Here is a 114,476-nt window from a genome sequence, read left to right as displayed (position 1 = left end):
AGAAGGCGCCGCGCACCGCCGCCGTGCTCGATCCGGTCAAGCTGATCATCGACAACTTCCCGGAAGGCGTCACCGAGCCGTGCACTGCGCCGGTCCACCCGCATCATCCTGAAATGGGCGTGCGTGAGTTTCCGATTTCGCGCGAACTGTGGATCGAACGCGACGATTACAACGAAACGCCGCCGAAGGGCTACTTCCGCCTGTTCCCGGGCAACAAGGTGCGCCTGCGTTACGGCTACGTGATCGAATGCGTGGGCGCGGACAAGGACGAGAACGGCAACATCGTCGCGGTCCATTGCAACTACTTCCCGGACAGCAAATCGGGCACCGAAGGCGCGAACAACTACAAGGTCAAGGGCAACATCCACTGGGTCAGCGCGGCAGCCGCGTGCCCGGCCGAAGTGCGCATCTACGACCGCCTCTTCAAGGAACCGCAACCGGACGCCGGCGGCCGCGATTTCCTCGAAGCGCTGAATCCGGATTCGAAGCGCGTGGTCAACGCATATCTCGAGCCGGGCGCGCGCGAAGCGCTGCCGGAACAGCGCTATCAGTTCGAGCGTCACGGCTATTTCGTCGCCGACCGCGTCGATTCGAAGCCGGGTAAGCCCGTATTCAATCGCATCGTCAGTCTGCGCGACAGTTGGGGCAAGCCGGCGTAAGCTGGAACGCACCCTTTTGCCGTGCATCTGAGGTTGGATACGGCGTGCGTCTTGATCGAAAGATGCACGCCGTTTTGTTGCACCATGTTCCATCGACAGTGACGGCGCGGCATCCGCAAACGCCCGTCCGGGAGGTCCGATGAAAGTTGCAGGCCGCCGCAGGGCCAGTACCCGGCACACGACGGGGCACACGGCATGCGCCGCGCGTTTCGTCCATGGCGCGCGTTGCGCGCTCGTGGCGCTGACCACCTTCGGCGCGGCGTCGCTCGCCTGCTCCGCTCAGACGGACGAACTCACCGGCACGCTGAGAAAAATCCACGACGACGGCGTGGTCGTGCTCGGCGTGCGTGAAGCGTCGATTCCTTTTTCCTACTTCGACGGCAAGGGCACGGTCGGCTACTCGCAGACCATCGCGCTGCAGATCGTCGAAGAGATCAAGAAAACGCTCGGCATGCCGCAACTGAAGGTGCACGAGATCACGGTGACCTCGTCGAACCGCACACCGATGCTGCTGAACAACCAGATCGATCTGGAATGCGGCTCGACCACCCACACGGTGGAACGCGAAAACGTGGCCGCGTTCTCGAACAGTTTTTTCCAGTATGCGGTGCGCATGATCGCGCGCAAGAACGCCGGCATCACGGATTTTCAGGATCTGGCCGGCAAACCGGTCGTGACGACCGCAGGCACCTCGGATGAACGCCTGCTGCGCCGCCTGAACACCGACAAGCTCCTGAACATGCGCATCACCAGCGCGCGCGACCATTCAGAGGCATTCAACACGCTCAAGGACGGACGCGCGGTGGCCTTCGTGATGGACGAGCCGATCGTGTACGGATTCAAATCGACCGATCCGCGTCCCGACGATTTCGTGGTGACCGGCACGCCGCTGGGCTACGAAGTCTATGCCTGCATGTTCCGCAAAGGCGACGAGCCGTTCCGCACCCTCGTCAACGGCGTGATCGCGCGCAGCCAGACTTCCGGCGAAGCGGAGCGTCTGTACAAGCAGTGGTTCACGCAACCCATTCCGCCGCACGGCATCAATCTGAATTTTCCGCTGTCGGAGCAGAACCGCGCACTGTTCGCGCATCCGAACGACCGCGCGCTCGACTGAAGCGTCACGCAGTTGCGGCCTCGCCGCTATAGCGACCGATGCAGTTCCGCGAGCGACAGCGTAGTCTGAAAGAGCCGCGAAAGACTGCGGCTCGCATACTTATCCACTTCGTCTGGCGCCGCCCAGCGGTAGGCGTCCATTTCGGGAATCAGCGTGCCGTCCGAGCGGCGCGGAAAGAGCGACGTGCAGGTGCACACGCTCAGATCGAGTTCATCGACAGTGGCACGCGCGCCGAACAGATGCAGATCCTTGTCGCGCCGATAGACGAACAGGCCAAGGTCTTTCAGACGCTCGGGCTCGATGGCGATACCGGTCTCCTCGACCATCTCGCGCAGCGCCGTGACATGCGGCGCCTCGCCTTCTTCGCCGTGCCCTTTCGGAATGTCCCAGTGCGACGTTTCGGTGGCATGCGCGAGCAGCACGCGGCCGTCCGGGTCGAGCAGGACGATGCCGCACGAAATAATCCGTGTGCTCATCGCCCCACCATTTCAAGCAAACGCACAGACCGGCCGACACGCACGCGCACGGCTTCGGGCCGCGTCGGCCGCCCACCGGCGCGCGCCGCCATCAGGGCCTGCATGCTCAGTGCTTTTTCTGCAATTGCCAGGTGCCGCTGCCCTGCTTGCAGAACTGCGGACGCAGGTTCATCGATTGCCCCTTGGCGTTCAGCACGACGCCGACGTCGCGGCAGGTGCGATCGCCGTCTTTGGCCGTGCTGGCTATCGTGATCGCGGCGTCGATCTTCACGCTATTGCCCGTGCCTTCGTTGACCCAGTTCGCGGTTTCGCCGTCCTTCTTATCGTTCAGCGCGGAGACAACCGCCTTTTTGACGGAGTCGATGTCGCGTTGCTTCATGTAGCTGATCGGCGTGTCGTTCAGAAAGCCAAGATTCGCAGCTTGCGCGCCGATCGCGGCACCCAGCAACAGGCAACCGGCGGTCAGGTGAGACAGGACACGGATTCGCATCGACATGAAGGGTTCTCCTCGAAAGTGTTCGGCGGTCTCGAGCGCGCATGGCGTCTCGTGATCTGGACCCCAAAAGCATAGCATGTCCCCCTCGAAGGGACCGCGAGAAACGGCCGCGTGCCGCAGCGGACGAAACGAGCGCTAGCCCAGCACACGACGCGCCTCATGCCCGGAATCGCGCGCCAGCGGACACGGTGAGCGCACCTAATTTTAGGACAGCTCCCATTTCCGGCACCAGGACGCCTTCTTAAGATTGATCGGTTGCGCCTCTCGCGCCAATCAGAATCTGAAGACGCCCCGCCATGCACACCCTCTCCGCCCTCGAAATCATTGCTATCGCGCTTGCGCTGCTGTGCGTCGCGCTCGTGCCGGTGGCAATCGGCCGCGATCCCGGACTCGCGCGGCGCGTCGTGCGGATGGACGCTCTGCCTCGCGCTCGCTGGCCCAATCTGTTGACGCGCGTCGGCGTCGCCTGCCTGTTGCTGTCCTTCGCGCTGCTGCTCGCCGCTTGCTATTACATGCTGGCGAGCGCCGGCAACTAATCTTTGCCCGAGCGATCAACTGCGCCAGCGGCAATCGCGTCGCTCGTCTCACTTCGCGGCCACTGAATCGGCTGCCCCGCTTCCCGCCTTGTATCCGTCCGTCAGCGTATTCAGAAACGCGACCACGTCCTTGATTTCGGCTTCGTCGAGCGCCGGCTTGTCACCCGGCTTGCGGTCGAACGGCGGATCGGTATTCAGATTAGCCCAGTACTGCTGAGGCAGATCGTCGAACTTCCGTACTTTGCCTTTCGCCACCGGATAAAACTTTTCCGGATTCGTGTCGCGCTCGGCATAGAAGCGCACCACCTGATCGAGCGAATGGTAGATGCCGTTGTGGAAGAAGCTTTTCTTCAGCGCCACATTGCGCAGCGTCGGCGTGCGGAAGATGCCGCAAAACTCGGCGCGTCCCTTCAGATCGGTGCGCTCCGGGCCGCATGCGCCGAGGTCGTAGAAATGCGGATCGCGATTCACGGACAGCGAGCGATTACGCGGTACGCCGATCGCGATCAGACCGAAATCGCTGAACTGCGGCGGCGCGCCGTCCATGGTGCGCTGGCTGATGTGACAGCTCGCACAATTGCCTTTTTTCTCATCGTTGAAGAGTTGCAGGCCGCGCAATTCGGCTTGCGTCAACTGCGCCTTGCCCGCCAGATAGGCGTCGTACTTGCTGGTGTACGGATAGAAAGTTTCCGGCGTCTGCTCGAAGGTTTCGAGCGCTTGCAGCACCGCTTTGAAGGTGGCGTCGTCGCTGTCGAAAACGTGTGCGCCGAAAGCCGCGCGGAAAGCGTCGGCGTAGGGCGCGGCCTTGACCGCCGCAGTGACCTTGGCCGGCGTGCTGCCCATTTCAAACGACGACAGCAGCGGAATGCGCGCCTGGTCGCCGCCCCGGTCGACGCGGCCATCCCAGGTCAGGCCGCCGGTGGGTCCGGCATCCACGCTTTCGTCGCCTTCGTCGTCCGACTCGTGATAGTGCTCGGCGAACGCCGGCACCGATTGCAGATACTTCAGCGTCGGCGCGGCGCGCATGCCGGTGCGGTGCATATCGTTGCCGCCAAGTTGCACCGACAACCCATTGGCCGGCGAGAACCCATGTTCCGGACTGTGACACGACGCGCAGGCGAGCTTGCCCGAACCGGACAGCGATACGTCGAAAAATACTTGCTTGCCGAGCGCCGTCATTTGCCGCACGGATTCGTAGACCTGCGCGCGGGACTGGCCCGCTTCATGAGCGGCGACTTGCACAACCGACGCCGCCGATAGCACGGACGAAGGCGATACGACGGCGCCCGTGCTCGCCGCGGCACTCGCGACGGCACCCGTAGCCGGCGCGCCTGCATCGCACGCGGCAAGCGTCAAGGTCATGGCCGCCAGCGCGAACGCCGCCGCTTGCCGCAGGCGCTTCGTCGCGAGCCCGGCGTCATGCCGTGCGTCGACCCGAGCCATTATTTTCCGAATCCCCGTGAGACCTGGCCGCATATGAAAGATGTGAGTTTGCGATAGTGAAGTCCGCGAGCGTATTTCATCTGCATGTCGTTTAAATGACATACAGCCGACGTTATTTTTCGATCAGAAGCGATTCGTAATTAATTACATCTTTCTGTCAAATTGCCTTGCCAAACTTTCGCCCGCGGCCATTCGTGTAAGGAGTTCAGATGGCCCGTCCCCAACGCGAGAGAGAGAAACCACATCAAATGAACAAGAAACTGATCTGCGCGACGCCCATCGCGATCGCAGCAGCGTTGAGCCTGTATGCGTGCGGCGGTGACAAGGTCAACGAACCGGACATCACGTCGATCAAGAACGTCGTGGTGATCTACGCGGAAAACCGCAGCTTCGACAACCTGTACGGCAACTTCCCGGGCGCCAACGGTCTGCAGAACGTGACGGCGGCGAGCGCCACGCAGGTGGATCGCAACGGCACCGTGCTCGCGACGCTGCCGCAGGTGTGGAACGGTCTGACGCAAACCGGCGTGACGCCGGTGGTCACGCAGGCCATGACGGCGAATCTGCCGAACAGCCCGTTCGCCATCGACGACCCGAAGGGTTTCAACACGCCGATCACGGCGACGACGCGCGACCTGTACCACCGCTTCTACGAGAACCAGATGCAGATCAACGGCGGCAAGAACGACAAGTTCGCCGCGTGGGCGGATTCGGGCGGCCTCGTGATGGGCCACTACACGCTCGACGCCGACAAGCTGCCGCTGTGGAAAATCGCCCAGCAATACACGCTCGCCGACAACTTCTTCATGGGCGCATTCGGCGGCTCGTTCCTGAACCACCAGTGGCTGATCTGCGCGTGCACGCCGACTTATCCGAACGCGGACAAGAGCGTGGCGGCCGGCTCGATCTCGTCGGTGGAAAGCGACGGTGTCACGCTCAAGCTCGCCTCCAACTCGCCGGCTTCGGCGGTGAGCGGCCCGCCCAAATACGTGAATTCGGGCAACCTCACGCCTGACTTCTACGCGATCAACACGATGCAGCCGCCGTATCAGCCGAGCGGCAACAAGCCGGCGAGCGGCGGCGATGCGAACTTCGCCGATCCGACCCAGGCCACCACGTTGCCGGCGCAGTCGCAGCAGCACATCGGCGATCTGCTGAACAACGCGAAGGTGTCGTGGGCATGGTACAGCGGCGCGTGGGGCGCGGCGGTGTCGGCGGCGCAGAACGGCACGTCGAACGTGATTTACGGTGCAAATCTGACGGCGCCGAATTTCCAGCCGCATCATCAGCCGTTCAACTACTTTGCCGATCTCGCACCGGGCACCGCGAACCGTTCGCAGCATCTGCTCGACGGCGGCCTGGCCGGCTCGGAGTTCATCAAGGCAATCGATAGCGGCACGCTGCCGCAAGTGTCGTTCTACAAGCCGCAGGGCAACCTGAACGAGCATCCGGGCTACACGGACGTGGCGTCGGGCGACCAGCACATCGCGGACGTCATCTCGCATCTGCAGAAGAGCCCGCAGTGGAACAACATGGTGGTGGTCGTGACGTACGACGAAAACGGCGGCTTCTGGGATCACGTGTCGCCGCCGAAGGCCGACCGCTGGGGTCCGGGCACGCGTATTCCGGCGCTGATCATCTCGCCGTACGCGAAGAAGGGTTACGTCGATCACACTCAGTACGACACCACGTCGATCCTGCGCTTCATCACGCACCGCTTCTCGCTGCCGACGCTGCCGGGTATCGCGGCGCGCGACGCGGCGCTGGTCAGCAACGGCGGCAAGCCGATGGGCGACCTCACGGCCGCGTTGAACATCAAGCAGTGAGCGAGAGGCGCAACTCGTTCGAGATCGGACGGAAGATGTTAAGCGTTAAGCAACAGTCCGCCTGAGGGCGAGACTTTGACAGGGCAGCTTCGGCTGCCCTTTTTTATGGCCGCCTCGTGCGCGCCGAGTCCGACGCGTTTTCATGAGCGGCGTATGCTTCGAACCAGAACGCGATCGTCTCGTCGAACGCGGCTCGATATCTTCCGCAACACGTTGCAGACTTGCCCACATTCAGGAGTTCGACAGCATGACTGAAAAAACCATCAAGGTGCCCGGTCCCGACCATCCGATCACGGTCGAGCCGTCCAACGCGCGCGTCGTCGTAACCGTCGCCGGCAAGGTGATCGCGGATACCGGCAAGGCACTCGTTCTGCGCGAAGCGTCGTATCCGCCGGTGTATTACATTCCGCGCAACGACGTCGAAATGACGCTGCTGGAGCGCACCGATCACGCGACCTACTGTCCGTATAAGGGCGATTGCGCGTACTACAGCATTCCGTCAGGCGGTGAAAAGACAGTCAATGCGGTGTGGACTTATGAGTCGCCGTATGCGGCCGTGAAGGAGATCGCGCAACATCTGGCGTTCTATCCGAACCGCGTCGACTCGATCGATGTGAAACCGGCGCAGTGACAGTTGCGCGTAGCGCGGCGGTTGGGCGCTTCGGTTGCCGACGGGGCTCTGTAAAAGTGCAGCGACGACGATGGATGCACTCCGCGATGGCCCACAACATCCAGCGTTATTCTCACTTGCTGGAACGGGCACGGGAATGGACCACCGCCTGTCCCACGTCAGGAAGTTAGCCCTTGTCCCGGGTTTCGACCAGCACCGCACAGGGCGACCGGTCGATGACTTCTCCGCTGGTCGAAGGGTTGGCCCAGCGGCGCAGCCGTGACAAATGGTGATGTCCCATCACAATGACCTCCGCAGTCAGCAGCCGGGCTTGTTCGACGACGACGTCGGCCGGACTATTTCCCGCGCACAGGTGCTGTTCCACCGTGAAATTCCGGTCGGCAAGCTGTGCGCCTGCGGCAGTCAGGACGGATTGTGCGAAAGATGTCTGCGCGTATGCGGAAGGATAGTTCTGGCCATCGGGCGCGACACCGCTTTCGCTGCCGGGAGGCAACAAATAGGATGGGTCGACAACGCACAGAAGGTGTACGGTTGCCGCACCTGGCGCCGCGACGCGGCTGACCAGGTCGATGACGTGGGAACTTTGGGGCGAGCCGTCCAGCGGAACGAGGAGGATATTGAACATGGCTGGCGATAAAGTCTGAAATGGGGATGCGACACGTGTCGCGGTCGGCCGCGCGCCTAACCTATCTAACAGTAGTCGAAAAGCCTGAAGCTTTAAATTGATAAGTGACGATTAAGCGAATGGGTGACTCGACGCTCAGCGTGTGGTCAAGCTCGACGCACCATCGGACATTGAAGGAACAGCCGCGGAACGAAGAAATTTGGCAGCCAGCCGGGGCGCGCACTGCCCCGGGGCCAGATTTGATTTTGATTGGTACGGCAGGAGGGACTCGAACCCCCCACCCTCGGCTTAGAAGGCCGATGCTCTATCCAGCTGAGCTACTGCCGTATTGAAGTGAGGCGATGCAACCCTGGACAACGTGCATGCCCGCAATGAAAACCTGCTTTCGGGTATCGGAACCTGTGCTTCTGCAAGCCACAGGGTTCGCGGGATACCGAAATTCTAACTGACCGTGCCGCAGACGGGAAATCTACTCCGGCGCCCGGCAAACAATCCGCGCATCACACCGGCGTCGCAAGTCACGAAATAAACGGGCCCGGCAGGTTGAGCCGGGCCCGGATTATAACCGATCGTCCCCTGCCCGCCGGCACACGCCAACGGACATGGCGAACGCCATCAGACCGGTTGCGGATGCAGCATGAACCAGCCGAGGAACACGATGCCGGCAATCACGCAATACACGCCGAACGACGCGAGACGTCCGCGGCCTTCGAAATAGCGCATCAGAAAACGCACGCTGAGATACGCGGCGATCGCGGTCAGCACGCCGCCAAGCAACGCGTCGGCGAGCTGGCCCGGCGCATGGAAGAGCTTTGGCAGCTCGAGCACGCCGGCCGCAAAGATAATCGGCGTGCCGAGCAGGAATGAGAATTCCGCCGACTTCTCCGCCGTCAGACCGGCAGCATTGCCGGCGATCATCGTCAGGCCACTGCGAGAGAAACCCGGAATCAACGCGCCAATTTGCGCGAGACCGACAAAAAACGCCTGGCCGAAACTCAGCTTCTCCGGCGCCTGATGCGCGCGCGAACGTTGCAGGCGATCCCCGAACCACAGCAGCACGCCGTTCACGATCAGCGCGATCGCCACGATCCGCAAGTCGTGAAAAAGCCGCTCGAGCCGCTTCTCCAGAATCAGTCCGACCAGACCCGCCGGAATGGTGCCGATGATGAGCGCCCACATCATGTGCGCGTCGTCGTTGCGGCGGCCGCCGAACGACGCGAAGAAACCGCGCACCAGCGCACACCAGCGTTTGCGGAAGTACCACAGCAGCGCGAGCGCCGTGCCGAGGTGCAACGCGACGAGGAACGGCAGTAATTGCGGCGCGTGTTTGTCGATATGCATACCGAACAGTGCGGGCACCAGCAACGTATGGCCGAGGCTGCTCACCGGAAACAGTTCGGTGACGCCTTGCAGCACGCTCAGGAAAATGAGAAACGACAGGTTCACGCGGGGCGTCCTTGTAAGGAAAATGTCGGGGAAAGGCGCGCCGGATAAGGAATCCACGGCCGCCGCAAAGCGCACCGATTATGCCTGGCTGCAATGTCAGCGCCAAGCGTTTGAGCCGCATTCGGGGAAATATTGTGCGTCGCGTCACAACTCGAAACCGTTGTTACGGCGCAGAAAAAGAAACGGGCCGCCGTGAATGGCCGCCCGGTGGGATCAGCAGAATGACGTGAAGCGAACTGCGTGATGCCCGCCAGGAGAATCGTTCAACGGGCTGGACGGCTTTGACGAGCAGAGCAAGCCGATGCGGGGCGCCCGGATCAGCGTTCGAGCTTGTAAAAGAAGTAGACCGTGCTTGCCGCGAACATGCCGAACAAAGAGACAGCCATTGCCATTGCGAGATCCATACAGCCTCCTGAGGCAGTCTCGCCCGGTCGTCGAAGTTACCGGGCAGTCAGACGAATTATCAGCAAGGATGGCCTTGCGGCGACACCCGCAATTTCCCCAGAAGGGTTTCCCCGTAGCGGAAAGCAGCGCAAAATCATTCTCTCGCGCGGCGCCGAGCGGCAAATTCCGACGCTCGCAAGCCAGGATGGCGCCGCCTGCGGGCCACCTGCACCTGCCTTCAACCTCTTACTCATCAATCCATCGACCATGCCCCTCTCCCCGCAACAGGACATTCTCGAGATCGCTCAGGACGCCTCCGTGCTCCGCTTCGCGCCGCAAGCCGGCGGCCGTCTGATGTCGTGGATAATCGACGGCGAAGAAGTCATCCATTGGCCGGAGCATGCCGACTGGAGCCAGCCGGCGCGGATTCGCGGCGGCAATCCGTTGCTGTTCCCGTTTCTCGGCCGGCATCGTGTCGACGGCAAGATCGGTTACTGGCGTGACGCTCATGGCACGGTGCGCGAACTGCCGATGCACGGCTTCGCCCGCGACCTGCCGTTCGAAGCCCACGCCGACGTGCACGGCGCCGGCCTGCGCATGATCCTGACCGACAGCGATGCAACCCGCGGCGGCTATCCGTTCGGTTTCCGTTTCGAGGCCGCCTACGACCTCGTGGATGCGCACACGCTCGACGTCACGTTCACCACCACCAATACCGGCGATACGCGCCTGCCCTACTACGCCGGCCATCACTTCTACTTCACGCTGCCGCACACGCAGCGTGGCGAGACCTCGCTGGAGCTGCCGCGCACGCAGCGCTGCTATCAGCAGGAGGACGGTTCGATCAGCGCCGCCGAGCCGGGCGAAGCGCGCTATACGCTCGACGAGGCGCGCATCCATGACCGCTTCCATTGCCTCGTCGGCACGCCGGATCAACCGGTGCGGCTCGTCGCGCCGGGCCTCAGCCGGCTCATCACCATCGATCTGCAACGGCCGGGCTCGGTGCCCTGGTACGCGGTGACCACGTGGACCGAAGCCGCGGAGTCGGACTTCTACTGCGTCGAACCGTGGCTCGGATTGCCGGACGCCATTCACAACGGCAGGGGTCTGCGTTGGCTCGAAGCCGGGCAGACCGAGGTCGCCGCGCTGCGAATCAGCGTGGCCAATCTGGGTTGACCGCAGGATTCCAGACACAGCAGCGTGGTCGGATCTGAGGCGAAATGCGCTGCATTTCGTCACATGCCACGCCGCGCGAGCCTGCCGCGCTGCCCGCTTTTCGCGTGCTGCAGCGCAAAACCGTTAGAATCGAGCGCTTTGTATCTACCTGCCGCGTGATCGGGATCGGCGCGCGGCAGCGCTTTGCGAGGTCCAATGGTAAGCACAACAAGAATGATGAAACGGCTCGCCTGCGCGTCGTTGGTGGCACTGCTCGCCGCGTGCGGGTCGGCGCCGGTGGGGCCGGGTTTTTATCGGGTGGAACGGGGCGATACGCTGTCGAAGATCGCGCGCAGTAGCCGGCAATCGGTGCAAAGCATCGTGCGCTGGAACAATCTGACCAATCCGGACAGCATCGAGGTCGGCCAGGTGCTGCGCGTCGCGCCGCCGGGCGGCACGGCATCGACTAGCGGCGCGGTACGCAGCAGCGGAACCGGCAGCGCTTCGGCCACGCCGCGTCCGGCGCCCGCCGACAGCGCACCGTCCGCGCCGCCGGCTTCGACCATCTCGCTGGTATGGCCGGCCGACGGCACGGTCATCCGGCGGTTCGACGGCGGCAATTCGAAGGGCATCGATATCTCGTCGGCAGCGGGCACGCCCGTCGTCGCCGCGGCGCCCGGTACGGTCGTGTACGCCGGCAACGGCCTGCGCGGCTACGGCAATCTGCTGATTCTCAAGCACAACGCCGAGTATCTGACCGCCTACGCCCACAACCGCACGCTGCTCGTGAAGGAAGGCCAGTCGGTCACGCGCGGCGAGAAAATTGCCGAGATGGGCGACACCGATACCGATCGCGTGATGCTGCACTTCGAACTGCGCTATCAGGGCCGCTCAATCGATCCGTCGCGGGCCCTGCCGCCCCGCTAGCGGCTCGCTGGGGCATGGGCGCTGGCTTGCGTCAGCGGGCGCCCCTGGCCCGGTCTGTGCGGTCCGCGTGCCGTCCTGCCGCTTCCGCCGTCCGTTGCGGGCATGCACCCTGCAACTGCGACCGAGGGAACCCGGCGTGTTATAAAACGCTCAATCAGGACACGACGCGGCTTCCCGTCACGTCTTTCTCCGTCTATCTGTAAGGAATCTGTATGAAGAGCGTATTTGCGTCCGTCGCGACGGCTGCGGCGATCGGTGTCGGCCTGCTGACGCTCGGCAGCCTCGGCGGCTGCTCCAGCACCACCACCATGACCTACCTGCCGAGCGGCGACACCGGCTTTGCAATCAACTGCAGCGGCAGCGACGCAAGTTCGAGCTGGGCAGAGTGCTACAAGCAGGCGGGTCAGGTCTGCGGCAATTACGGCTACGACGTCGTTTCGAAAGACGTCGACAACGGCGCGACCGCGGGTGGAACGGTCGGCGGCATTTTCGGTGCGAACGTGAAGAACCGGTCGATGGTGGTTCGCTGCAAGCAATAACGACGCCGCCGCTGGCGCCGCCGTCCGGACTAGCGGCGGCGCCAGCGTCCTGAGCGCGGATCGATGCGCGCGGCGAAGGCGACCAGCACGCCAAGCGCGACAGGGCAGATGCCGAGGAAAATGATTAGCGCGGTCATGCTCGAGGAAGGAAAGGTAAGTTTTCATGATCCACTGCACATATGAATCGGCGGTGACTCGGACGCAGCGCGGCGAAAAAAAAGCCCGGCACGAGGCCGGGCTAACGGGGGTTCGGCGCATATCGGCAAAGGACCGGTTCACCATGCGCCAGAACGAAATCTAACAATCCCCTTTTACAAGCGCAATATATTAATTTCGCAGTCAGTGTGATGCGGCGTACCGATTCCGCGTTACGTGAAGCGGAAAAGTCGGAAACAAACAGTCCAAATTCGCCCGCCGTTTCAACATGAAACGCTTTAAATGGCGCGACGCGAAACCTGATATTGCCCGCCGGACCGCGCGAGGCAAGGGATCTGCGTGAAAACGGCCGGAAAAGCCTGAGGAATGGCGGCTGGCGGATTTCCGCTAACTCATCCAGCATGAATCGGACGCTTTACGTACTGCGTAGCTTTAGTGCGCCACCGCACTCTTTCGCATTATTATCCGATATTGACCGACTTATTAAGTAGTCAGCCTCTTCACAACAATTCGCAAATAGCGGAAATATTAAACAGATTAAATCCGCCGACAAATTGCCGCACTGAAAATGGACTGGCTTAATTGATTCGACCAATCGAATGATAAGCATCGGCATCCAATCGTTCAAGCTGGCCGCATGGCTAATATCGGCCAACTTGAGCGCACGCTCACATGACCCGCAAACCCAGCTCGGTGACAAGCACGGCCGCCTGGGCATGCGAGATCGTCGCGCCCTTGAAGAGCGCCGCGTCCACCAGCCGCACGCCGCTGAGGTCGGCTTCGCGCAGGTCAGCGCCGTCGAAGCGCGCGCCCTTCAGATGCGCATCCTTCAGGCTGCCGCCGTCGAAGATCGCTTCACGGAAGTCGACGCCGGCCAGATCGGCATCCGAAAAATCCAGTTGTTGCAGCGTAGCTTTGCGAAACGACAGGCCGCGCAGGTGCGCGCCGACCAGCAGCGTTTCGACGAAGCTCAAACCCAGCGCCGTGCACGCTTCGAAATTGGCGCCGGTCAGCTTGCAGCTATGAAACGACACCGAAGCGAGCTTGGCGCGCCGCCAACTGGTGTTGTTCAGGTCGCTCGACTGAAACGCCGCGTCGACCAGATCAGCCGACGCGAAATCCGCCTCGCGGCCACGGCAACGGACCCAGCGGGTATGCGAGAGCGCCGCGCCAAAAAACGACGCCTCGACGATCGTGCAGCGGTGAAACTCGGCGCCGCGCAGATCGAGGCGCGACAGGTCGACGCCTTCGAAATCGCAGTCGGTGAAATGAAGCGGCGCTTTATTGCCGGCGAGGCTGGCCGCGACGAGTCGCTCCACCTCGGCGCGCGTGAGCGCGGCGTCGGTCACGACGTGAGCTTGCGCGCCCGAAACCGGCGCCGTTGAATCCAGTGACATGAAGGTTCAGAATGAATTTCGCAGGACCCATAGCCTACCGGAACACGCACCGCGCTGGCGGTCCGCGCCGATGGTTTATAGTAACGGCCCCGCCGGAACCCGCTTACGATGACTTCCAACGACGCCACCCATAGCCCGCTGTACGCCAAGCTGCTCGCCGAAACCGCCAAGATCGGCTGGAGCGAACTCGAACGTTTCTTCGCGCGCGGCATCCTGCTGCGCGTCGCGCGCGACCTCGATCTGGTGAGCGTTGCCGAAGCCATCGCCAGCGACGACACCACACAGGTCACGCAATGGCTGTCCGCCGGGCTCGTCGAGCGCGTGCAGGCGGAAACCGCCGCCGACTTCGCCGAGCGCGACCCGGATCTCTGGGCCGTCGTCGTCTCGCCTTGGGTGTGCGTGCAGGAACGCAGTTGAGCGAAGCCGCGCGCGACGCTGACACGTCGGCAGCGGCACCCGCCGTTCCCGTGCACTGGCACCGCCGGGTGCTGGCGCTGGCGTTTCCCATCGTTCTCGCCAATCTGACGCAGCCGATTCTCGGCGCGGTCGACACCGCCGTCGCGGGCCATCTGGATGGCGCGTCGTATCTCGGCGGCGTGGCGCTCGGCGGCCTGTTCTTCAACTTCGTGTTCTGGGGCTTCGGCTTTCTGCGCATGGGCACGACCGGTCTGGTCGCGCAATCGCACGGCGCAGACGCCCACGCCGAGTTGCGCAACACCGTCGTGCGCGCGCTGCTGCTGGCGGCCGCGATCGGCGCGGTGGTGCTGGCGCTGCAAATGCCGCTGATCGATTACGTATTGCGCGTGGTCGGCGGCAGCGAGGCGGTGCAGCGCAACGCGCGGCTCTACTGTCACGCGCGCATCTGGGCCGCCCCGCTCGCCCTCGGCAATTACGTCGTGCTCGGCTGGCTGCTCGGCACGCAGCAGGTGCGGCTCGCGCTGCTCTCGCAGGTTTTCATCAACAGCGTGAACATCGTGGCCGTGCTCCTGTATGTGTATGGCTTCGATTGGGGCGTGGCCGGGATCGGCGCGGCGACGGCCACCGCCGACGCGCTCGGTTTCGTGCTCGGCGCCGCCCTGTTGTGGCACGGCAGGCCGCGCGGCCTGCCTGCGCTGAACCGCGCCGCCCTGTTCGACGCGGCGGCGCTCAAGCGGCTCGTGGCGCTCAATCGCGACATCTTCGTGCGCACCTTGTGCCTGCTGTCGTCGTTCGGCTGGTTTGCGCACCTGGGCGCGGAGCAAGGCGACGCCACGCTCGCCGCCAACGCGCTGCTGCTCAATTTTCAGACGTTCATGGCCTACGGACTCGACGGTTTCGCGCACGCCGCCGAAGCCCTGGTCGGTGCGGCGATCGGCGCGCGCGACCGGCACGCTTTCGCGCAGGCGATCAAGGTGACGGCGTTGTGGTCCACGCTCGGCGCGCTGGGGTTTTCGCTGGTGTATTGGGGCGCGGGCTCGTGGATCGTCGAACGTCTGACGGATCAGGCCGCCGTACGCGCCGCCGCCGAAATGTATCTGCCGTGGGCCGCGCTCTCGCCGGTGGTGTCCGTGGGGGGCTTTCTACTCGACGGCGTGTTCATCGGCGCGACTCGCACGCGCGAACTCATGATGTCGATGGTGGTGTCGTTCGCGTTGTTCGTCGTGGCGTCGTGGGCCTTGCTGGCGCTGTACGGCAATCACGGCTTATGGGCCGCGATGCTGCTCTTCATGGCGCTACGTGGTCTCACGCTCGCGCGTTACGTGCCGGGCGTCGTGCGCGGCATGGCGGGCGCGGCGGCTTGAGCCCGCGGGCTTGCCCATTTCGCATCGCGGCAGCCGGTTACGGCTTGAAACAAGCGCATACATGTCACGCGCGACGCTCGCCCTAGAATGACTTCAGCCCGCGCTTTCCGCGCGAACAGTCTGCGCGGGTCAGAAGCGCCGGCGTGCCCGCGCCGGTGCTTCGCTTCCGCTATTCGTCACCGTTGCCTGGCCCGCAATCAGCCGACGCTCACGGCGTGACCGGTGCAGGCACCATTGCGGGCGGACGGCTGTCGGTCGGCACGCCATGGTAGTCGGCGGGATCTTGCGGCGGCGGCCCGCCGTGATGTCCGGACGGACCATTCGCGCAACCGGCAACGCCGGCAACCAGCAGCAATGCAATCATCGAAACGCGGATCATAAACAGAGTCTCTCGAAGCGGAATGAAAGAGCGGCTGCCCGGCGGCGACCGGGCAAGCGCGAGCGCCGAGAGTCTAACCGCAAAGCGCATTCCGCGACGCCGCCACAGCCGCGTGCCCCCTCCCATTTCGTTGCGCGTGACCTACTATGAAGTCACGGCCGCATCTCACAGGAGACTGCCATGGACGCTGAAACGATCGCGGGTCTGGTTGGACTTGCAATAGGTCTGCTCGTGCTGCTCGTGTTGTCGATCTACGAATCGAGAACCTATCGGCGTGAACACGACGGCGAAGGCATGGTGCACCACTGGCTGACTCATCAGCACATGCCGCATTGGATGCGCCGCCGGCACTGAACGGACAACCGGGGTGCCGACTGCGCCTGCGGACATCCCGGATAATCGAACGGTTGACGTGCTGCATTTCACGTGCGGGTCCGCGCTCGCCCGTCGGCTGCTTGCGTGGTGACGCCCATGGCATGTCCACCGTAACCGAGCAAGTTTTTCCGGTCTGCCCTTTTCCCTGACGCATCGCCTCGCCACGGCTGAAGCACCCACTAGCCCACCATTTCCCCTGCGGCCTCATATTTCGCTCAGGCACATGCCTTGCTGCCTGTAAGCGTGCAGGGAACGCGCAGCTTGCGCGTCGAGCGTCCCGGCGCGAATGCGCCGAACCAACCAGACTAACTGGCTCAGGCCAGACAGGGAGAACTCGAATGACCATCGGAACCATACTAATTATCGTGCTGATTCTTCTGCTGATCGGCGCGTTACCGAGCTGGCCGTACAGCAGTGGCTGGGGCTATCGGCCGACCGGCGTGCTGGGCGTCGTGCTGATCATCGTGATCGTGCTGCTGTTGATGGGCCGCATATAACGCGGCCGACTCGCGCATTCGAGCCTGCGTTTCGCCCCGATGCAATTCGTGATTGACTCTGGCACCCAATGCCACGTAGAATCCCGGATTCGTCGGAGCGTAGCGCAGCCTGGTAGCGCATCTGATTTGGGATCAGAGGGTCGAAGGTTCGAATCCTTTCGCTCCGACCACGAAAAGCAACACAAAACCCGCGTAGCCTTCGGCTTCGCGGGTTTTTGCTTTTTGGGCTTTGTTCGGGCTTTCAGACTCTCGCCTGCGATACACCCGCACGCGGATACGGTCAGCCCGAGCCCTTGCCTTGCGGCCTGACGGCCTCGCGTGCGACAGTGACTAAAACCTGGCGCGGGCCTCATCAGGCTCAAGCGCCGCAGACAGAGTCAAGGAGACACGCATGGATCTGATTCTCTGGCGTCACGCCGAAGCCGAAGACATCGCCAGCACCGATCTCGCGCGCGCGCTCACCACGCGAGGCCGCAAGCAGGCGCAAAGCGTCGCCAAATGGCTGCGCACCCGCCTGCCCGACGACGCCGTCGTGCTCGCAAGCCCTGCCGTGCGCACCATCCAGACCGCCGAAACGCTGAGCGATCAATATCGCGTAGTGCGCGAACTCGCGCCCAACGCGAGCGCCGACAGCGTGCTCAACGCCGCGGGCTGGCCCAAAGGCATCGCGCAGACGGTGGTGATCGTCGGTCATCAGCCGACGCTCGGCCACGTCGCCGCGCGGCTGCTCGGCAACAGCGACGCGAGCTGGCCGCTGAAGAAAGCGGGCTTGTGGTGGATCGCGAGCCGCGAGCGCGATGGCGACGACCAGGCCGTGCTGCGCGCCGCCATGACGCCCGATCTGGTCTGAGCCGGATTCGCCTCGACGAGGCGAGGTCCGTGCCCATAAAAACCCACGCGCCACACGAGGCGGCGCCGAACTAACCCAACCGATCACACGCTTCACCCACATCGCCGGGACCTCACCGTCCCGGCGCTTGAATTGCCCCCACCCGTTTCCTCGATTCCCCACGTTTCGCGCGGAAACAACACCCGCCTTCATCACGCCCGACATTACAAGCCGCGAGCACGCAGCTTACGGGCAGTCATCCAATCGTCATGGGTTTGCCATGCGAGCGTCACCAGGCGTTACTACATTGGCGAAAAAAGAAATCTCCCTTTTTTCGACCAGGACCCCCAATGCGAGAACTGCCGACGCCCACCCTGCCCCTCGCTTCGATCTTCGAGTCGCGCCGCCTGCCGCGCGCCGAGGAAACGGTCACCGCCCAGCATCGCCTGCAAGTCACGTGGGCCCGCACCGACGAAGAACTGCGCGAAGCCCAGCGTCTGCGCTACCGCGTGTTCGCCGACGAAATGGGCGCGCGTCTGACGGGCCCCGCGGGTCTCGACGTCGATTCGTTCGACTCCTACTGCGATCACCTGCTGGTGCGCGATCTCGACACGTTGAAAGTGGTCGGCACGTATCGCGCGTTGCCGCCGCATCAGGCCGCGCGTATCGGCCGCCTGTATGCGGAAAGCGAATTCGACGTGTCGCGTCTCACGCACCTGCGCGCCAAGATGGTCGAAGTGGGCCGTTCGTGCGTGCATCCCGACTATCGCAGCGGCTCGGTGATCATGTCGCTGTGGGCGGGCCTTGCCGCCTACATGAAGCACAACGGCTACGAGACGATGCTCGGCTGCGCGAGCGTGGCGATGGTCGACGGCGGCCATTACGCCGCGAATCTGTATTGCTCGCTGCGCGACAACGCGCTGACCGCGCCGGAATATCGCGCGTTTCCGCATACACCGCTGCCGGTCGATGAACTGCAAACGGGCGCCGAGGTGGCACCGCCGCCGTTGGTGAAGGGTTATCTGCGTCTGGGCGCGAAGATTTGCGGCGCACCGGCATGGGATCCCGACTTCAATACCGCGGACTTTCTGACGCTTTTCCGCTTGTCCGATATCAATGCACGTTACGCTCGCCACTTCCTCGGCGATGCGCTGCCGCGCTAAGCGGATTAGCTCGCGTGACGCGCTCTGACGCGCGTCGGCGAAACAAAAAACAAGCAGCCACAAAAAAACCCGGCAACATGCCGGGCTTTCTCTTTCATGCGCAGTACGCAGCGCCCAACGCTTCAATCGTCCGTATAAACCACGCGATACGGAATGCCGACCTTCTCCCACTCCGCGGCTTCCTGAATCAGGCTGTAGTCGGTCAAAGGATTGTTGGCCACCCACTCGTTCGGCAAACGCACCTCATAACCGCCGTTGACCTGCGCCACCGCAATGCCCGGCAGGCCGACGTCCGCACGCCGACGGCAGAGCAGCGCCGCGAGCCGCAGACAGAACAGCAGCGGCCACTCCACTTCGCGTGTTTGCGACAGCTTGCCGAGCTTGCCCGCGTGACCGAGCACGAGCGCGGCAAGCCGCGCCTGATCGGTGCGCGAAAAGCCCGGCATGTCCGCGTTGCTCGCGATATAAGCCGAATGCTTGTGATACGCGCTGTGCGAGATCGACAGACCGATTTCGTGCAGCGCCGCCGCCCAGCCGAGAAACATGCGGTTTTCCGCGCGGCGTTCTTCGTCGGGTTCCGCGAACTGTTCGTAGAAGCGCACCGCGAGTTCTCCGATGCGCCCCGCCTGCGCGCGATCCACGCCATAGCGGCGCATGAAGCCTTCCACCGTGACCGTACGCATGTCTTCGTGCTGCGAACGGCCCAGCAGGTCGTATAGCACGCCGAGGCGCAAGGCGCCGTCCGTCGTATCGACGTAATCGACACCGAGCTCGTCGAACACCGCGATCATGATCGACAGACCGCCGGCCAGCACCGGAATACGATCGCCCTTCAACGCGACGAGCTTCAGCCGGTTGACGTTCTCCGCCTTGATCAGCGCGCGCTTGAGCCGTTCGAGGCCACCGCGCGAGATGCCGTGCGTGATGCCCGGATCGTTGAAGTTATTTGCCTCCACCAATTCGGCCAGGGCGCGCGCAGTGCCCGACGAGCCGATCGCTTGCTCCCAGCCGGTTTTCTTGTACTCGGCGGAAATGATCTGGATTTCGCGGCCCGCGGCGAGTTCGGCCTGGCGCATCGTGTATTCGTCGACGTTGCCGGCAGGGAAAAACGCCCGGCTATGGCTCACGCAGCCGATATACAGGCTCTCCATCTTGATGGGCGTGTAATGCGAGCCAATGATGAATTCCGTCGAGCCGCCGCCGATGTCGACCACGAGACGCTTACCAGGGCTCGCGGGCACGGAGTGTGCTGCGCCCGCATAGATCAGGCGCGCTTCTTCACGCCCGGCGATCACCTCGATCGGGAAACCGAGCGCGGCTTGCGCCTCGCCGAGAAATTCGCCGGCATTCTTGGCGATGCGCAATGTATTGGTTGCGACCGCGCGAACGTGATCGGGATGAAAGTCGCGCAGACGCTCGCCGAAACGCTTGAGCGCGTCCCAGCCGCGCACCTGCGAAGCACGGTCGAGCATCTTGTCGCGCGACAGACCGGCGGCCAGACGCACCGGCTCACGCAAGGCATCGACCTGATAGATCTGGCTGCCCGCGTCGGTTTCCTCGACCCGGCCTACGATCAGCCGGAAGCTGTTCGAGCCGAGATCGACGGCAGCGAGGAGTTGCGGAGTATTGACCATCGGGTAAGCAGACTCCATGCGCGCGAGCGCGGCGGCGTTGGATGCGGGGAACGCTCCGTGTCCATCGGGTGCCCTGGGCGCCTTATGGCCGGCCGCGCTGTTCAAAGACGCCATTCTAAGCGTACCGGGCCTCACGATGTCACCTCGCAGCAATGGGGGTGCCCAATGGTCCCACACCGACTGCGTCATCTTGACGACACGCGGCGATTACGGCGTAGAATGAAAAATCGAGAATGTCATAACAACGTCATCATACTGTGAGAATTTCCGAGCGTCTTTCCGCCTCTCTTCCTGACATTCCATTCTCGCTGCCGATGTCCATCCGCTACCCCTTATTGAATCGCGAGCTGGGCATTCTGGGTTTCAACGAGCGTGTGTTGGCACAAGCTGCCGACCCAGCCGTCCCTTTGCTCGAACGCCTGCGTTTCATCTGCATCACCAGTAGCAATCTCGACGAATTCTTCGAAGTCCGCATGGCCGGACTGCAGGAACAGATGCGCGACAACCCCGGCGCGCTGTCGCCGGACGGCATGTCGCTGCAGCACGTGTACGACCTCGTGGTCGAACGCGCGCAGAAGCTCGTGCATCGCCAATACACCATGCTGCACGACACGGTGCTCACCGCGCTCGAAGCAGAAGGCATCTATTTTCACGGCACGGAAGCGTGGAACGAAGCGCAGACCGAGTGGGCGCGCAACTACTTCTTCGACGAACTGCTGCCCGTGCTCACGCCGATCGGCCTCGATCCGGCGCATCCGTTTCCACGCGTGCTCAACAAGAGCCTGAACTTCGTCGTCGAACTCGAAGGCAAGGACGCGTTCGGCCGTCAGGCGATGATGGGCATCGTGCAGGCGCCGCGCGCATTGCCGCGGCTCGTGCGCATGCCGCAGGAACTGTCGGGCTATCCGCATGGCTTCGTGCTGCTGAGCTCGCTGTTGCAACGCTTTGTCGGCGAGCTGTTTCCGAACCTCGTGGTGCGCAGTTGCAATCAGTTTCGCATCACGCGCAATAGCGAACTGTTCGTCGACGAAGATGAAATCACCAATCTGCGCGTCGCGTTGCAGGGTGAATTGCCGGCGCGGCATCTGGGCAACGCGGTGCGGCTCGAAGTGTCGGCGGAAACGCCTACGCATGTCGTGCGGCGCCTGCTCGACGAAAGCGGCCTGTCCAACAAGGACTGCTATTACGCCGACGGCCCCGTCAATCTGGTGCGGCTGATGCAATTGCCGGAGATGGTGGACCGCCCCGATCTCAAGTTCGTGCCGCACATCCCCGCGATTCCGCCGCAGGTCGCCAACAGCGCCAGCATGTTCGACGTGATCGATCAGGGCGACGTGTTGCTGCATCATCCGTACGAGAGCTTTCAGCCGGTGCTCGAACTGCTGCTGCAGGCGGCCAAAGATCCGAACGTGGTCGCCATCAAGCAGACCATCTATCGCACCGGCACCGATTCGCCGCTGATGGACGCGCTAATGCAAGCCGCGCGCAACGGCAAGGAAGTCACCGTGGTGGTCGAACTGCTCGCGCGCTTCGACGAAGAAACCAACATCAATTGGGCCTCGCAGCTCGAAGCGGTCGGCGCGCATGTGGTGTACGGCGTGGTGGGCCACAAGTGCCACGCGAAGATGATGCTGATCGTGCGGCGCGTGTCGGTGGGCGGCAAGACCACGCTCAAGCGCTACGTGCATCTTGGCACCGGGAACTATCATCCGCGCACGGCGCGTCTTTACACCGACTTCGGTTTGATGACCGCCGATCAGAAAATCTGCGAAGACGTGCATCACGTGTTCCAGCAATTGACCGGCATCGGCGGCGAACTGAAGCTGCACGAGTTGTGGCAATCGCCGTTCACGCTGCATCCGAAACTGGTCGAAGCGATTCGCGCCGAAGCCGAGCATGCGCGCGCCGGTAAGAAAGCGCGCATCGTCGCGAAGATGAACGCGCTGCTCGAACCCACGGTAATCGCTGAATTGTACGAAGCCGCGAAGGCCGGCGTGAAAATCGATCTGATCGTGCGTGGCGTGTGTTCATTGCAGCCGGGTGTGGCGGGGCTTTCGGAGAACATCACCGTGCGCTCGATCGTCGGGCGCTTTCTGGAACACCATCGCATCTTCTACTTTTACGACGGCGGCAAGGAACAGGTCTATCTGTCGAGCGCCGACTGGATGGACCGCAATTTCTTCCGGCGCGTGGAAGTGGCGTTTCCGATCAACAACCGCCGTTTGAAGCGGCGTGTGATCGCTGAAGGCCTGTCGGCATTTCTCGGCGACAATCAATCCGCGTGGCTGATGCAAAGCGACGGCCATTATCGGCGCCGCCGGCCAGGCAAGTCCTCGCGCAATGCGCAGATGAGTCTGTTGGGGAAATTCTGTTCGTAGAGCGTTAGCGGCTGCGCTCGCTTCGGCGAGCCACCGACAAACGTGACACGCGTAAAAAAGCCCGCTACGTGCGGGCTTTTCTTCGTTCCGATGCGGCTGCGCTCAAGCCGGCGCCGGTTGCCGACGCGCCGTGCGATACACCGGGAAGCGCACGGTGAACGTGCTGCCACGCCCCTCTTCGCTCTTCACGTCGAGCTGTGCATCGTGACGTTGCAGCACATGCTTGACGATCGCGAGCCCGAGACCCGTGCCGCCGGTGTCGCGTGAACGGCTGCGATCGACGCGATAGAAACGCTCCGTCAAGCGCGGGATGTCCGCAGCCGGAATGCCGAGTCCGCTGTCCGTCACGGAAAATATCGCATTGCCGCCCTGCGCATGCCAAGCCACTTTGATCGCGCCGCCGTCCGGCGTGTAGCGGATCGCGTTCGTGACGAGATTGCCGAACGCACTGAGAATTTCCGTTTCGACGCCGGTGACCGTGAGCCCTTCGTCGGCATCGAACGTGATCTTGTGATGATCGCTCGACAGGTTTTCCGCGTCATCGCGCAGGTGCCGCAACACCGCGCGCATATCGATCATCTGATCGCTCGGCGGCTTGTTGTCGCCTTCGAGTTTGGCCAGCACCAGCAGATCGCTGACGATATGGCGCATGCGCGAAGCCTGCTGCTCCATCAGTTCGAGGTAACGCGAACGTTCGGCTTCGCTCAGCGGCAACTCGCGCATGGTTTCCAGAAAACCCGAGAGCACCGTGAGCGGCGTTTTCAGTTCATGCGAAACATTGGCGACGAAGTCGCGCCGCATCGCATCGGTGCGTTCGAGTTCGGTGATGTCTTGCGAGAGCACGAGCTTGCGATTCTCGCCATACGGAAACACCTGCACCGACAGCACGTTCTGCCGCTTGTCGCCCATGCCGCGCATGATCAGCATCTCTTCGTAGCGATGCGAATTCAGATAGCGAACGAAGTCCGGCTGGCGCACCAGATGCGTGATGTGCTGGCGCAGGTCGCGCTTCGCATCCAGCCCGAAATGGAGTTCGGAGATCGCATTGCACCACTCGATCTGGTCGTGATCGTCGAGCATCGCCACGCCGTTCGGCGAGGCCTGGATCGCCTGAATGAAGCGCGAATGCTGCTGCTCGACCGAACGCACCTGGGCGTGCCAGCGCTTTGCGAGCTTGTGCAGACGGTAGTAGATTTCACCCCAGATGCCGGGAGCGCTCGGCACTTCGCCGTAAACCGGCGCGTCGAGCAAACGCCACAGACGCTGTTTATGAAAGGTGCTGAAAAGGCTCTGCGCGAGCAGCATGACGATCGCGAGGACGAGCGCTGCCTTGACGTTCACGAGTGCGCCGACCACCACGCACAGAACAGCCAGCAGCACGACCGACACGATGGAGCGCGCCCAGATGATGTTCATGGTCTAGCGATCGAAGAGAAAACTATGCGCCGGGATGGGAATCGCGGCGCCTGTCATTGCGAAAAAACGTATTCGACGCGGGCGGCTCGACCACCGCTACCGCCAAAGCCTCAGGCGCTTTTCGCAAGCCGGTAGCCGCTGCCGCGTACCGTCTCAATCATAGCATCGCATCCAGCGGGCTTGAGGGCTGCGCGCAGACGCTTGATATGCACGTCCACTGTGCGCTCTTCGACGAACACGTGATCGCCCCACACCTGATCGAGCAGTTGCGTGCGGCTGTGCACGCGCTCGGGGTGCGTCATGAAGAAGTGCAGCAGGCGGAATTCCGTCGGGCCGAGATCGAGCTTGATCTCGCTGCCTTCCGCATGCGCGGCCACGCGGTGCGTCGCCGGATCGAGCTTGAGACCGTTGATCGCAACCACGTCCTCGGTCAACTGCGGCGCGCGGCGGCGCAACACCGCCTTGATGCGCGCCATCAGTTCCTTCGGCGAGAACGGCTTGGTGACGTAGTCGTCGGCGCCGATTTCGAGGCCGAGCACCTTGTCCTGCTCGTCGCCACGCGCGGTCAGCATGATGATCGGGATATGTTTCGTGCGCTCGTTGTTGCGCAGATCGCGAGCGAACGCGATGCCCGATTTACCCGGCAACATCCAGTCGAGCAGGACGAGGTCGGGCAATACGTCGCTGATCAGGTTCTGCGCCTGCTCCGCGTTGTACGCGCGAATCGGGCAGTGTCCGGCGTGTTGAAGATTGACCGAAATCAGTTCGGAAATGGCGGGCTCATCTTCAATGACGAGAATGCTGCTGGGCATCGGCACCTCTGGTCCTTATGTCTGGATTAACTGAGTGCTTCGCGTTCGAGCGCGTCGCGCGACTTGTGCCGCACGTCCGTACCCTTGACGATGTAAATGATGAATTCGGCGATGTTCTTCGCGTGGTCGCCGATCCGTTCGATCGCCTTGGCGATGAACAAAAAGTCCAGACCCACCGAGATCGAACGCGGATCTTCGGTCATGTACGAAATCAGCTTGCGCACGAAGGCGCGGAATTCTTCGTCGATCGCTTTATCGTCGCGCACGATCTGCGCGGCGGCGACTGTATCGAGGCGCGCGAACGCGTCGAGCGCGCGGCGCAGAATCGACACCGCCATTTCGCCCGACAACTTGATTTCGGCGATGTTGATGGTGCGCGAGGCGCCGTCTTCCATCAACCGCTTGGTGCGCTTGGCGATTTTTTCGGCTTCGTCGCCGGCGCGCTCGAGATTCGTGATGGTCTTGGAAATCGCGATCAACAGACGCAGGTCACGCGCGGCCGGCTGACGGCGCGCGATGATGTTGCTGCACTCTTCGTCGATCTCCACTTCCATCTTGTTCAGACGCTCTTCCGCGGCGATCACCTGTTCGGCGATGTCGAGATCGAATTCGTTGAGCGCCTGCATGGCCTTGACGATCTGCGATTCGACCAGGCCGCCCATTTCGAGCACCTTGGAAGAAACCAGATTCAAGTCGGCGTCGAACTGGCTGGACAGGTGTTTGTCGGACATGTCGTACTCCCTTGTTTTGTTCGGCGTGTTAGCCGAAGCGGCCAGTGATGTAATCCTCAGTTTCCTTGCGGACCGGTTTGATGAAGATCTTTTCGGTATCGCCGAATTCGATCAACTCGCCGAGGTACATATAGGCAGTGTAGTCCGAACAGCGGGCCGCCTGTTGCATGTTGTGGGTGACGATCACCACCGTGTAATCGCTCTTCAATTCGGCGATCAGTTCTTCGATACGGCCCGTCGAAATCGGGTCCAGCGCCGAACACGGCTCGTCGAGCAGGAGCACTTCCGGACGGATCGCGATACCGCGCGCGATGCACAGACGCTGCTGCTGGCCGCCCGATAAACCGTAGCCGCTCTGGCCGAGCTTGTCCTTCACTTCGTTCCACAGCGCGGCCTTGGTCAGCGCCCATTCCACGCGGTCGTCCATCTCCGAGCGCGGCAGCGTTTCGAACATCTTCACGCCGAACGCGATGTTGTCGTAGATCGACATGGGAAACGGCGTCGGCTTCTGGAACACCATGCCGATCCGCGCGCGCAGGAGCGAGATATCGCGCTTGGAGGTCAGCAGGTTTTCGCCGTCCATCAGGATCTCGCCTTCAGCGCGCTGTTCCGGATAGAGCGCGTACATCTTGTTCAGCGTGCGCAGCAGCGTGGATTTGCCGCAACCCGACGGGCCGATGAACGCGGTCACCTTGCCTTCGGGAATCTGCAGATTGATGTTCTTCAGCGCGTGATACTTGCCGTAGAAGAAGTTCAGATCGTTGATCTCGATCTTCGGGCGCGACGGCGCCTGCGACTGGCCGCTCTGGGCGGGATCGAAACCGGCGGGCGCGGTGTGGCGCGCGATCGGATTGAGTTGAGTTTCTGCCATATTCATCGGATTACACTCCGCCCTTACTTGTTCGAGAAGATCGTGCGCGCGAGGATGTTCAATCCCAGCACCGCGAGCGTGATCAGGAAGACGCCGGCCCACGCGAGCGATTGCCACTGTGCGAACGGGCTCATCGCAAACTTGTAGATCGTGACCGGCAGGTTCGCGACCGGCTGGCCCATGTCCATCGAGAAGAACTGATTCGACAGCGCGGTGAAGAGCAGCGGCGCGGTTTCGCCTGCGATACGCGCTACGCCAAGCAGCACGCCGGTGACGATACCCGCGATCGACGCCTTCAGCGTGATCGACAGCACCATCTTCCACTTCGGCGTGCCGAGTGCGAAAGCCGCTTCACGCAGTGCGTTCGGCACCAGTTTCAGCATGTTTTCCGTGGTGCGGATCACGATCGGAATCTGCAGCAAGGCGAGCGCGAAGACGCCGGCCCAGCCGCTGAAGTGGCCCATCTTCGCCACCACCAGCGCGTAGACGAACAGGCCGACCACGATCGAGGGCGCCGACAACAGAATGTCGTTGATGAAACGCGTGAGGCTCGCGAGCCAACCCTTCTGGCCGTATTCAGCGAGATAGACGCCGGCCAGAATACCGATCGGCGTGCCGACGAAAGTCGCGAGCCCGACCAGCATCAGACTGCCGACGATCGCGTTGGCGAGACCGCCGCCGTCGGTGTTCGGCGGCGGCGTCGATTGCGTGAACAGCTCGACCGACAAGCCGCCGATACCCAGGTGCAAGGTCGTGTACAGAATCCAGACCAGCCACAGCAGACCGAACGCCATCGCGGCGAGCGACATGGTCAGCGCAACCGCGTTCTTCATGCGGCGGCGGCCTTGCAGACGCACGCGCATCGCTTCGAGCGCGACGGCGTCGTTCGAACCCGGCATATTCAAAGTGGGCTGGCTCATTTCGCGCCCTCCCCTTTTTCGAGGCGAAGCAGCATGACCTTGGAGATTGCCAGCACGATGAAAGTAATCACGAACAGAATGAGGCCAAGTTCCATCAGCGCCGACGTATGCAGGCCCGGATCCGCTTCGGCGAATTCATTGGCGAGCGCCGACGTGATGCTGTTGCCCGGCGAAAAGAGCGACACGTTGTCGAGCAGATTGGTGTTGCCGATCACGAAGGTGACAGCCATGGTCTCGCCGAGCGCGCGGCCCAGACCCAGCATCACGCCGCCGATCACGCCGCTCTTCGTAAAGGGCAGCACGATCTTCCACATCACTTCCCACGTCGTGCAGCCGATGCCGTACGCGGATTCCTTCAGCAGGACCGGCGTGACTTCGAACACGTCGCGCATCACCGAGGCGATGTACGGAATGATCATGATCGCGAGAATCACACCCGCGCACAGGATGCCGATGCCGATCGGCGCGCCCTGAAACAGCGCTCCGACGAAGGGAATGCCGCCGAGCACCGCGCCGAGCGGTTTTTCGAAATACGTCGCGAAGATCGGCGCGAACACCAGCAGGCCCCACATGCCGTACACGATCGACGGTATCGCGGCGAGCAGTTCGATCGCGATGCCGAGCGGCCGGCGCAGCCACGCGGGCGCGAGTTCAGTCAGGAAAAGCGCGATGCCGAAACTGACGGGCACCGCGATGATGAGTGCAATGATCGAGGTGGCGATCGTGCCGTAGATCGGCACCAGCGCGCCGAACTGCTTGCTGGGTGGATCCCAGTCGGCGGTCCACAGGAAGCTGAGGCCGAATTGCTTGATCGACGGCATGGACGCGACGATCAGCGACACGATGATGCCGCCGAGCAGCAGCAAAGTGATAATGGCGGCGAGGCGCGCGAGACCGCCGAAAATCACGTCGCCGGCGCGGCTGGGCGCTTTCTGTTGCGACGCGCTGCCGGGCGGGGTCGACCTGCTCGCGCCGGGCGCTAATTGGATATCGGACATGAGAGCCTGATGGACCTGTTTCCAGTTGCCGTACGACACGTGTCATGCGGCCGGTAATGCCAGAGGTTAAAGCCGTTGGCCGTCCTCACATGAGGACGGCCAACGTGTTACGTACTGCGGGTGCCGGGCGCTTTGCTCGTTGCTGCACCCGTTGCTTCGCTTACTCGGCGATTGCCTTGCCCGAAGCGTCCTTCACCTTCGCCTTCCATTGCGTGCGGATTTCCGCCACGACCGAATCCGGCAGCGAGATGTAGTCCAGATCGTTCGCGGCTTGCGTGCCGTTCTTGAACGCCCAGTCGAAGAACTTCAGCGTTTCGCTGCCTTGCGGCGCCTTCTCTTGCGTCGTGTGAACCAGCACGAACGTCGCGCCGACGATCGGCCATGCGTTCTTGCCCGGCTCGTTCGTCAGGATCTGGTAGAACGACTTCGACCAGTCCGCGCCTGCTGCCGCTGCCTTGAAGGTGTCCGTCTTCGGCTCGACCACCGTGCCCGACGAGTTCTTCAGCGCGACATACGTCATGTGGTTCTGCTTCGCGTACGCCCATTCCACGTAGCCGATTGCGCCCGGCAGACGTTGCACGAAGGCCGCGACGCCGTCGTTGCCCTTGCCGCCCGTGCCCGTCGGCCAGTTGACCGTCGAACCTTCACCGACCTTCGACTTCCAGTCCGCGTTGACCTTCGACAGGTAGTTCGTCCAGATGAAGCTGGTGCCCGAACCATCGGCGCGGCGAACCACGGCGATGTCGGTATCCGGCAGCTTGACCTTCGGGTTCAGCGCAACGATCGCCGGATCGTTCCACTTCTTGATCTTGCCCAGGTAGATATCGCCGAGCACTTCGCCCGACAGCGTCAGTTCAGCCGGCTTCACGCCTGGCACGTTGACGACCGGCACCACGCCGCCGACCACCGTCGGGAACTGGAACAGGCCTTCCTTGGTGAGTTCGTCGTCCTTCAGCGGAGCGTCCGAACCGGCGAAGTCGACGGTCTTCGCGACGATCTGCTTCACGCCGCCCGACGAACCGATACCTTGATAGTTCACCTTGCCGCCGCCCGACTTCTGATACGAGTCGGCCCACTTCGTGTAAATCGGTGCTGCGAAGGTGCTGCCCGCGCCGGTGATGTCTGCGGCTTGCGCTGCGATCGCGAAAAGCGCGCCAGCGACGCCAGCGAACACGGTTTGCATCAATTTCATGAGACCTCCAAAGGTGTGAGCGGTGTGAGCGTGTAACGAACACCGCGAAGCTTAGGGTCTCTTTGTGACAGTAACGTGACTTAACGTGAAACGGATGTGACAGTGGGATTACTAAGGTGAAAGGCGTTTAGCCAGGGAAAACGCTGATCTTGCGGCGAGGGTTGCGCCGCTCTTTAGATTAGGCGAAGAAAGATGGGGCGCGAACGTTTGCGAGTGCGCGTTTGGGGAAAGATGCGGGCGGGAGCTGTGCGGGGATGCTGCGGCGGGTGAGACGGTAGTTGGAGGAGGCTAGAGCGCTGGCGTTGTCTTTTGGCGCTGCGCGTTTTGGTGTTGCGTCTTTAGGTGTTGCGTCTTTAGGTGCTGCGCCTTCGGGTGCTGCGTCTTTGGGCGCCGGTCTACTGGCGACGTGCCTTTTTTGGCGACGTGTCTTTTGCGCGGCTCGCCGTCTGAGTTGGCGACGCATGGTCACGTGGGTGAGACGCGATCCAGGCAATAGGTGACACAGTTGCCACACGATGATTGCGGAGCTAGAGCGCACACTGCGGGCCGCGAGCGAGGGCGTGGGGACAATATGCTCATCGTCCCCACGCCCTGCCCACCGCAACAACGTGCGGCTTACGCCGTGGCCTCTTTCACCGCGCCGGCAATCGATTCGGCATGAAGAAGCGCGTCGGCGGCATTTTCTGCTTCGACCATCACGCGCAGCACCGGTTCGGTGCCGGACGCGCGGATCAGCACGCGGCCGCGGCCGTTCAGCGCGCTCTCGGCCTTGGCGATGGCGCGGCGGATCACATCGCTGCTCTTCCAGTCCGCGTCAGGCTTCATGCGCACGTTGATCAGCTTCTGCGGGAACAGCGTGACGCCGTCGAGCAGGTCCGCGAGCGTTTTATCGCTGCGCTTCATGGCCGCCAGCACCAGTAACGCGGAGACGATGCCGTCGCCCGTGGAATGGCGGTCGAGCGAAAGAATATGGCCGGAGCCCTCGGCTCCGAGTTGCCAGCCGTGCTCGCGCAACTGCTCCAGCACATAGCGGTCGCCGACCGCCGCGCGGACGAACTTCACGCCGGCTTCCTGCAGCGCCACCTCCACGGCCATATTCGTCATCAAGGTGCCGACTGCGCCGTCCACTTTGCCGTCGGTCGCGACACGGTCCTTGACCAGGATGTACAGCAGTTCGTCGCCGTTGTAGAGACGCCCTGCCGCGTCGACTACCTGCAGACGGTCGGCGTCGCCATCGAGCGCAATGCCCAGATCCGCGTGATTCGCGCGCACGGCACGCACCAGCGCATCCGGTGCGGTCGCGCCGACACCGTCGTTGATGTTGAAGCCGTTCGGCGCGACGCCGATCGGAATCACTTCGGCGCCGAGTTCGTGGAAGACGTGCGGTGCGACGTCGTACGCGGCGCCATGCGCGCAGTCGACTACCAGCTTCAGGCCGTGCAGATCGAACGCCGCCGGGAACGTGCTCTTGCAGAACTCAATGTAGCGCCCCGCCGCGTCGTCGAGACGCCGCGCCTTGCCGAGTTGCTCGGATGCCGCGCAGGCGAGCGGCAGATCGAGTTGCTCCTCGATCTGCGACTCCACTTCGTCCGGCAACTTGTTGCCGTCGGCGGAGAAAAATTTGATGCCGTTGTCGTAGTACGGGTTATGCGATGCACTGATGACCACGCCCGCAGCGAGCCGCAACGCGCGCGTCAGGTAGGCGATGCCGGGAGTCGGCATCGGGCCGGCCAGCATCACGTCCACACCCGCCGCGGAGAAACCCGACTCGAGCGCGGCCTCGAGCATGTAGCCCGACACCCGCGTGTCTTTGCCGATCAGCACGGTTGGCCGCGTGCCCGATTTGGCCCAGCGGTCCGCGCCTGCCAATACCTTGCCGGCCGCGTAGCCGAGCCGCAGTACAAACTCCGGCGTGATAGGTCCTTCGCCGACTTTGCCCCGAATGCCGTCCGTTCCGAAATAACGACGTGCCATGTTTATCTTCCTCCTTGGCTTGTGGGTTCAACCGCGCGCGCGGCTGTGATTCGCCGCGTCGCGCATGGCTGCCCATACTTTCAATGCATCTACTGTTTGCGCGACGTCGTGCACGCGCAGAATCGCAGCGCCCCGTTCAGCGGCGCACACCGCCGCCGCAATACTGCCCGCAACGCGTTCCGGCGCCGGGCGTTCCACTACTGCGCCAACCATCGACTTGCGCGACATGCCGGCAAGAATCGGATACGGCGGCTCGGCTCGCGGCGCCGTATCCGGCAGATGCGCAAGCAGCGTGTAATTATGCTCGACTACGGTCTTGCCGAAGCCAAAACCCGGGTCGACGCTGATACGAGCACGCGCAATGCCGGCCTGCTCAAGTGTCGCGACGCGCTCCTCGAGAAAATCGCGAACTTCGCTCACGACATCGGCATAGACCGGCTCGCCGAGTTGCATGGTCTGCGGCTCACCGAGCATGTGCATGACGCACAGGCCGCACTCACTGTCGCGCACCGCGTCAATTGCGCCGGGCATCCGGAAGCCCCAGATGTCGTTGATCAGATCGGCGCCGGCGGACAACGTGTGGCGCATCACTTCGGGCTTGTAGGTGTCGATCGACAAGGGCACATTCGCGCCGCGCAATTGCTCGACGAGCGGGATCACCCGCTCCAACTCTTCGTCGAGCGGCACCGGCGGCGCGCCGGGACGCGTCGATTCGCCGCCGATATCGATGATGTCCGCGCCGTCGAGCATCATACGCTCGGCCTGGCGCAACGCATCGCCGCGCATCGCGTATTTGCCGCCGTCGGAAAAAGAATCGGGAGTGACGTTCAGAATGCCCATGACCAACGGGCGTTCAAAAGTCAGCTTGAAGCGGCCGCACTGCAGCGGCTCGGGAATAGGCAAAAAAGGGAATTCGACTTTCGACACGTGGTAGTGCTTCACGCAAACGGATAAATGCAAAACGGGCCGGTGTGAAACACACCGGCCCGCACTTTCTACTGGTCGCCTATCAGGCCGGCGCCGTTGCGCTGCCCGGCTTGACCTCGGTTCCCGGGCTGCCGCCCGACGAGGCGTCGGTTGCCGACGGCGTCGAGCTCTTCGGCGAACGCGGCGGACGGCCTGCCATGATGTCGTTGATCTGATCGGCGTCGATCGTTTCCCACTCCATCAGTGCGGCGGTCATCGCTTCGACCTTGTCGCGGTTCTCGTCCAGCAAGCGCTTCGCGAGGTTGTACTGCTCGTCCAGCACGCGGCGGATTTCGGCATCGACCTTCTGCTGCGTCGCTTCCGAAATGGTGCGCGTGAAGCCGCGGCCAAAAGGCGTGGCGTCGTTTTCGTCGTCGACGTAGACCATCGGTCCGAGTGCGTCCGTCATGCCGAAACGAGCCACCATGGCGCGTGCGGTTTGCGTCGCCTTGTTGAAGTCGTCCGACGCGCCGGTGCTGAGCAGGTTCAGGAACAGCTCTTCCGCGACGCGGCCACCGAACAGGATCGCGAGACGATCCAGCAGGTAGTCCTTCGAATACGTTTCGTTGTCATGCTCCGGCAACTGCCACGTCACGCCCAATGCGCGGCCACGCGGAATGATCGTGACCTTGTGCACCGGATCGGCCTTCGGCAACAGCTTCGCGATCACCGCATGGCCCGACTCGTGGTACGCCGTGGCGCGCTTCGATTCCTCGCGGATCACGGCCGACTTGCGCTCCGGACCCATGAAGATCTTGTCCTTTGCGTCTTCGAAGTCGTTCATTTCGACGATGCGCTTGCCGCGGCGAGCCGCGAACAAGGCCGCTTCGTTCACCAGATTCGCGAGGTCGGCGCCCGAGAAGCCCGGCGTGCCGCGCGCGATCACCGCTGCATCGACGTCGTTCGAAATCGGCACCTTGCGCAGGTGAACCTTCATGATGTGTTCACGGCCGCGAATGTCCGGCAGACCGACATACACCTGACGGTCGAAACGGCCCGGACGCAGAAGCGCCTTGTCGAGCACGTCCGAACGGTTCGTTGCAGCGATCACGATGACGCCCGAGTTCGCTTCGAAGCCGTCCATCTCGACCAGCATCTGGTTCAACGTCTGTTCGCGTTCGTCGTTACCGCCGCCCATGCCGGCGCCGCGATGACGGCCGACCGCGTCGATTTCGTCGATGAACACGATGCACGGTGCGTGCTTCTTGGCCTGCTCGAACATGTCGCGCACACGAGCCGCGCCGACACCGACGAACATTTCGACGAAGTCCGAACCCGAGATGCTGAAGAACGGCACTTTCGCTTCGCCGGCGATAGCGCGAGCCAGCAGCGTCTTACCGGTTCCCGGCGGCCCGACCAGCAGCACGCCGCGCGGAATGCGACCGCCCAGCTTCTGGAATTTCTGCGGATCGCGCAGGAAGTCAACCAGTTCGGAGACTTCTTCCTTGGCTTCGTCGCAACCGGCGACGTCGGTGAAATTGATTGCGTTGTTGTTTTCGTCGATCAGACGTGCACGGGATTTACCGAACGAGAACGCACCACCTTTCCCGCCCCCCTGCATCTGTCGCATCATGTAGAACCAGAAACCGATGATCAGGATCGTCGGTCCGAGGTAGTACAGCGCGGACACAAGCGCATTGGGTTCGTCATCAGCCTTGCCGCTCACCTGAACGCCATACTTCATCAGATCGCCGACCATCCAGATGTCGCCGGGCGACACGATCTGGTACTTCTGGCCGTCTGCTGGAGTGACCGTGAGGTTCCGCCCCTGGACAATGACGTTCTTGACTTTGCCGTTCTTCGCGTCGTCCATGAACTGCGAATAGGAAACGCCTTCCTGGACACGGGGCTTGTCGAACTGCTTGAACACCGTAAACAGCACCAGTGCGATAACCAGCCACACTGCTGCTTTCGAAAACATATTGTTGTTCAAAGCACCACTCCTTCACTTAGACGGGCGCCTACATTTGCCTTGCGGCACCACGAAAGCATTCTAATCCAGTCCGCAGACCCCTGCCATAAGGTTTCACTACCACAGAAATAGGACAGCGGGCCATTGCAGCACCCATTTCCGAGGCCATGATCGCATTATCGGCAGATGCGGAACCGTCCTGCAGCGTCCTATGCGGGCCGCTTGAGATGCTTACCCAAAATAAACGTTTCTGACGACTTGTCCCGCGACGCTTTCGGCTTGCGGGCCGCCACCACCTTAAATTGATGCTTGAACTTCTCGACAATCTGGCTATAACCGCTGCCGTGAAAACATTTGACTAAAAGGGCACCATCCTGCTTCAGGTGATTTTGTGAGAATTCCAGCGCGAGATCGCACAGATGCTCGATTCGCGCGGCATCCGCCACCGCCACTCCCGACAGGTTGGGCGCCATATCCGAAATTACAAGATCAACCTGGCGTTCGCCGACCAATTCTTCCAGTTGACCGAGCACGGTGTCTTCGCGGAAGTCGCCCTGAATGAAAGTGACGTCGGCAATCGGTTCCATCGGGAGGATGTCCAGCGCGATGATCGTGCCGTCGATCCCACCTTCGCGCTCGGCGTCGCGCTGCGAACCCTTGGCAAGCTTGTTCCGCGCGTACTGGCTCCAACTGCCCGGCACCGAACCGAGGTCGACGATCACCTGGCCGGGACGGATCAGCTTGTCCTGCTCGTCGATTTCTTTGAGCTTGTAGGCTGCGCGGGCACGATAGCCCTCCCGCTGCGCCATTTTTACGTACGGGTCGTTGATGTGATCATGCAACCACGCCGTGTTGAATTTGTTTTTTGCCATTAAGCGTTGAACTCTTGCTGCGTTATGACACGCTTTAGGGGATAATACGCGGTTAATTCGCGCGGACGCCGCCAAAACTGGCAGCCATCCGCGATTCTGTTGTTCTGACGCGCCGCCCTGCGCGATTGGCCGAATCTCTCGGAAATGCAGGTGCCGCCATTTTAGTCGAGTCTCCCACTTTCCATGCCCGCCCTCAAAGTCTCTTCCGACCAACGCGCCGAGTTGCGCTCCCAGGCACATGCGCTCAAACCGGTCGTGCTCGTCGGCGCCGAAGGCTTGACCGATGCTGTGCTCTCCGAGATCAAGGTCCACCTTGGCGCTCATCAGCTCATCAAAATCCGTGTGTTCGGCGACGAACGCGAAGAGCGCATCGCGATCTATGAAGAAATCTGCGACAAGCTGAACGCCGCGCCGATCCAGCACATCGGCAAGCTGCTGGTGATCTGGAAACCGGAAACCGCACAGCCGGCCGTGAAGACCAAACGCGGCGCCCTGCCGAGCGCCCGCGAAGCCGCGGTGGAAGCCAAACCGGGTAAGGGCCGCGCGCCGCGCGTCGTGACGGTCGTGAAGCCCAGCGAAATCCCGATGCGCAAACCCAAGGCCAAAGCAGTCGTGGTGCGCGGCAATGAACGCGTGACGCAAGGCGGCAACATCAAGCGCGCCAAGAAGCGCCAGACCAGCGCGAAGCGCTCGCATCAGTCGTCGAAATAAGCGAATGATGAGCGGTGCGGGCGGCGTCCGCACCTTGACGTAGGCTGCTTGATCACGACTTCAATACTCAGGGTCGCTCAGCAAGCTCACCGCGCTCTGGCTTGCATACTCTACGCTTGCAAGCAGTCACTGCCGCTCGTGTCAGCCGACCACTTTCCCTGCCGTGCCGCGAGCACTTTGCTCTGCGGACACAACGCCTGCGCCGGCGGGCAGTTTCCACACCAGCGCCACACCCAGCAGGCTTTCGATCAGGTAGAACAGACTCGACACGCCGTGCAAAATGCCAAAGCGTGTTGCATAAGCCGAATGCCCGACATCGCTGCCCGCCTCGAGCGCGGCTATGCGCATTGCATTCATAAAAGGCTGCAACGCAAAGTAACCGACCAGTACGCACACCAGCATGCCCGCGATCAGCCAGCGCAACCGGCGATACGCATCGCTGCCGCGCCGAACCAGCACGTTCGCGAGACCGAGCAGCAAAATGCCGCACACCGCACCCAGCACGCCTTCAATGCGAAACAGCTGCGCAGCCACCGCACCGGCCGTCATCCGGTCGAGCGAGGTGAACAGCACCGGCGCGACCGCATAGCCGATAGTCAGCAGACTACCGACCCACACCACCGTCAATAACCGGAAAAATCGATGCGGCATCAGGGACACCGGAACCGCCTTCAAACGTAGCTAACCGCGATGATTTCGTATTCGCGCACGCCGCCAGGTGCCTGCACCGACGCGACGTCGCCTTCCGACTTGCCGATCAGGGCGCGCGCAATCGGCGAGCTGATCGAGATCAAACCATGGTCGATGTCCGCTTCGTCGTCGCCGACGATCTGATATTTGACCGACGCGCCCGAATCCAGGTCTTCCAGTTCCACCGTCGCGCCGAACACCACGCGCCCGTCCGCTTCCACAGCCGCCGGATCGATCACTTGCGCGCCGGCCAGCTTCGATTCGATTTCAGCAATACGGCCTTCGATGAAGCCTTGCTTTTCCTTCGCCGCGTCGTATTCCGCGTTTTCCGACAGATCGCCCTGGGCACGCGCTTCCGCAATCGAATTGATCACCGAAGGACGCTCAACCGATTTCAGGCGCTGCAATTCATCGCGCAACATTTCCGCGCCGCGCTTAGTCAATGGAACAGTGCTCATAAACAACTCTATGCAAAAAACAGCCGTAAAAAAAATCACCGCGGTTAAGTGCATTCCGCGGGGGCCAGAGCGCCGGGCAAAGCCCGGCGTCAAGCACCTGCGGAACGCCGCTTAACCGCGGCACTTACATCTTGGACAGGTATTCGAAGCCTTAGTTTAGGCGAGCGTGCAGGCCTTGTAAATCATAGACTTCCAGGTCCTTCAAATAGCGCAAACCTTCCACAGCGGCACGCGCACCGGACATGGTCGTGTAGTACGTGACCTTGTTCGCCTGCGCGCTCATGCGGATCGAACGCGAGTCGGCGATCGCGGCACGCGTTTCGTCGACGGTCGTGAAGACCAGCGCGATCTCGCCGTTCTTGATCATGTCGACGATGTGCGGACGGCCGTCCTTCACCTTGTTGACGACCTTCACCGGCACGCCGGCCGCTTCGATTGCCGCAGCCGTGCCCTTGGTCGCGACGATCGGATAGCCGAGCTCATGCAGCATGCGCGCGACTTCGACGGCCTTCGGCTTGTCGGCGTCCATCACGGTCAGCAGCACCGTGCCCGACTCCGGCAGACGCGAACCCGCCGCGAGTTGCGACTTGAACAGCGCTTCGCCGAACGTTTGACCCACGCCCATCACTTCGCCGGTCGAACGCATTTCCGGTCCGAGCACCGGATCGACTGCCGGGAACTTGACGAACGGGAACACGGCTTCTTTCACGCTGAAATACGGCGGATCGATTTCCTTCGTCACGCCTTGATCGGCGAGCTTCTGGCCGACCATCGCGCGCGCCGCGATCTTCGCGAGCGGCAGGCTGGTTGCCTTCGACACGTACGGCACCGTACGCGAAGCACGCGGGTTCACTTCGAGCACGTAGATGACGTCTTCTTTCGAACCGTCCGCCTGCGGCACTTGTTGAATCGCGAACTGCACGTTCATCAGGCCGACCACGTTCAGCGCCTTCGCCATCGCGCCGGTCTGACGCTTCAGCTCAGCGACGGTTTCCTTCGACAGCGAATACGGCGGCAGCGAGCAAGCCGAGTCGCCCGAGTGAACACCGGCCTGTTCGATGTGCTCCATCACGCCGCCGATAAACACGGCTTCGCCATCGGAGATGCAATCCACGTCGCATTCGATCGCGTCGTTCAGGAAGCGGTCGAGCAGCACCGGCGAGTCGTTCGACACCTTCACGGCCTCGCGCATATAGCGCTCGAGGTCACGCGGCTCGTGGACGATTTCCATCGCGCGGCCGCCCAGCACGTACGACGGACGCACCACCAGCGGATAGCCGATTTCATCGGCGAGCTTGAGCGCTTCGTCTTCGGCGCGCGCGGTACGGTTCGGCGGCTGACGCAGGCCGAGGTCCTGCAGCAGCTTCTGGAAACGCTCGCGATCTTCAGCTGCGTCGATCATGTCCGGCGACGTGCCGACGATCGGCACACCGTTCGCTTCGAGATCCAACGCGAGCTTCAGCGGCGTTTGACCGCCGTATTGCACGATCACGCCGACCGGCTTTTCCTTGTCGACGATTTCGAGCACGTCTTCGAGCGTGAGCGATTCGAAGTACAGACGGTCGGACGTGTCGTAGTCGGTCGAAACGGTTTCAGGGTTGCAGTTGACCATGATCGTTTCGTAGCCGTCTTCGCGCATGGCGAGCGCGGCGTGCACGCAGCAGTAGTCGAACTCGATGCCCTGGCCGATCCGGTTCGGGCCGCCGCCCAGCACCATGATCTTCTTGTTGCTGGTCGGGTTCGCTTCGCACTCTTCCTCGTAAGTCGAGTACATATAGGCGGTTTTCGTGGCGAACTCGGCCGCGCACGTATCGACGCGCTTGTACACCGGGCGCACGTTCAACTCGATACGGCGTTGACGCACTTCCGCCGGCTTCGCGCCGAGCAGCTTCGCCAAACGACGATCCGAGAAGCCGCTCTGCTTCAGATACTTCAGTTCTTCCTTCGAGAGGCTCGCGAGCGTACGGCCGGCCAGCGCCTTTTCCTTCAGGATGATCTGTTCGATCTGCGCGAGGAACCACGGGTCGATCGAGGTCTCTTCGAAAATTTCTTCGGCCGTCATGCCGACACGGAACGCGTCGCCCACGTACCAGATGCGATCCGGACCGGCTTCGCCGATCTCGCGGATGATCTCGTCGCGGTTATCGGTCTTTTCGTCCAGACCGTCGACGCCGACTTCCAGACCGCGCAGCGCCTTCTGGAACGACTCCTGGAAGGTGCGGCCAATCGCCATCACTTCGCCGACCGACTTCATCTGCGTGGTCAGGCGCGAATCGGCTTCGCGGAATTTTTCGAACGCGAAACGCGGAATCTTGGTGACGACGTAGTCGATGGTCGGTTCGAACGATGCCGGGGTCTGGCCGCCGGTAATTTCGTTCTTGAGTTCGTCGAGCGAGTAGCCGACCGCCAGCTTCGCCGCGATCTTCGCGATCGGGAAACCGGTCGCCTTCGACGCCAATGCCGACGAACGCGACACACGCGGATTCATCTCGATCACGACCATGCGGCCGTCTTTCGGATTGATCGAAAACTGCACGTTCGATCCGCCGGTGTCGACGCCGATCTCGCGCAGCACCGCGAGCGATGCGTTACGCAGAATCTGATATTCCTTGTCCGTGAGCGTTTGCGCCGGCGCGACGGTGATCGAGTCGCCGGTATGGATGCCCATCGGGTCCAGGTTTTCGATCGAGCAGACGATGATGCAGTTGTCCTTCCTGTCGCGGACCACTTCCATCTCGTACTCTTTCCAGCCGAGCAGCGACTCTTCAATCAGCAGTTCGCGCGTGGGCGACAGATCGAGACCGCGCTTGCAGATTTCTTCGAACTCGTCGCGGTTATACGCGATGCCGCCGCCCGAACCGCCCAGCGTGAACGACGGACGAATCACGACCGGATAGCCGCCGCTGCCCGTTTGCGAAGCGATGTCCGCTTGCACCGCCAGCGCTTCTTCCATGGAATGCGCGGTGCCCGATTTGGCCGAACCGAGGCCGATCTTGGTCATCGCGTCCTTGAACTTCTGACGGTCTTCCGCCTTGTCGATCGCTTCCGGCGACGCGCCGATCAGCTCGACCTTGTACTTCTCCAGCACGCCGTGCGCGTGCAGATCGAGCGCGCAGTTCAGCGCGGTCTGGCCGCCCATCGTCGGCAGGATCGCGTCCGGGCGCTCCTTGGCGATGATGCGCTCGACTACTTCCCACGTGATCGGCTCGATGTAGGTCACGTCGGCCGTGTTCGGGTCGGTCATGATCGTCGCCGGATTGCTGTTGACGAGAATGACCTTGTAGCCTTCCTCACGCAGCGCCTTGCATGCCTGCGCGCCCGAGTAATCGAACTCGCACGCCTGGCCGATGATGATCGGACCCGCGCCGATGATGAGGATGCTCTTGATGTCTGTCCGCTTGGGCATAACGCTCTCGCTAATGTATTCCTGAATTCTTTCCGTCGGCGCGCGCCGCTGTGGCGTTGCGCGCGCTGTGCTCTGTCCGGTGCGGCTCGCCGCGTGTGCGTCGCTGTGCGCCGTGCTACGTCGCGTGTGCGCCGGTCACGCGCGGCGCGGCGTAAGCCGTGCGCCGCCGGGACTTGTCTGCCGCTTTATGCCGCTGCGGTCTTGCCGGCCTTCTTCGCGTCCATCAACCCGGTGAAGCGGTCGAACAGATAGGCGATGTCATGCGGACCAGGCGACGCTTCCGGGTGACCCTGGAAGCAGAACGCCGGCTTGTCGGTCAGCGTGAAGCCCTGCAGCGTGCCGTCGAACAGCGAGACGTGCGTGGCGCGGGCGTTGGCGGGCAGCGTGTCGGCATCGACCGCGAAACCGTGGTTTTGCGACGTGATCACCACGCGACCGTCGTCCAGATCTTTCACCGGATGGTTCGCGCCGTGGTGGCCCGTCTTCATCTTCATGGTTTTGGCGCCGACCGCGAGGCCCATGATCTGGTGGCCGAGGCAGATGCCGAAGGTCGGAATGCCGCGCTCGATCAGTTCCTTGGTGGCCGTGATCGCGTAGTCGCACGGCTCCGGGTCGCCAGGGCCGTTCGACAGGAAAATGCCGTCCGGATTGAGCGCGAGCGCGTCAGCAGCGCTGGCTTGCGCCGGCAGCACGGTGACGTGGCAGCCACGCTCGGCCAGCATGCGCAGGATGTTGTACTTGACGCCGTAGTCGAACGCCACGACGCGATACTTCGGCGCCTTTTGCGTGCCGTAGCCTTCGCCCAGACGCCATTCGGTCTGGGTCCACTCGTAGGTTTCCTTCGTCGACACGACCTTCGCGAGGTCCATGCCCGAGAGGCCCGGGAACGAGCGAGCGAGTTCGATGGCTTTGGCCTCGTCGTCCGAACCGGCGAGGATCGCGCCGTTCTGCGCGCCCTTGTCGCGCAGAACGCGGGTCAGCATACGGGTGTCGAGTCCGGCGATGGCGACCACGCCTTCGTCTTTCAGATATTGCGGGAGCGTGCGCTCCATGCGGAAGTTCGACGCGAGAACCGGCAGATCGCGAATGATCAGGCCGGCGGCATGGACTTTCGTAGCTTCGACGTCTTCGGCGTTCACGCCGACGTTACCGATATGCGGATACGTGAGGGTCACGATCTGGCGCGCGTAGCTCGGGTCAGTCAGGATTTCCTGATAGCCGGTGATAGCGGTGTTGAACACGACTTCGCCGATGGTATGCCCGGGGGCGCCGATCGAGTAACCACGAAAGACCGTGCCGTCGGCGAGTGCGAGCAAAGCGGGAGAAAATGACGGCAACACGGGAGACTCCTTGGGGGAACACCCTGTTGCCGACCTGTCTATCCGACTGCGAGCCGCAGCGAAACGCATCCGGGATGCGCGCGCAGACTCGCTCGCGAACTGCCTTCGACGTTGCAAGGGGCGCGATGGGTCCATTGTGTGGACGGATCGGCTGGGGGCGGAGCCCTGCTTGCTACGCCGGTGGCGCGCGGCGGATGAACGGTATGGGAGAGGTAGGCGCTAGGGTGCGGGTTGATAAGCTCAAACCTCGGAATTATAGCGTGAAAATGCCCTTCTCTCCAAATCCGAGATGGCGTCGACCCGTGGAACACTGCGGCTCGGAACCGCTGAAAGCCTTGCCGCGCTTGGCGCGGACGGTGCTCTGGAACGTTTCCGTCAGCGCGAATCGGGGCAGTGCCGGGAGATGGGGCACGACCGGCAAATTACCGGTCGCCAGCGCCGTGAAGACTAGCGAATGGGCGTGCCCGGCGGCAGACTACGGGTTCGATCTGGCCTCAAGCGTCCTGCTCGGCGTGGACCTCGGCCGGACGAACCAGCTTACGGCCCGGCAACACGTACCAGATCGCGCTCGCCACCTGCAGCGCCACGAGAATGCCCCAGGCCGTCAGATGCGCGGCCGCTGGATAATGGCCGCCGCTCGCCGGCCAATGCGACAGCACGGCGCCGACGCCAATCTGAAAACCGAAAATCAGCAGAAAGATGATCAACGTCAGCGTGGTATTCACGCGGCCGATCATCTGCGCCGGGAAGTGCCGGGCCATAACCGCGTAGCTGAGAATGCCGGTGCCGCCGAATATCCCGTACGCCGCCCACATCAGGCCCGCGGGCAGCGGCGCCTTGAACATGATGAGCAACTGCGTCACGACGTACAGCGCCATGCCGATCCCGCAAAACGCATAGAGCGAGATACCGCGCCGTTCGAGACCGCGCGCGGCCGCGCCGAAGCCCACGCAGCCGGCCATCATCGCAAAACCGAGAATCGAAACCAGCGCGGCGGCTTCGCGCGGCTCGAAGCCCTGCACGTCACGCAGCCACGCGCCGACCCAAAGCGACTGCATCGCGTAAAAGACGCCTTGCGTAACGACTGAAAACGACGCGATCTTCCAGAACGCCGCGCTGCGCAAGATGTGCAGCGTGCCTTTGAACTGGGCACCCAGACTCGCCTGATGATGCGATTCTTTCGTGTCCGGCGCGAGCGTCCACTGCGCCAGCGCAACCAACACCGTCAGCAAACCCAGCCCGACGCAGACCGCGCGCCAGCTGGCGAAGGTCAGAACCCACGTCAGCGGCGAGCCGACCATCACGCCGCCGAAGCCGCCGATCGCCATCACCAGTCCGTTCATCAGCGGCAGGCGCGCGGCGGCGAAGTGCTGCGCCAATGCCTTGAACGCGGCGCCAAGACACACGGAGACGCCGACGCCGATCAGCAGCCGCCCCACCATCATCACGCCGACGCTATTGGCAGCGCCGAACACCCAGATGCCGAGCGCTGCAAATAGCAGCGTGACGGCCGTGACACGCCGCGCGCCGAAATGATCGAGCAGGACGCCAGCCGGAATCTGTGCACCCGCGAAGCCGAGAAAATAGAGACTGGTGAGCAGGCCCAGATCCGCGGCCGACAAACCGAGATCGTGCGTGATGAACGGTGCAAAGCCGAGGTTGACGCCGCGGAACACGTAGGAAACGAAATAACCGGCGGAGAACAGCAGGAAGACGCGCAACTGGGTCGACGACATGAGTTTTTAGTTAGACGGCTGGCCGATTGGGTTTGACCGAAGCACGAAAGATAAAGGAAAAGCGCCGGCTTTGCGCGAAATGATCTGCGGAATGAAAAACGCCGTCACCACAGGTGACGGCGTTGGAAAAAGCACGGTGCGTGATCGGAGCGCAATTCATGCGCTGCCCCCGCAACGCATGTGGTCACTACCGTGTGAGCCGCTATTGGTCTACTTACCCTTCTTCGCGCTGGCCGCGGTCTTCGGGCGGCTCTCTGCCGCAGCCTTCGACGCCTTGCTGGACGTGGAAGCCGACACTTTGGTCACCTTGCCCTTGCTGGCGCTGGATGCCGTCGGCTTGACGACCTTACCTACCGGTTCGGAGACCTTCACCACTTCTGCCCGGCCACGACCCTTCTTTTTATCGTAGCGCGATTCGCTTCGGGTGTCTGCGACGCGGGTGCCGATCTTCTCGACACCGCCGCCTTGCACATCGGTCGCGATGCGTTCCGGACCCGGCTCGCTCGGCATGGCCTTGCCGACCGGCACGTGCAGCACGATCACCTGACCGCGCGAAACGGCGTCGCGATGCGTACGGTTCCAGGCCTTCAACTGGCCGACCGACACGCCGTAACGCACGGCAATGGCCGCCATCGACTGATTGCGGCGCACGCGAATCAGCATCTTGCGCGTATCGGGGACGTCGGGCTCCATGGCCAGCACGGCGCTTTCGGCGACGTCGGCGCTGATGTCCTCGTCGTCGTCCGAACCGCGCGGCACCACGATCGTGGAGCCGGGTTTCAAACGCATGCCGACCGGAATCTTGTTCACTTCCATCAGCGTATCGGCGTCGACGCTGATCTTCTGCGCGATCGCCGCGGGTGTCGCGCGTTCAGTGACCGTGTACGTGGTCCACGACGACAGCGAGCCGGAGTAAGTTTTCAGATTGCGTTCGAAGGCGCTGGCGTTGTCGAACGGCAGCAGGATCTGCGGCTGCGTGGCGCCGAGAATCACCGGCTTCCTGAACGACGGGTTCAGCGAGCGGAATTCGTCCGCGGACAGGTTCGAGAGCTTGGCGGCCATGTCCACGTCGATGTCGTGCGAGGTGGTTACCGTCACGAAATACGGGTGGTTCGGAATGGTCGGCAGCGCGAGCCCGTACATTTGCGGGTTCATCACGATGTTCTTGACCGCCTGCAGCTTCGGCACGTAGTTGCGCGTCTCGTTCGGCATGCGCAGGCTGAGGTAGTCGGTGGGCAGGCCCGCTGCTTCGTTGCGCGCAATTGCGCGCTGCACGTTGCCCTCGCCCCAGTTGTACGCCGCGAGCGCCAACTGCCAGTCCCCGAACATGTCATGCAGACGCGACAGATAGTCGAGCGCGGCGCTGGTCGACGCCAGCACGTCGCGCCGCTCGTCCTGCCACATGTTCTGCTTGAGGTTGTAGGTGCGGCCCGTGCCCGGCATGAACTGCCACATACCGGCCGCCTTCGCCACCGACAACGCCTGCGGGCTATACGCCGATTCGATGAACGGAAGCAGCGCGAGCTCGGTCGGCATATGGCGCGCCTCGAGCTCTTCGACGATGTGATACAGGTATTTCTGCGAGCGCTCGGTCATGCGCTGCACGTAGTCAGGCCGTTGCGCATACCAGTTGACCTGCATGTCGACGAGGTCGGTTTGCAGATCCGGCATCTGGAAACCACGGCGAATACGGCCCCAAAGGTCGGCGTCGGCGCTCGTCAACTGAGTGACGGAGCCTTGATCGACGTTGATCGTCTCTTTGGCGGTGGCTGACTTGCGAAGGGCGTCTGCTACGGCTTGCTGACTGGCGGGGTTGGTTGAGGCGTTCGGAATGCTCGTCGTCGGTCCTTGGCTCGCGCAGGCGGCGAGCGTCAGGACCAGCAACGCACTAAAGATAAATCGCATGAAAATCTCGGCTTCCACAAGGGCTGGAATTTGCAGCCGATAGTACGAAACGGCAACGTTTACGTCAATCGGAAAATTGCGAAAAAAATCAAGTAAATCTTGGGCTTGGCGAATTTTTCCGATTCTTCGCGTGAGGATTACCCTGCGCGGGGGCGGGTCAACGGAAGCGGTTTTTCCATTCGCGCATCAAGGTAAAGGCCGTCAATCGATCCGGCACTGCCTCGTGCAACTGCTCCCGCAAGCTCGCCTGCACCGCCGGATCGCCAGCGCGTAAAAACGGATTCACTGCGCGCTCATGGGCGATCGTGGTGGGCAGCGTGGGCACATCGCGCGCGCGCAGTTCGGTCGCTTTGTCCCGCCAGGCTTGCAGTTCGGCGTTGCCCGGCTCGCAGGCGAGCGCGAAGCGGATATTCGACAGCGTGTACTCGTGCGCGCAGTGGACCTCGGTCGCGCCGGGCAGCGCGGCCAGCGAATCCAGCGAGGCCAGCATCTGCTTCGGCGTGCCTTCGAACAGCCGGCCGCATCCGCAGGCGAACAGCGTGTCGCCACAAAACACGTGCGGCGTGCCTTGCGGGTCGGCCGCCTGGAAATAGGCGATGTGGCCACTCGTGTGCCCCGGCACGTCGAGCACGCTCAATTCGAGCGCCGGTGCTGCAATCGACACGTGATCGCCATTTTTCAGACGGTGTGTGAGATGCTCGATCGCTTCACCGGCGGGGCCGTAGACGGGCACGGCCTGGCCATTCAGCAGATCGGCCACCCCGCCGACATGGTCTTGATGATGGTGCGTGAGTAAAATAGCGCTTAGCCGCCAACCCCGTTTCGCCAGATAGGCTTTGACGGGGGCGGCCTCACCCGGATCGACGACCGCCGCATGGTGTCCGTCGGAAACGACCCAGATGTAATTGTCATCAAACGCCGGGACCGGTACGTACTCGAGCGCATTCATAGGCGACGCATTCTTTAATATGACTGACCGAGCGATTATAGACTGGCCCGCCTGGACCGACTCGCCGCCTGGCCGATACGTGCTCGAGTGGGAGCAAACCCAGCTCGACCGCGTGGTGTCGGACGTGTTCGGTTACCATGCGCTGCAACTCGGCCTGCCGCAACTCGACGCCTTGCGCGAGAACCGCATGCCGTGCCGCGGGCTCGTGCTCGACGCCGCAAGCGGAGCGAGCGCGCCGTATGCGTATCCGCGCGGCGCGGGACGTACGGCCAATGGCAATCGCAACGGTTTGAACAACGGCGCCGCACAGAGCGGCCTCGTGGGCCTGCCGGCGCCGGCCGGGCGCAGCGCCGTCTGGTGCGACCTGCTGGACCTGCCGTTCGAAGCGCAAAGCGTCGATCTGATCGTCATGCCGCACACGCTGGAATTCACCAGCGACCCACACCGTCTGCTGCGCGAAGCCGAGCGCGTGCTGATGCCCGAAGGCCAGCTGATCATTCTCGGCTTCAATTCGCTCTCGCTGTGGGGGGCGCGGCAATCGGTCGGCAAGATGACCGGCCGGCCTTTCGTGCCGGCAGCCGTCGACCTGATCGCCTTCACGCGCCTGAAAGACTGGATCAAGCTGCTAGGCTTCGACCTTGAACGCGGGCGCTTCGGCTGCTATCGTCCGCCGCTCGACAGCGAACAATGGCTCGCCCGCTACGGTTTCATGGAAGCCGCCGGCGACCGCTGGTGGCCGATTTTCGGCGCCACCTACATGATCAAGGCGATCAAGCGCGTGCGCGGCATGCGTCTCGTCGGGCCGCTGAAAGTGAAGAAACCCGTCCTCGCCGCGGGCCTTGCGCCCGCCGCCACACCGAATACACGCAACCACACTCAATGACTTCCGATCTCATCGATATTTATACCGACGGCGCCTGCAAGGGCAACCCCGGCCCCGGCGGCTGGGGCGCGTTGCTGCGCTTCGGCGACCAGGAAAAAGAACTGTTCGGCGGTGAAGCCAACACCACCAACAACCGCATGGAACTGATGGGCGTGATCGCCGCGCTAGAAGCGCTGAAGCGCCCCTGCAAAGCTGTCGTGCACACCGACTCGCAGTACGTGCAGAAAGGCATCAGCGAATGGATCCACGGCTGGAAGAAGAAAGGCTGGATCACCGCGGCCAAGCAGCCGGTCAAGAACGCCGACCTGTGGAAGCGGCTCGACGCGCTCGTCGCGCAACACGAAATCGAGTGGCGCTGGGTGCGCGGGCACAACGGCCACCCGGAAAACGAGCGCGCCGATCAGTTGGCCAATCGCGGCGTCGCGTCACTCGCGCAGATGTAATTCCTGCTGCGACGGCGACGCCCGGCCAGCTAGCCGCGCGCGCCATCTTTTTTGCTGCCACTATCTTCAAGCAGGCTAATCCGACATGCGTCAACTCATCCTCGATACCGAAACCACCGGCCTGAATGCCCGCACCGGCGACCGGATTCTTGAACTCGGTTGCGTCGAAATGGTGAACCGTCGGTTGACGGGCAACAATCTGCATTTCTATATCAACCCGGAACGCGATAGCGACCCGGGAGCGCTGGCCGTGCACGGACTGACCACCGAGTTCCTGAGCGACAAGCCGAAGTTCGCCGAGATCGCCGATCAGTTTCGCGACTTCATCCAGGACGCGGAACTGATCATCCACAATGCACCGTTCGATATCGGCTTTCTCGATGCCGAGTTCGCGTTGCTGGGTTTGCCGCCGGTGAAAACGTACTGCGGCGAAATCATCGACACGCTGGCGCGCGCCAAGCAGATGTTCCCCGGCAAGCGCAATTCACTCGACGCGCTGTGCGACCGCTTCGGCATCAGCAACGCGCACCGTACGTTGCACGGCGCCCTGCTCGACTCCGAACTGCTCGCCGAAGTCTATCTGGCGATGACGCGCGGCCAGGAAAGCCTTGTCATCGACATGCTCGGCGAGTCGCACGTTGGCGGCGACGCGAATGCGCCGCGCGTCGCGATCAGTTCGCTCGACCTGATCGTGATTTCCGCCAGCGACGACGAACTCGCCGCGCACCAGGCGGTGCTCGACGGTCTCGACAAGGCGGTCAAGGGCACGAGCGTGTGGCGCCTCGAACCGGCGCCGGCTGCGGATGAGCAAACCGCTTAAAAAGTACTGGACGAGGCCGAAAATCCCTGACATAATTCGGCTCTCTTCGGGTGGTTAGCTCAGCGGTAGAGCACTGCCTTCACACGGCAGGGGTCACTGGTTCGATCCCAGTACTACCCACCAGAATTTTGGTGTGTCGATCACCGAAGACTAAAGGGTTCACGTAGAAATGCGTGAGCCCTTTTTCATTTTCCTGGTTCGTCTCATAGATCGGCGTGCGCAAACCTTACGGAATGCCAGGCAGATTCCAACGCTCAACGTTCGGACTGGTCGCCAACTCCGAATCTTCGTACGTTTGCGACCGCCTGATACTGCTGATATAGTTGGCACTCGGGCATTCGCCCCGTCCATTTTTCCACCTCATTCGACCAAAGGGAGGCGCCACATGTTTGCAATGCGTATCGCCGTCCCCGGCATGGTCTCGCGAGCGTTTTCGCGATCTTAATCTGTCCGATTAAGTCGCCGATTCGCCGTTCACGTGGTGTCGCCTGAAAAGGCACTCCGCGCGATTCCCAGACAGTCCGCAGTTCAATCGCCGATGCATTCCGGCGCGTTTTGACTGTCTCGTCCTTTCGCTTCTGACTGGAACCTCGCTGCGCTCATGCGCCACGAGGGCGTGACAAATGACCAGAAAAAAACTCGACTTTCGCGGACAAGCCTTCAAGGATGTCCTCGGCTTTACCTTCCATCACTGGGCGCAGCAGCCCTGGCGCATCGTCGTCATCACGGCGCTCGTGCTGCTCTCGGCAGTGGCCGACGTACTCACGCCGATGTTCGCTGGACGTCTCGTCGACGCCATCGCGTCCGGCGCGGCGAGCAACGCCGTCGCCTGGCATGCCGCGATCACGGCTTTCTGCGTGCTTGGCGCGCTCGGGCTCGGCGCCACTTTGCTGCGGCAAGGCGTGTACTTCAACATCATCCGGCTCACGCTCAAGATGATGAGCGAGATCGCGGCCAACGCGTTTCATCGCGTGCAACGCTTTTCGACCGACTGGCACGCCAACAGCTTCGCCGGCTCCACAGTGCGCAAGATCACGCGCGGCATGTGGGCGCTCGACCTGCTCAACGACACGCTGCTCATTGCGCTGTTGCCATCGCTCGTCATGCTGGTCGGCGCGACCGTCCTGCTCGGCTGGCGCTGGCCGATGATGGGCGCGGTCGTCGGCATCGGCTCGGTGCTCTACATCGCGGTGACGGTGGCCATGTCGCTCGGCTTCGTCGCGCCGGCCGCGCGTCTCGCGAATGCGTGGGACACCCGCATGGGCGGTGCGCTCGCCGACGCGGTCAGCTGCAACGGCGTGGTCAAGGCGTTCGGCGCGGAAGAACGCGAAGAAGCGCTGCTCGCGCGCGTGATCGGCAAGTGGCGGCACCGCACGCGTCGCACATGGATGCGAGGCACAATCAACGGCGGCGTCCAGGGCGGCATGCTGGTGGCGATCCAGGCCGCGATTCTCGGCGCGGCGCTGCTGTTGTGGGCGCGCGGCGAGGCGAGCGTCGGCGACATCACGTTTGCGCTGACCATGTTCTTCATGCTGCAAGGCTATCTGCGCGATGTGGGCATGCACATCCGTAACCTGCAACGCTCGGTCAACGACATGGAGGAACTGGTGTCGCAGGAAAGCCAGCCGCTCGGCATCGAGGACCGCCCCGGCGCGGGTCCGATCACGATCGGCAAAGGCGAGATCCGTTTCGAGCACGTCACCTTCCACTACGGAACGAACGGCCAGCCGCTTTACGACAACTTCTCCGTGCGCATCGCGCCGGGCGAGCGCGTCGGATTGGTCGGGCATTCGGGTTCGGGGAAGACTACGTTCATCAAGCTGATCCAGCGGCTCTATGACATTTCGGAAGGCCGGATCACGATCGACGGTCAGGACATCGCCCAGGTGCGGCAGGCGTCGCTGCGCAGCCAGATCGCGATCGTTCAGCAGGAACCGGTGCTGTTTCACCGCTCGCTCGCCGAGAACATCGCGTATGCGCGGCCCGGCGCGAGCCGTGCCGAGATCGAACGGGCCGCGAAGCTCGCGAGCGCGCACGGCTTCATTGCGGCGCTGCCCAATGGCTACGACACGCTGGTCGGTGAACGCGGCGTCAAACTCTCGGGCGGCGAACGTCAGCGCGTTGCCATCGCACGGGCGTTTCTGGCCGACGCGCCGATCCTGATTCTGGACGAGGCGACGTCGAGTCTCGACAGCGAGAGCGAGGTGCTGATCCAGCAGGCCATGGAGCGGCTGATGATGGGCCGCACCACGCTGGTGGTGGCGCACCGCCTTTCCACGGTGCGCGCGCTGGACCGGCTGCTGGTGCTGGACAAAGGCAAGGTGATCGAGGAAGGCAGCCACGACGCGCTGATCAGACTCGAGAACGGCCTGTACCGGCGGTTGTTCGAGCGTCAGGCGCTGGAGCTGATCAAGGGTCTGGGCGAGCAGGAATTCACGACTCGGACCGCTCGGACGAACACGAACCGGACGGACGATTCCAGCTTGCTGGTTGGGAAGTAAATTGAATTGGGGTGTGGGACGTCGACGGAAAACCGCTGATATCGCGGCGCTTTTGGATGACGTTCCACCGCCCTTTTTTTCGGCGCGAGTGAGCGCTAGTCAGGCACGCTCGCGTGATCTGGATATCGCCGCGCCGGTAGGTGGCGACGCTTCTTACTATCAACCTGCCGCATTTTTTTCGCACGCGGAAGTGCGCGCGCGTAAGCGCCGCTCCGCTCGCGCCGACTACGCAAGCGCCCACACCGCCGTTACACCACACCCGCCGGCAAGCCCACGCCGCGCGCCATGCCTGTCGCGGCAAACACCATCAGCACCAGCAAGATCGTCTGGATCACGCTGTAGCGCGCATAAGAGCGCGCCTTGCGCAAATCCGGCGCGACGCCTTTCCTGACCGCCGCGCGCCATCGCATCAACGCGAGCATCGACGGGACTTCAAGAATGAGAATGATGACGAGCAGCGCCATCTTGATGTGGAAGAGCGGCTCGTGGAGATAGTAGTCGGCGCCCTTTTCGTAACCGCCGAAAACGCGCATCAACCCGGTGACGAGCAGCACCAGCGCTGAAATGCCCCAGCGTGAATCCGCGCGGAAGAGCGAGCGCAGCGCGGCGGGCACGGTGGCACGGCGCAGCGTCCAGGTGCGCCGCATAATCGACGCGAGCGCGAAGCCATAAGCAAGCAGATGGATGGCGGCAAGCAACCAGCGAACCAGCATGGCGACTCCTGCAAAGGACGCAATACGATCGTTGTATGTCTCACTCGCCCGCGCTGAAGCGCCGGGCGTCATGACTTCATTATCGACTACGGCTCAATCTACAACGCCTGCTTCGGCCGCGGGGTGTGGCCGACTGCACAAACCGGCAGATTCAGACCTGCTGCAAGGATGTGTCAAGCGCGCGGGCGGCGACCCGGTCGCCCTCGGTCGTCAGCGCGGTGCGAAATACCGTTTGCCGGTTGTGCCCGGCGGCGGCCGGCGAATCCCACAGTAACTCGATCTTCGGACGGCGGCCGAAGGCGCCGTGCGCCAGCGACGGCGCAGCCGCCGCCCCCAGCGACGCGTTGGATCCACCCGGCTCGCCCGCGCCGCCGAACGCGACAGCGGGAGTGGGGGTCGGCGTCGGCGTGGTTCGTGCCTCCTGCCCCGCCGCCCAGCGCACGGACAATTCGCGCGCGTCGTACTGTCCCACCTTGCGGCGCTCCGCCCACACGATCACCGTCCGGGTGGCCGGATCGAGCGCGACCGCATAGCGGCCGATCGCGAAACGGCGCGCGGCGATATTGGTTCGCCACAGCGCGCGCGGCCGGCAGATCCACAGCACCGCCGCGTATAGCGCGGGCGCGGCCAGCAACCAGCCGTTGGAGGCCGCCACCGCATTGGCGGCACGCCGCCAGCCGGCGCTCGCGGCAAACGCGCCGACCGACCAGACCGCAAACAGAAACCCGAGAAAAGCGAACAGACGCAGCGCCTGCCGCAGCCATTGCGGCAGCGGATGAAACGGACGCTCGGCCACGGCGCGCGCACCCGGCAGGAAGATCAGCAGAAACAGGAAGACGAGGTTGATGCACGCCCACGGCGAGGACAGCATGGCTAGCAGCGACGCGCCCGCATCCAGGTCGGCCATCGAAAAAAGCCAGCGAGCGAGGATCACGAGACCGATGGCGCGCAACGCGAAAATCGTTCCGGCGCCGGGCGCCGCGTTCGCACGCGTCTCTTTCGTTCTCGCCAAGGCATCCTCCTGTCGTCGGCGCGCCGCGGCCAAATTCACGGCACGGCCATTATAGGGATATTACGGAGAGTGGCTCATTCTTACCGGCAGGAAACCCGCACTTTCGTCCGTTGATTTAAGAAAACGCGGCGCGCCTGCAACAACGCCCCGTGGGCAAGTGCCTCACGGGGCGTTGCTGACGGCCTTCGGAGCGCCTGACGCGTTCCTCGAGCCGGTGCGACTTTCCTACCTGTCGCGCATTAGCTTGCGTTGACTTCGCGCAGCACGGTGCGGTGCTTCTGACGCAGTAGTTCTTCGTAAGTCGCGACGTAGTTCTTCGCCATGACCTTCGACGAGAAGCGCGACTCGAACGCCTTGCGCACACCGGCGCGCGACAGCGTGTGCAGACGCTTGACTGCGGCGACCGCGCTGATTTCGTCTTCGACGACGAAGCCCGACACGCCGTTTTCGATCACTTCCGGCACCGAACCGCGGTTGAAGGCGATCGCCGGCGTACCGCACGCCATCGCTTCGATCATGACCAGACCGAAGGGCTCCGGCCAGTCGATCGGGAACACCAGTGCATGCGCGTTGCCGAGGAACTCACGCTTTTCGGCTTCGCCGATTTCGCCGATGTACTCGACGTGCGGGAGCGCCATCAGCGGCTTGATCACTTCTTCGTAATAGGCGCGGTCGGCCTTGTCGATCTTGGCGGCGACCTTGAGCTTCATGCCTGCCTGGCCGGCGATGCGGATCGCGCGGTCAAGACCCTTCTCCGGCGAGACGCGGCCGAGGAAAGCGAGGTAGCCCGGCTCGACATCCTTGATCGGCGTGAGCACGTTTTCCGGCAGGCCGTGATAGACGGTTTGCAGCCAGTTTGCCTGTTGCAGGGGAATGCGCTGGTTGTCCGAAATCGACACCACCGGCACGTCGCTGAACGTGTTGAAGATCGGTTGCAGTTCCGGCAGATCGAGACGGCCGTGCAGCGTGGTCAGGAACGGCACCGGCTGACGGGCGAACAGCGAGAACGGGTAGTAGTCGATGTGGAAATGCAGCACGTCGAATTCGTCCGCGCGGCGGCGCACTTCTTCGAGCAGCAGCATGTGCGGCGCCATCACGTCGCGGATGGTCGGGTCGAGGCGCAGCGCCTGCGGCCAGAAAGCTTCGAGTTTCGCCGAGGTTACCGAATCGCCGCTCGCAAAGAGCGTGACGTCGTGGCCCTGCTCGACCAGAGCCTCAGTCAGATAGGACACCACGCGTTCCGTACCGCCATACAGCTTGGGAGGAACCGCCTCGTGCAACGGAGCGATTTGAGCGATTCGCATATGAAGAACTCCTCGTAAAAAATCAGGCAAAGGTACTGCGTTTGGTAAAAGCGACTCGCTTGCTCGCCAGGGCAGTCTGGCCGGACTTGCCGGCGCGGGCCTGATTCTTTCGAGAAATCCTGCGATGGATCGCTTGGGTAGTGAGCCCAGACCCGTGGTCAGTGTCTGCGCATGTGCCGGTAAACGCACACATGACACCTACGTTGACAAACTGTCAGAAAATTCGGCGGGGCCTACAGAGCATGCATTATCAATGCCGGGATTCACGCTGCACCACAACATTTCAAAGTCTTTACGTTGTTACAAACGCGAAACACTTTGCAAACCCTTGTTTTCTAAGACAGTTCTACAGTGGCAACTGGCTTGCGACACGGACCGCCGAGGTGGTCCCGTAAGCTCTTGCGTCAACTTTGCCGGCAAGTGTTGAAGAAATGCCGCACCGCGGTTGAATGCAATTTGTAATTATATCCCGAAATTTTTCGCGACCCGCGCGAACCCTGACCCCATAGACGGGTCGAGTAGCGGTAGGTCGCGGACGTCTATCGCGAAATCAATCGCGCCAAGGCCCGGATACACAGGGCGCAATCGCTTTTGCATGTTTACAATGCGAAGCATCGGCTTCGCGGCGAACCTTTTCCATGTGGCCCACGCTTTGCATGCACAACCCGAATCACACCAACCTCACGATCAATTGGAACATTTAACCATCGCCCAGCGTAATGCCGAGAACGCAAAGCTCGCGAGCTATGCGCACCGGCCGCTTGCGTTCCTTTTCCGCTTCATCCGCCGCCATCCGCTCGCGCATGCCATCGTCCTGTGCAGCGTGTTCGCGGCCGTGGGCTGTGCGCTCGCTTCGCAGTACGCGATCAAGCATCTGATCGACGTGCTTGGCGAAGGCCGGCACCATCCCGGCCCGCTGTGGGGCGCGTTCGCCATCCTGGTCGGCCTGATCGCCGCCGACAACCTGCTGTGGCGGGTCGGCGGCTGGGTCGCCGCGCATACGTTCGTCGCCGTGACCGGCGACCTGCGGCGCGACCTGTTCCAGTATCTGAGCGGACACTCGCCCACCTACTACTCCGAAAAGCAGCCGGGCATGCTCGCAAGCCGGATCACGGCGACCTCGAACGCGGTCTACACGGCTGAGAACACCACCGCGTGGAACGTACTGCCGCCGTGTATCGCGGTGCTCGGCGCGATCGTTATGATCATCGCGGTGAATCCGCTGATGGCCTGCGGTCTGATGCTGTGCTCGGCCATCCTGTCGGTCGTGCTGTACAAGCTGGCCGGGCGCGGCTCCGCGCGCCATCACCATTTCGCCACCAAGGCGGCGTCGGTCGATGGCGAGTTGGTCGACGTGATCAGCAACATGGGCCTCGTGCGCGCCTTCGGCATGACGTTTCGCGAGCAGCAGCGGTTCGGCGCAACGGTCAAGGCCGAGATGGACGCGCGCCAGCAGAGCCTGCTGTATCTGGAAAAACTGCGTCTGCTGCACGCGGTGATCACCGCGCTGCTGTCGGCGGGCTTGCTGGGCTGGGCGCTGTGGCTGTGGGATCAAGGCAAGGCGACCTCGGGCGACATCGTGCTGGTCAGCTCGCTCGGCTTCACGATCCTGCACGGCACCCGCGATCTGGCCGTGGCGCTCGTCGACGTCACGCAGCACGTGGCGCGTCTTGCTGAAGCCGTGCGCACGCTGCTCGAGCCGCACGGCATGCCGGATCGCGACGGCGCGACCGAACTTGTGCCGCAAGGCGGCCGCATCGATTTCGAAAGCGTGACGTTCGCCTACCCGCGCCGCCGCCCGATTCTCGATCATTTCGACCTGCATATCGAGCCCGGCCAGCGCGTCGGCCTGATCGGCAAGTCGGGCGCGGGCAAATCCACCGTGCTGGCACTGCTGCAACGTTTCTACGAGACACAAGGCGGCGCGATCAAGATCGACGGCCAGGACATCGCAACGATCACGCAGGACAGCCTGCGCCATGCAATCGCGCTGGTGCCGCAGGATATCTCGCTGTTCCACCGCACGGTGTACGAGAACATCGCCTACGGGCGCCCGGAGGCGAGTCGTGACGAAGTGCTCGCGGCCGCGCGCGAGGCGCGCTGCGCGGACTTCATCGAGGCCATGCCGGAAGGCTATGACACGATCGTCGGCGACCGCGGCGTGAAGCTGTCGGGCGGCCAGCGTCAGCGGATCGCGATTGCGCGCGCGATTCTGAAGAACGCGCCGATCCTGCTGCTCGACGAAGCCACCTCGGCGCTCGACAGCGCCTCGGAAGAAGCGATCCAGAAAGCGCTCGACCGGCTGATGGTCGGCCGCACCGTAGTCGCGATCGCGCACCGTCTGTCCACGCTGAACAACTTCGACCGGATCATCGTGATGAGCGCCGGCAAGGTCATCGACGACGGCAGTCCGGAAGAACTGCGCCAACGTCCGGGCCTGTATCGCGATCTGCTGACCAAGCAGTATGGCAAGGGCCACACGCTGCACATCGGCGGCAAGAAGGTCGACGAACAGCACGTGGTGTAAGCCTGCGAGCGCGGCATGCCGCGAGCCGTCATTGCCATAAGAAAAGCCGCTCGAGAGCGGCTTTTCTTTTACACGCGTTGCAACGGCAGCGCCGACCTCAGCCTACCCAGCCTGAGTCTCGCGCGCCGCTTTTTTCCCCGACACCGCGCGCGCCTTCCCGCTTCGGGTGCTCTTTGCACCAGCGACGCCCTGCAAATCGCGCATGAAGTTATCGCGCCACACCGACACATTGTTCTCGCGCAACTGCACCATCATGTCGCGATGACGCGCCTGACGCTCCGCGAGCGGCATGTCGAGCGCCCGTGCGAGGGCCTCCGCCATGCCGTCGATATCGACCGGATTGACGATCAGCGCGCCGTCCAGCTCCTGCGCGGCGCCGGCAAAGCGAGACAGCACGAGCACGCCCGGATTTTCCGGATCCTGCGCCGACACATACTCCTTGGCGACGAGGTTCATGCCGTCGCGCAACGGCGTCACATAGCCGACGTGCGCGGTGCGGTACAGCGCGGCCAGCACTGAGCGCTCGTACTGCTTGTGGATGTAGAGAATCGGCGTCCAGTCCAGCTCGGCGAAGCGACCATTGATGCGCCCCGACTCCCCTTCCAGCTGCAAGCGGATGTTCTGATACGCGTGCATGTCGGCGCGCGTCGGCGGGGCAATCTGCAGGAACGACACCTTGTTTCGCTGCGCGGTCGCGTGTTCGAGCAGCCGCTCGAACGCGCGAAACCGCTCGACCAGTCCCTTCGAATAATCGAGCCGGTCCACGCTCATGATCAGCTTGCGCGAATGCAACGTCGCCTTCATGGTGCGCACCGGTTTGCCGCGCTCGCCCGCTTTCGCGAGTTCGGCGATCTCGTCCGGATAGACGCCGATCGGATACGCCGCCGCGCGCAGCGTGCGGCCGAACGCGTGGATCGTCAGCGGGCCTTTCGCCGATGCGTCGACCGTGCCGTTCGCTTCATTGACGATGTAGTCGCAGAACGCGCGCAGATCCGGCGCTGTCTGGAAGCCGAGCAGATCGAACGAACACAGCGCTTCGACGAGTTCGCGATGCGGCGGCACCGCCAGCAACACCTGCGAAGCCGGAAACGGAATGTGCAGGAAAAAACCGATGCGGTTCTTCACGCCCGCGGCGCGCAGCGCCTGCGCGAACGGAATCAGATGGTAGTCGTGGACCCAGATGACATCGTCTTCGCGCAGTAGCGGCACGAGCTGTTGCGCGAGCCACGCATTGACGCGGCAGTAGCCCTCGAAGTCGTGCCGGTCGTACTGCACCAGATCGGCGCGATAGTGGAACGCGGGCCACAGCGTAGCGTTCGAGAAGCCACGATAGTACTGATCGTAGTCGCGGCGCATCAACGCGATGGTCGCGAAGGTCACCGGGCCGCGCTCCTCGACCTTGATCTGCGGCTGGCCCGAGCTGAGCACGTCGCCGCTCCAGCCGAACCACATGCCGCCGGTTTCCTTTAGCGCGTCGTACACGCCGACCGCCAGACCACCCGCCGCCGGGCCGCCCTCCGAGATCGGCGCCACCCGGTTCGATACGATGATCAGTCGACTCATGAAGCGCGATTCCCGATGCAGTGCGTGGTTTGCTTTGGGCGGTACGGCGCGGTCATCATGCGGCGCGCGCCGCCGCGACGATCGACGCCAGCCAGTCGAGCAGACCCGACACCGAGTCGATCCGCGTATGCGCCAGCGTCTCGCCCGGACCGACCTTGATCGACACGCCGCCGCGTTCGTTGACGACGGCGAAGCCTTTCTCATCGGTCAGATCGTCGCCGGCAAAGACCGGCTTGCGGCCGACAAACGGCGGCTCGTCGAGGAACGCGCGCAACGCGCGGCCCTTGTCGACATCTTTAGGTTTGATTTCGTAGACCATCTTGCCGGGCTGCAGCACGTAGGAGCCGGCATAGTCAGCCACCAGCCGCTCGGTCGCCTCGCGCGCCACCGGCTCGCGATCCGGCGCATTGCGGTAATGCAGCGCCACGGCCGCGCCCTTGATCTCGAGAAGCATGCCGGCGTTCTCGTTGACCACCTGCGCGAGCACCTGCTCCATGCGCAGCAGCCGCTCGTCATGGAAGCCGATGCGCTGCGTGTCGCCATTCGCGTCGCGCCGTTCGGCGCCGTGCAGGCCGGCGATCGGTAGATCGGGCATGTTGAGAAAACTGTCGATGCTGTCGATACCGCGGCCCGAGACGACCGCAACCGCACCGTTCGTCAGACTGCGCAGTTCGCTCAGCAAATCGATCACGCGAGGTTGCACCAGCACGCCGTCCGGCGTGGGAGCGAGTTCGACGAGCGTGCCGTCGAAATCGAAGAAAAATGCCGTCTCGCTTGGAGACAGAACAGCCGGAAGTGCTTGCATCGGTTAGTTTTGCCTTTCAGCCTTCTGCGGCCGGAAAAGTGTGCGCATCTTACCGCGCATCCATCATTTTTTCGAGAAAGTAAGGCTCGGTACAAGCCCAGCCGGGCGCCGCAGGCGAGCCTCGGCGGCGATTGCGTTCAAAATGACAACAATCCGACTTCAGCCGCCTTTCAGCCGACTGCGTCAAATTGCCTCGCAAACCGCGCGCCCGTGGGCGCTGCGCGACGGCATCGGCTGATTTGCGCTAAAGTCGCAGCCACGCGAAACATTGCCGTTACGACCATACTTGCACACTATGACCGCGCAGGCGCCGCACGCGCATCGAGCGGCGCCGCAATTCAATCGAGTAACCGAACCCAGCTTTGTTCCCGATCTTCTCATCCCGGCACTCGCAACCGCACTTCGCAGTTTCACGCAGGCCGCGGTCCGCGCGTCTGTTTGCGCTGACGCTGATGCTGGGCGCGCTGACGGCGCTCGCCGGCTGCACGCATCGCACGGAAACGTGGCAGTTGACCAATGTAACCGGCCATCTGCCGGATCTCGACTTCAAGCTGACCGGCGACGACGGCCGCCCCGTCACCGGCGATTCGTTCAAGGGCCGCGCTTCGCTCGTCTATTTCGGCTACACGCATTGCCCGGACGTCTGTCCTGAAACGATGGGCCGGCTGATGCAGGTGCTCGGCAAGCTCGGCCCCGACGCGCAAAAGGTGCGCATTCTCTTCATCACCGTCGATCCCGCGCGCGACACGGCGCAGGCGTTGCACGATTACGTCGGCGCCTTCGATTCGAAACATGCCGAAGGGCTGACCGGTACCGACTGGCAGATCGAGTCGCTCGCCAAGCGTTACCGCGTTGCCTATCAGATGGAAAAGCGCGACCCCTCCGGCAACTATGAAGTCACCCATAGTTCCGCCGTCTATGTGTTCGACAGCCAGGGCCACGCGCGCCTGCTGGCCACCGATCACGACACGCCCGATGCGATCGCGCAGGACCTGCGCCGCATCATCGATGACCGTTCCTGACCTTTCCTGAGTTCAACCATGTCGATCAAGTTCAAAACGTTCGCTGCACTGAGTTGCGCCCTCGCCCTTTCGTTCGGTGTCGCATCGACCGCGCAAGCCGCGGGCGCCAATGCGATCAGCGTGAAGGACGCGTGGGTTCGCTGGCTGCCCAACAACCTGCCCGCCGCCGGCTACGCGACGCTCGTCAATGCGAGCGACAAAGCGGTCGATCTCGTCGATATCTCCAGCAACGACTACGGCGACGCGATGCTGCATCAGACCGTCTCGAACGGTTCGTCGCAGAAGATGGTGATGGTCGACAAGCTGACGGTGCCCGCGCACGGCCAGGTCGCGATCGCGCCCGGCGGCTATCACGTGATGCTCGAAGACGCGAAGCACAAGGTCGCGCCGGGCGACACCGTGCATCTGAAGCTCAAATTCTCCGACGGCGAAACGCTCGACACGCCGTTCGCCGTCAAGTCGCCGGCGCAAACCAAGTAACCAGGTCACGTGCCGCGATGAATCTGCTCTACTGGCTCGATCCCTGGGAGTTTTCGCCGACCGTCGTGATCGCGCTGCTGGTGCCCGCAATCCTGTTCGTGCGTGGCGCGCGTAAAGCGAAGGTGTCGCTCGCGCGGCGTATCTCCTTCTGGTTCGGGCTGGTGGCGTTATACGTCGCGTTGCATACGCGGCTCGATTATTTCTTTGAGCATGAGTTCTTCATGCATCGCGCGCAGCATCTGGTGCTGCATCACCTCGGGCCGTTCTTCATCGCGCTGTCGTATCCGGGCGCAGCGTTGCGCGCGGGTATTCCGTTTAGCTGGCGGCAACGCTTCGTGCGGCCCGCGCTGGAAACGCCAGCGGTGCGCAAACTGCTCGACGTGGTGATGCATCCGGTGGTCGCGGTCACGTTGTTCGTCGGGCTGATCTACTTCTGGCTGATGTCGCCGATTCACTTTATGGCGATGCTCGACTGGCGGCTTTATCGCGTGATGAACTGGAGCATGGTGATCGACGGCCTGCTGTTCTGGTGGCTCGTGCTCGATCCGCGTCCGGCACCGCCGGCGCGTTTGTCGCCGGGTAAGCGCGTGCTGGTGGTGATCGCCGCGATTCCGCCGCAGATCATTCTCGGCGCGTTCATCTTCTTCACGCCGCACGAGTTGTATCCGATCTACTCGATCTGCGGCCGCGCGTTCACGTGGTTGAGCCCGATGCGCGATCAGCAGATCGGCGGGCTGTTGCTGTGGATTCCGGGTTCGATGATGAGCGTGATCGGCGCGCTGCTCGCCTTGCGTCACTGGATGCGGCTGTCGGCGCGCGGACGTTTGCGCAGCGAACGGCGCGCGAAAGCCTCGCAGACGCTAGCACCCGCGGCTTCGGTGCCGGCGCGCGGCCAGCATTGATTCTACGATTCAATATACGACCCAGCGCGCCCGCGCCGGGTTCAGCTTGCTGTAGTCGCGTCAGGCCGACCGCATCCACACATGCGGGATGCCGTCTTCTTCGTGAATCTCCGAAATCGGCGCGAAGCCGAACGCACCATAGAAACCTTGCAGATGCGCCTGCGCATGCAAGCGAATCGGCGTGCCAGGCCACTGCGCGCGAATATGCGTCAGCGACCGCTCGAGCATCGCATTGCCCAGCCCGATGCCGCGGAATTCGGCGGTCGTGAGCACGCGGCCGATGCGGATATCGGTGTCGTCCGCATCGGGCAGCAGCACGCGCAGATAACCCGCGAGCGCCGGGCGTCGTTCATCCGCTCCATAGACCAGCAGATGCCACGCATCCATGTCGAGCCCATCGATGTCGCCATACAAGCAGTTCTGCTCGATGACGAACACCGCGGCGCGTGCGCCCAGCATCGTGTAGACCTCGACGCCCGAGAGTTCATTGAAGGATTTCCAGCGCCAATCGAGTTGCGCCAGCCGCAAGGCGGCGGTTTGCTGTGGTTCAGTCATGACAACGTTCGAAGAAAAGAGTCGCACCGCACTTGAAGCGGCGATGCGTGATTATGCCGCGCGTGACGGCTTTTCCTCGCCGCGCGACCGCGCTCAGTTGCGATGCGCAGCGCGCGCCTTCGATGCCTGTTTGTGGCTGTACATCGCGGCGTCGGCGGCTGCCAGCAGTTCGGCAATCGACTGGTGCCGGGCAGAATCGTATTGAATCTGCCCGACGCTATAGCGGATGTGATAGCCGCGCCGCGCTTCGGCATTGCGCGCGTCCAGCATCTGCGTGAGACGCTGCGTCACTTCCTGCGTGGCGCCGCTGTCCGAATCGGTGAGCAGCACGACGAACTCGTCGCCGCCGAGCCGCCCGATCACGTCGCTTTCGCGCAGCGCCGTGCGCAAGACGTCGGCGAAGGTCTTCAGCGCGCGATCGCCTTCGGCGTGGCCGAGCGTGTCGTTGATCTGCTTGAAATCGTTCAGGTCGAAGAACAGCAGCGACGCCGGCTTGTGCATCCGCTTGCAAACGTTCAGCGCATGTTGTGCGAGCGCCTCGAAACCGCGCCGGTTAGACAGCAGCGTCAGATCGTCGAGCGTGGCCAACTGGACCGCCGCCAACTCCTGCTCGGCCATGCGCGCCAGATCGCGCAGGAGTTCGCGCTCTTCTTCGTCGAGGCCACGCGGCTTGGTGTCGATCAGGCAGAGCGTGCCGAGCTTGCTGCCGTTGGGCACCGTCAGCGGACAGCCGGCATAGAAGCGGATATTCGGGTTGTCCGTGACGAGCGGATTGTCGTGAAAGCGCTCGTCCGCGAGCGTGTCGGGCACCATCAGGATTTCGTCGCCGAGAATCGCGTGCGCGCAGAACGATACGTCGCGCGAGGTCTCGCTCGCGTTCAGGCCGACGCACGACTTGAACCATTGACGGTCCGCGTCGACGAGACTCACGAGCGCGATAGGGACGCTGAAGAGCCGCTTGGCGAGCCGGGTCAGACGATCGAAGCGCTCTTCGGGCAACGTATCGAGAATATGCAGCGCACGCAGGGTATCGAGACGGGCGGTTTCGTTAGTGGGCGTCGGTGGGACATGCATGTTGTATTCCCTAGGGCGACAGGGGTGGCCGAAGTGGTAGGCGGGTAGTGTATAGCGGTGTGCTTTACGTTGGGGCAAAACCACGGCGCAAGAGTTCCCGCCGATTGCGTGCGCGTCGGATCCGCGCCCGATCCTCATCGGAGCCGATGCAGGCCGCATCGGGCTGCCACGCTCGCGCGGACACAGCTCTGCTATGGATTGGCAAAGACCGGTTCGACAGGTCGCGCCAGGCAGTCGATCAGATTACCGGGGCCGCACAGATGCAGCGCGCCGACCACCACCAACGTGCGCTCCGGCCGCGTGAGCAACTCCGTCAGGCGCGCCGCCCATGCGTGATTGCGCGCGTCGAGAATCGCATGCCGGATGCCCGGCAGATTGAACATCGGCGACTCGATGGCGATCCGGTGCACGGCCGGCAGATCGCCATCCAGCCAGGCCGCGTGCATGCGTTCGAGCGTGCGCTGCGGTTCGTCGAGATCGGCCATCAGCAGGCCGAGCGCCGCGCCGACCGCATCGAGCGGAATCGATTCGAGCGCCGCCGCTACCTCGTCCGCGGTCTCGAGATACCGATAGCGTTTGGCCTGCGTGATCGCCGAGCGCAGCATGCGCGGCTCGACACCTTCGACGACCTGCTGGAACAACGTCGGCGCGACGATCAGCGCAGCCCACGGACGCAGATCGGCGAGTGGCGCCAGAGGTCCGTCGACGGGCCACGCCGCCTGGAGTTGCCGCCATGCGTCGGCGGAGAGAAAGGGCTGCAGTTGCTGCGCGCCGCCTGCCTGGTCGGCCTTCAGAAACGGCAGGATCGTCGGCGGATCGGACTCGAAGACGAGCGCTTCGGCCCAGTCATAGGCCTCGGCGATCCACGGCGGCGTTCTGCGGCTCGTCGCTGGAAACAGATGCATCGAGCCGAGCAGGCGGACTTGGGTGCCGGTGAGTTGTAAGTACATTCAGCCTCGGTGTGGACAGGCAATGACGCAGGAATCAGACGCGCGAGCCATTCGATAGATTACGTGCAGAATGCATTGTGCGCCGCTTCTGCCACGGCATCTGCCGCGATAACGGCAACACCGAGAATCGGCCCAGATAAAAATAAAGCCCCAGTCGATGGGGCTTTACCGTGCGGGAAAAAATCTTCCGCTGCCTATTCGCATGCGAGGCATTCATTCAGTGCTTTTTTTGAACGATTCCAGCTCACTCGTATAACGCTCATTTCGTACGCCGTTGCTGGCGTAATACTCTTCCACCGACTTTACCCATCGGCCTATTTCGGGCACATACCAGATCGCTTTATAAGTCCGCCCGGTTGCCTGAATCGGGCCGGTTTTCTGCGCATGCGTGACCATGGCCGTATCGCCTTGCTGGACCTGCACGGCCTGCGTGACGGTCTGCGTCGGTTCGAGTTGCGCGATCCAGTCGCCTTCAGCTTCGATCTTGATCGCCTGGAATTTGCCCGCCGGCACTTCGACGGTTTCCGTATCCACCACCCGATAGTGCGTGCTCCACTTTTCCGAAGCATGCAGCTTGTTCGGATGCAGCTCGGTGTAGTCGATGTTCCAGGTTTTGCCGGACGATAATGGGAACGCGAGCGGCCGGTTGACCACCACTTCCGCGCCATTCACATTGCGCTCACGACTCCAGTCCGCGCCGGCGATCGTTTCGCTCGGCGGCTGGGTCGAGCCCAACGGTTTCGACGCGTAATAGATGTGCGACGGCGTCGCGCGCAGGACGGTCACCTCGTCGTGGGTCTGGCGCCAGACCGAAGGCGCTTTCTCGAACGTGTCCACGTAGGTCCACGTGTCGCCAGTTTTGACGGCGGGAGCCGGCGCTGATTGCGCAATAGCCAGCATCGGCATGCCGACGGCGAACAGCACGGCGGCGGTTATGGTTTTTTTCATTGGTCGATATGTAGTCGTTGTCGCGGGTTGCCCGGCCCCGTGCTTTCGCGATACAAAGCATCGCCCTCAATTAGAACCGATGACAAGCAATGCTTATGAACGCGAGAATGGTATTGCACACTCTACATTAATGGCAATTGCCGAATGCACTCAATGCATCGTTCCGTGTATTAAACGATCGGCAAAACAGGTTTGAAAGACAATAAAACGAAAGTGAAAGTGCGCGCAAAGCGATTGGTAAATATGCATTTGATGCCGGCGGTCGAATCTGTCGCGCCGCACCTGCTCGTTCGTCGCGCTACTTAAGGTGCCGATGATCGCCAGGGCCGACATGCTCTGACTACCCCGTGGCCCTGCAACTCAAACAGCAACCGCGCCAGCGCCCCCATCCGCTTCGCTGGCGAACCCGACGCTGAAAAAAGAAAAGCCCCGACAAGTCGGGGCTTTTCTTTACATCAACTACTGGAGGCGCGAGCCGGAGTCGAACCGGCCTAAACGGCTTTGCAGGCCGCTGCATAACCGCTTTGCTATCGCGCCGCAAGCGGACTGGAACCTAGCAACAGATTCGCAGATTTTGTCGGGCGGACAACCGGTAGAACCGGGCCACCAAACAAAAAGGGAAGCGTTGCTTCCCCTTATGTATGGAGCGGGAGACGAGGCTCGAACTCGCGACCTCAACCTTGGCAAGGTTGCGCTCTACCAACTGAGCTACTCCCGCATTGAACTGCTTCACAACGCACTGCACTACTACTTGCCAAACAATGCGATGCTTCAAAAATTTGGAGCGGGAGACGAGGCTCGAACTCGCGACCTCAACCTTGGCAAGGTTGCGCTCTACCAACTGAGCTACTCCCGCATTGTGCTGCTTTTGCCGTGCTATCTGCTGCCTTGTTACTGCAACTACTCTCTTACTGCCACCGATGTTTCGAACTGCGTGCATCGGAGAAACGAGATTATGGAGAAACGACTGAAACGTGTCAACCCCTTTTGCGAATCTCTTTTACTGAACAGATTTCACTCATGCGGCAGCAAAGTTCGGACACGCTCCGAGCGCCCTCCACCACGACGGAACCTCAGGCCACGCCGCCCCGTTCGCGGATCTGAGGCCACGCGAGCTTCATGTAGTAGAGCATCGACCAGATCGTCAGGAACGCGGCCAGATAGATGAGCCACAGCCCCCACACGCGCGTGTCGACCACCACGCCGCCGCCGAACTGCAGCGGGCCGTAGAACAGCAGCATGGGAATCGCCACCATCTGGCAAACGGTCTTGAACTTGCCGAGCGAATTCACCGCGACGCTCTTCGACGCGCCGATCTGCGCCATCCATTCGCGCAACGCTGAGATCGCGATCTCGCGCCCGACGATCACGAGCGCAATCGCCGAATCGATTCGCGTGAGTTGCACGAGCACGAGCAACGCGGCGGTCACCATCAGCTTGTCGGCGACCGGATCGAGGAACGCGCCGAATGCCGAGGTCTGATTCCACTTGCGCGCCAGATAGCCGTCGAACCAGTCGGTCAGCGCCGCCAGAATGAAGATCGTCGCGGCCGCCAGATTACGGTGCGCGGGGCTCATCATCATGTCGGGCAAATAGAACACACCGACGACGAGCGGGATCAGGACGATCCGCAGCCAGGTCAGGAAAATCGGGAAATTAAACGGCATGGGCAGGCGCAGCGTCTGGCAAGGGAGATGCAATTGTGCCGTGTCATAAGGCCTGCCACAAGCAAAGCGGCGGCAAAGCGGCGCGCAGGGCTAGCCGGGCGAGCCGCCGCAGCGCTGCTCGGAAGCGCTTGAGCGGCCGGCCGCGACCGCCGCAATCAGTGCAATTGCCGGTAAATCTGCTCCGCGAGCGCCTGCGAAATGCCTTCGACGCTCGCCAGATCCTCGACACTGGCCGCAACCACGCCGCGCAGTCCGCCAAAGCGCGCGAGCAGCCGTTGACGCCGCTTCGCGCCCACGCCTTCGAGTTCTTCGAGCCGCGAGGTCTGGCGCGTCTTGGCGCGCTTCGCGCGCATGCCGGTGATGGCGAAGCGGTGCGCTTCGTCTCGGATCTGCGCGACCAGCATGAGTGCGGCGCTTTCCTTGCCGAGTTCGAGCGGCGGCCGGCCGTCGGCGAAAATCAGGGTTTCGAGGCCGACCTTGCGCCCCTCGCCCTTCGCGACACCGACCAGCATGCCGGTATCGAGACCCAGTTCCGTGAACACCTGGCGCGCGATCTCGACCTGGCCCTTGCCGCCGTCGATCAACACGATGGTCGGCAGGACGCCGCCGGCCGCGACCGGCTCCGCGGCGTCCGGCGTGAGCGACGGATCGGCGGCCGCATCGCTTTGCAACTCGGCGGCTTCGTCGGCGGCGTTCGCGGCGGCTTGCTCGACCATCTTCTCGTAACGGCGCGTGAGCACCTGGCGCATCGCGGCGTAGTCGTCGCCGGGCGTAATACCGGTGATGTTGTAGCGGCGGTATTCCGACGACTGCATCTTGTGATGGTGATACACCACGCACGACGCCTGGGTCGCCTCGCCCATCGTGTGGCTGATGTCGAAGCATTCGATGCGCAAATGCGCGAGATCGTCGCACTCCATGCCGAGCGTGTCGGTGAGCGCACGCGTGCGGGCTTGCTGCGAGCCCTGCTCCGAAAGCAGGCGCGCGAGCGCGAGCCGCGCGTTCTGCTCGGCCATCGCGAGCCAGGCGCGCCGTTGCCCTTGCGGCTGGCGCAGCACGGTGACCTTGTGGCCGGCTTGTTCGATCAGCACGTCGACCAGTTCGCGGTTGGCGGGTGCGTGGCTGACTACCAGCACCGGCGGCACGCGATTGCCCAGGTAGTGCTGGGCGATGAATGCTTCGAGAACTTCGGCTTCGATTCCACCGGTTGCAGCACGGCCTTTGCGCGGCTTTGCGGGTTCGGAGCCGGCTTCTTCGGCGACGTCAACTTCTTCTTCGGCGTCGTCCTGTTCGCTCTCTTCGTCCTCCGATGGCATCTCTTGCGCGATCGCAAGAGCGTCGGCGGTATCGGCCGACGCTGCCGTTTCATCATCAATGACATCGCCTTGCGCGAGCGGGTCGGACGCGAGCGCGACATCGACCAACGCCGCGTCGTCTTCTTCCAGTCCGCCCTCGTCGGCGGTCAACGCGCTTTCCACGTGCGCCGGGAAATACGCTTTGTCGCCCAGATGCCGGCCGCCGCGCACCATCGCCAGATTCACGCACACGCGGCCGCCTAGCGCGACCACCGCGAGAATATCGACGTCGCTGTCGCTGCCGACTTCAATCGCCTGCTGATGCAGCACCGTCGACAGCGAACTCATCTGGTTGCGCACCGCCGCGGCCTGCTCGAACTTCAGCTCGCTCGCGAACGCGTGCATCTTCTGCTCGAGTTCCTTCATCACCTCACCCTGCCGGCCGAGCAGAAAGCGCGAGGCGTTGGCGACGTCGCGCGCGTAGTCTTCTTCATTGATCGCCGCGACGCACGGCGCCGTGCAGCGGCCGATCTGATGCAGCAGACAGGGCCGCGTGCGGTTGTTGAACACCGAGTCTTCGCACGTGCGCAACTGGAACACGCGCTGCAGGATCTGGATGCTCTCGCGCACGGCCCACGCGCTCGGAAACGGACCGAAGTACTGATTCTTGCGATCCACCGCGCCACGGTAATACGCCATGCGCGGAAACTTGTGGCCGGTCAGCTTGAGGTAGGGATACGACTTGTCGTCGCGAAACAGAATGTTGTAGCGCGGCGCGAGCGCCTTGATCAGATTGTTTTCGAGCAGCAGCGCTTCGGCCTCGGAGCGCGTGACGGTCGTCTCGATGCGCGCAATGCGCGTCACCATCATCGCGATGCGTGGCGACAGCAGCGTCTTGGTGAAGTAGCTCGACACGCGCTTCTTCAGATCGCGCGCCTTGCCGACGTAAAGCACCGCGCCGTGCGTATCGTAATAGCGATAGACGCCGGGCAGATGCGGCAGTTGGGCGAGCACTTTTTTCGGCTCGAAAACGTCGGTTGCTTCGGGTTCGGTCATGCAGAATCGGTCGGGGGTGGGACGGTCTCGCGAAGCGTTGCTCCGTTGCCGCGCGCCGTGGCGAACCGAAGGACGCCATGCGCGCGCAATCGTGAACGAGTGCTTTAGAATCGCCAGTTTAGAACATTCCGCGTGCGTCCGAGCCTTGTTGGCTTGATCGGGTCACGCTTCGGCGGCAGCTTCGTCATGCTGCGGCGAAGTGCAACGCCGTCCGATCGCTCGCACTGCCTCGCTCCTTCCATCCGTCCGAATTCGCGACCCAGGCCATCATGTCTTCCGCTACGCCCCAATCCGAGCAAGCCGCCGACACGCCCACGGCAATCGCCTGCGACATCTTCTGCGCGGTGATCGACAATTTCGGCGACATCGGCGTGTGCTGGCGCCTCGCGCGTCAACTCTCGAGCGAACACGGCTGGCAGGTGCGCGTGTTCGTCGACGATCTGCATGCGTTCCGGAAGCTGTGCCCGTCGCTGACGCTGGAGCGCGCTCGCCAGACGGTCGGCGGCATCGTCGTCGAACATTGGCGCGAGCCGGCCCATGCGGGCGATACGCTCGAAGTCGCCGACGTCGTGATCGAGGCGTTCGGCTGCGAACTGCCGTCCATCTATGTCGCCGCGATGGCAACGCGGGAGCGCACACCGGTGTGGTTCAACCTCGAATATCTGAGCGCCGAGGACTGGGTCGCGGATTTTCATCTGCGGCCGTCGCCTCATCCGCGCTATCCGCTGACCAAGACGTTCTTTTTCCCCGGACTCGGCCCCGGCACCGGCGGCGTGCTGAAGGAACGGCATCTCGACAGCGCGCGGGCGGGTTTTGAGGCATCGCCCAACGCGCGCGAAGCATGGTGGCGGCAAACCACCGGCCACGCGCCGCCACCCACCACTGCCACCGTCGTCTCGCTGTTCGCCTACGAAAACCCCGCCGTCGACAGCCTGCTCGAACAATGGCGCGACAGCGCGGAGCCGGTCGTCCTGCTGGTCCCCGAAGGCCGCATTTCAGGCGCGGTGGCGCGCTTTTTCGACCTCCCGGCGTTCGACGCCGGCTCGCATGCCGTGCGCGGCAGCCTGAGCGCGCACGCCCTCGCCTTCACCGACCAGCCCGGCTACGATGCGCTGCTGTGGGCGAGCGACATCAATTTCGTACGCGGCGAGGATTCGTTCGTGCGGGCCCAGTGGGCCGCCAAACCCTTCGTCTGGCACATCTACCCGCAAGCCGACGACGCCCATCTGCCGAAGCTCGACGCCGCGCTCGCGCACTACGCGCGCACCCTGCCCGCCGACACCCGCGACGCGCTCGCGCGCTTCTGGCACGCCTGGAACGGCACGGGCCGGCCGGACTGGACGGAATTCCAGCGTCACTTGCCGGCACTCAGGCAACGCGCAGCGGCGTGGGCCGAGGAACTGGCCCAAGTGGGCGACCTCGCCGGAAATCTGGCCTTGTTCGCAAAAACTCAGTTAAAATAAGCGGTTATCCAATGGCCGACGACGCAAGCGCGGCCCGATCGCAGCGGCGCAATCCAAACAACTCGCTTTGGCGGCCCGCAACCTTGGGCTCGAAAGAGGCCAGAGATTTCCTAAGTCAAAGCTCGATGCTGGAAATGTTAAAAAAGGGACGTATGTTGCGAATCGGCGCCACTCGTGTACACGCCCGCACAGGGTAAAAAAGCAGGTAACGGATTGCTGGGAGTGGCTGAGACCGCGCGTTTGCGGCGCTCCCGCCGCGCCCCGCGGCAAGCCGGCCACGCTTGACCCGCTCGCAACCCGCCGAGCCGCTTCGGCGGTGCGGCGCGCGGCGGGCAAAGCGCCGAAGCCGCTTGCGCCGTATGCCGTTGAGCACAAGTTGAAGCTACTTAATTCGTACAGGACAGTTTTATGAAGACCGCACAGGAACTCCGCACCGGCAACGTCGTGATGATCGGCGCAGACGCAATGGTTGTGCAAAAGGCCGAATACAACAAATCGGGCCGCAACTCCGCCGTCGTCAAGATGAAGTTCAAGAACCTGCTGACCGGCGCAGGCATGGAAAGCGTCTACAAGGCCGACGACAAGTTCGACGTCGTCGTGCTGGAACGCAAGGAAGTCACGTACTCGTACTTCGCTGACCCGATGTACGTATTCATGGACGCCGACTACAACCAGTTCGAAGTCGAAGGCGAAATGATGGGCGACGCGCTCCATTACCTCGAAGACGGCATGGCTTGCGAAGTCGTGTTCTACAACGAGAAAGCGATCTCGGTCGAACTGCCGACCACGCTGGTCCGCGAAATCATCTACACGGAACCGGCTGTCAAGGGCGACACGTCGTCGGGCAAGGTGTTGAAGAACGCCAAGCTGAACACCGGTTTCGAACTGCAAGTGCCGCTCTTCTGCAACATCGGCGACAAGATCGAAATCGACACGCGTACGCACGAATACCGCAGCCGCGCATAAGCGCCCTGCTCGCCTGAATCCGGCGCCGCAACACGGGCGCCGCGAAAAAAATGGCAAAAAAAGCGCCCAATTTGGCAAGCCTATCGCTTAATCTGTTGATGATTTGCGTCGGCTGAACGGTTGATGGCGCTGGTTCAAAGCCCCTTGGAACGCGGTTCCTTGGGGCTTTTTCTTGTCTCATGAACGCCGAGCAGCTCATCGAGCTTCACGACATGCGTAGCAAGGCCAAGGCGCATCGCAGGCGTCTTCCCGTCTTTGCCTTTGAGGACGAAGTTGTAATAGACCCTGAACACCGCCAGTATCTTCTCGATATGCGCAGGACGATATGCGCCGTAGCCGTACCAGGTCCGCCCAGCCTTGCTCGCTGTGCCGATGGGTCGCTCGAGCAGGGAGAGCCGCCGGCGCACCTGCATGAAGAAGCGGTCGACCGCGTGCAAACTGCCTTTCAGATATAGATTGGCCAGATGGTTCTCGTCATAGTCTTCGAAATCCGTCAGGTAGCACAGGGCCTTTTGAGCCTCGCTCCCGTTCGGAACTGGATGCGCCAGCCAGCGGTCTTTCCATTTACCAATCGTCGCAGCTCGAGCCATCTCGTCCTGCATTAGCAGAACTGCCACCTCACCATGGCTGAGCTCGGGATGAGCTCCTGCGACATCTTCGAAACGTTCGCGGCTTTCCTTCACCAGCCGACGCTTCTCATCGACAGTCAGTTCTTTGGCAATACGTACATAAAATGCGTCACAACGTCGTTGACGAATCTCATCTTCAAAGGCGGCGAGGCATGCGGCACGAATACCGGCCTCCTGGTCGAGATAGAACCGCACCTTCTCGACGCCCTTGAACAGTTCCCTGAGCAGGAAGAAGTGGGCATACAAGGTGTATTCGCTGCGCACCTGCATGCCTGCGTTCGGAAATTGGCGCGAGCTGGTGACGAGCTCCGCGCTCTCAATGTCGGAGCGAACTTCGGAACCGTCGTAGGTCTCTTCGATGTCGGCCGCGAGACCCGGCGCAGGCATGGCGGAGCGCCGGGACAGCCGCTTGAGTGACTCCGCCTGAGCCGCGGCGTAGTCCGGGTCCAGCCACAGGCGAGCGTGGCGCCGGAAAGGCAAAGCAACGCCGAAATCGCCAGCCGCGGCGGCCTCGGCGCCCACTACTGTCGGGTCAAGGCTGCCGTCGAAATTCAGATGCATTCCAAACACGTAGCCCGTCTCGAGTTCGGCGCTGCCGAGCGCCTGAAGAACGACATTGCGCTTGTCCTTCCGCCGGCTCCAGTTGACGATGTATTCCTGCCGGTCGACGGCGACATATAGCCGGTCCCGGGCAAAGCCATCCAACAGTGCCCGTTCGTGTCGGGCGGCGAACGTGGTTAGCTGTCGATGGAAAAAGTCCAGCTTGTCGTAGACGGTCTGCATGCTAACGTCGGCGACCTCGCAAATCCGGGCCAACGGCGACTTGTTCATCAGGAGCGTCAGAATCATTCGATTCTTGTGAGGCAGGCGTTGCCTCAGCACCGGTGTAACGGGCAAAGAGAACGTCTTCTTGCAGATTCGACAACGGAAGCGTGGCGAGCCCCTGTCCGTAAGCCCGAACCGCTGGTAGGCGCCTGAATCCGAAGCGGGCCGGCCGAAATTCGCGCAAGCCTCGTTGCGGCAACCAGCCTCCGGAGCGGCCCGGAGATAAAGGGACAGCCGCAGGAGTTCTTCAACGATTCCCAGGTTGCTCTTCATGGGGGGCATTTCGCTGCACAGACGACAGTGCAGCAACGGCAACCCCTTGCCAGCGCCGGCTATCGTGTAAGCGCTACCTGGCGCGCCGACTGCGGCCGCACGACGCGCGTGACGAGGCAACGCTGCCGGAACACCGAAGTTCGCGCAGCGCGGATTTTTGCAGAAGTTGACCTGGATAAGCCGTTTGCCACCGTCAGGCAGCTCTGCCTCGACAGCGGGAGGGACTTTGCTGGACGCGGCGCTGGCCGGCCCGGAAGGGTCAGGAAGACCCGACATGAAGAAGCCCCTGTAAGTCATTGACCGACAGGGGCTATTTTGCAGAATCAGAACCAGCTTATCAACAGATTAAGCGATAGGCTTGCCAATTTGGGCGCTTTTTCTTTTTTGCGCCACCGTGTATGGTTAAGGAAAACTTTACCGGCAATCTTCTCCAAATTGCCGCACCGCGACCTCAAATTTCTCGTATGCCGTCCAACAAACCATTGATAAGTTTATATAAGTTGTCGTGGCACGGTCCATGCTTATCTCCGGATACAGGCCAGTACGGCTTTATTTTCTTCAACTCCGGAGATGCGGCATGAATAACGACATCGCTGAAGGCAAGTGGAAGCAAATGGTTGGCAAGGCCAAGACAGCATGGGGTGAACTGACGGACGACGAGTTGACCAAGGCCGAAGGCCGCGCCGACAAGCTCGCCGGTTTGATCCAGGAACGTTACGGCAAGACGCGCGAAGAAGCGGAACGCGAAGTGCGGCGTTTCTTTGACAGCAATCGGGATTTCTGACAGCCCGAGTGAAGGAAATACAGGCGCCCGGTCCGCGCTTACAAAACGTCAGGACCGGCTGCCAGGTAATAACGCAAAGGACCCGAACCGCTTGAGTCGAATCGCCGCCTTTCTGCCGGTGCCGCGCCTGGTGTGCGCACCGGACGATCTGCCTACGTCAGCCGGCCGCGCCTGTAGCGCAGCCGCGCATGTCCAGGTTGTACACGCGGCGCAGGTTCCGACTCGGCATCCGACCGACAGTACCGGCCAGCATCGCGCCCGTGCCGCGCGCCAATGTATCGGCGCAGCGCATCGGGTATTCCATCCATCTAAAAAATTGCGCTCGCCATGCCACACGCCCTGATTGTTGAAGACGATCCTAATAGCCTGTCAGGCCTGTCCGCCATCCTCGCCGCCGACGGTTTCTCCGTCGATACCGCGACGACGATCGCGGAGGCCCGGGCCGCGTTGACGCGCTTCATTCCCGACGTCGTGCTGGTCGACCTGAACCTGCCGGACGGCAGCGGGCTCGACCTGCTGCAACACCTGCCCGCTCATCCGCCCGGTGGCGCCCTGCCCGTTATCGTGATGACCGGCAATGCGACGGTGGAAAGCGCGATCGAAGGTTTGCGCCACGGCATCTGGGATTACCTGCTCAAGCCGGTCAACATTCCCCGTTTGCGCAGCCTGCTCGCGCGCATCCCGCGCCCGTACGAACTGACCGAGGAAGTGCAGACGCTGCGCGCGTCGCTGCGTCAACTAGGTCGTTTCGGCGCGATGCTCGGCCGCAGCGGTGCGATCCAGCACGTCTACGACACGATCGAACATATCGCGCCGACTGAAGCCGCTGTGCTGATTTCCGGCGAATCCGGCACCGGCAAGCAGATCGCGGCGCGCACGATGCACGACATGAGCCGACGCCGCAAAGGTCCGTTCATCACGCTCGACTGCCGGAGCGCGAACAGCGCGGCCGGGCAACGCTCGCTCGACAGCCTGCTGTTCGGTCACGAACGCGGTGCGTTCAACGGCGCCGAGCAGCGCGAACCGGGCCTGTTCGAACAGGCGAGCGGCGGCACGCTGTTCATCGAGGAAATCGCCGAGTTGCCGCGCGCCCAGCAGGAAGCGCTGCTGCGCGCGCTCGACTCGCAGACGTTCATGCGGGTCGGCGGCACGAATCAGGTGGTGACGGACTTCCGGCTGATCGCGTCGACGCGCAAAGCGCCGCGGGCGGCGGTAGCCGACGGCAGCCTGCACGAAGACCTGGCGTTGCGCCTCGAAGCCGCGGCCGTCACGCTGCCGCCGCTGCGCGAGCGCGGCGAGGATCCGGCGCTGATCGCCCAGGCGGTCGTCGACGAATTGAATCACGAAGGCTTGACGCGCGGCGCCGCGGAGACCGCCAAGCAGGTCGCGCCGAATTTCCTGCGCGAATGTCTCGCGTATGAATGGCCGGGCAATGTGCGTGAATTGCAGGACCGCGTGCGGCGCGCGTATCACGCGTCCGGCGACGTGCTGGAGTCCTTGCGCGCCGACGAGGCCGGCTCCGCAAACGGCCGCGATCTGAACGGCAGCCGCGTGCAGGTCACCGTGGGCACGCCGCTCGCGGACGTCGAGGAAATGCTGATTCGCGCGACGCTCGACGCGGTGGGCGGTACGCGTCACCGGGCGGCGTCGCTGCTGGGCATCAGTCCGAAGACGCTGTACAACAAGCTGCAACGTATGCGCTTGAACTAACAGCCACAGCGATCTTTGCGGTTCGCCTTGAGCGAAAAAACGGCGCCTTCATATTCGAAGGCGCCGTTTTTCTTGCGGTGCTTGCCGGCGTTTGGGCTGCCTATGCAAACGCGCTACGCAACAGCGCCTGCGCTTGCAGATATTGCGGATCGGCGACCAGCTTGCTCCACTTCAACGCTTTGCCGCGCGGCCGCATACGTTGCAAGCGCCGTTGCGATTCCTTCGACGGCGTGAAGCGCAGCGCATCCAGCACCTTCTCCGCTTCGTCCGGCTGATTGCAGATCAGCACCATGTCGCAGCCGGCCTGCAGCGCGGCGGTGGCGCCTTCGGTCAGCGTGCCGCCCTGGCGCGCGGCTTCCATCGACAGATCGTCGCTGAAAATCGCGCCTTCGAAGCGCAGCTTGTTGCGCAGAATGTCCTGCAGCCAGACACGCGAGAAACCCGCCGGCTTCGAATCGACCTGCGGATAGATCACATGCGCGGGAATCACCGACCCCAACGACAGGCCGAGCCAGTCGTACGGCGCCACGTCGTCGCGCAGAATCTCTTCGAGCGAACGGTCGTCGACCGGCATGGCGACATGCGAATCCGCGTGGGCGAAACCGTGTCCCGGGAAATGCTTGCCGCAATTGCTCATGCCGGCCAGCGCGAGTCCGTGGTTCAGGCTTTTGGCAAGCAACGCCACCACGCGCGGATCGCGGTGGAACGAGCGGTCGCCGATTACCTGCGATTGTCCATAGTTGAGATCGAGCACCGGCGTAAAGCTCATATCGATGCCGCACGCGCGCAGTTCCGTCGCGAGGATATAGCCGACGGCCGTCGTCACTTTGGTGGCGTGCAACACATCGCTGTCCCACAACGTGCCGAGCTTGCCCATTGCGGGCAGCACCGTGAAGCCGTCGGCGCGAAAGCGTTGCACGCGGCCGCCTTCGTGATCGACGGCGATCAGCAGATCGTCGCGAATCGCGCGGATCGAATCGGTCAGCGCGATCAGTTGCGCGCGGCTCTCGTAATGGCGCGCGAACAGGATCACGCCGCCGGTCATCGGATGGGCAAGGCGGCGCTTGTCGTCGTGGTTCAGCGTTTTGCCGACCACGTCGAGCATCACCGGTCCGGGAATGGTTTTCATCGATTTCCGCTGGAAAAAAGCCTGGAGCAAGGAGAGACGCGGCAGACCTTCGCCGCGTTCAAAGTATTTTTATTCGGCGACGTCGGCCGCGCCCGCTTGCGCCGTTTCCGCAATCACGAACGACACCGCGTAGTCGCGCTCGTCGCTGATCGTCACGCGCGCCGTGATGCCGCGCGCGTCGAGCCACTCGGCCAGTTCGCCGGATGCGACCACCATCGGTTCGCCGCTCGGCTTGTTGAGCGTTTGCAGCGCGCGCCATGTCATCGGCCAGTGCATGCCGAGGCCGATCGCCTTCGAGAACGCTTCTTTCGCCGAGAACCGCGTGGCGAGAAACGCGAGACCGCGCGCCGCCGAACGTGCCTGCCGCGCGTGATAGACGCGCAGTTCGTCCGGACCGAGCACCTTTTCGGCGAAACGGCCGTTGGTGCGCGTCATGACCGCGGCTACGCGACTGACCTGGACGATGTCCGTGCCGATGCCGTAGATTGTCATGCGCGAGCCGCCGCGTTCTATGCGCGCGCGCCGAGACGCGCGGCGACCATGATCGCCTTCATCTCGCGCACCGCGTTATCCCAGCCGGCGAAGATCGCGTGCGCGACGATCGCGTGGCCGATATTCAGCTCGTCAATGCCCTCGATCGCCGCAATCTGCTGGACGTTCGTGTAGTGCAGGCCGTGGCCTGCATTGACCTTGATGCCGAGCGTCCTGCCAAATTCGACGGCGCGCACCACGCGCTCGAATTCGCGCTGCTGTTCGGCGGGATCGTGCGCTTCGGCGTAACGTCCGGTGTGCAGTTCGATCACCGGCGCGCCGGCTTCGTGCGCGGCGCGAATCTGCGTTTCGTCCGGATCGATGAAGAGCGACACCCGCGAGTTGGCGTCGGCGAGTTGCTTGCACGCGGCGCGTACGGCTTCGAACTGGCCGGCGACGTCGAGTCCACCTTCCGTGGTCAGCTCCTGGCGCTTTTCCGGCACGAGGCATACGTCGTGAGGCTGCACTTCGCTGGCGATGTCGAGCATTTCCTGCGTGACCGCGCATTCGAGATTCATGCGCGTCTTCAGAAGCGGGCGCAGCTTGCGCACGTCGGCGTCGACGATATGCCGGCGGTCTTCACGCAGATGCAGCGTGATGACGTCCGCGCCGGCCTCTTCGGCCATCAGCGCGGCGCGGATCGGATCGGGATAGGACGTGCCGCGCGCGTTGCGCAGCGTGGCGACGTGATCGATGTTCACGCCCAGGTCAATCACATTCGGCGACGTAAGAAAGAAGCTCATAAGTTCTGCAAGTCGATCAGGATCTGGCGCGTCGCGAGCGGCGTGCCGCCAAGGTAAGTGTTGAGCAGAAAGCGCATCAGCGTTTTGCTTTGCGCCACGGTCTGCGCTCGATGGTAATCGTCCTGCTCCATGTCGAGCAAGGTTTGCCCCGCGATCACCGGCCAAAGCGCTGGCAGATCGTCGGAGGCTTCGCGCACGCCGCGCTCCGGATCGAACACATAGCGGCCATCGGCCAGCACCGCTTTGCGCGCGACGGTGCGATCCAGCGCCATCGCGTAGCCGGTTTCGCGCAGCAGCACGCGTTCGAACGAACGCAGCACCTGCACGGGCGGCTCGTCGTGCGCGAGACGCGTCATCGTGACGACGTAGTGATGGAACAGTTGCGGATGCGGGTCTTCGCGCGCGCAGAACTTGACCAGCAGTTCATTGACGTAGAAGCCGCACAGCAGCGCGTCGCCGGCCAGCGGCAACATGCCGCCGACCCATTCGGCGCCGGTCAGCGTTCGCACTTCGGATTTGCCCGACCACGACAGCGCGAGCGGCTGGAACGTCTGCAGCACGCCGCGCAGCGCGGAGTGCGGACGCTTCGCGCCCTTCGCGACGAGCGCGAGACGGCCGTGATCGCGCGACAGCACGTCGATGATCAGACTGGTCTCGCGATACGGATAGCTATGGAGAACGAAGGCGGGTTGCTCCGCGATCCGGTAGTCGGACGCGGAGGTGCGCGGAGCACGGCGAGGCGGCGCTTTGCGTGGCTCGCCTTCGGCGCCCTGTGCGCTTTTAGTCGATGAAGATTTTCTGGTGCTACGCGCGGGTTTAGACGCGGGTTTGGACAAATCGCGTGCCGGCGCGGCCGGCTCCGAATCGTCCGGGTCCGCGTCGGAATTCAGCGTCATCCACGCGTCATTCGTACCCATACGCGCGAAGTCCGGCTTCGTTGTCGGCCCAGCCGCTCTTCACCTTGATGAAGGTTTCCAGATACACCGGACCGTCGAACAGCTTTTCCATATCGAGGCGCGCTTCGGTGCTGATCTGTTTCAGCTTGGCGCCTTTCTGCCCAATGATCATCGCCTTGTGTGTGTCGCGGTCGACCATGATGGTCGCGAAAATGCGGCGCAGACGCCCTTCGGTTTCGAACTTGTCGATCAGCACGGTGCTCGTGTACGGCAGCTCGTCGCCGGTCCAGCGGAACACTTTCTCGCGCAGGATTTCCGCGGCGAGGAAGCGCTCGCTGCGATCGGTCAGGTCGTCTTCGCCGTAGATCGGCGCGCCTTCCGGCAGGAACGGTTTGACGGTCGCCATCAGACGCTTGATGTCGTCTGTGTTCTTTGCCGACAGCGGCACGATCTCAGCGAACTTGTGCAGCGCACTGATCTGCTGCATGAACGGGAACAGCGAGGCCTTATCCGACACGCGATCGAGCTTGTTGGCGATCAGCAGCGTCGGCACCGACGGCGGAATCAGGTCGAGCACCTTCTGATCGTCCGGGCCGAAACGGCCGGCTTCGATCACGAACAGGATTGCGTCGACCGAAGTCAGCGTAGACGTGACCGCGCGATTCAGCGAACGGTTCAGCGCGCCGCTGTGCTTGGTCTGAAAACCCGGCGTGTCGACGAAAATGTATTGCGCGTCTTCGAGCGTATGAATGCCCGTGATGCGATGGCGCGTGGTCTGCGCCTTGCGCGACGTGATACTGACTTTCTGGCCGACCAGCGCGTTCATCAGCGTGGATTTGCCGACGTTGGGGCGGCCGACGATCGCGACCATGCCGCAGCGAAAACCAGTGGGAGTGGGAATGTTCATATTCGGGCTACGGCAAGTTCGGATCGACGCGCGGGAATGGCGCGCCGATGGCAATCAATGGCCCGCGTCGGCGACGCGCGTTTGCACCGCGTCGGCTACGCCGGGTTCGTGTTCGGTGGGTGCCGCTGCCGGGCTCGGCACGGGCACGGCGGGACCGGGCGTGGCCTCGCGGCTGCGGTGTTTGTCGACGCTGCGGACTGCGGCGGTTTCTGGCTTCGCTTCCGGTTTGGCTTCGGCGGGTTTGGCTTCAGCGGGTTTCGCATCCGCGGCCTTGGTGTCGAGCTTTTCGGCGGCTTTTTCCGCTGCGGCTTTGTCAGCGGACTTGTCGCCCGCGTGAGCGGCCGCCTTCTCTACCTTCTCGGCGCGCTCAGCTTTGTCCTGTCCGCTGTACTCCACGTGCGCGGCGCGAATCACCGCCAGTGGCGCGGCTGTCGCTGTCAATGTCGGACGTTCGGTTGCGGGCTCGGCAGCCGCGCGCGATTCACCGCGCCCCGCTCCGCGCTCGCTCTTGCGATCCGGACTGCGTAAATCCAGCGCAGCTTGCACGCCCGTCACACCAGGAACGATCTCCGGCTCGGCATGCTTGGCCGCGCGAGCGCCTTTCGAGCGCTTGGGCTTGGCGACCACGGCGGGCGCCGCGGCCATGACTTCGTCGAGTGCTTTCTTGGCCGCCGCCTGCTCCGCCGCGCGACGGCTCGCGCCGGAACCGGAAACTTTCACGTCCAGTTTCGGCACCGTGCACTCGACTTCGAATTGCTGATTGTGCGCCGCACCATGCGTGGCGACGACCGTATAAGTCGGCAGCGCGATCTTGTGGCCTTGCAAGTACTCCTGCAGCAGCGTCTTGGCATCCTTGCCGAGCGTGCGCGGGTCGATGTGATCCAGAATCGGCACGTAAAGGCGCTTGATGACCGTCTGAGCGGCGTCGAAGCCGCCGTCGAGGAACACGGCTCCCAGCACCGCTTCGAGCGTGTCAGCGAGGATGGAGGGCCGGCGGAAGCCGCCGCTGCGCAACTCGCCTTCGCCCAGCCGCAATCCTTCGGAAATATTCAGGGCCTGAGCGATTTCGTAAAGCGACTGCTGTTTGACCAGATTGGCGCGGACGCGCGACAGGTCGCCCTCGTCCAATTTGCCGAAACGTTGGAACAAAAGCGCGGCCACCGCGCAATTTAGAACGGAGTCGCCAAGAAACTCGAGCCGTTCGTTATGCGTGGCACTGTGACTGCGGTGCGTTAAAGCCTGGCGCAACAATTCCGCATTGCGAAATTCGTAGCGCAGTCGGCTTTCCAACGGAGATAGGGGCATGGGCAGAGTATAACGCGGGCGCCAGACCCGGCGAAAACGCGGGGCGGCCAGCGGAAAAAGCGTGGTGAAGCGACGTTACCGCGGGATCTTAAAGTAGCGTGAGAACACGCCGCGGCTCATGTGACCTGGTGAAGGCCAACAGCGAGCCAAGCACGCGGCGTGTCGTGCAATCAACGCACACGATCTCAGTTGAATGAGCCGATGCGTTTCAGATTGCTGAAATTCATCCAGATGAAAAACGCGCGGCCGACGATATTCTTGTCCGGCGCGAAACCCCAGTAACGGCTGTCCGCGCTGTTATCGCGGTTGTCGCCCATCATGAAGTAATTGCCCGGCGGCACCTTGCAGATCACGCCGCGTGCGTTGTATGTGCAGTTGTCGCGATACGGATAATCTTCGGCGCCGACAATGAACGGCGGCACGGCGGGATTGTTGAGAATCGCGTTCTTGCGGCCGTCGAGATCTTCTTCGAACTGTTTCGCGTAACCCATGCGTTCGTCGTCGAGATAATCGGGCAGCGGCGTTTCCGGTACAGGCTTGCCGTTGATGGTGAGTTGCTTGTCCTGATACGCGACGGTGTCGCCCGGCAAGCCGATCACGCGCTTGATGTAGTCGACCGATTCGTCTTTCGGGTAACGGAACACCACCACGTCGCCGCGTTGGAGCGGACGGCCTTCGGTGATTTTCGTGTTGGTGATCGGCAGACGGATGCCGTAGTCGAATTTATTCACGAGGATGAAGTCGCCCACCAGCAGCGTCGGCACCATCGAACCCGAAGGAATCTTGAACGGCTCGACTACGAACGAGCGCACCACGAACACCACCAGAATCACCGGGAAAAAGCTCGCCGAATACTCGAGCCACCACGGTTGGCGCAGCTTGTCGTCACGCAGACGCGCGCGCGTTTGCGCCGCGTTTTCATCAGCGAAACGCTCGCCGATGCGTGCCTGCTGGCGGTCGAACTCGGCGACCGCGGCTTCCGCCGCGCGGCGCCGTTGCGGCATGAAAACCAGTTTATCTGCGACCCACGCGACGCCCGTCAAAATGACGAGCACAAAAAGAATCAGCGCAAAATTCATAGGGTTCCGTTGTTCGTCTTATTTGTCTTCGACACGCAAAATCGCGAGAAAAGCCTCTTGCGGAATCTCGACCGATCCCACCTGCTTCATTCGCTTCTTGCCTGCCTTTTGCTTTTCCAGCAGCTTCTTCTTACGCGAGATGTCGCCGCCGTAGCATTTTGCCAGCACGTTCTTACGCAACGCTTTAATGTTCTCGCGCGCAATGATGTTTGCGCCGATGGTGGCCTGAATCGCGACGTCGTACATTTGACGCGGAATCAGTTCACGCATTTTCGACGCCACTTCGCGGCCGCGATACTGGCTCTGCGAACGGTGCACGATGACCGACAGCGCGTCGACCTTGTCGCCGTTGATCAGCATGTCGACCTTCACTACGTCTGCCGCGCGGTATTCCTTGAACTCGTAATCCATCGACGCATAGCCGCGCGAAATCGACTTCAGACGATCGAAGAAATCGAGCACGACTTCGCCCATCGGAATTTCGTACGTGAGTTGCACCTGACGGCCGTGATACTGCATGTTGATCTGCGTGCCGCGCTTTTGCGTACACAGCGTAATCACCGAGCCGACGTAGTCTTGCGGCATGTACAGGTTCACGGTGACGATCGGCTCGCGCACTTCTTCGATCTTCGACGGCTCCGGCATCTTGGCCGGATTCTCCACCATGATGGTCGTGCCGTCGCGCTGCAGGACTTCGTACACCACGGTCGGCGCCGTGGTGATCAGGTCCATGTCGAATTCTCGCTCCAGCCGTTCCTGCACGATCTCCATATGCAGCAGACCGAGGAAGCCGCAACGGAAACCGAAACCGAGCGCCTGCGACACTTCCGGCTCGTACATCAGCGAGGCGTCGTTCAGCTTCAGCTTTTCGAGCGAATCGCGCAGCGCGTCGTACTGGTTTGCTTCGACCGGATAGAGACCGGCGAACACCTGCGGCTTCACTTCCTTGAAGCCGGGCAGCGGTTCGGCTGCGGGACGATTTACCAACGTCACGGTGTCGCCAACCTTTGCCGCGGCCAATTCCTTGATGCCGGCGATGATGAAGCCCACCTGCCCGGCCGACAGCGATTCGAGATTCTTCGACTTCGGCGTGAACACGCCGACATGCTCGACCGGATACTGCGCGCCGGTCGCCATCATGCGGATCTTGTCCTTGGGACGCAGCGTGCCGTTGACGATACGCACCAGCATCACGACGCCGACGTAGTTGTCGAACCACGAGTCGATGATCAGCGCCTGCAACGGCGCTTCCGGATCGCCCTTGGGCGGCGGCACTTTGGCGACCAGCGCTTCGAGTACGTCTTCGACGCCGAGGCCGGTTTTGGCGCTGCAATGCGTGGCGTCGGTTGCGTCGATACCGATCACGTCTTCGATTTCGGCGATCGCGTTTTCAGGGTTCGCGGCCGGAAGATCGATCTTGTTGAGCACCGGAATCACGTCGACGCCGAGTTCGATCGCCGTGTAGCAGTTGGCGACGGTTTGCGCTTCCACACCCTGGCTCGCATCGACGACCAGCAGCGCGCCTTCGCATGCGGACAGCGAGCGGCTGACTTCGTACGAGAAGTCGACGTGGCCCGGCGTGTCGATCATGTTCAGGTTGTAGACTTGCCCGTCACGGGCTTTGTACGTCAGTGCGGCGGTTTGTGCCTTGATGGTGATGCCGCGCTCGCGTTCGAGATCCATCGAATCGAGCACTTGAGATTCCATCTCGCGGTCGGACAGGCCGCCGCAAATCTGGATGATGCGATCGGCGAGCGTCGACTTGCCATGGTCGATGTGCGCAATGATCGAGAAGTTACGAATATGATCCATTCAGTGCCGATCAAGCAAAAAAGGCGCGCTCGGACAATAGCGGAGCACGCCTTGTAAGTAGGTGAAAAACCTATCTATTTTAGCCGAAAAGGCTATCGCCCGGCGCATCTTGCGAAGCTCGGGCGGAAAAGACGGCTTAAGAGAGGCGTGAAACTCGATGTGAACGGCGCGGCGTTGGCGCTGTGTTCGAACCCTTGAGTCAAGCTCAGGGCGTGGCCGCGACCCGTGCGGCGAGCGCGGCACGAACCCGCGCTTCGTCGAGGTGATAGTGACACAACTCGACGCCGTCGCAGACCAGAACCGGCACCAGTTCGTTGTAACGCGCTTCCAGTACAGGATCGATGTCGACGTCGATCACCTCGACCTGCGCGCCGAACTCGGTCAGCAAGGGCTCGAGCGCGGCACGCAGGTCGTCGCAAAGGTGGCACCACGCGCGCCCGTAAAGCGTGAGCGGCGCCGCCTTCGTCATTTCTGGACGCTGCGCGGGCGGACCGGCACGAACTGCGTGTTCTCGCCGCGGCGAACCAGCAGCGCGACCATCTTCTGCGGATCGAGATGCGAACTCACTTCGTCGAACTGCTTCGCGCTGGTGATGTCCGTATCACCCACCCGCAGGATGATGTCGCCCTTTTGCAAGCCGACGCGCGCTGCGGGACCGTCCGCGGCGTCGATCTGCACGCCGTTGCGCAATTTCAGCGCCTTCAGCTGGTCGGCCGGGATATCGCTGACGGCCACACCCAGCGCGTTGGTGGCGCGCTGCTTCGGCGGCTGCGGTTTCTTCTGATCCGCCTTGGCCGTTTTATCCGGCTGCATTTCGGCGATCGTCACCGGCAGATCGCGCGTCTGTCCCTTGCGCCAGATCGTGATCGTCGACCTGGTGCCCGGCTTGGTGTCGCCGACCATGCGCGGCAGGTCGGTTGCCGTATCGACCGAATGGCCGTTGAACTTCAGGATGATGTCGCCCGGCTGCACGCCGGCCTTGTCCGCCGGGCCGCCCGGTTCGACGCTGCTCACCAGCGCGCCCTGCGCCTTCGGCAGGCCGAGCGAGTCGGCCACGTCTTTGGTCACTTCGCCGATCGCTACCGCGATCCGGCCGCGCACGACCTTACCCGACGCCTTCAGCTGATCGGCCACGCGCATGGCTTCGTCGATCGGAATCGCGAACGAGATGCCCATGAAACCGCCCGTGCGGCTGTAGATCTGCGAGTTGATGCCGATCACCTCGCCCTGCATATTGATCAGCGGACCGCCCGAATTGCCCGGATTGACGGCCACGTCGGTCTGGATGAACGGCAGATAGTCGCCCGTATCGCGCCCCTTGGCGCTGACAATGCCGGCCGTCACCGTGTTCTCGAGACCGAAGGGCGAACCGATCGCCACGACCCACTCGCCCACGCGCACCTTGTTCGAGTCGCCGATCGTGATGGTCGGCAGATTGGCGGCGCTGATCTTCACGACGGCAACGTCGGTCCGATCGTCCACGCCGATCAGCTTCGCCTTGAATTCGCGCTTGTCGGTGAGCGTGACGTAAATGGTGTCCGCGTCGTCGATGACGTGCGCGTTGGTCATCACGTAACCGTCCGCCGACAGAATGAAGCCCGAGCCGACGCCGCTGTTCTGCTCGGCATCGCTGTTATCCGGCAAGTCCTGACTGCCGCCACTGCCGCCGTTGTCGCCGCCACGCGGCGAACCCGGCGCACCGGGGGATTGCGGCGACTGCGGCAACGGAATGCCGAAGAAGCGCCGGAAAAACTCGGACATGTCGCCGTCGTCCATGCCCGGCGGCAAACCGCCGCGAGCACCGCTGTTCGACACGCGTGTAGTCGTGCGAATGTTGACGACCGCCGGGCCGACCTTGTCGACCAGATCAGTGAAGTCGGGCAGATTGGCGGCCGAAGCCGCCGATGCCGTATGCGGCACGAGCGGCAGACAAGCCGCTACCACCGCGGCCGCGAGGAATTTGCGCACCGAGAAAGTCGTCATATCGTAGCAAGCCGAGGGATTCAGGATTCGGGGGATTACTTCGGAGCTTTGTATTCTATGGCAGACGCAAATTGCTGCAATGTGGTCTGGGGCACTTCACCGAGCAGAGTAATCCAGAAGTCGCCGCGACGCTTGACGAGCACGTGCGTGGCGCCGCTGCTTCCCGCACCTTCCTTGCGCGTGTTGTTTTCAACCGGTTCGACGAACACCGAAATGGCCGCGAGGCCGTCTGAGAACACCGCCTGGTCCACCGGAATGGTCGGCTGGCCCGGATCGCGCGCGGCCATGGGTCGGCGCAGTTCACGAATCTTGCGGAAGCCCGGCACCGTCGGCGTGATCTGCCAGCCTTGCGCGGCCATGTCGACCGGCTCGACCGGCGGACGCACCACGGTCCAACCCGCCGTATTACGAATACCGCTGACGATGCCGGCCTTGTCGACCGGCACACCGATGCGAATCTGGGAAAACGACAGTTGCTCGAGCACCTGGCCATTCGTGTCGAGCGTCTGCGCACGCAGCAGGAGGCCGGTTTTCTTGTCGGCCCACAGCTTGTACGCAAAGCGATAGGCGTCTTTCGGATCGAGTTCGATCACCTGGCTGTCGACGCCCGCGACGCGGTCGTCGCCGAGCAGCTTGGGCTCGTAAACCGACAGCACCTGCTCGCCGCTCACGGCCAGCAGCGCGGGGAACGAGTCTTTGTTCTGACGTTTTTCGACGACGCACAAATGCCGCTCCGGCACGAACGTGTAGAGCTCGTCGTTATGACGCAGCATTTTGCGCGGCTTGCCGTCGAGGCTTTCGAGTTGCTCGAATTCGCCGTCCGCACGGGTCGCGTAGTGCGCGATCCGCGACGTTTGAACGAAATTGCCGCGCTGATAGACGAATGCGCCCTCGTAATTCTGCTGCTGCGCGGCCTGATGGATGCGATCCAGCAGATCCGCAGCCGTGCGACGGGCAACGAGCGGATCGTCGGTTTGTGCAAAGACCCGCGGTGTAGCGGACAACAATACGGCTGCGCAGAACAGAAATGCCGGCAGCCGCCCCCAGATAGTCGTTTTATTCAACCGCGGAGTCTGCATCAAACTATTGGCCTTGCGTAGAAACAGCGGCAGCGCGAATCAGCGGCATCGAGCCCGGCATGACCGGTTGCTGCGCGAATTGCTGATGAGCTTCCAGATACTGGTCGAGACTGGCGTCGCGAATGATATTGGCGTCTTGCGCGACCGGCTGGACCGTAGCTGTCGGAGCCATAGCCACGCGCTGCAGCGAATCGACACGCGACTGAACCGACGCAAGCTGCGCCGCGCCCGAGCCGCCCGGCACGCCTTGTAGCTGCGGCACGACGATCCACGTCAGCGTGGCAGCCGCTGCTGCGACCGCAAAAGCCGGCACGACACGGCGGCGCAACGCCAGCAAACGACGCGCAACCGGCATGGCGGCGGGCGCCAGCACGTGCGGTTCGTTGTCGAGGCGCGCGGCGAAACCGCTCAGAAACGCGCTGCTCGCCGCCGGGCTGACCGCCAGATCGTCGGAACGCAACGCGTCGCCGATCAGGTGATAGCTCGACCAGGCGGCGCGATCCTCGCCATTCAACCCGGAAATAAACGTGTCCAGATTCAGATGCTCTTCGCCGAACAGCTCACCGTCGACAAAAGCGGACAGACGCTCGCCGCGCGAGCTGGCTTGCGATTGCATCGAGACCGACCCCATGATGCTCCCCATCTTACAAATACCCCGTAGTGACACCACTAATCCAGATATTGCACCCGCGTCCCTTCCAACCGGCTGGTGGTTTACCAGCGCTTGCCTTCAGGTGTGTCAAGCAACGGACGCAATTTTGCCGCAATGGCTTCGCGAGCGCGGAAAATTCGTGATCTGACTGTGCCAATTGGGCAACCCATCATCTCAGCGATTTCCTCGTAGCTCAAACCTTCAATTTCACGAAGAGTAATGGCGGTGCGCAACTCTTCCGGTAAAACCGCCATCGCAGCATTGACCGTCTCAGCGATCTGCTTGCTCATCAACATCGACTCAGGCGTGTTGATATCCCTTAGTTGGTCCGCGTCCGAGAAAGTTTCAGCTTCTTCAGCATCTGCTTCGGTCGAGGTCGGCGCGCGCCGCCCTTGGGTCGCAAGGTAGTTCTTTGCCGTGTTGACGGCAATCCGGTACAACCACGTATAAAAGGCCGATTCACCGCGAAACTGCGGCAACGCCCGGTACGCCTTGATAAAGGCGTCCTGAGCGACGTCTTCTACCTCGGCGGGGTCCCGCACGAGGCGCGAGATCAGCCGGAGAATCTTGCGGTGGTATTTGGAGACCAGTAGCTCGAACGCGGCCTTATCGCCCTTCTGGACGCGCTCGACCAGCACCTGATCAATTTCTTTTTCGCTCACCTGATAAATCCGTTAACTATAGGGCGCATGGCGGGGGACCATTGTAGCGTCCCCATCATCCGGGTACGTTACGCCGGTAACAGCGGTTACAGTCGTTACAGTCAGGCGCCGGCGCCACGCCGGCCCAGCACGGCCAGTTCCCGGAAAATGGGCGCCGGGAGTGCGTCGGCGGCAAGTAGCAGAGTGCGTGAACCGCCCTGCTCCGGCATCAGCGCCAGCAATAGCAAGCGACTGCTCCATTGCGAACAACCGGCAATACGGCCTTGCGCAAGCAGCGCGCCGGTCCGGCTCCAGACAGACAATCCGTCCGGCCCGATTTTCAACGCGACAGGTTGCGTGCGCTCGTACCGGAGCGCGCAAAGCGCGAGCCACGCCCACACCGCGAGCGTCAACGGAACGGCCTGCCACGTGCCCAGATGCGACGCGAGGCAAGCAAAGACAGCCGATGTCGCCGTCAGAACGAAAACCCGTAACGCAGCCCAGACGGCGACGGAGCGCCGCAGCGCAATCTGCTGCGGCGCTCCGTCGGGCGTGGCCGATTCAGGGGAAAGCGCCGGTACAACCGGCGCCGTCGACTGGCGCGTCACCAACTATCAGGCGATCAGGCGCGCTTGAAGACCAGCGTGCCGTTCGTGCCGCCGAACCCGAACGAGTTCTTCAGCGCGACGTCGATCTTCATCTCCCGCGCGGTGTTGGCGCAGTAGTCCAGGTCGCAGGCCGGATCCTGGTTGAAGATGTTGATGGTCGGCGGCGACACCTGATGATGCACGGCCAGCACGGTGAACACCGACTCCAGACCGCCGGCTCCGCCCAGCAGGTGACCCGTCATCGACTTGGTCGAGTTCACGACCATGTCTTTGGCGTGGTCGCCGAAAGCGCGCTTGATGCCGGTGGTTTCAGCCAGGTCGCCGAGCGGCGTGGACGTGCCGTGCGCGTTCAGGTAATTCACCTGATCCGTGTTGATGCCCGCGTTCTTCAACGCGGCCAGCATGCAGCGGCGAGCGCCGTCGCCGTCTTCCAGCGGCGCGGTCATGTGATAGGCGTCGCCGCTCATCCCATAGCCGCTGACTTCGGCGTAAATCTTCGCGCCGCGTGCCTTCGCGTGTTCGTACTCTTCGAGCACCATCACGCCGGCGCCCTCGCCCAGCACGAAACCGTCGCGATCCTTGTCCCACGGACGGCTCGCGGTTGCCGGATCGTCATTGCGTTGCGACAGCGCGCGCGCCGCCGCAAAGCCGCCGATACCCAGCGGCGACACGGTCGATTCCGCGCCGCCTGCGATCATCACGTCGGCGTCGCCGTATTCGATCAGGCGCGATGCCTCGCCGATACAGTGCAGGCCGGTGGTGCAGGCGGTGACGATCGCCAGATTCGGCCCCTTGATGCCGAACTTGATCGACAGATGGCCGGAGATCATGTTGATGATCGACGCCGGCACGAAGAACGGCGAAATACGGCGCGGGCCGCGATTGAGCAGTTCGGTTTGCGTAACTTCGATCATCGGCAAACCGCCGATGCCCGAACCGACCACTACACCGATACGCTCCGAATTCTCGTCGGTGACTTCGAGACCGCTGTCCTGCATCGCCTGGATGCCTGCAGCCACGCCGTAATGGATGAACGTATCCATGTGGCGCGCTTCCTTACCGGGGATGTAGTCCTCGATATTGAAGCCCTTCACCTCGCCGGCGAAACGAGTCGAAAAGTTCGACGCATCGAACTTCGTGATATTGGCAATACCCGACTTGCCGGCGACCAGATTGGCCCAGCCGTCGGCAACATTATTGCCAACAGGCGAAATCAGCCCCAGGCCTGTAACAACAACACGACGGCGGCTCACGGTAACCCCTTTTTCATAGATGACAAAAGCAAAAGCCACAGCGGCCACAGGAACCTGCCCTGTGTGCCCTGTGGCTGTTTAACTCGGCAATCGCGCGAAAACTTGCGCTGTCGACATCGCTGGCTCCTGCTTGGCAAAACGCGCGGCAAAAAGCACCAACCCTGCTGGCGTCGGCAACCGACACGGCAGGGCGTCATACGCCGCCAACGCAGAAACGCGGGCGCGAATGACCTTAGGCCTTGACGTTCGCGCGAGCGTAGTCGATCGCTTGCTGAACGGTGGTGATCTTCTCGGCTTCTTCATCCGGAATTTCCATGCCGAATTCGTCTTCGAGGGCCATCACGAGTTCAACGGTGTCGAGCGAGTCGGCGCCGAGGTCGTTCACGAACGAAGCTTCGTTCTTGATCTCAGCTTCTGCAACGCCCAGTTGTTCTGCGACGATCTTCTTGACGCGCTGTTCGATATTGTCCATTACCCCTCCAAGGGAAAAGAAGTTCAAAAATACAGGTGCGCGCATTTTATCAGGTTTGACCCGGCAAAAAAGCGGCGCATCGGGTTGCTGTCAAGGCATGCGCCTTTACGCATTTACAAACGCATCAAGGCGCGGATAGTAACCGAATTTGGTTACGACATGTACATCCCGCCGTTCACATGCAGTGTCGTGCCGGTGATATAGCCGGCTTGCGGCGATGCCAGAAACGCCACGGCGTGCGCGATATCTTCCGGGCTGCCGAGGCGGCCCAGCGGAATCTGCGTCTTCAGCGCCGTTTGCTGCTCTTCCGGCAGGGTTTTGGTCATGTCGGTATCGATAAAGCCCGGCGCCACGCAATTCACCGTGATGTTGCGGCTGCCGATCTCGCGCGCGAGCGCGCGCGTCATGCCCGCCACGCCCGCTTTCGCGGCGGCGTAATTGATCTGTCCAGGGTTGCCGGCCGAGCCGACCACCGACGTGATGTTGATGATGCGGCCGCCCTTCGCCTTCATCATGGGACGCAGCACCGCGCGCGACAGACGGAATACCGACTTGAGGTTGGTGTCGACCACCGCGTCCCAATCGTCGTCCTTCATGCGCATGGCGAGTTGATCCTGCGTGATGCCGGCGTTGTTCACCAGCACGTGCAGCGCGCCGAATTCCTTCACCGTGCCGTCGATCAGCGCTTCTGCCGCAGCCGCGTCGTTGACGTTGAGCACTACGCCGCGACCGTTCACGCCGGCTGCGTTAAACGCTTCGCTGATGGCGGCCGCGCCGCTTTCGCTGGTCGCCGTGCCGATCACTGTCGCGCCCTGGCGCGCCAGTTCCATGGCGATCGCACGGCCAATGCCGCGCGAAGCGCCAGTGACGATTGCGATCTGCTTGTCGAGAGTCTTTTCCATCTGTCAGTCCGAATGCCCTTCGGAGGGCTGATTGATTCTTGATGCTTGCGTCTGATGCTGCTCATGCAGCGCCCGCTGCCAGACGCTCACGAGACTATGCGTTCAGCCTGCCGTTACCAGCTTGAGCGTTTCTTCGAGCGAAGCCGGATCGAAGATCGAAGCGCCGACCAGGTTGCCGTCGATACGCTTGGTCAAACCCGCAAGGACCTTGCCCGGACCGCATTCGATCACGTGCGTGACGCCTTGAGCCGACATGGCCTGAACGCTTTCGACCCAACGCACCGCACCGGCTGCCTGGCGCACCAGCGCGTCCTTGATCTTGACCGGCTCGTTGACCACGGCGACGTCGACGTTGTTGATGACCGGAATCGCCGGCACCTGCACCTCGACGCTCGCCAGATACTCACACAACTGGTCCGACGCCGGCTTGAGCAGCGACGAGTGGAACGGTGCCGAGACCGGCAGCGGCAACGCGCGCTTGGCGCCCTTCGCTTTCGCGACTTCGCAGGCCTTTTCAACCGCAGCCTTGTTTCCTGCGATCACGACCTGCGCCGGCGCATTGAAATTCACCGCTTCGACGACGCCCGCGACCGACGCTTCGGCGCACACCGCGCGCACCGCGTCGTCGTCGAGACCGAGAATCGCGGCCATGCCGCCTTCACCGACCGGCACCGCCGTCTGCATGGCTTGCGCGCGAAAACGCACGAGCGGCACAGCGTCGCGAAACGCGATCGCGCCCGCCGCGACCAGCGCGGTGTACTCGCCGAGGCTATGGCCCGCGACGATCGCCGGCTTCGGGCCGCCAGCCTGCAGCCACGCGCGATACATCGCGTAAGCGGCGGTCAGCATGACCGGCTGGGTGTTGGTGGTGAGGTTCAGATCTTCGACGGGGCCTTCGGCGATCAGCTTGCCGAGATCCTGATTGAGCGCATCGGAGGCTTCCTGAACCGTCTCACGCACGATGGCGTGATCGGCGAATGCGTTGAGCATGCCGACGGACTGCGAACCTTGCCCAGGAAAAACGAACGCAAATTTCATATCGTCCCCAAAATCGATTTAGTCAGATGTGGGTGGCGCGCCCAGTTGATGGCGAGCGCGCTCAAGCGTAGTCGAGCGCTGTGAAGAGCGCTCGCCATAACGTCGCCGCTATCAGTAGCGGATAACCGACGCGCCCCACGTGAAGCCGCCGCCGACACCTTCGATCAGCACGTTCTGGCCGCGCTTGATGCGGCCGTCGCGCACCGCGACGTCGAATGCGAGCGGAATGGACGCAGCCGACGTATTGCCGTGCTCGCCCACCGTGACGACCATGCGTTCCTGCGGCAAGCCGAGCTTGCGGCAAGTGCTTTGCATGATGCGGATATTCGCCTGATGCGGAATCAGCCAGTCGATCTGCTCAGCCGACATATTGGCCTTCTCGAGCGCTTCGACCGCGACCTTTTCGAGCACGTTGACGGCGAGCTTGAACACCGCCTGCCCGTCCATATGCAGGAACGCGCTGCCCGCTACGACGCCGCCGTTCACATTGCCCGGCGTGCAGAGAATGTTCGAATGGCTGCCGTCGGCGTGCAATGCGCTCGCCAGCACGCCCGGTTGTTCGGACGCCTGCAGGATCACCGCGCCCGCGCCGTCGCCGAACAGCACGCAGGTCGTACGGTCGTTGAAGTCGAGAATGCGCGAGAAGGTTTCCGCACCGATCACGAGCGCCGTGCGATGCTGACCGCTGCGGATGAAACTGTCCGCCGTGGCCACCGCGTAGGCAAAACCGGAACAGACGGCCTGCACGTCGAATGCCGCGCCGTGGTTCTTGATGCCGAGCTTGTTCTGCAACAGGCACGCCGTGCTCGGAAACACGAAGTCGGGCGTGGAAGTGGCGACGATGATCAGATCGATGGACTGCGGGTCGATATCCGCTGCTTCGATCGCGCGTTGCGAAGCGATGAGCGCGAGATCGCTGGTCGTGACATCAGGGTCCGCGAAATGGCGCGCATGAATGCCCGTGCGGGCAACGATCCATTCGTCGCTCGTCTCGACACCTTGCTTGCCAAGACGCTCGGCCAGATCCTGATTGGTGACGCGGTTGGGCGGCAGATAGCTGCCGGTGCCCAGCACGCGGGAATAAATTGTCGATTGAGCCATTATGCCTTCGAGGATTGCGCAGCGTAGGGCTCGGCTGGCTGGCCGGCGATCGGGCTTGCGTGACCCGCACCGCTTGCGTCGCGCGCCGCCTGTTCGAGAGAACCTGCATTCTCTTCCATCGCTCGCGCAAGGCGTTCCAGCACGCCGTTTTTGACGGCATCATACCCGCGTTTGATAGCCCACTCAAACCCGTAAGCATCCGCCGAACCGTGGCTTTTGATCACCAGCCCGCGCAGGCCGAGCAACGCGGCACCATTGTATTGCCGATGATCGACGCGTTTCTTGAAGCGCATCAATACCGGCAAGGCGAGCACAGCCATCACCTTGGTGAGCCACGAACGGCCGAACTCTTCCTTGATGATGTTGGACAGCATCTGCGCGAGGCCTTCCGACGTCTTCAGCGCGACATTGCCGACAAAACCGTCGCAGACGATGACGTCGACCGTGCCCTTGAAGATATCGTTACCTTCAACGTTACCGTGAAAGTTAAGTGTACTCGCGCGCAGCAGTTCGCCGGCACGTTTGATGGTGTCGTTGCCCTTGATGACTTCTTCGCCGATGTTGAGCAGCCCGATGGTAGGCCGATCCTTGCCCTCGAGCGCGGACACGAGCGCGTGCCCCATCTCCGCGAACTGCAGCAGATGCTGCGGCTCGCAGTCGACGTTGGCGCCCAGGTCGAGCATCATCGTGTAGCCATTGGGATTGGGCAGTGCCGACGCGATGGCCGGGCGTTCGATGCCCGACAGCGTTTTCAGCACGTAGCGCGAGACCGCCATCAGCGCGCCGGTGTTGCCGGCGGAAATGCAGGCTTGCGCCTCGCCTTCCTTGACGCGGTTCAGCGCCACGCGCATGGAGGAATCTTTTTTCTTGCGCAGCGCGACTTCGACCGGATCGTCCATGGCGACGATCTCGGAAGCGGGCACGACGGTCAGCGCCGGCAGGTCCTGAGCCTTCAACTTTTTCAGCTGCGCACGAATCGCGCTTTCGATGCCGACGAGCAGTAGCTCAGCATCGGGATGCGATCGAACGAAGTTGACGGCAGCGGGAACGGTCACGGACGGGCCGTGGTCGCCTCCCATGCAATCTATCGTGAGCTTTACTGTCATGGAGTGCGACGAATTTCAGACGCCCCGCATGGAATCATAGTAAGCGCCGAGGCGCCAACTGCGATCGACACAAAAAAGCGGCAATTGAATGCCGCCTTTTTGCCGAGCCGGGAAAATGTCAAGCGAGCCGATCGCCACGCGAAACGCCACAAAGCGACACGCAGTGAAACGCGCAATGAAACGATTAATCGTTCTTCGTCTTGACGACTTTCTTGCCGCGATAGTAGCCGTTCGGGCTAACGTGGTGACGCAGATGCACTTCGCCCGTGCTCGGTTCCACTGCCAGCGGCGCTGCCGTCAGGAAATCGTGCGAACGGTGCATGCCGCGCTTCGACGGCGACTTCTTATTTTGTTGAACTGCCATGACTAACTCCTAAAAATTTTCCGAATTCTAACACAGCCCGATCCGGTCTCCGTCACTGGCCGAATGGCCAATGCGCCCGCATCGCGCTCCCATGCAACTGTTCAGTGCTTCTTGTCGTCCGGCTCACCGCGCTTGAGACTCTGGAGCGCCGCAAACGGATTAGGCCGTTCGGGCTCGCCGCCCTCACCCGCTTCGTCCAGTATGCCTTCGTCGCCCTCGCCTTCAGTACCGGCCACACCAGAGACGAGGCTCTCGTGCACTTCGGGACAGACCTCGTGCTTAGGCACGAGCGGCAAGGAAAGCAGCAACTCTTCTTCGATCAAGTCGATGAGATCGAAATGGTTCGAACCCACGATCACTTCGACTTCATCCTCGTCGAGCGGAAACTCTTCGGCTTCCGCCTCAGTGTTGACGATCCGGTAAGTTGCATCGACGTTGAATGCCTGCAAGTACGGTGTCATGCACCGCTGACATTCGAGCCAGGCAGCGCCGTGAATCGCCATCCTTAAATAAGGCTGAGGACCCTCGGTGCCGTCGTCCTGCAATTCCGGCTGCGTCGCCCCTTCGGCTTGCCAGGTGAACGCGGCATCGCGGTCTGGCGCTTCTGCCGGGACTTCGCTTAACATGCGCGGCAGTTGCGAGACGCGCACGACACCCGCGGCCTGACGCCCACTCCGCGCGAATTCGAACAGATCGATATCATGCGGGTCGGACAGACCTGCAGGGTTGCCAGGATGTTGAGTCATGTGCGCTCCTGCGTCGGCAAGGATTTCGCCGGATATAACCGCGAGGTATAACCGATTTGCGAGACAGCCCGTGAGACTCATGTGTTTGCCTGCAGTGACCACAGCCATTGATCACTGCCATTGACACGCACCGAGACTCGCCTAGCGCAAGCATACCGATGAAAAGCCCGAAATCATATCCGTTTTGTCTTTTCGAGTCAAACACTTAAGCCCGTACGTGCGCGAGCTTTGCGCAACCCCGTACGCCCCGCCTCCCTAGCCGTCGGTTACCCATGTCAGATTCTCCCAATCGCCCGCCACGCCTGATTCTGGCGTCGAGCTCGCCTTATCGTCGCGAATTGCTCGAACGCCTGCGCGTGCCGTTCGATGTCGTCGCGCCCGCAATCGACGAGACCCCGCTCGCCGGCGAAACACCCGAAGCCACCGCGTTGCGGCTCGCGCAAGCCAAAGCTCGCGCGGTAGCCGGCGGACTCGTCGCCGGCGAAGCGGCGCTCGTGATCGGCTCCGATCAGGTGGCCACTTACGACGGTCTGCAGATCGGCAAGCCAGGCACGCACGAAAAGGCGCTTGCCCAGTTGCGGGCGATGCGCGGCCGCGAAGTGCTGTTTCATAGTGCGCTATGTCTGTTCGACAGCCGCTCGGGAAACGTGCAAGCCGTCGACGTAATCACTCGCGTGCATTTCCGCGATCTGCCGGATGCCACGCTGGAGGCCTATCTGCTGACCGAAACGCCGTACGACGTCGCGGGTAGCGCCAAGTCCGAGGGGCTCGGCATCGCCTTGCTCGAGGCCATCCATTCCGACGACCCGACCGCGCTCGTCGGCCTGCCGTTGATCGCACTGTCGCGCATGCTGCTCGCAGTGGGTTATCCACTATTGGGGGCTCAATGAGCGGCACGCTTTATCTGATTCCGAACACGCTGGGCGAAGGCGATACCGCGGCGCTCGACGCCGTCCTGCCCGCACCGGTGCGCGCCCATGCGGCGTCGCTTCACTATTACATCGGCGAAAACGCGAAAACCACGCGCGCTTTCCTGAAGAAAGTCGGCACGGAACGGCCGATTCAGGAAATCGAGATTCGCGAACTGAATGTGAATACGCCGGCCGGCGAGATCGACAGGCTGCTCGCGCCGCTTCTCGCCGGCACGGACGCGGGCCTTGTTTCCGAAGCGGGCTGTCCGGCGGTCGCCGACCCCGGCGCCCTGCTCGTGCGCCGCGCCCATGAACGCGGCGTGAAAGTCGTGCCGTTCGTCGGCCCGAGTTCTATTCTGCTGGCTTTGATGGCGTCAGGGCTCAATGGGCAGAGCTTTGCGTTCCACGGCTACCTGCCGGTGGATGCCACGGAGCGGGCCAAACGTCTGCGAGATCTGGAGCAGCAGTCGCGCAAAGGCAAGCAAACGCAGATCTTTATCGAGACGCCGTACCGGAATCGCGCGTTGCTGGATACGCTGCTGGCGACGTGCGCGCCTTCCACGCTCGTTTGCGTGGCAGTGGATCTGACGCTGGAAACGGAAACAATCGCCAGCCGCACCGTGGCCGACTGGAAGAAAAAGCCGGCGATCGATTTGCACAAGCGACCGGCTATTTTTCTGATCTTGGCCCTCTGATCGGGTCAGACGGCAATCCGTCAGACTAAAACAGAGCGCCGCGCGATCATCAAACATGACCGCGCGGCGCTTATTGAATTGTCACCGGTAATTCAACGCAGATTCATCTTCCCACCGAGCGCCATGGCGTGAACCGCGCCGCTGCCGACCGCCGCGCCGAACTTGCGCGCAACTCGGTCCGTAATGCTCTCTTTTACCGTGTAGTCGACGATATCCGGCGCCTTGAACAGGTCGCGGGCCACATAATCGGCGTCGCCTAAACCGTCGGCAAGGCCGAGTTCGACGCTCTTCTGGCCGGTCCAGAAAAGACCCGAGAACATGTCTGGCGTTTCATGCAGGCGCTTGCCGCGCCCTTGACGCACCGCATCGATAAACTGCGCGTGGATCTGATCGAGCATATCTTGAGCATGTTCGTCCATCTTCGGCGTTTCGGGCGAGAAAGGGTCGAAAAAGCCCTTGTTCTCGCCGGATGTGTGCAAACGACGCTGGATTCCCAGCTTATCCATCAGGCCGGTGAAGCCGAAGCTGTCCATCAGCACGCCGATCGAGCCGACGATGCTGGCCTTATCGACATAAATCTTGTCGGCCGCCGCCGCTGCGTAGTATCCGCCCGACGCGCACATGTCGCCCACGACCGCATATAGCGGAATTGACGGATATTTAGCGCGCAATCGACGAATTTCGTTATAGATGATGCCCGCCTGCACCGGACTGCCGCCCGGACTATTGCAGCGCAGGATCACCCCCGCCGTGCCCGAGTCGTCAAACGCGCTCTGCAACGCCGTATTGACATCTTCCGCGTTCGCGTTCGTATCCGCGGATATCTCGCCGTCTAACGTCACCATAGCCGTGTGCCGGCCAGTGGCGGCGACCTTGTCGCCGGAGAAGTCGATGGCCACCCAGATCGCCAGCAGCACGATCACCAGGAAGACAAAACGAAAAAAAATCTTCCAGCGCCGCGCCGCGCGCTGCTCGTTTATCGCCGCGAGCGCGATACGTTCGAGCGCGGCGCGTTCCCAGCCGGGCTCATCGGCAGGCGTGCTGGGGTGGCCATTTAGAGACGGTTCCTTCGGCTCGGGAGTCAAATTGTCGGACATGCGATGCAGTGGAAAGGTCGAAGAAGAGAAAAATCAGGATGTGGCCGGGCGCAATTCGCCGTCCGGCAGCCAGAAAACGGCTCGGCCTTCCGGCGTATCGCGCTCGTCCACCTGAACCGGCCGCAATCTGCCGCCGCGGCACGGACCGCCGACGCATTTGCCCGTATCCGGCGCGTAAATCGCGCCATGTGTAGCGCACATCAAGTATAAACCGGACGATTCGAAGAACTGCCCTTCGGCCCAGTCCAGCTCCATCGGCACGTGGGCGCAACGATTCAGGTAGCCATGGGCACGGCCATCGTAGCGGACAAAAAATACGACTACGTCGTCGCCACCGAGCTTCGCCGCGTGGCGCACGCCCGCGCCGCCGTCGACCAGTTCGTCCGACGCGCAGACGCGAACCGCCTCCGCTTGCGCTTCTGTGGCAGCGGTGTTCATGCGTTCTCCCGCAGCCAGCCTGACAGCACACTGACGCTCGACGCGACGAATTTCGGCGACAGCGCGCTCAACGAATCCGCAGGATGCGCGCCGTATGTGACGCCGATACCCGCGACGCCCGCGTTGATCGCCATTTGCAGATCGTGTGTGGTATCGCCGACCATCACCGTACGCGCGTTGTCCTGCCCCAGTTCGCGCGTCAATTCGTGCAGCATCGCGGGGTGCGGCTTCGAGAACGTTTCGTCGGCGCAGCGCGTGCCGTCGAACAGGCTCGTCAGGCGCGACTGATCCAACGCGCGATTCAGCCCGACGCGGCTCTTGCCGGTCGCCACGGCCAGCAAGTAGCCTTGATCGCGCAGTTCCTGCAACATCTCGCGCACACCGACGAACAGTTCGGTGGTCTGATCCTTCACCAGATAATGAAATCGGTATCGCTCGGCCAGCCGCGGATAGTCCGAAGGATCGAGCGTGGGCGCGGCGATCTGCAGCGCGTCGCGCAAGCCCAGGCCGATCACATAGCTGGCCGCCTCGTCGGCGGGAACCGGCAGGCCAAGATCGCGGCACGCCGACTGGATGCTGCGCGTGATGTGCGTGGTCGAATCCATCAGCGTCCCGTCCCAGTCGAAGACGATCAGATCAAATTGCTCTCTAGCCATGCGGTGTCGTCTCCGGGTATGACCCATTTCGTAGTTCGTTGAGTTGTGCGATGAAGCTGCGGCATTCGGCCGGCAGCGGCGCCTCGAACTGCAGCGGCGCGCCGGTTGCCGGGTGCGTGAGCTTTAGCCGGTAAGCGTGCAGGAACATGCGCTTCAGGCCAGGCTTGGCGTTGGCGCGCGCCAGTGCCTTGTTCAGCGCAAAGTCGCCGTATTTGGCGTCGCCGACGATCGGCAGTTCCAGATGCTCCAAGTGAACCCGGATCTGATGCGTGCGCCCGGTCTTCAGTTCCGCCTCGAGCAACGCATATTCCGGCCAGCGGTCGATCAGATTGAACACCGTGTGCGACGCGAGACCGTCCGGCTGCACGCGTACGCGGCGCTCGCCGTCGGCCGTCAAATACTTGTGCAGCGGCTCCTTGACGGCGCGGCGGCGCCCCCAGTCGCTCGCCCAGTCGCCGTGAACGCAAGCATAGTAGCGCTTGTCCATCTTGTTCTCGCGAATCTGCTCGTGCAGATTGACGAGCGCCGAGCGCTTCTTGGCGAGCATCAGAATGCCGGACGTCTCACGATCCAGCCGATGCACCAGTTCGAGAAATTTTGCCTGCGGACGCGCCTCGCGCATCTGCTCGATCACGCCGAACGCGACACCGCTGCCGCCGTGAACCGCCACGCCGGCCGGTTTGTCGATCACAAGCAAATGCTCGTCTTCGAAAATAATTTTGAAATGGGCGGCCGGGACCGGCGCCTGGGCGGCCGTTTCGCTCGGTTGAGCGACGCGAATGGGCGGCACGCGCACAAGATCGCCCAGTTCGAGACGGTACTGCGCGTCTATCCGGCCCTTATTGACACGCACTTCCCCGCTGCGCAGGATTCGATAAATATGGCTTTTTGGCACGCCTTTACAGACGCGCAACAAGAAGTTGTCGATGCGCTGTCCGGCCGCGCTGTCGTCGATCTCGATCATCGAGACCTGGTCGCTTGCGACCGATTTCTGGGATATTTTGCCTAACTCTTTCATTCTGAATATAATTTGCCCAGCAGTCTGCGGCGGCCGGCGCAGTGTCCGGAATTCGGGCGGATTGCGCGGGTGCAAGCGATAAACCGTTATTTTACTTGCGCCGGGGTCTGGTTGCTCACCCTGAAAATGAGATGCAACAAGTTGCACGCACGAAGTCAGTGCCCGGCAGGGACGGCGCCCACAGGCGCGTTCGGTCAAGGTCGGCTTCGACGGTAACGGAATTTTGGTAAAAAAGAATTTAACTTTCAGCTTCGGTATCGGGCGGTCTGACGCCCTGCTTTACGAAGCTGCAGGTTGCGAAAATACGGCGTGCGCCCAAGGCGTCTTGTAGAAAATACAAGACATGGCGACGTCAAAATGAGGCGAGACACCCCCAGCAGGAAAAGACGCGCCGACTGCGCGAACTTCCCGCTGCGGCACGACCGCAGCCTTCGACCCTCCGGTCACGCGCCCAGTTGGCGCACCGGCGCGAGTGGACGAAGGCTTATGAAGGTCGGCCGGCAGAACCCGCGGCGTGTCGGGTCGTTATTTGAAGCCGTGTTCGCATGTGCCCTGCGGCACCGCGCCCGTTTTTTATGGGCCGGGCCCTCTCAGGCAATTCTCCCACCAGCTTTCCCGCTCCAGCGTGCTTGTGAAAACACAATAAGGCGCGGCATGCCGCTGCCCGCTTCGCCCTCGCGACTGACAACCGCGCGGCGGAGAGGCAGGCTAAGCCGCTCTGGAGCCGTTCAATGAAACGAATGTTGTTCAACGCGACGCAGCAGGAAGAACTGCGCGTCGCCATCGTCGATGGGCAAAAACTCATCGATATCGACATCGAAACCGCCGGGCGCGAACAGCGCAAAGGCAACATTTACAAGGGCATCATCACTCGCATCGAGCCGTCGCTCGAAGCCTGTTTCGTCAACTACGGCGAAGACCGCCACGGCTTCCTGCCGTTCAAGGAAGTCGCCCGCCAGTACTTCCGCGACGGCGTGGACATGCGCTCCGCGCGCATCCAGGACGCACTGCGTGAAGGCCAGGAACTGATCGTCCAGGTCGAAAAAGAAGAACGCGGTAACAAGGGCGCGGCCCTCACCACGTTCATCTCGCTCGCCGGCCGCTATCTGGTCCTGATGCCGAACAATCCGCGCGGCGGCGGCGTGTCGCGCCGGATTGAAGGCGACGACCGTCAGGAACTGCGCGAAACCATGGCGCAGCTGCAACTGCCGGAAGGCATGAGCATCATCGCGCGCACGGCCGGCATTGGCCGCAGCGCCGAAGAACTGCAGTGGGACCTGAACTACCTGATGCAACTGTGGCGCGCGATCGAAGCCGCGTCGCAAAGCGGTTCGAGCGGTCAGCCGATGCTGATCTATCTCGAATCGAGCCTCGTGATCCGCGCGATCCGCGACTACTTCCAGCCGGACATCGGCGAAATTCTGATCGACACCACCGAAATTCATGACCAGGCACGCGCCTTCATGGATATCGTGATGCCGGATAATGTCAGCAAGGTGAAGCGGTATCACGACGATGTGCCGCTCTTCTCGCGCTTCCAGATCGAACACCAGATCGAAACGGCGTACTCGCGCACGGTGCCGCTGCCCTCGGGCGGCGCGATCGTGATCGACCACACCGAAGCACTGGTCGCGATCGACGTGAACTCGGCACGCGCCACCAAGGGCGCCGACATCGAAGAAACGGCCGCGCGCACCAACCTCGAAGCCGCCGACGAAGTCGCCCGCCAGCTGCGTCTGCGCGACCTGGGCGGCCTGATCGTGATCGACTTCATCGACATGGAATCGGCCAAGAGCCAGCGCGAAGTCGAGCAACGCCTGAAAGACGCGCTCAAGCACGACCGCGCGCGCGTTCAGATGGGCAAGATCTCGCGTTTCGGCCTGATGGAACTGTCGCGTCAGCGTCTGCGTCCGGCGCTGTCGGAAGGCAGCCACGTGACCTGCCCGCGCTGTAACGGCACGGGCCACATCCGCGATACCGAATCGTCCGCGCTGCAAGTGCTGCGGATCATTCAGGAAGAAGCGATGAAGGAAAACACCGCGGCAATTCATTGCCAGGTGCCGGTCGAAGTAACCGCCTTCCTGTTGAACGAGAAGCGCGCCGAGATCAACAAGATCGAATCGCGTTTCAAGGTCAATGTCGTTCTGATCCCGAACAAGCACCTCGACACGCCGCATTACAAGCTCGAGCGTCTGCGTCACGACGACGCGCGCCTCGATGAGCCGCGTGCTTCGTGGAAGATGGCCGAGGAAGCAGCCCGCGAACTGGAATCGGAAACCGGCTACAGCAAGCGTGCCGAGGAAGTGAAGCCGAAGCAGGAAGCGGCGGTCAAGGGCATCACGCCTGAAAAGCCGGCGCCGAGCGCGCCGGTTCGTCCGGTCGCCGCCCCGGCTCCGGTCGCGGTCACGCCGGCGAGCGGCGGCTTTATCGGCTGGTTGAAGAATCTGTTCGGCGTGCAGCCGGCCGCTCCAGCGCCCGTCGCGCCGGCAACGACCGACAAGCAGGCACGTCCGCAACGCGGCGAACGCACGGAGCGCGGTGAGCGCACTGGCGAACGCGGCGGCGATCGCAACCGTAATCGCCGCACCGGCACGGGCACTCGCGATGCAGCGGGCCGTGGCGAAGGCACGACCGGCGGCCGTCAAGCCCAAGGTCAGCAGCCGTCGCAACGCCGCGAAGAACGCGAGCCGCGTGAAGGCCGTGAGGCGCGTGAAACACGTGAAGGCCGCGAGCCGCGCGAAGCACGTGAAGCGCGCGAACCGCGTGGCAATCGTGAGCCGCGTGAAGCCCGGGAAGGCCGTGAACCGCGCGAGGCCCGTGAGCCGCGCGAGGGTCGTGAAAACCGTGACCGCGACAATCGCGGCACCGAGCGCGCGGAAACGGCGGAAGCCGCACCGCGTGGCGAACGTCAGGAACGCGGCGAGCGCCGCGAACGTGGCGACCGTGCTGAACGTGGCGAACGCCGCAAGCCGCAAGCAGAAACCGCGGACGCATTGACGCAAAGCGAAGCGCACAGGGCGGAAGAACTGGTGCAGAACCAGACCGCCTTGGGCGAAAACGGCGCGCCGATCGATCAGGAAGCAGTGGCGCGTGAAGGCGAAGAGCGTCGTCGTCGCCGTCGCGGCCGTCGCGGTGGCCGTCGTGAGCGGGAAGAGGACGTGAACGGCAATCTGGCCGCGGACGTCGCAGAAGCCGAAGGCGACAACGCGAACGCAACCGACGAAGCGCCGGTGCGCACCGCGCATCAGCCGGTCGAGCGCAAGCCGGAAGTTACCGAGGCGAAGGACGTGACGCCGGTCGAAGTAGTGGTCGCTGCTGTCGCGACGGAAACCGCCGTAGTGTCCGAACTGCACGCCGCAACCGAAACGCCGGCTCTGGCCGTCGAAAAAGCTGCGAAGACGGAAACGGTAGTACCGGTCGCGCAAGCACCGGTTGCGCCGGCAGCCGTCGAACCGGTCGCCGAAACGCCGGTGGCGCAAGCCGCCGCGGAGCCGGTCGAGGCGGCGCAAGCTGCGCCGGCCGCAAGCGAAACGGTTTCGCTGGTTGAACCGGTCGCACGCGTCGAAGCCCCGGCTCACGCGCAAGTCGAAGCGCCGGCAGCTACGCCGGTTGTCGAAGCGCAAGCCGCTGCTCCGGCTCCGGTCGAGACCACGGCTCCGGCTGTGGTCGTCGAAGCGCCTGTCGTTCAACCTGCACAGCAGGCTGAGATCGTCGAACCGCAGCCGGCCGTGGCAGCGGTAGCACCGGCAGCGGTCGAACCGGCGCCCGTCGCCGTCGCGCCGCAAGCTGCGCAGCAAGCGCCGCGCCAAGCCGCCGTGTCGGCGGAAGCCCTGAAGCCGGTGCTGGAGCAAGCCGGCCTCGTCTGGGTGAACACCGACGCCGACAAGCTGCGCGCGGCGCAGGAAGTTGCTGCGCAGACCGTCAAGCCGGCTCGCGTGGCGCGCGAACGCAAGCCGCTGCCGCCGCTCGACAGCGCGCCGATGCAACAGGTGGAAACGGGCCAGCACCCGCAGTAAGCTGCCCTGCCGCACTCGAAAAGCCCGCCCTCACCGGCGGGTTTTTTGTTTTCATGGGCTTGCGCCGCAGCCCGGCGCGCCGCGGCATGCCACTCCCCGTATACCCCGACACGACCCGGGGTGCCAGCGCTGCCAGAATCATTTCCGATAGAATGAATATCTAGCTTTAATTTCAAGCACTAACCGACGTAATTCATCGAAGCAATTCATGTCCCGACGCATCATCCCTGTTGCCGATCTCAGCGCCATGCCGGTTATCGCCGGCCCCGTGCAGACGCCCAGCGGCGCGCTGCACGACACGCTTGCGCGGCCGCTGCGCGACCTGCGCATTTCGGTCACGGATCGCTGCAATTTCCGGTGCGTCTATTGCATGCCTCGCGCGGTATTCGACAAGGACTACACGTTTTTGCCGCACAGCGCCTTGCTGAGCTTCGAGGAAATCGAACGGCTGGCGCGGCTGTTCGTCGCACATGGTGTCGAGAAAATCCGTCTGACGGGCGGCGAACCGCTGTTGCGGAAAAATCTGGAATTCCTGATCGAACGCCTCGCGCAACTGACCACGCCGGCGGGCCGTCCGCTCGATCTGACGCTGACCACCAACGGTTCGCTGCTAGAACGCAAGGCGCGCAGCCTGAAAGACGCCGGTTTGACCCGCGTCACGGTGAGCCTCGACGCGCTCGACGACACGCTATTTCGCCGCATGAACGACGCGGATTTCGCCGTCGGCGACGTGCTGGACGGCATTGCGGCGGCGCACGCGGTGGGCCTCGCGCCGGTCAAGGTGAACATGGTCGTCAAGCGCGGCACCAACGACAGCGAAATCGTGCCAATGGCGCGTCACTTCAAAGGCTCGGGCGCCGTATTGCGCTTCATCGAATACATGGACGTCGGCACGTCGAACGGCTGGAACATGACGGAAGTGCTGCCGTCCGCCGACGTCGTCACGCGCATTGCCGAGCACTTCCCGCTCGCGCCGCTCGAAGCGCACAGCGCCGCCGAGACCGCGCAGCGCTGGGGTTACGTGGACGGCGGCGGCGAAATCGGCGTGATTTCGAGCGTGACGCGCGCCTTTTGCGGCAGCTGCACGCGTGCGCGCCTCTCGACGGAAGGCAAGCTGTACCTGTGTCTGTTCGCCTCGTCGGGGCACGACCTGCGCGCGCTGGTGCGTAACGGCGCGAGCGATGCCGCCATCGCCACTGCCATCGCCGAAATCTGGCAGGACCGCGGCGACCGCTATTCGCAATTGCGCGGCAGCGCCTCGGCCGATTCGCGCGCGCGGGATGGCCGCCGCGTCGAAATGTCGTACATCGGCGGCTGAGCGGCGGCGCATGAAGCCGGCGCGCGAACACATCACCGGACTGTTGCTCGCGGGCGGCCGCGGCGTGCGCATGGGCGGCGCCGACAAGGGCCTGCAAATGCTGCATGGCGAACCGCTCGCCGCGCATGTGCTCAAGCGCCTCGCGCCGCAGACCGGCGCGCTCTTGATCAGCGCCAATCGTCACCCTGAGGCCTACACCGCGCTTGGCGCGCCATTCAGCGCCGCCGTGGTGGCTGACACCCTGAGTGGATTTCCGGGTCCGCTAGCCGGCCTGCTTACCGGGCTGCGCGCCGCCGAAACCGGCTACGTGCTCAGTGCGCCCTGCGACTCGCCGTGGCTGCCCGCCGACCTGGCCGAACGCCTCGCGTACGCGCTGGACTCTAACGCGGCTGACATCGCCACGGTCGCCACCATCGACGCGCACGGTCAAACCTCCTTGCATCCCGTCTTCGCGCTCTTGCGCAGGAGCCTCGCGGACGATCTGTCGGCCTTCCTGGAAGCCGGCGAGCGTAAAGTTCGCGCGTGGTACGCGCGCCACAAGACGGTGGAAGTCGTCTTTACCGACGAGCGCGCGTTTTACAATATCAATTCGCTACAAGAACTCGCCGACCTCCAGCGTGATTGAGGCCCCGGTTGAAATCCCGCTCCGGCCGCACGGCAACCGCCGCTCCCGCACCCGCCGCCGGTCGCGACGCTCAGCTCTTCATGACCACGCTTAACGAATTTTCCCGCTGCGTCGCGCAGTACGATCCTCACGCGCTACCTGTCGCGGCCGCACAGGCGATTGTCCGTCAGTGGGCCGCGCCGGTTACGGCCGTTGAACGCGTGGCTTTGCGCGACGCGCTCGACCGCGTGCTCGCGGCCGATATCGTGTCGCCGATCAATGTTCCCTCGCACGACAACTCCGCCATGGACGGCTACGCGTTCAACCGCGCGGCACTCGCCACGGGCGCGGCCACTGTCGAACTGGCGATCGTCGGCAAGGCGCTGGCCGGGCATCCGTTCGCGGGCCGCGTCGAGGCCGCGCAATGCGTGCGCGTGATGACCGGCGCCTGCATGCCGGCCGACTGCGACACGGTCGTGCCGCAAGAACTCGTCGAGCGCGGCGCCGATTCGGTTTCGATCCGCTTCGCGGGCAACGCCGTGACGGCCGGCGCAAACCGGCGCCTCGCCGGCGAAGACCTCGCGCGCGGTCATGCCGCGCTGCGGGCGGGCCGCATCATGCGCGCGTCGGACCTCGGCTTGCTCGCCTCGCTCGGTATCGGCGAAGTCAATGTCAGGCGGCGGTTGCGCGTCGCCTTCTTCTCGACCGGCGACGAATTGCGCTCGCTCGGCGAGCCGCTCGATCCGGGTTGCGTGTACGACAGCAACCGCTACACGCTGTTTGCCATGCTGCGGCGCCTGAACATCGACACGCTCGATCTCGGCGTGGTGCGCGACGAGCCCGCCGCGATGGAAGCGGCCTTGCGCAGCGCCGCGGCGAACGCCGATGTGGTGCTGACCTCGGGCGGCGTCTCGGTCGGCGAGGCGGATTTCACCAAGCAACTGCTGCAAACTTTCGGCGACGTCGCGTTCTGGAGTCTCGCCATGCGCCCGGGTCGCCCGCTCGCCTTCGGCCGCGTCTGGTCCGGCGAGCGGCCGGGTGTCGGGCTTCCCGCGTTATTCTTCGGTTTGCCGGGCAATCCGGTTGCCGTGATGGTGACGTTCTATCAGATCGTGCGAGAAGTGTTGCTGCTGATGTCGGGCGCCACGCCGCAACCGCTGCCGGTCATTCACGCCATGAGCCGCCGGGCCATCCGCAAGCGCGCCGGGCGCACCGAATTCCAGCGCGGCGTAGCGGAACAGCACGCGCACGGACAATGGCATGTCACGCCGACCGGTTCGCAGAGCTCCGGCGTGCTGAGTTCGATGAGCGAAGCAAACTGCTTCATCGTGCTCGGGCACGATGAAGGCGAGGTCGCCGAAGGAGAGCGCGTCGCGATCATGCTGTTCGACGGACTCATCTGACCGCTGACGGGGGACCGAGGCATCACGCCCGCCAGCGCTCATTCGCTGCTTCACCCATTACCACTACGACATACGGGTTTGACTTACATGAAAAAACAGATCTCGTTCATTGCACCGGGACAGACGGCCAAAGCACTGATCCTCGTGTATCTGACGTTTTCGGTGCCGATCGTGCTGCTGGGCGTGCTGGTCGCGTTCGTGCGCTACGGTTCGGTGGAGCTGAGCACGGTGTTCAGCGCGCTGCTGCTGAATGCGATTCTCGGTTTCATCCTGCTGTGGATCGCATGTCATGCGTACAACTGGGTGGCGTCGCGCTTCGGCGGCATTGAAATCCAGCTGACCGACGCGCCGGAAGAGGCGTAATGCCCGCGACGATCCGCGTCGCCACGCCCGCGGACACCGGCGCCATCTTCGCGCTGACGTACGAACTTGCGCAGTTCGAAAGCCTCACGCACGTGTTCGTCGCGACCGAAGACGGCTTGCGCGACGCGCTGTTCGGCGCAAGGCCTTCCATTGAAGCGTTGGTGGCGGAAAGCGAAGGTCGCATCGTCGGCTATGCGCTGTTCTTCCACAATTACTCGAGCTTCGTCGGCAAGCGCGGACTGTATCTCGAAGACGTCTACGTGCAACCGTCGCAACGCGGTAGCGGTCTCGGCACTGCGCTGTTGCAGCGTCTTGCCGCATTGGCGGTGGAACGGCAATGCGGGCGGTTCGAATGGACCGTGCTCGATTGGAACAAACAGGCCATCAGCTTCTATGAAAAGTTGGGCGCGGCTGTCATGCCGGATTGGCGCGTGGTGCGTCTGGCGGGTGAGGCGCTGGAACGGCTGGCGGCGGGCGCAAGGGCCTGAGCGGGTGCCGGACGTGTTGATGCATTGGTTTCGCGGAGCCAACTTGCCGCCCACCCCGCGATTACCAAACCGCTAGCTCGACTCCCTTACTGCTCGTCGGGATCCACGCCCGACAGCGCATCGCCGAGCAACCCGCTCGCCTCTTCACCCGGCAACGCCTCGACATCGCGCAGTCTTCGGCTCATGACGCGTGTGCGCGTTTCCGCCGCTTCGATAGACCGCGTGACGGTTTCCAGTTGCGCCTTCGTCTTGGCCAGCACGTCGCCGAATTTGCCGAACTCCGTTTTCACCGCGCCAAGCACCTGCCACACCTCGCTCGATCGTTTCTCGATTGCGAGGGTGCGGAAACCCATCTGCAAACTATTGAGCAAGGCGGTCAGCGTAGTCGGCCCCGCAATCGTCACCCGGTAGTCGCGTTGCAGCAGGTCCGTCAAGCCCGGCCGACGCAACACTTCCGCATATAGCCCTTCAGTCGGCAGAAACAGCAGCGCGAAGTCCGTGGTGTGCGGTGGCGACACGTACTTTTCCGCGATCGTGCGCGCCTCGGCACGAATCCGCGCTTCGAGCGCGCGTGACGCCTCTTCCACCGCGACCGGGTCGGCGCGCTCCTGCGCTTCGATCAGCCGCTCGTAGTCTTCACGCGGAAATTTGGCGTCGATGGGCAGCCATACAGGTGTGGCCGCGGCGCCCTGCTCCGCGCGTCCCGGCAGCTTGATCGCAAACTCGACGCGCTCCGCGCTTCTCGGCACAGTCGCGATGTTTTTCGCGTACTGATCGGCGGTGAGCAGTTGCTCGAGCAACGCTTCGAGCTGCACTTCGCCCCACGTGCCGCGCGTCTTCACATTGGTGAGAACCTTCTTCAGATCGCCGACGCCGGCCGCCAGCGTCTGCATCTCACCCAGTCCGCGGTGCACCTGTTCGAGCCGGTCGGACACCAGCTTGAACGACTCGCCCAAACGCTGTTCAAGCGTAGCGTGCAATTTTTCGTCGACAGTGCGGCGCATTTCCTCGAGCTTGAGCGAGTTGTTCGCCTCGATATCCTTCAGCCGCTGCTCGATGGTCGCGCGCACTTCGGCGAAGCGGCGGTCGTTCGCCTCGGTGAGTTGCCCTAACTGGAGGCTCAACGTATCGCCGAACTGTTTGAGCGAGCGGCCTTGTTCGTCGCGCGCCTGCTGGGCCTGCGCCTGCAGACTGTGGCGCACGGCGTCGAGCTGTTGCGCGAAGCCGTCGATCTTGCCGGCCTGCACTGTCGTCATGCTGCTGAACTGCGCGGCCAGCGTCTGCTGAAAATGCGCGAAGCCGCTGCTCTGTTCGGTACGCGACACGCGCGCCGTCTCGGTGATGTCATTGCGCAGTTGCCGCTCAAGCCGCTCGTAGGCGTGCGCTTGCGCGTCGGCCGCGACGTCGATGCGTTCGTTGAGCAACTCGAACTGCTCGTTGTCCTCCGCACGGCTCTGGCCGCGCATCAGCAAGGCCAGTGCGATAACCAAGGCGACCGCCAACACGGCTACGGCCGCCACCAGATACATTGTCATGAACGCGCCTTGCCGATGACATCGGGGTTGACCGGATTCGGCGGCTGCCCCGCGCGCGGACCTTCACCCAGGCCCGCGATCAGATTGTCCGCGGCGAGATTCGCCATGGCGCGGCGCGTGGCTTCGGTCGCGCTGGCAATGTGCGGCGTCAGCACGACATTCGGCACGCTCAGTAAATCCTGGTTGAGATTCGGCTCGCCTTCGAACACATCGAGACCGGCTGCGGCAATCTGCTTCGAGCGCAATGCTTCGACCAGCGCCGCGTCGTCGACGATGCCGCCGCGCGCGATATTCGTAAGCGTCGCGGTCGGCTTCATCAGCGCGAGTTCGGCCGCGCCGATCGTGTGATGGTTCTCCTTCGTGTACGGCAGAACGAGCACGACGTGATCGGCGCGCCGCAGCAGATCCTGCTTCGATACATACTCCGCGTTCAACTCGGCCTCGATCTCGGGCGCCACGCGTGAACGGTTGTGATAAATCACCTGCATGTTGAAACCTTTCGCACGACGCGCGAGCGCCTGGCCAATACGGCCCATGCCGATCACGCCGAGCGTCGAGCCGTGCAGATCGCTGCCGAGAAACGCGTCATAGGCCCACTTCTGCCATTGACCCGCGCGCAGCCAGTGCTCCGATTCGGTGATGCGGCGCGCCGCCGCCATCATCAGCGCCCAGCCGAAGTCCGCGGTCGATTCGTTCAGCACGTCCGGCGTATTGGTGCCCAGCACGTTGGCCGCGTTGAAGGCGGCCATGTCGAAGTTGTTGTAGCCCACCGCCATATTCGACACCACGCGCAGACGCGGCGCCGCCGCGAGTTCGGCCGCGCCGACCGGATCGCCCGCGGTCAGCGCGCCGTCTTTATCCGCGAGACGGCGTTTCAGTTCGTCGGCGGGCAACACGTCGCCCTGATTCCAGTCGACGTCGAAATACTGTTTGAGCCGTTCGATCACATCGGGAAAGATCGGACGGGCGACGAGGATCTTCTGCATTGCAATTCTCCGTAAAGCGCGTCGAGTTCGATTGCCTCGGCGTCAAAAAAAGAGCCAGCCGGTGACAAGGAAAAGCGGCAACAACACCACCGCTGACCAGCCTAGATACGCGAAAAAACCCGGCATGCGAACGCCGCGCGATTCCGCGATTGCCTTCACCATGAAGTTCGGCGCATTGCCGATATACGTGTTCGCGCCCATGAACACCGCGCCGGCCGAGATCGCCGCGAGCGTAGTGGCGCCGGTGGTCATGAGAGTCTGCGCGTCGCCACCGGCCAGGTTGAAGAACACGAGGTAAGTCGGCGCGTTGTCGAGAAACGAAGATAGCAGCCCGGTCGCCCAGAAGTACATCAGATCGTGCGGCTGGCCCGAGGCGTCGTTGACCAGATGGACGATGCCCGCGAAGGCGCCCGCCTCGCCCGCGCGCAAAATCGTGATGACCGGCGCGATCGTCACGAAGATGCCGGCGAACAGTTTGGCCACTTCTTCGATCGGCGCCCAGTTGAAGTCATTGCCCGCGCGAGCCGCGCGCGGCGTAAGCGCCAACGAGAGCAAGGCGACACCAATCAGCGCCGCATCGCGCACGGCGTTTTGCAGCGCCACGTGCGTGCCGAACACGTCGAATTCCACGCCTGGTCTCCACAGCCCGCTCATCAGCACGAGCGCGATCACCGCGGCAAGCAACACAAAATTGATTTTGCCGTCGATGCCGAGCGGCGGCGAGTCGGGCGTCGGATCGAGAAAACGCGAGAGCTCTTCTTCGCGCCGATGAAAGTAGTGCGAGTCCAGCGCATAGAACCCGACCAGCAGCACGCCGCAGACGAACAGCATCGGCAGCGCGAGATGCGTGGTGGTCCAGAAGAAACTCACGCCCTGCAGAAAGCCGAGAAAGAGCGGCGGGTCGCCCAGCGGCGAAAGCGAACCACCCGCGTTGGCCACGAGAAAGATAAAAAACACGACCACGTGAACGACGTGCTTGCGATTGTCGTTGGCGCGCAGCAACGGACGGATCAGCAACATGGCCGCACCGGTCGTGCCCATGATGCTCGCGAGCAAAGTGCCGAGTGCGAGGATCGCGGTGTTCAGGCGCGGCGTGCCATGCAGATTGCCGCGCACGCAGATGCCGCCCGCCACGGTGTAGAGCGCCGTCAGCAACACGATGAACGGTATGTATTCTTCGAGCAGCGCATGCACGAGTGTGCCGAATGCGACGCCCGTGCCGAAACTAAATCCAAAAGGCACGAGAAACACCAGCGCCCACGCCGCTGCAATCTTGCCGAAATGGTGATGCCAGAACGCCGGCGCGATCAACGGAAATACCGCGATCGACAGCAGCACGCCCGCGAACGGCAGTCCCCACAGCGCGGACAAGGTCGCGCCGTCGAGCGTGGCGGCCGATGCGAGTTGCGGCCAGCCGGCCAGCGCCAATGCAGCCGCGAGCGCCATGCCGGTCCAGACGGCACGTCCTTTCATAGATTTGAAGTCCTTGTTATTGATTGCGACCGCACGTCGGAGCACGCGTCCTGTGGCACTGCCGTGCTTGCCGCTCAGGCGCCCTGCACGACGATCACATGCACCCGGTAAGGCCCATGCGCGCCGAGCACGATGGTCTGTTCGATATCGCCGGTACGCGAAGGCCCGGAGACGAAGTTGACCGCGCGCGGCAGCTCGCCACGCTCCTTGCGGATCAGTGCGAACGCCTCTTCGTGACCGGAGACGATGCGAGAAGCCGGCACAATCGCAATGTGCGTCTCCGGAAGCAGACCGGCCGAAGCATAAGTTTCAGGGCCCGACAGCAGCACTAGCGTGCCGGTCTCGGCGGTCGCACAGAAGCAGCCGGTGAGACCGACTACGTCGCCGTCTTGCGGCTTGCGAAATTCGACGGTGAGGCCGGCTTCGGCCCAATGCAGATCTTGCAGCGTTTGCCAGGCGATGGCTTGCAGCGGCAACGCATGCTGCGCGAGGTAGCGGTGCGCCGCGGCCGGCACGTCGCTCAGTGCTTCAACCGAGTCCACCGTGGTCGCCATTTTTTGCGCTTCTTCAATGAAGCGCGCAACGAGGTCGGCCGGCATCTCCGGACGCGGGCCAGCAGGATGGCGCGCGAGATAGTCCGCGGCGGCCTCGCGCTCGGAAGCGGACGGCTCGGGCTCACGCCCTTGCGCCGCGCGGATGCGCGCCAGGATGTTGCGGCGTGCAAGCGATGTGTCCATGTGCGAAATCCTCGTGTCGACAGCCGTGCGATATGGCGAGAATTATACCGGCCACCCTGCGCCCGAACACCCTGGCCGAACGGCCTATTGCCGCGCATCGCACGCGCGGCATAAGCTACTGACAGCTAGCGATGCACCGCGTTACTTCGCCGCCTCTTCCTCAGGCTGCGCAATGCCGAACACCTGGCGCAGATAAGCGAGATAAGCCTTGTCTTCGCACATGTTCTTGCCCGGCGAGTCCGACAGCTTCGCCACCGGCTGACCGTTGCAGCGAACCATCTTGATGACGATCTGCAGCGGGTTATAGCCGAGGTCGTTAGTCAGATTCGTGCCCACGCCGAACGCCAGCTTGCAGCGGCCGCGGAAGCGCTCGTAGAGTTGCAGCACTTTGGGAATGTCGAGCGCGTCGGAGAACACGAGGATCTTGGTGCGCGGGTCGCAGCGATTCGCTTCGTAGTGCTTGAGCAGGCGTTCGCCCCAGTCGAACGGATCGCCGGAATCGTGGCGCGCGCCGTC

At 62.8% G+C, this 114,476-nt stretch carries 105 protein-coding genes and 6 tRNA genes (2 of these 111 running past the window's edge); 38 read left to right on the top strand and 73 right to left on the bottom strand.

The genetic code is table 11. The features are described 5' to 3' along the window. Positions 1–659, top strand: partial view of a glutamine--tRNA ligase/YqeY domain fusion protein gene (locus tag PQR54_RS31935; protein WP_408252740.1) — the 3' end only. It extends 1,051 nt beyond the left edge of the window; only the last 659 of its 1,710 coding nucleotides appear in the window; its start codon lies beyond the left edge, outside the window; its stop codon occupies positions 657–659. A 139-nt stretch (positions 660–798) separates the two neighbouring features. After that, the gene (locus tag PQR54_RS31930) at positions 799–1,773 is read left to right on the top strand and encodes a transporter substrate-binding domain-containing protein (protein ID WP_408252738.1); all 975 of its coding nucleotides are present in this window, start codon (positions 799–801) and stop codon (positions 1,771–1,773) included. Positions 1,774–1,799: 26 nt separating this feature from the next. On the opposite strand, the gene PQR54_RS31925 is transcribed toward PQR54_RS31930, so the two are convergent. Both PQR54_RS31925 and PQR54_RS31920 read right to left on the bottom strand, forming a co-directional pair. After that, positions 1,800–2,249: an NUDIX hydrolase gene (locus PQR54_RS31925; protein WP_408252736.1), complete on the bottom strand. Its 450-nt coding sequence runs from the start codon at positions 2,247–2,249 to the stop codon at positions 1,800–1,802. Positions 2,250–2,355: 106 nt separating this feature from the next. After that, positions 2,356–2,745 (bottom strand): RT0821/Lpp0805 family surface protein, encoded by a 390-nt coding sequence (locus PQR54_RS31920; protein ID WP_408252734.1) that lies wholly within the window; start codon positions 2,743–2,745, stop codon positions 2,356–2,358. A gap of 296 nt (positions 2,746–3,041) precedes the next feature. Between PQR54_RS31920 and PQR54_RS31915 the strand changes: the two genes are divergently transcribed. Further along, positions 3,042–3,281, top strand: a complete 240-nt coding sequence (locus PQR54_RS31915) for a hypothetical protein (protein WP_408252732.1) — start codon at positions 3,042–3,044, stop codon at positions 3,279–3,281. Between the two features lie 48 nt (positions 3,282–3,329). Here PQR54_RS31915 and PQR54_RS31910 read toward each other — a convergent pair whose 3' ends face one another. After that, complete coding sequence (locus PQR54_RS31910) at positions 3,330–4,724, bottom strand: cytochrome-c peroxidase (RefSeq protein ID WP_408252730.1); 1,395 nt, start codon at positions 4,722–4,724, stop codon at positions 3,330–3,332. A gap of 248 nt (positions 4,725–4,972) precedes the next feature. Here PQR54_RS31910 and PQR54_RS31905 point away from each other — a divergent pair, with 248 nt between their 5' ends. After that, the gene (locus tag PQR54_RS31905) at positions 4,973–6,550 is read left to right on the top strand and encodes an acid phosphatase (RefSeq protein ID WP_408252728.1); all 1,578 of its coding nucleotides are present in this window, start codon (positions 4,973–4,975) and stop codon (positions 6,548–6,550) included. Between the two features lie 247 nt (positions 6,551–6,797). Next, entirely contained in the window at positions 6,798–7,181 is a 384-nt protein-coding gene (locus PQR54_RS31900; RefSeq protein WP_408252727.1) for a DUF427 domain-containing protein, read from the top strand. A 166-nt stretch (positions 7,182–7,347) separates the two neighbouring features. Here the strand turns inward: PQR54_RS31900 and PQR54_RS31895 are convergent, their stop codons facing one another. The 3 genes from PQR54_RS31895 to PQR54_RS31885 all read right to left on the bottom strand — a co-directional run bounded on the left by PQR54_RS31895 (position 7,348) and on the right by PQR54_RS31885 (position 9,252). Continuing rightward, positions 7,348–7,806: a universal stress protein gene (locus PQR54_RS31895; RefSeq protein ID WP_408252726.1), complete on the bottom strand. Its 459-nt coding sequence runs from the start codon at positions 7,804–7,806 to the stop codon at positions 7,348–7,350. A gap of 250 nt (positions 7,807–8,056) precedes the next feature. After that, positions 8,057–8,133: transfer RNA gene (locus PQR54_RS31890), tRNA-Arg, on the bottom strand. A 288-nt stretch (positions 8,134–8,421) separates the two neighbouring features. Then, positions 8,422–9,252 (bottom strand): undecaprenyl-diphosphate phosphatase, encoded by an 831-nt coding sequence (locus tag PQR54_RS31885; protein ID WP_121307451.1) that lies wholly within the window; start codon positions 9,250–9,252, stop codon positions 8,422–8,424. 651 nt (positions 9,253–9,903) lie between these two features. On the opposite strand from PQR54_RS31885, the gene PQR54_RS31880 reads away from it, so the two are divergent. From PQR54_RS31880 to PQR54_RS31870, 3 genes are all read left to right on the top strand, one after another. Further along, positions 9,904–10,812, top strand: a complete 909-nt coding sequence (locus tag PQR54_RS31880; protein ID WP_408252724.1) for an aldose epimerase family protein — start codon at positions 9,904–9,906, stop codon at positions 10,810–10,812. 195 nt (positions 10,813–11,007) lie between these two features. Beyond that, entirely contained in the window at positions 11,008–11,718 is a 711-nt protein-coding gene (locus tag PQR54_RS31875) for a peptidoglycan DD-metalloendopeptidase family protein (RefSeq protein WP_408252722.1), read from the top strand. Between the two features lie 212 nt (positions 11,719–11,930). Then, positions 11,931–12,257, top strand: a complete 327-nt coding sequence (locus PQR54_RS31870) for a hypothetical protein (RefSeq protein ID WP_408252720.1) — start codon at positions 11,931–11,933, stop codon at positions 12,255–12,257. An 824-nt stretch (positions 12,258–13,081) separates the two neighbouring features. On the opposite strand, the gene PQR54_RS31865 is transcribed toward PQR54_RS31870, so the two are convergent. Continuing rightward, positions 13,082–13,810, bottom strand: coding sequence for a pentapeptide repeat-containing protein (locus PQR54_RS31865; RefSeq protein WP_408252718.1), 729 nt, complete (start codon positions 13,808–13,810; stop codon positions 13,082–13,084). A 108-nt stretch (positions 13,811–13,918) separates the two neighbouring features. On the opposite strand from PQR54_RS31865, the gene PQR54_RS31860 reads away from it, so the two are divergent. Both PQR54_RS31860 and PQR54_RS31855 read left to right on the top strand, forming a co-directional pair. Then, positions 13,919–14,227 carry a DUF2288 domain-containing protein gene (locus PQR54_RS31860; RefSeq protein ID WP_408252716.1) on the top strand — a complete coding sequence of 103 codons (309 nt, stop codon included), beginning with the start codon at positions 13,919–13,921 and terminating at the stop codon, positions 14,225–14,227. Then, on the top strand, positions 14,224–15,591 hold the full coding sequence (locus tag PQR54_RS31855; protein ID WP_408252714.1) for an MATE family efflux transporter: 1,368 nt from the start codon (positions 14,224–14,226) through the stop codon (positions 15,589–15,591). Before PQR54_RS31860 ends, PQR54_RS31855 begins: the two co-directional genes overlap by 4 nt. A gap of 208 nt (positions 15,592–15,799) precedes the next feature. Here PQR54_RS31855 and PQR54_RS31850 read toward each other — a convergent pair whose 3' ends face one another. After that, positions 15,800–15,970, bottom strand: a complete 171-nt coding sequence (locus PQR54_RS31850; protein WP_166799280.1) for a hypothetical protein — start codon at positions 15,968–15,970, stop codon at positions 15,800–15,802. Positions 15,971–16,150: 180 nt separating this feature from the next. Between PQR54_RS31850 and PQR54_RS31845 the strand changes: the two genes are divergently transcribed. From PQR54_RS31845 to PQR54_RS31825, 5 genes are all read left to right on the top strand, one after another. Continuing rightward, a complete protein-coding gene (locus PQR54_RS31845) occupies positions 16,151–16,324 on the top strand; it encodes a hypothetical protein (protein ID WP_166679042.1) in 174 nt (57 codons plus the stop codon). A 359-nt stretch (positions 16,325–16,683) separates the two neighbouring features. Further along, positions 16,684–16,842 carry a DUF3309 family protein gene (locus PQR54_RS31840; protein WP_408252711.1) on the top strand — a complete coding sequence of 53 codons (159 nt, stop codon included), beginning with the start codon at positions 16,684–16,686 and terminating at the stop codon, positions 16,840–16,842. 93 nt (positions 16,843–16,935) lie between these two features. Further along, positions 16,936–17,012 (top strand) — tRNA-Pro (locus tag PQR54_RS31835). Between the two features lie 221 nt (positions 17,013–17,233). Next, a complete protein-coding gene (gene sixA, locus PQR54_RS31830; protein WP_408252709.1) occupies positions 17,234–17,692 on the top strand; it encodes a phosphohistidine phosphatase SixA in 459 nt (152 codons plus the stop codon). A 329-nt stretch (positions 17,693–18,021) separates the two neighbouring features. Beyond that, positions 18,022–18,834, top strand: a complete 813-nt coding sequence (locus tag PQR54_RS31825) for a GNAT family N-acetyltransferase (protein ID WP_132373621.1) — start codon at positions 18,022–18,024, stop codon at positions 18,832–18,834. A gap of 122 nt (positions 18,835–18,956) precedes the next feature. Here the strand turns inward: PQR54_RS31825 and ppx are convergent, their stop codons facing one another. Beyond that, on the bottom strand, positions 18,957–20,582 hold the full coding sequence (ppx, locus tag PQR54_RS31820; protein ID WP_408252707.1) for an exopolyphosphatase: 1,626 nt from the start codon (positions 20,580–20,582) through the stop codon (positions 18,957–18,959). Positions 20,583–20,782: 200 nt separating this feature from the next. Between ppx and ppk1 the strand changes: the two genes are divergently transcribed. Then, entirely contained in the window at positions 20,783–22,846 is a 2,064-nt protein-coding gene (ppk1, locus tag PQR54_RS31815; protein WP_408252706.1) for a polyphosphate kinase 1, read from the top strand. Positions 22,847–22,948: 102 nt separating this feature from the next. Here the strand turns inward: ppk1 and phoR are convergent, their stop codons facing one another. The 11 genes from phoR to PQR54_RS31760 all read right to left on the bottom strand — a co-directional run bounded on the left by phoR (position 22,949) and on the right by PQR54_RS31760 (position 35,510). Continuing rightward, a complete protein-coding gene (gene phoR / locus PQR54_RS31810) occupies positions 22,949–24,262 on the bottom strand; it encodes a phosphate regulon sensor histidine kinase PhoR (RefSeq protein WP_408252704.1) in 1,314 nt (437 codons plus the stop codon). A 110-nt stretch (positions 24,263–24,372) separates the two neighbouring features. Continuing rightward, a complete protein-coding gene (phoB, locus tag PQR54_RS31805; protein WP_006051991.1) occupies positions 24,373–25,074 on the bottom strand; it encodes a phosphate regulon transcriptional regulator PhoB in 702 nt (233 codons plus the stop codon). A 26-nt stretch (positions 25,075–25,100) separates the two neighbouring features. Then, entirely contained in the window at positions 25,101–25,805 is a 705-nt protein-coding gene (gene phoU / locus PQR54_RS31800) for a phosphate signaling complex protein PhoU (RefSeq protein WP_091792610.1), read from the bottom strand. Between the two features lie 28 nt (positions 25,806–25,833). Beyond that, on the bottom strand, positions 25,834–26,682 hold the full coding sequence (gene pstB, locus PQR54_RS31795; RefSeq protein ID WP_408252702.1) for a phosphate ABC transporter ATP-binding protein PstB: 849 nt from the start codon (positions 26,680–26,682) through the stop codon (positions 25,834–25,836). 17 nt (positions 26,683–26,699) lie between these two features. Continuing rightward, the gene (gene pstA, locus PQR54_RS31790; RefSeq protein WP_408252700.1) at positions 26,700–27,596 is read right to left on the bottom strand and encodes a phosphate ABC transporter permease PstA; all 897 of its coding nucleotides are present in this window, start codon (positions 27,594–27,596) and stop codon (positions 26,700–26,702) included. Continuing rightward, positions 27,593–28,594 carry a phosphate ABC transporter permease PstC gene (gene pstC / locus PQR54_RS31785; protein ID WP_408252698.1) on the bottom strand — a complete coding sequence of 334 codons (1,002 nt, stop codon included), beginning with the start codon at positions 28,592–28,594 and terminating at the stop codon, positions 27,593–27,595. The genes pstA and pstC overlap by 4 nt, the downstream gene beginning before the upstream one ends. A 160-nt stretch (positions 28,595–28,754) precedes the next feature. Beyond that, the gene (pstS, locus tag PQR54_RS31780) at positions 28,755–29,786 is read right to left on the bottom strand and encodes a phosphate ABC transporter substrate-binding protein PstS (RefSeq protein ID WP_408252696.1); all 1,032 of its coding nucleotides are present in this window, start codon (positions 29,784–29,786) and stop codon (positions 28,755–28,757) included. 615 nt (positions 29,787–30,401) lie between these two features. Next, positions 30,402–31,760, bottom strand: a complete 1,359-nt coding sequence (gene glmM / locus PQR54_RS31775; protein ID WP_408252694.1) for a phosphoglucosamine mutase — start codon at positions 31,758–31,760, stop codon at positions 30,402–30,404. Between the two features lie 27 nt (positions 31,761–31,787). Beyond that, on the bottom strand, positions 31,788–32,687 hold the full coding sequence (gene folP, locus PQR54_RS31770) for a dihydropteroate synthase (RefSeq protein WP_459251845.1): 900 nt from the start codon (positions 32,685–32,687) through the stop codon (positions 31,788–31,790). An 82-nt stretch (positions 32,688–32,769) separates the two neighbouring features. Next, positions 32,770–34,659 carry an ATP-dependent zinc metalloprotease FtsH gene (gene ftsH, locus PQR54_RS31765; protein WP_408252692.1) on the bottom strand — a complete coding sequence of 630 codons (1,890 nt, stop codon included), beginning with the start codon at positions 34,657–34,659 and terminating at the stop codon, positions 32,770–32,772. 188 nt (positions 34,660–34,847) lie between these two features. After that, a complete protein-coding gene (locus PQR54_RS31760; protein ID WP_106309781.1) occupies positions 34,848–35,510 on the bottom strand; it encodes an RlmE family RNA methyltransferase in 663 nt (220 codons plus the stop codon). 183 nt (positions 35,511–35,693) lie between these two features. Between PQR54_RS31760 and PQR54_RS31755 the strand changes: the two genes are divergently transcribed. Then, positions 35,694–36,221, top strand: coding sequence for a YhbY family RNA-binding protein (locus PQR54_RS31755; RefSeq protein ID WP_408181735.1), 528 nt, complete (start codon positions 35,694–35,696; stop codon positions 36,219–36,221). Between the two features lie 141 nt (positions 36,222–36,362). Here the strand turns inward: PQR54_RS31755 and PQR54_RS31750 are convergent, their stop codons facing one another. From PQR54_RS31750 to gloB, 7 genes are all read right to left on the bottom strand, one after another. After that, the gene (locus PQR54_RS31750) at positions 36,363–36,872 is read right to left on the bottom strand and encodes a DUF4149 domain-containing protein (protein ID WP_408252690.1); all 510 of its coding nucleotides are present in this window, start codon (positions 36,870–36,872) and stop codon (positions 36,363–36,365) included. Positions 36,873–36,892: 20 nt separating this feature from the next. Further along, on the bottom strand, positions 36,893–37,369 hold the full coding sequence (gene greA / locus PQR54_RS31745; RefSeq protein ID WP_012433846.1) for a transcription elongation factor GreA: 477 nt from the start codon (positions 37,367–37,369) through the stop codon (positions 36,893–36,895). Positions 37,370–37,520: 151 nt separating this feature from the next. Next, the gene (gene carB, locus PQR54_RS31740; protein WP_408252687.1) at positions 37,521–40,775 is read right to left on the bottom strand and encodes a carbamoyl-phosphate synthase large subunit; all 3,255 of its coding nucleotides are present in this window, start codon (positions 40,773–40,775) and stop codon (positions 37,521–37,523) included. Positions 40,776–40,960: 185 nt separating this feature from the next. Continuing rightward, positions 40,961–42,115 carry a glutamine-hydrolyzing carbamoyl-phosphate synthase small subunit gene (gene carA / locus PQR54_RS31735; protein WP_408252685.1) on the bottom strand — a complete coding sequence of 385 codons (1,155 nt, stop codon included), beginning with the start codon at positions 42,113–42,115 and terminating at the stop codon, positions 40,961–40,963. Positions 42,116–42,609: 494 nt separating this feature from the next. Beyond that, positions 42,610–43,851 carry an MFS transporter gene (locus PQR54_RS31730; protein ID WP_408252683.1) on the bottom strand — a complete coding sequence of 414 codons (1,242 nt, stop codon included), beginning with the start codon at positions 43,849–43,851 and terminating at the stop codon, positions 42,610–42,612. A 210-nt stretch (positions 43,852–44,061) separates the two neighbouring features. Beyond that, complete coding sequence (locus PQR54_RS31725) at positions 44,062–45,756, bottom strand: transglycosylase SLT domain-containing protein (RefSeq protein ID WP_408252681.1); 1,695 nt, start codon at positions 45,754–45,756, stop codon at positions 44,062–44,064. Between the two features lie 157 nt (positions 45,757–45,913). Then, entirely contained in the window at positions 45,914–46,705 is a 792-nt protein-coding gene (gene gloB / locus PQR54_RS31720) for a hydroxyacylglutathione hydrolase (protein ID WP_408252679.1), read from the bottom strand. Positions 46,706–46,724: 19 nt separating this feature from the next. On the opposite strand from gloB, the gene PQR54_RS31715 reads away from it, so the two are divergent. From PQR54_RS31715 to PQR54_RS31695, 5 genes are all read left to right on the top strand, one after another. Beyond that, entirely contained in the window at positions 46,725–47,588 is an 864-nt protein-coding gene (locus PQR54_RS31715) for a class I SAM-dependent methyltransferase (RefSeq protein ID WP_408252677.1), read from the top strand. Next, positions 47,585–48,031 (top strand): ribonuclease HI, encoded by a 447-nt coding sequence (gene rnhA, locus PQR54_RS31710; protein WP_106283734.1) that lies wholly within the window; start codon positions 47,585–47,587, stop codon positions 48,029–48,031. Before PQR54_RS31715 ends, rnhA begins: the two co-directional genes overlap by 4 nt. An 85-nt stretch (positions 48,032–48,116) precedes the next feature. Next, the gene (dnaQ, locus tag PQR54_RS31705) at positions 48,117–48,851 is read left to right on the top strand and encodes a DNA polymerase III subunit epsilon (RefSeq protein WP_408252675.1); all 735 of its coding nucleotides are present in this window, start codon (positions 48,117–48,119) and stop codon (positions 48,849–48,851) included. A gap of 48 nt (positions 48,852–48,899) precedes the next feature. Beyond that, a tRNA-Val gene (locus PQR54_RS31700) sits at positions 48,900–48,974 on the top strand. Between the two features lie 500 nt (positions 48,975–49,474). Further along, positions 49,475–51,352: an ABC transporter ATP-binding protein gene (locus PQR54_RS31695; RefSeq protein ID WP_408252673.1), complete on the top strand. Its 1,878-nt coding sequence runs from the start codon at positions 49,475–49,477 to the stop codon at positions 51,350–51,352. A gap of 248 nt (positions 51,353–51,600) precedes the next feature. Here the strand turns inward: PQR54_RS31695 and PQR54_RS31690 are convergent, their stop codons facing one another. The 3 genes from PQR54_RS31690 to PQR54_RS31680 all read right to left on the bottom strand — a co-directional run bounded on the left by PQR54_RS31690 (position 51,601) and on the right by PQR54_RS31680 (position 54,381). Continuing rightward, on the bottom strand, positions 51,601–52,065 hold the full coding sequence (locus PQR54_RS31690) for a DUF2214 family protein (protein WP_408252671.1): 465 nt from the start codon (positions 52,063–52,065) through the stop codon (positions 51,601–51,603). Between the two features lie 151 nt (positions 52,066–52,216). After that, positions 52,217–53,077: a hypothetical protein gene (locus PQR54_RS31685; RefSeq protein WP_408252669.1), complete on the bottom strand. Its 861-nt coding sequence runs from the start codon at positions 53,075–53,077 to the stop codon at positions 52,217–52,219. A gap of 239 nt (positions 53,078–53,316) precedes the next feature. After that, positions 53,317–54,381 carry a glycosyltransferase family 4 protein gene (locus tag PQR54_RS31680; protein ID WP_408252667.1) on the bottom strand — a complete coding sequence of 355 codons (1,065 nt, stop codon included), beginning with the start codon at positions 54,379–54,381 and terminating at the stop codon, positions 53,317–53,319. 691 nt (positions 54,382–55,072) lie between these two features. Here PQR54_RS31680 and PQR54_RS31675 point away from each other — a divergent pair. Next, entirely contained in the window at positions 55,073–56,908 is a 1,836-nt protein-coding gene (locus PQR54_RS31675; RefSeq protein ID WP_408252665.1) for an ABC transporter ATP-binding protein, read from the top strand. Between the two features lie 102 nt (positions 56,909–57,010). Here PQR54_RS31675 and otsA read toward each other — a convergent pair whose 3' ends face one another. Both otsA and otsB read right to left on the bottom strand, forming a co-directional pair. Beyond that, the gene (otsA, locus tag PQR54_RS31670) at positions 57,011–58,471 is read right to left on the bottom strand and encodes an alpha,alpha-trehalose-phosphate synthase (UDP-forming) (RefSeq protein ID WP_408252663.1); all 1,461 of its coding nucleotides are present in this window, start codon (positions 58,469–58,471) and stop codon (positions 57,011–57,013) included. 55 nt (positions 58,472–58,526) lie between these two features. After that, positions 58,527–59,276: a trehalose-phosphatase gene (otsB, locus tag PQR54_RS31665; protein ID WP_012433860.1), complete on the bottom strand. Its 750-nt coding sequence runs from the start codon at positions 59,274–59,276 to the stop codon at positions 58,527–58,529. 452 nt (positions 59,277–59,728) lie between these two features. On the opposite strand from otsB, the gene PQR54_RS31660 reads away from it, so the two are divergent. The 3 genes from PQR54_RS31660 to PQR54_RS31650 are packed head-to-tail and all read left to right on the top strand — an operon-like array spanning position 59,729 to position 61,680. After that, the gene (locus PQR54_RS31660; protein WP_408252661.1) at positions 59,729–60,298 is read left to right on the top strand and encodes an SCO family protein; all 570 of its coding nucleotides are present in this window, start codon (positions 59,729–59,731) and stop codon (positions 60,296–60,298) included. 18 nt (positions 60,299–60,316) lie between these two features. Continuing rightward, positions 60,317–60,778, top strand: coding sequence for a copper chaperone PCu(A)C (locus tag PQR54_RS31655; protein WP_408252659.1), 462 nt, complete (start codon positions 60,317–60,319; stop codon positions 60,776–60,778). 17 nt (positions 60,779–60,795) lie between these two features. After that, on the top strand, positions 60,796–61,680 hold the full coding sequence (locus PQR54_RS31650) for a cytochrome c oxidase assembly protein (protein WP_408252657.1): 885 nt from the start codon (positions 60,796–60,798) through the stop codon (positions 61,678–61,680). A 60-nt stretch (positions 61,681–61,740) separates the two neighbouring features. On the opposite strand, the gene PQR54_RS31645 is transcribed toward PQR54_RS31650, so the two are convergent. From PQR54_RS31645 to uvrC, 9 genes are all read right to left on the bottom strand, one after another. Next, complete coding sequence (locus PQR54_RS31645) at positions 61,741–62,235, bottom strand: GNAT family N-acetyltransferase (RefSeq protein ID WP_408252655.1); 495 nt, start codon at positions 62,233–62,235, stop codon at positions 61,741–61,743. 93 nt (positions 62,236–62,328) lie between these two features. Continuing rightward, a complete protein-coding gene (locus PQR54_RS31640; RefSeq protein ID WP_408252653.1) occupies positions 62,329–63,309 on the bottom strand; it encodes a sensor domain-containing diguanylate cyclase in 981 nt (326 codons plus the stop codon). A gap of 191 nt (positions 63,310–63,500) precedes the next feature. Continuing rightward, a complete protein-coding gene (locus PQR54_RS31635) occupies positions 63,501–64,259 on the bottom strand; it encodes a TraB/GumN family protein (RefSeq protein ID WP_408252652.1) in 759 nt (252 codons plus the stop codon). A 213-nt stretch (positions 64,260–64,472) separates the two neighbouring features. Continuing rightward, positions 64,473–65,207, bottom strand: a complete 735-nt coding sequence (locus PQR54_RS31630; protein ID WP_408252650.1) for a hypothetical protein — start codon at positions 65,205–65,207, stop codon at positions 64,473–64,475. Between the two features lie 463 nt (positions 65,208–65,670). Further along, positions 65,671–65,744, bottom strand: a tRNA-Cys gene (locus tag PQR54_RS31625). Positions 65,745–65,849: 105 nt separating this feature from the next. Beyond that, positions 65,850–65,925 (bottom strand) — tRNA-Gly (locus PQR54_RS31620). Positions 65,926–65,987: 62 nt separating this feature from the next. Then, positions 65,988–66,063: transfer RNA gene (locus PQR54_RS31615), tRNA-Gly, on the bottom strand. Between the two features lie 217 nt (positions 66,064–66,280). Next, the gene (gene pgsA, locus PQR54_RS31610) at positions 66,281–66,874 is read right to left on the bottom strand and encodes a CDP-diacylglycerol--glycerol-3-phosphate 3-phosphatidyltransferase (RefSeq protein WP_134458259.1); all 594 of its coding nucleotides are present in this window, start codon (positions 66,872–66,874) and stop codon (positions 66,281–66,283) included. A gap of 155 nt (positions 66,875–67,029) precedes the next feature. Further along, entirely contained in the window at positions 67,030–69,225 is a 2,196-nt protein-coding gene (uvrC, locus tag PQR54_RS31605; protein WP_408252648.1) for an excinuclease ABC subunit UvrC, read from the bottom strand. Positions 69,226–69,494: 269 nt separating this feature from the next. On the opposite strand from uvrC, the gene earP reads away from it, so the two are divergent. Beyond that, complete coding sequence (gene earP / locus PQR54_RS31600) at positions 69,495–70,688, top strand: elongation factor P maturation arginine rhamnosyltransferase EarP (RefSeq protein WP_408252646.1); 1,194 nt, start codon at positions 69,495–69,497, stop codon at positions 70,686–70,688. A 408-nt stretch (positions 70,689–71,096) separates the two neighbouring features. After that, positions 71,097–71,654 carry an elongation factor P gene (gene efp / locus PQR54_RS31595; RefSeq protein WP_012433870.1) on the top strand — a complete coding sequence of 186 codons (558 nt, stop codon included), beginning with the start codon at positions 71,097–71,099 and terminating at the stop codon, positions 71,652–71,654. Between the two features lie 134 nt (positions 71,655–71,788). On the opposite strand, the gene PQR54_RS31590 is transcribed toward efp, so the two are convergent. Next, complete coding sequence (locus tag PQR54_RS31590; RefSeq protein ID WP_408252644.1) at positions 71,789–73,657, bottom strand: hypothetical protein; 1,869 nt, start codon at positions 73,655–73,657, stop codon at positions 71,789–71,791. A gap of 301 nt (positions 73,658–73,958) precedes the next feature. Here PQR54_RS31590 and PQR54_RS31585 point away from each other — a divergent pair, with 301 nt between their 5' ends. Together PQR54_RS31585 and PQR54_RS31580 are read left to right on the top strand one after the other, a co-directional pair. Further along, positions 73,959–74,165: a CsbD family protein gene (locus PQR54_RS31585; RefSeq protein ID WP_012433871.1), complete on the top strand. Its 207-nt coding sequence runs from the start codon at positions 73,959–73,961 to the stop codon at positions 74,163–74,165. A 327-nt stretch (positions 74,166–74,492) separates the two neighbouring features. Then, entirely contained in the window at positions 74,493–75,875 is a 1,383-nt protein-coding gene (locus tag PQR54_RS31580; protein WP_408252642.1) for a sigma-54-dependent transcriptional regulator, read from the top strand. 100 nt (positions 75,876–75,975) lie between these two features. Here the strand turns inward: PQR54_RS31580 and nagZ are convergent, their stop codons facing one another. The 22 genes from nagZ to PQR54_RS31470 all read right to left on the bottom strand — a co-directional run bounded on the left by nagZ (position 75,976) and on the right by PQR54_RS31470 (position 96,222). Then, positions 75,976–77,004: a beta-N-acetylhexosaminidase gene (gene nagZ, locus PQR54_RS31575; protein ID WP_408252640.1), complete on the bottom strand. Its 1,029-nt coding sequence runs from the start codon at positions 77,002–77,004 to the stop codon at positions 75,976–75,978. A 69-nt stretch (positions 77,005–77,073) separates the two neighbouring features. Then, positions 77,074–77,496, bottom strand: coding sequence for a holo-ACP synthase (acpS, locus tag PQR54_RS31570; RefSeq protein ID WP_408252638.1), 423 nt, complete (start codon positions 77,494–77,496; stop codon positions 77,074–77,076). A gap of 17 nt (positions 77,497–77,513) precedes the next feature. Further along, positions 77,514–78,278, bottom strand: coding sequence for a pyridoxine 5'-phosphate synthase (pdxJ, locus tag PQR54_RS31565; RefSeq protein ID WP_408252636.1), 765 nt, complete (start codon positions 78,276–78,278; stop codon positions 77,514–77,516). Next, the gene (recO, locus tag PQR54_RS31560) at positions 78,275–79,195 is read right to left on the bottom strand and encodes a DNA repair protein RecO (protein ID WP_408252634.1); all 921 of its coding nucleotides are present in this window, start codon (positions 79,193–79,195) and stop codon (positions 78,275–78,277) included. The genes pdxJ and recO overlap by 4 nt, the downstream gene beginning before the upstream one ends. Further along, complete coding sequence (era, locus tag PQR54_RS31555) at positions 79,182–80,081, bottom strand: GTPase Era (RefSeq protein ID WP_408252632.1); 900 nt, start codon at positions 80,079–80,081, stop codon at positions 79,182–79,184. The genes recO and era overlap by 14 nt, the downstream gene beginning before the upstream one ends. Before the next feature lie 54 nt (positions 80,082–80,135). Next, positions 80,136–81,386 carry a ribonuclease III gene (gene rnc / locus PQR54_RS31550; protein WP_408252630.1) on the bottom strand — a complete coding sequence of 417 codons (1,251 nt, stop codon included), beginning with the start codon at positions 81,384–81,386 and terminating at the stop codon, positions 80,136–80,138. A gap of 185 nt (positions 81,387–81,571) precedes the next feature. Then, positions 81,572–82,465 carry a signal peptidase I gene (gene lepB, locus PQR54_RS31545; protein ID WP_310814328.1) on the bottom strand — a complete coding sequence of 298 codons (894 nt, stop codon included), beginning with the start codon at positions 82,463–82,465 and terminating at the stop codon, positions 81,572–81,574. 18 nt (positions 82,466–82,483) lie between these two features. Continuing rightward, positions 82,484–84,277 (bottom strand): translation elongation factor 4, encoded by a 1,794-nt coding sequence (lepA, locus tag PQR54_RS31540; protein WP_408252627.1) that lies wholly within the window; start codon positions 84,275–84,277, stop codon positions 82,484–82,486. 205 nt (positions 84,278–84,482) lie between these two features. After that, a complete protein-coding gene (locus tag PQR54_RS31535) occupies positions 84,483–84,746 on the bottom strand; it encodes a glutaredoxin family protein (RefSeq protein ID WP_408252625.1) in 264 nt (87 codons plus the stop codon). Beyond that, complete coding sequence (locus tag PQR54_RS31530; protein ID WP_408252623.1) at positions 84,743–86,260, bottom strand: DegQ family serine endoprotease; 1,518 nt, start codon at positions 86,258–86,260, stop codon at positions 84,743–84,745. Before PQR54_RS31530 ends, PQR54_RS31535 begins: the two co-directional genes overlap by 4 nt. 35 nt (positions 86,261–86,295) lie before the next feature. Continuing rightward, the gene (locus PQR54_RS31525; RefSeq protein WP_408252788.1) at positions 86,296–87,339 is read right to left on the bottom strand and encodes a MucB/RseB C-terminal domain-containing protein; all 1,044 of its coding nucleotides are present in this window, start codon (positions 87,337–87,339) and stop codon (positions 86,296–86,298) included. 4 nt (positions 87,340–87,343) lie between these two features. Further along, the gene (locus PQR54_RS31520) at positions 87,344–87,970 is read right to left on the bottom strand and encodes a sigma-E factor negative regulatory protein (RefSeq protein ID WP_408252622.1); all 627 of its coding nucleotides are present in this window, start codon (positions 87,968–87,970) and stop codon (positions 87,344–87,346) included. 83 nt (positions 87,971–88,053) lie between these two features. Continuing rightward, positions 88,054–88,653, bottom strand: coding sequence for an RNA polymerase sigma factor RpoE (gene rpoE / locus PQR54_RS31515; protein WP_006051939.1), 600 nt, complete (start codon positions 88,651–88,653; stop codon positions 88,054–88,056). A gap of 101 nt (positions 88,654–88,754) precedes the next feature. Beyond that, positions 88,755–89,240, bottom strand: coding sequence for a hypothetical protein (locus PQR54_RS31510; protein ID WP_408252620.1), 486 nt, complete (start codon positions 89,238–89,240; stop codon positions 88,755–88,757). A gap of 14 nt (positions 89,241–89,254) precedes the next feature. After that, positions 89,255–90,493 (bottom strand): beta-ketoacyl-ACP synthase II, encoded by a 1,239-nt coding sequence (gene fabF, locus PQR54_RS31505; protein WP_106283835.1) that lies wholly within the window; start codon positions 90,491–90,493, stop codon positions 89,255–89,257. Positions 90,494–90,725: 232 nt separating this feature from the next. Continuing rightward, a complete protein-coding gene (gene acpP, locus PQR54_RS31500; protein WP_004197638.1) occupies positions 90,726–90,965 on the bottom strand; it encodes an acyl carrier protein in 240 nt (79 codons plus the stop codon). 152 nt (positions 90,966–91,117) lie between these two features. Further along, positions 91,118–91,867 (bottom strand): 3-oxoacyl-ACP reductase FabG, encoded by a 750-nt coding sequence (gene fabG / locus PQR54_RS31495; RefSeq protein WP_408252618.1) that lies wholly within the window; start codon positions 91,865–91,867, stop codon positions 91,118–91,120. 102 nt (positions 91,868–91,969) lie between these two features. After that, the gene (gene fabD / locus PQR54_RS31490; RefSeq protein WP_408252617.1) at positions 91,970–92,905 is read right to left on the bottom strand and encodes an ACP S-malonyltransferase; all 936 of its coding nucleotides are present in this window, start codon (positions 92,903–92,905) and stop codon (positions 91,970–91,972) included. Positions 92,906–93,016: 111 nt separating this feature from the next. Next, entirely contained in the window at positions 93,017–94,006 is a 990-nt protein-coding gene (locus PQR54_RS31485) for a beta-ketoacyl-ACP synthase III (protein WP_408252615.1), read from the bottom strand. Next, entirely contained in the window at positions 94,006–95,112 is a 1,107-nt protein-coding gene (gene plsX, locus PQR54_RS31480) for a phosphate acyltransferase PlsX (protein ID WP_408206820.1), read from the bottom strand. The genes PQR54_RS31485 and plsX overlap by 1 nt, the downstream gene beginning before the upstream one ends. A gap of 184 nt (positions 95,113–95,296) precedes the next feature. Beyond that, positions 95,297–95,476 (bottom strand): 50S ribosomal protein L32, encoded by a 180-nt coding sequence (gene rpmF, locus PQR54_RS31475; RefSeq protein WP_006051932.1) that lies wholly within the window; start codon positions 95,474–95,476, stop codon positions 95,297–95,299. A gap of 101 nt (positions 95,477–95,577) precedes the next feature. Continuing rightward, positions 95,578–96,222 (bottom strand): DUF177 domain-containing protein, encoded by a 645-nt coding sequence (locus PQR54_RS31470; protein ID WP_408252613.1) that lies wholly within the window; start codon positions 96,220–96,222, stop codon positions 95,578–95,580. 272 nt (positions 96,223–96,494) lie between these two features. Here PQR54_RS31470 and PQR54_RS31465 point away from each other — a divergent pair, with 272 nt between their 5' ends. Both PQR54_RS31465 and PQR54_RS31460 read left to right on the top strand, forming a co-directional pair. After that, the gene (locus PQR54_RS31465; RefSeq protein ID WP_408252611.1) at positions 96,495–97,112 is read left to right on the top strand and encodes a Maf-like protein; all 618 of its coding nucleotides are present in this window, start codon (positions 96,495–96,497) and stop codon (positions 97,110–97,112) included. Further along, a complete protein-coding gene (locus PQR54_RS31460; protein ID WP_408252609.1) occupies positions 97,109–97,828 on the top strand; it encodes an SAM-dependent methyltransferase in 720 nt (239 codons plus the stop codon). The genes PQR54_RS31465 and PQR54_RS31460 overlap by 4 nt, the downstream gene beginning before the upstream one ends. A gap of 92 nt (positions 97,829–97,920) precedes the next feature. Here the strand turns inward: PQR54_RS31460 and PQR54_RS31455 are convergent, their stop codons facing one another. From PQR54_RS31455 to PQR54_RS31440, 4 genes are read right to left on the bottom strand one after another with little or no spacing between them, the layout of a single operon-like run. Next, a complete protein-coding gene (locus tag PQR54_RS31455) occupies positions 97,921–98,925 on the bottom strand; it encodes a S49 family peptidase (RefSeq protein ID WP_408252607.1) in 1,005 nt (334 codons plus the stop codon). A 33-nt stretch (positions 98,926–98,958) separates the two neighbouring features. Then, positions 98,959–99,363, bottom strand: coding sequence for a Rieske (2Fe-2S) protein (locus PQR54_RS31450; protein ID WP_408252605.1), 405 nt, complete (start codon positions 99,361–99,363; stop codon positions 98,959–98,961). Next, a complete protein-coding gene (locus PQR54_RS31445) occupies positions 99,360–100,019 on the bottom strand; it encodes an HAD-IA family hydrolase (RefSeq protein WP_408252603.1) in 660 nt (219 codons plus the stop codon). Before PQR54_RS31445 ends, PQR54_RS31450 begins: the two co-directional genes overlap by 4 nt. Further along, positions 100,012–101,037, bottom strand: a complete 1,026-nt coding sequence (locus PQR54_RS31440) for an RluA family pseudouridine synthase (RefSeq protein ID WP_408252601.1) — start codon at positions 101,035–101,037, stop codon at positions 100,012–100,014. The genes PQR54_RS31445 and PQR54_RS31440 overlap by 8 nt, the downstream gene beginning before the upstream one ends. Before the next feature lie 731 nt (positions 101,038–101,768). Between PQR54_RS31440 and PQR54_RS31435 the strand changes: the two genes are divergently transcribed. From PQR54_RS31435 to PQR54_RS31410, 6 genes are all read left to right on the top strand, one after another. Continuing rightward, a complete protein-coding gene (locus tag PQR54_RS31435) occupies positions 101,769–105,053 on the top strand; it encodes an Rne/Rng family ribonuclease (RefSeq protein ID WP_408252600.1) in 3,285 nt (1,094 codons plus the stop codon). Positions 105,054–105,261: 208 nt separating this feature from the next. Continuing rightward, positions 105,262–106,371, top strand: a complete 1,110-nt coding sequence (moaA, locus tag PQR54_RS31430) for a GTP 3',8-cyclase MoaA (protein ID WP_408252598.1) — start codon at positions 105,262–105,264, stop codon at positions 106,369–106,371. A gap of 10 nt (positions 106,372–106,381) precedes the next feature. Then, the gene (gene mobA / locus PQR54_RS31425; RefSeq protein ID WP_408252596.1) at positions 106,382–106,996 is read left to right on the top strand and encodes a molybdenum cofactor guanylyltransferase MobA; all 615 of its coding nucleotides are present in this window, start codon (positions 106,382–106,384) and stop codon (positions 106,994–106,996) included. Positions 106,997–107,076: 80 nt separating this feature from the next. Further along, positions 107,077–108,378, top strand: coding sequence for a molybdopterin molybdotransferase MoeA (gene moeA, locus PQR54_RS31420; RefSeq protein ID WP_408252594.1), 1,302 nt, complete (start codon positions 107,077–107,079; stop codon positions 108,376–108,378). A gap of 87 nt (positions 108,379–108,465) precedes the next feature. Next, complete coding sequence (locus PQR54_RS31415) at positions 108,466–108,741, top strand: hypothetical protein (RefSeq protein ID WP_006053283.1); 276 nt, start codon at positions 108,466–108,468, stop codon at positions 108,739–108,741. After that, positions 108,741–109,229 carry a GNAT family N-acetyltransferase gene (locus tag PQR54_RS31410; RefSeq protein ID WP_408252592.1) on the top strand — a complete coding sequence of 163 codons (489 nt, stop codon included), beginning with the start codon at positions 108,741–108,743 and terminating at the stop codon, positions 109,227–109,229. Before PQR54_RS31415 ends, PQR54_RS31410 begins: the two co-directional genes overlap by 1 nt. 86 nt (positions 109,230–109,315) lie before the next feature. On the opposite strand, the gene PQR54_RS31405 is transcribed toward PQR54_RS31410, so the two are convergent. The 5 genes from PQR54_RS31405 to pncB all read right to left on the bottom strand — a co-directional run. Further along, entirely contained in the window at positions 109,316–110,764 is a 1,449-nt protein-coding gene (locus PQR54_RS31405) for a DNA recombination protein RmuC (RefSeq protein WP_408252590.1), read from the bottom strand. Continuing rightward, positions 110,761–111,750 (bottom strand): 2-hydroxyacid dehydrogenase, encoded by a 990-nt coding sequence (locus PQR54_RS31400; RefSeq protein WP_408252588.1) that lies wholly within the window; start codon positions 111,748–111,750, stop codon positions 110,761–110,763. Before PQR54_RS31400 ends, PQR54_RS31405 begins: the two co-directional genes overlap by 4 nt. A 42-nt stretch (positions 111,751–111,792) precedes the next feature. Continuing rightward, positions 111,793–113,223 (bottom strand): sodium:proton antiporter, encoded by a 1,431-nt coding sequence (locus PQR54_RS31395; RefSeq protein ID WP_408252586.1) that lies wholly within the window; start codon positions 113,221–113,223, stop codon positions 111,793–111,795. A 74-nt stretch (positions 113,224–113,297) separates the two neighbouring features. Next, positions 113,298–113,960: a LutC/YkgG family protein gene (locus PQR54_RS31390; RefSeq protein ID WP_408252585.1), complete on the bottom strand. Its 663-nt coding sequence runs from the start codon at positions 113,958–113,960 to the stop codon at positions 113,298–113,300. A 141-nt stretch (positions 113,961–114,101) separates the two neighbouring features. Then, positions 114,102–114,476, bottom strand: partial view of a nicotinate phosphoribosyltransferase gene (gene pncB, locus PQR54_RS31385; RefSeq protein WP_408252583.1) — the final stretch only. 822 nt of this gene lie beyond the right edge of the window; only the last 375 of its 1,197 coding nucleotides appear in the window; its start codon lies beyond the right edge, outside the window; its stop codon occupies positions 114,102–114,104.

The sequence above is a fragment of the Paraburkholderia phytofirmans genome (genome assembly GCF_046028095.1).
Taxonomy (GTDB): domain Bacteria; phylum Pseudomonadota; class Gammaproteobacteria; order Burkholderiales; family Burkholderiaceae; genus Paraburkholderia; species Paraburkholderia phytofirmans_A.
Note: the sequence above shows the minus strand (reverse complement) of the source record. Positions and strands in the feature narration are given on the sequence as shown.

Bases quoted from the DNA above. Each gene is read 5' to 3' on its own strand.
- acpS (WP_408252638.1), bottom strand. From the start codon at position 77,496: ATGACAATCTACGGCATCGGCACGGACATCGTCCAGGTCAGTCGCGTA.
- PQR54_RS31880 (WP_408252724.1), top strand. From the start codon at position 9,904: ATGCCCCTCTCCCCGCAACAGGACATTCTCGAGATCGCTCAGGACGCC.
- PQR54_RS31530 (WP_408252623.1), bottom strand. From the start codon at position 86,260: ATGACGACTTTCTCGGTGCGCAAATTCCTCGCGGCCGCGGTGGTAGCG.
- PQR54_RS31585 (WP_012433871.1), top strand. From the start codon at position 73,959: ATGAATAACGACATCGCTGAAGGCAAGTGGAAGCAAATGGTTGGCAAG.
- plsX (WP_408206820.1), bottom strand. From the start codon at position 95,112: ATGACAGTAAAGCTCACGATAGATTGCATGGGAGGCGACCACGGCCCG.
- pdxJ (WP_408252636.1), bottom strand. From the start codon at position 78,278: ATGAGCTTCTTTCTTACGTCGCCGAATGTGATTGACCTGGGCGTGAAC.
- sixA (WP_408252709.1), top strand. From the start codon at position 17,234: ATGGATCTGATTCTCTGGCGTCACGCCGAAGCCGAAGACATCGCCAGC.
- PQR54_RS31840 (WP_408252711.1), top strand. From the start codon at position 16,684: ATGACCATCGGAACCATACTAATTATCGTGCTGATTCTTCTGCTGATC.
- recO (WP_408252634.1), bottom strand. From the start codon at position 79,195: ATGGGTACGAATGACGCGTGGATGACGCTGAATTCCGACGCGGACCCG.
- uvrC (WP_408252648.1), bottom strand. From the start codon at position 69,225: ATGACCGAACCCGAAGCAACCGACGTTTTCGAGCCGAAAAAAGTGCTC.
- PQR54_RS31865 (WP_408252718.1), bottom strand. From the start codon at position 13,810: ATGTCACTGGATTCAACGGCGCCGGTTTCGGGCGCGCAAGCTCACGTC.
- PQR54_RS31655 (WP_408252659.1), top strand. From the start codon at position 60,317: ATGTCGATCAAGTTCAAAACGTTCGCTGCACTGAGTTGCGCCCTCGCC.
- efp (WP_012433870.1), top strand. From the start codon at position 71,097: ATGAAGACCGCACAGGAACTCCGCACCGGCAACGTCGTGATGATCGGC.
- PQR54_RS31695 (WP_408252673.1), top strand. From the start codon at position 49,475: ATGACCAGAAAAAAACTCGACTTTCGCGGACAAGCCTTCAAGGATGTC.
- PQR54_RS31535 (WP_408252625.1), bottom strand. From the start codon at position 84,746: ATGACGAAGGCGGCGCCGCTCACGCTTTACGGGCGCGCGTGGTGCCAC.
- PQR54_RS31650 (WP_408252657.1), top strand. From the start codon at position 60,796: ATGAATCTGCTCTACTGGCTCGATCCCTGGGAGTTTTCGCCGACCGTC.
- fabG (WP_408252618.1), bottom strand. From the start codon at position 91,867: ATGGAAAAGACTCTCGACAAGCAGATCGCAATCGTCACTGGCGCTTCG.
- lepB (WP_310814328.1), bottom strand. From the start codon at position 82,465: ATGAATTTTGCGCTGATTCTTTTTGTGCTCGTCATTTTGACGGGCGTC.
- PQR54_RS31470 (WP_408252613.1), bottom strand. From the start codon at position 96,222: ATGACTCAACATCCTGGCAACCCTGCAGGTCTGTCCGACCCGCATGAT.
- PQR54_RS31640 (WP_408252653.1), bottom strand. From the start codon at position 63,309: ATGCATGTCCCACCGACGCCCACTAACGAAACCGCCCGTCTCGATACC.
- otsB (WP_012433860.1), bottom strand. From the start codon at position 59,276: ATGCAAGCACTTCCGGCTGTTCTGTCTCCAAGCGAGACGGCATTTTTC.
- PQR54_RS31405 (WP_408252590.1), bottom strand. From the start codon at position 110,764: ATGACAATGTATCTGGTGGCGGCCGTAGCCGTGTTGGCGGTCGCCTTG.
- acpP (WP_004197638.1), bottom strand. From the start codon at position 90,965: ATGGACAATATCGAACAGCGCGTCAAGAAGATCGTCGCAGAACAACTG.
- earP (WP_408252646.1), top strand. From the start codon at position 69,495: ATGTCTTCCGCTACGCCCCAATCCGAGCAAGCCGCCGACACGCCCACG.
- pgsA (WP_134458259.1), bottom strand. From the start codon at position 66,874: ATGCCGTTTAATTTCCCGATTTTCCTGACCTGGCTGCGGATCGTCCTG.
- PQR54_RS31760 (WP_106309781.1), bottom strand. From the start codon at position 35,510: ATGGCAAAAAACAAATTCAACACGGCGTGGTTGCATGATCACATCAAC.
- PQR54_RS31450 (WP_408252605.1), bottom strand. From the start codon at position 99,363: ATGAACACCGCTGCCACAGAAGCGCAAGCGGAGGCGGTTCGCGTCTGC.
- PQR54_RS31690 (WP_408252671.1), bottom strand. From the start codon at position 52,065: ATGCTGGTTCGCTGGTTGCTTGCCGCCATCCATCTGCTTGCTTATGGC.
- PQR54_RS31895 (WP_408252726.1), bottom strand. From the start codon at position 7,806: ATGTTCAATATCCTCCTCGTTCCGCTGGACGGCTCGCCCCAAAGTTCC.
- fabD (WP_408252617.1), bottom strand. From the start codon at position 92,905: ATGAAATTTGCGTTCGTTTTTCCTGGGCAAGGTTCGCAGTCCGTCGGC.
- phoR (WP_408252704.1), bottom strand. From the start codon at position 24,262: ATGAACATCATCTGGGCGCGCTCCATCGTGTCGGTCGTGCTGCTGGCT.
- rnhA (WP_106283734.1), top strand. From the start codon at position 47,585: ATGACTTCCGATCTCATCGATATTTATACCGACGGCGCCTGCAAGGGC.
- gloB (WP_408252679.1), bottom strand. From the start codon at position 46,705: ATGAATGCGCTCGAGTACGTACCGGTCCCGGCGTTTGATGACAATTAC.
- PQR54_RS31870 (WP_408252720.1), top strand. From the start codon at position 11,931: ATGAAGAGCGTATTTGCGTCCGTCGCGACGGCTGCGGCGATCGGTGTC.
- PQR54_RS31390 (WP_408252585.1), bottom strand. From the start codon at position 113,960: ATGGACACATCGCTTGCACGCCGCAACATCCTGGCGCGCATCCGCGCG.
- greA (WP_012433846.1), bottom strand. From the start codon at position 37,369: ATGAGCACTGTTCCATTGACTAAGCGCGGCGCGGAAATGTTGCGCGAT.
- pstA (WP_408252700.1), bottom strand. From the start codon at position 27,596: ATGAGCCAGCCCACTTTGAATATGCCGGGTTCGAACGACGCCGTCGCG.
- PQR54_RS31645 (WP_408252655.1), bottom strand. From the start codon at position 62,235: ATGACTGAACCACAGCAAACCGCCGCCTTGCGGCTGGCGCAACTCGAT.
- PQR54_RS31590 (WP_408252644.1), bottom strand. From the start codon at position 73,657: ATGTCGGGTCTTCCTGACCCTTCCGGGCCGGCCAGCGCCGCGTCCAGC.
- PQR54_RS31755 (WP_408181735.1), top strand. From the start codon at position 35,694: ATGCCCGCCCTCAAAGTCTCTTCCGACCAACGCGCCGAGTTGCGCTCC.
- moeA (WP_408252594.1), top strand. From the start codon at position 107,077: ATGACCACGCTTAACGAATTTTCCCGCTGCGTCGCGCAGTACGATCCT.
- PQR54_RS31825 (WP_132373621.1), top strand. From the start codon at position 18,022: ATGCGAGAACTGCCGACGCCCACCCTGCCCCTCGCTTCGATCTTCGAG.
- pstC (WP_408252698.1), bottom strand. From the start codon at position 28,594: ATGTCCGATATCCAATTAGCGCCCGGCGCGAGCAGGTCGACCCCGCCC.
- glmM (WP_408252694.1), bottom strand. From the start codon at position 31,760: ATGGCACGTCGTTATTTCGGAACGGACGGCATTCGGGGCAAAGTCGGC.
- PQR54_RS31915 (WP_408252732.1), top strand. From the start codon at position 3,042: ATGCACACCCTCTCCGCCCTCGAAATCATTGCTATCGCGCTTGCGCTG.
- PQR54_RS31410 (WP_408252592.1), top strand. From the start codon at position 108,741: ATGCCCGCGACGATCCGCGTCGCCACGCCCGCGGACACCGGCGCCATC.
- rnc (WP_408252630.1), bottom strand. From the start codon at position 81,386: ATGCCCCTATCTCCGTTGGAAAGCCGACTGCGCTACGAATTTCGCAAT.
- PQR54_RS31725 (WP_408252681.1), bottom strand. From the start codon at position 45,756: ATGCGATTTATCTTTAGTGCGTTGCTGGTCCTGACGCTCGCCGCCTGC.
- ppx (WP_408252707.1), bottom strand. From the start codon at position 20,582: ATGGCGTCTTTGAACAGCGCGGCCGGCCATAAGGCGCCCAGGGCACCC.
- PQR54_RS31635 (WP_408252652.1), bottom strand. From the start codon at position 64,259: ATGTACTTACAACTCACCGGCACCCAAGTCCGCCTGCTCGGCTCGATG.
- PQR54_RS31485 (WP_408252615.1), bottom strand. From the start codon at position 94,006: ATGGCTCAATCGACAATTTATTCCCGCGTGCTGGGCACCGGCAGCTAT.
- carB (WP_408252687.1), bottom strand. From the start codon at position 40,775: ATGCCCAAGCGGACAGACATCAAGAGCATCCTCATCATCGGCGCGGGT.
- pstS (WP_408252696.1), bottom strand. From the start codon at position 29,786: ATGAAATTGATGCAAACCGTGTTCGCTGGCGTCGCTGGCGCGCTTTTC.
- PQR54_RS31520 (WP_408252622.1), bottom strand. From the start codon at position 87,970: ATGGGGTCGGTCTCGATGCAATCGCAAGCCAGCTCGCGCGGCGAGCGT.
- PQR54_RS31750 (WP_408252690.1), bottom strand. From the start codon at position 36,872: ATGCCGCATCGATTTTTCCGGTTATTGACGGTGGTGTGGGTCGGTAGT.
- PQR54_RS31905 (WP_408252728.1), top strand. From the start codon at position 4,973: ATGAACAAGAAACTGATCTGCGCGACGCCCATCGCGATCGCAGCAGCG.
- PQR54_RS31875 (WP_408252722.1), top strand. From the start codon at position 11,008: ATGGTAAGCACAACAAGAATGATGAAACGGCTCGCCTGCGCGTCGTTG.
- pstB (WP_408252702.1), bottom strand. From the start codon at position 26,682: ATGAATATGGCAGAAACTCAACTCAATCCGATCGCGCGCCACACCGCG.
- PQR54_RS31845 (WP_166679042.1), top strand. From the start codon at position 16,151: ATGGACGCTGAAACGATCGCGGGTCTGGTTGGACTTGCAATAGGTCTG.
- PQR54_RS31925 (WP_408252736.1), bottom strand. From the start codon at position 2,249: ATGAGCACACGGATTATTTCGTGCGGCATCGTCCTGCTCGACCCGGAC.
- PQR54_RS31435 (WP_408252600.1), top strand. From the start codon at position 101,769: ATGAAACGAATGTTGTTCAACGCGACGCAGCAGGAAGAACTGCGCGTC.
- phoU (WP_091792610.1), bottom strand. From the start codon at position 25,805: ATGTCCGACAAACACCTGTCCAGCCAGTTCGACGCCGACTTGAATCTG.
- PQR54_RS31630 (WP_408252650.1), bottom strand. From the start codon at position 65,207: ATGAAAAAAACCATAACCGCCGCCGTGCTGTTCGCCGTCGGCATGCCG.
- PQR54_RS31525 (WP_408252788.1), bottom strand. From the start codon at position 87,339: ATGCAGACTCCGCGGTTGAATAAAACGACTATCTGGGGGCGGCTGCCG.
- PQR54_RS31930 (WP_408252738.1), top strand. From the start codon at position 799: ATGAAAGTTGCAGGCCGCCGCAGGGCCAGTACCCGGCACACGACGGGG.
- phoB (WP_006051991.1), bottom strand. From the start codon at position 25,074: ATGCCCAGCAGCATTCTCGTCATTGAAGATGAGCCCGCCATTTCCGAA.
- moaA (WP_408252598.1), top strand. From the start codon at position 105,262: ATGTCCCGACGCATCATCCCTGTTGCCGATCTCAGCGCCATGCCGGTT.
- PQR54_RS31415 (WP_006053283.1), top strand. From the start codon at position 108,466: ATGAAAAAACAGATCTCGTTCATTGCACCGGGACAGACGGCCAAAGCA.
- nagZ (WP_408252640.1), bottom strand. From the start codon at position 77,004: ATGAAAACCATTCCCGGACCGGTGATGCTCGACGTGGTCGGCAAAACG.
- era (WP_408252632.1), bottom strand. From the start codon at position 80,081: ATGAACATTCCCACTCCCACTGGTTTTCGCTGCGGCATGGTCGCGATC.
- rpmF (WP_006051932.1), bottom strand. From the start codon at position 95,476: ATGGCAGTTCAACAAAATAAGAAGTCGCCGTCGAAGCGCGGCATGCAC.
- lepA (WP_408252627.1), bottom strand. From the start codon at position 84,277: ATGGATCATATTCGTAACTTCTCGATCATTGCGCACATCGACCATGGC.
- otsA (WP_408252663.1), bottom strand. From the start codon at position 58,471: ATGAGTCGACTGATCATCGTATCGAACCGGGTGGCGCCGATCTCGGAG.
- PQR54_RS31680 (WP_408252667.1), bottom strand. From the start codon at position 54,381: ATGCGAATCGCTCAAATCGCTCCGTTGCACGAGGCGGTTCCTCCCAAG.
- PQR54_RS31580 (WP_408252642.1), top strand. From the start codon at position 74,493: ATGCCACACGCCCTGATTGTTGAAGACGATCCTAATAGCCTGTCAGGC.
- PQR54_RS31400 (WP_408252588.1), bottom strand. From the start codon at position 111,750: ATGCAGAAGATCCTCGTCGCCCGTCCGATCTTTCCCGATGTGATCGAA.
- PQR54_RS31910 (WP_408252730.1), bottom strand. From the start codon at position 4,724: ATGGCTCGGGTCGACGCACGGCATGACGCCGGGCTCGCGACGAAGCGC.
- PQR54_RS31860 (WP_408252716.1), top strand. From the start codon at position 13,919: ATGACTTCCAACGACGCCACCCATAGCCCGCTGTACGCCAAGCTGCTC.
- PQR54_RS31465 (WP_408252611.1), top strand. From the start codon at position 96,495: ATGTCAGATTCTCCCAATCGCCCGCCACGCCTGATTCTGGCGTCGAGC.
- PQR54_RS31395 (WP_408252586.1), bottom strand. From the start codon at position 113,223: ATGAAAGGACGTGCCGTCTGGACCGGCATGGCGCTCGCGGCTGCATTG.
- ppk1 (WP_408252706.1), top strand. From the start codon at position 20,783: ATGTCCATCCGCTACCCCTTATTGAATCGCGAGCTGGGCATTCTGGGT.
- PQR54_RS31460 (WP_408252609.1), top strand. From the start codon at position 97,109: ATGAGCGGCACGCTTTATCTGATTCCGAACACGCTGGGCGAAGGCGAT.
- PQR54_RS31900 (WP_408252727.1), top strand. From the start codon at position 6,798: ATGACTGAAAAAACCATCAAGGTGCCCGGTCCCGACCATCCGATCACG.
- PQR54_RS31920 (WP_408252734.1), bottom strand. From the start codon at position 2,745: ATGTCGATGCGAATCCGTGTCCTGTCTCACCTGACCGCCGGTTGCCTG.
- PQR54_RS31660 (WP_408252661.1), top strand. From the start codon at position 59,729: ATGCTGGGCGCGCTGACGGCGCTCGCCGGCTGCACGCATCGCACGGAA.
- PQR54_RS31715 (WP_408252677.1), top strand. From the start codon at position 46,725: ATGACTGACCGAGCGATTATAGACTGGCCCGCCTGGACCGACTCGCCG.
- PQR54_RS31440 (WP_408252601.1), bottom strand. From the start codon at position 101,037: ATGAAAGAGTTAGGCAAAATATCCCAGAAATCGGTCGCAAGCGACCAG.
- PQR54_RS31850 (WP_166799280.1), bottom strand. From the start codon at position 15,970: ATGATCCGCGTTTCGATGATTGCATTGCTGCTGGTTGCCGGCGTTGCC.
- PQR54_RS31455 (WP_408252607.1), bottom strand. From the start codon at position 98,925: ATGTCCGACAATTTGACTCCCGAGCCGAAGGAACCGTCTCTAAATGGC.
- PQR54_RS31445 (WP_408252603.1), bottom strand. From the start codon at position 100,019: ATGGCTAGAGAGCAATTTGATCTGATCGTCTTCGACTGGGACGGGACG.
- PQR54_RS31730 (WP_408252683.1), bottom strand. From the start codon at position 43,851: ATGTCGTCGACCCAGTTGCGCGTCTTCCTGCTGTTCTCCGCCGGTTAT.
- dnaQ (WP_408252675.1), top strand. From the start codon at position 48,117: ATGCGTCAACTCATCCTCGATACCGAAACCACCGGCCTGAATGCCCGC.
- mobA (WP_408252596.1), top strand. From the start codon at position 106,382: ATGAAGCCGGCGCGCGAACACATCACCGGACTGTTGCTCGCGGGCGGC.